This window comes from Tardiphaga sp. P9-11 (assembly GCF_008329525.1).
Taxonomy (GTDB): Bacteria; Pseudomonadota; Alphaproteobacteria; order Rhizobiales; family Xanthobacteraceae; genus Tardiphaga.
On sequence record NZ_NPKQ01000010.1, the window covers coordinates 57,672 to 167,747 of the forward strand.

Annotated in this window: 119 protein-coding genes, 2 tRNA genes and 7 pseudogenes (2 of these 128 running past the window's edge); 85 read left to right on the top strand and 43 right to left on the bottom strand. The window is 60.4% G+C overall.

What is annotated here, in order from left to right:
* On the top strand, positions 1-437 hold the end of the coding sequence (locus CIW50_RS24390) for an error-prone DNA polymerase (RefSeq protein WP_246664443.1). Its footprint begins 2,911 nt before the window's first position; only the last 437 of its 3,348 coding nucleotides appear in the window; its start codon lies beyond the left edge, outside the window; its stop codon occupies positions 435-437.
* A 32-nt stretch (positions 438-469) separates the two neighbouring features.
* On the opposite strand, the gene CIW50_RS24395 is transcribed toward CIW50_RS24390, so the two are convergent.
* A complete protein-coding gene (locus CIW50_RS24395; protein ID WP_068738081.1) occupies positions 470-757 on the bottom strand; it encodes a hypothetical protein in 288 nt (95 codons plus the stop codon).
* Between the two features lie 96 nt (positions 758-853).
* Here CIW50_RS24395 and CIW50_RS24400 point away from each other — a divergent pair, with 96 nt between their 5' ends.
* From CIW50_RS24400 to CIW50_RS24410, 3 genes are all read left to right on the top strand, one after another.
* Complete coding sequence (locus CIW50_RS24400; protein WP_149533771.1) at positions 854-2,251, top strand: CoA transferase; 1,398 nt, start codon at positions 854-856, stop codon at positions 2,249-2,251.
* Between the two features lie 220 nt (positions 2,252-2,471).
* Positions 2,472-3,641 carry an efflux RND transporter periplasmic adaptor subunit gene (locus CIW50_RS24405; RefSeq protein ID WP_149533772.1) on the top strand — a complete coding sequence of 390 codons (1,170 nt, stop codon included), beginning with the start codon at positions 2,472-2,474 and terminating at the stop codon, positions 3,639-3,641.
* Positions 3,642-3,677: 36 nt separating this feature from the next.
* A complete protein-coding gene (locus CIW50_RS24410; RefSeq protein WP_149533773.1) occupies positions 3,678-6,800 on the top strand; it encodes an efflux RND transporter permease subunit in 3,123 nt (1,040 codons plus the stop codon).
* A 240-nt stretch (positions 6,801-7,040) separates the two neighbouring features.
* Here the strand turns inward: CIW50_RS24410 and CIW50_RS24415 are convergent, their stop codons facing one another.
* A complete protein-coding gene (locus tag CIW50_RS24415; RefSeq protein ID WP_246664444.1) occupies positions 7,041-8,402 on the bottom strand; it encodes a TolC family outer membrane protein in 1,362 nt (453 codons plus the stop codon).
* A gap of 388 nt (positions 8,403-8,790) precedes the next feature.
* Between CIW50_RS24415 and CIW50_RS24420 the strand changes: the two genes are divergently transcribed.
* Positions 8,791-10,641, top strand: coding sequence for an acetyl-CoA hydrolase/transferase C-terminal domain-containing protein (locus CIW50_RS24420; protein WP_149533775.1), 1,851 nt, complete (start codon positions 8,791-8,793; stop codon positions 10,639-10,641).
* Here CIW50_RS24420 and CIW50_RS24425 read toward each other — a convergent pair.
* Together CIW50_RS24425 and CIW50_RS24430 are read right to left on the bottom strand one after the other, a co-directional pair.
* Positions 10,638-11,417, bottom strand: a complete 780-nt coding sequence (locus CIW50_RS24425; protein ID WP_089266978.1) for an enoyl-CoA hydratase — start codon at positions 11,415-11,417, stop codon at positions 10,638-10,640. The two genes, CIW50_RS24420 and CIW50_RS24425, sit on opposite strands and share 4 nt — an antisense overlap.
* A 76-nt stretch (positions 11,418-11,493) precedes the next feature.
* Entirely contained in the window at positions 11,494-12,174 is a 681-nt protein-coding gene (locus CIW50_RS24430) for a hypothetical protein (protein WP_149533776.1), read from the bottom strand.
* A 332-nt stretch (positions 12,175-12,506) separates the two neighbouring features.
* Between CIW50_RS24430 and CIW50_RS24435 the strand changes: the two genes are divergently transcribed.
* Positions 12,507-13,052 (top strand): sigma-70 family RNA polymerase sigma factor, encoded by a 546-nt coding sequence (locus tag CIW50_RS24435; protein ID WP_149533777.1) that lies wholly within the window; start codon positions 12,507-12,509, stop codon positions 13,050-13,052.
* Positions 13,053-13,054: 2 nt separating this feature from the next.
* Entirely contained in the window at positions 13,055-13,693 is a 639-nt protein-coding gene (locus CIW50_RS24440; protein WP_149533778.1) for an NrsF family protein, read from the top strand.
* A gap of 40 nt (positions 13,694-13,733) precedes the next feature.
* On the opposite strand, the gene CIW50_RS24445 is transcribed toward CIW50_RS24440, so the two are convergent.
* The 4 genes from CIW50_RS24445 to CIW50_RS24460 all read right to left on the bottom strand — a co-directional run bounded on the left by CIW50_RS24445 (position 13,734) and on the right by CIW50_RS24460 (position 18,553).
* Positions 13,734-15,062, bottom strand: a complete 1,329-nt coding sequence (locus CIW50_RS24445; RefSeq protein WP_149533779.1) for a flavin-containing monooxygenase — start codon at positions 15,060-15,062, stop codon at positions 13,734-13,736.
* Positions 15,059-16,033, bottom strand: a complete 975-nt coding sequence (locus CIW50_RS24450) for an NAD-dependent epimerase/dehydratase family protein (protein WP_149533780.1) — start codon at positions 16,031-16,033, stop codon at positions 15,059-15,061. Before CIW50_RS24450 ends, CIW50_RS24445 begins: the two co-directional genes overlap by 4 nt.
* Before the next feature lie 190 nt (positions 16,034-16,223).
* On the bottom strand, positions 16,224-17,336 hold the full coding sequence (locus CIW50_RS24455) for a DUF2336 domain-containing protein (RefSeq protein ID WP_149533781.1): 1,113 nt from the start codon (positions 17,334-17,336) through the stop codon (positions 16,224-16,226).
* Between the two features lie 68 nt (positions 17,337-17,404).
* Positions 17,405-18,553, bottom strand: coding sequence for a GGDEF domain-containing protein (locus CIW50_RS24460; RefSeq protein ID WP_246664445.1), 1,149 nt, complete (start codon positions 18,551-18,553; stop codon positions 17,405-17,407).
* A 557-nt stretch (positions 18,554-19,110) separates the two neighbouring features.
* On the opposite strand from CIW50_RS24460, the gene CIW50_RS24465 reads away from it, so the two are divergent.
* The 4 genes from CIW50_RS24465 to CIW50_RS24480 all read left to right on the top strand — a co-directional run bounded on the left by CIW50_RS24465 (position 19,111) and on the right by CIW50_RS24480 (position 23,153).
* On the top strand, positions 19,111-19,680 hold the full coding sequence (locus CIW50_RS24465) for a sigma-70 family RNA polymerase sigma factor (RefSeq protein ID WP_149533783.1): 570 nt from the start codon (positions 19,111-19,113) through the stop codon (positions 19,678-19,680).
* On the top strand, positions 19,677-20,411 hold the full coding sequence (locus CIW50_RS24470; RefSeq protein WP_149533784.1) for a hypothetical protein: 735 nt from the start codon (positions 19,677-19,679) through the stop codon (positions 20,409-20,411). The genes CIW50_RS24465 and CIW50_RS24470 overlap by 4 nt, the downstream gene beginning before the upstream one ends.
* A gap of 155 nt (positions 20,412-20,566) precedes the next feature.
* Complete coding sequence (locus CIW50_RS24475; RefSeq protein ID WP_246664446.1) at positions 20,567-22,243, top strand: S8 family serine peptidase; 1,677 nt, start codon at positions 20,567-20,569, stop codon at positions 22,241-22,243.
* A gap of 406 nt (positions 22,244-22,649) precedes the next feature.
* A complete protein-coding gene (locus CIW50_RS24480; RefSeq protein WP_149533785.1) occupies positions 22,650-23,153 on the top strand; it encodes a TIGR03809 family protein in 504 nt (167 codons plus the stop codon).
* A 59-nt stretch (positions 23,154-23,212) separates the two neighbouring features.
* Here CIW50_RS24480 and CIW50_RS24485 read toward each other — a convergent pair whose 3' ends face one another.
* Positions 23,213-24,583, bottom strand: coding sequence for a TIGR03808 family TAT-translocated repetitive protein (locus tag CIW50_RS24485; RefSeq protein WP_149533786.1), 1,371 nt, complete (start codon positions 24,581-24,583; stop codon positions 23,213-23,215).
* A gap of 1,259 nt (positions 24,584-25,842) precedes the next feature.
* On the opposite strand from CIW50_RS24485, the gene CIW50_RS24490 reads away from it, so the two are divergent.
* Positions 25,843-25,917, top strand: a tRNA-Thr gene (locus CIW50_RS24490).
* Positions 25,918-26,653: 736 nt separating this feature from the next.
* On the opposite strand, the gene CIW50_RS24495 is transcribed toward CIW50_RS24490, so the two are convergent.
* The 3 genes and pseudogenes from CIW50_RS24495 to CIW50_RS29615 form a co-directional block, all read right to left on the bottom strand.
* Positions 26,654-26,995 (bottom strand): KTSC domain-containing protein, encoded by a 342-nt coding sequence (locus tag CIW50_RS24495; RefSeq protein WP_149533787.1) that lies wholly within the window; start codon positions 26,993-26,995, stop codon positions 26,654-26,656.
* Complete coding sequence (locus CIW50_RS24500; RefSeq protein WP_172980455.1) at positions 26,992-27,255, bottom strand: helix-turn-helix domain-containing protein; 264 nt, start codon at positions 27,253-27,255, stop codon at positions 26,992-26,994. Before CIW50_RS24500 ends, CIW50_RS24495 begins: the two co-directional genes overlap by 4 nt.
* 68 nt (positions 27,256-27,323) lie before the next feature.
* Positions 27,324-27,613, bottom strand: a pseudogene (locus tag CIW50_RS29615) (SOS response-associated peptidase family protein); the annotation flags it as partial.
* Between CIW50_RS29615 and CIW50_RS29210 the strand changes: the two are divergent.
* From CIW50_RS29210 to CIW50_RS24520, 4 genes are all read left to right on the top strand, one after another.
* Positions 27,594-27,755, top strand: coding sequence for a hypothetical protein (locus CIW50_RS29210; protein ID WP_172980456.1), 162 nt, complete (start codon positions 27,594-27,596; stop codon positions 27,753-27,755). The pseudogene CIW50_RS29615 and the gene CIW50_RS29210 sit on opposite strands and share 20 nt — an antisense overlap.
* 57 nt (positions 27,756-27,812) lie before the next feature.
* Positions 27,813-28,118 carry a hypothetical protein gene (locus CIW50_RS24510; RefSeq protein ID WP_149533789.1) on the top strand — a complete coding sequence of 102 codons (306 nt, stop codon included), beginning with the start codon at positions 27,813-27,815 and terminating at the stop codon, positions 28,116-28,118.
* Between the two features lie 426 nt (positions 28,119-28,544).
* Positions 28,545-29,150 (top strand): OpgC domain-containing protein, encoded by a 606-nt coding sequence (gene opgC, locus CIW50_RS24515; RefSeq protein ID WP_349636758.1) that lies wholly within the window; start codon positions 28,545-28,547, stop codon positions 29,148-29,150.
* A 78-nt stretch (positions 29,151-29,228) separates the two neighbouring features.
* Positions 29,229-29,591 carry a hypothetical protein gene (locus CIW50_RS24520; RefSeq protein WP_149533791.1) on the top strand — a complete coding sequence of 121 codons (363 nt, stop codon included), beginning with the start codon at positions 29,229-29,231 and terminating at the stop codon, positions 29,589-29,591.
* Positions 29,592-29,619: 28 nt separating this feature from the next.
* Here the strand turns inward: CIW50_RS24520 and CIW50_RS29895 are convergent, their stop codons facing one another.
* From CIW50_RS29895 to CIW50_RS24545, 5 genes are all read right to left on the bottom strand, one after another.
* On the bottom strand, positions 29,620-29,991 hold the full coding sequence (locus tag CIW50_RS29895; protein WP_149533792.1) for an ASCH domain-containing protein: 372 nt from the start codon (positions 29,989-29,991) through the stop codon (positions 29,620-29,622).
* Positions 29,992-30,257: 266 nt separating this feature from the next.
* Positions 30,258-30,512 carry a hypothetical protein gene (locus CIW50_RS24530; protein ID WP_149533793.1) on the bottom strand — a complete coding sequence of 85 codons (255 nt, stop codon included), beginning with the start codon at positions 30,510-30,512 and terminating at the stop codon, positions 30,258-30,260.
* A gap of 119 nt (positions 30,513-30,631) precedes the next feature.
* Positions 30,632-30,835, bottom strand: a complete 204-nt coding sequence (locus CIW50_RS24535) for a hypothetical protein (protein WP_149533794.1) — start codon at positions 30,833-30,835, stop codon at positions 30,632-30,634.
* A 25-nt stretch (positions 30,836-30,860) separates the two neighbouring features.
* Positions 30,861-31,121 (bottom strand): hypothetical protein, encoded by a 261-nt coding sequence (locus CIW50_RS24540; protein ID WP_149533795.1) that lies wholly within the window; start codon positions 31,119-31,121, stop codon positions 30,861-30,863.
* A gap of 160 nt (positions 31,122-31,281) precedes the next feature.
* Positions 31,282-31,515 carry a ribbon-helix-helix domain-containing protein gene (locus CIW50_RS24545; protein WP_149533796.1) on the bottom strand — a complete coding sequence of 78 codons (234 nt, stop codon included), beginning with the start codon at positions 31,513-31,515 and terminating at the stop codon, positions 31,282-31,284.
* Between the two features lie 628 nt (positions 31,516-32,143).
* On the opposite strand from CIW50_RS24545, the gene CIW50_RS24550 reads away from it, so the two are divergent.
* From CIW50_RS24550 to CIW50_RS24575, 6 genes are all read left to right on the top strand, one after another.
* Positions 32,144-32,500, top strand: coding sequence for a hypothetical protein (locus CIW50_RS24550; RefSeq protein WP_149533797.1), 357 nt, complete (start codon positions 32,144-32,146; stop codon positions 32,498-32,500).
* A 3-nt stretch (positions 32,501-32,503) separates the two neighbouring features.
* A complete protein-coding gene (locus CIW50_RS24555) occupies positions 32,504-33,037 on the top strand; it encodes a hypothetical protein (RefSeq protein WP_149533798.1) in 534 nt (177 codons plus the stop codon).
* A gap of 552 nt (positions 33,038-33,589) precedes the next feature.
* The gene (locus CIW50_RS24560; RefSeq protein ID WP_149533799.1) at positions 33,590-35,119 is read left to right on the top strand and encodes a recombinase family protein; all 1,530 of its coding nucleotides are present in this window, start codon (positions 33,590-33,592) and stop codon (positions 35,117-35,119) included.
* A gap of 470 nt (positions 35,120-35,589) precedes the next feature.
* Positions 35,590-36,351, top strand: a complete 762-nt coding sequence (locus CIW50_RS24565; RefSeq protein ID WP_149533800.1) for a S1 family peptidase — start codon at positions 35,590-35,592, stop codon at positions 36,349-36,351.
* Between the two features lie 112 nt (positions 36,352-36,463).
* A complete protein-coding gene (locus CIW50_RS24570; RefSeq protein WP_149533801.1) occupies positions 36,464-36,796 on the top strand; it encodes a hypothetical protein in 333 nt (110 codons plus the stop codon).
* Positions 36,797-36,973: 177 nt separating this feature from the next.
* A complete protein-coding gene (locus CIW50_RS24575; RefSeq protein ID WP_149533802.1) occupies positions 36,974-37,183 on the top strand; it encodes a hypothetical protein in 210 nt (69 codons plus the stop codon).
* A gap of 65 nt (positions 37,184-37,248) precedes the next feature.
* Here CIW50_RS24575 and CIW50_RS24580 read toward each other — a convergent pair whose 3' ends face one another.
* A complete protein-coding gene (locus CIW50_RS24580) occupies positions 37,249-37,560 on the bottom strand; it encodes a hypothetical protein (RefSeq protein ID WP_149533803.1) in 312 nt (103 codons plus the stop codon).
* Positions 37,561-37,740: 180 nt separating this feature from the next.
* Here CIW50_RS24580 and CIW50_RS24585 point away from each other — a divergent pair.
* Positions 37,741-37,908, top strand: a pseudogene (locus tag CIW50_RS24585) (phage BR0599 family protein); the annotation flags it as partial.
* A gap of 119 nt (positions 37,909-38,027) precedes the next feature.
* On the opposite strand, the gene CIW50_RS24590 reads toward CIW50_RS24585, so the two are convergent.
* Complete coding sequence (locus CIW50_RS24590) at positions 38,028-38,789, bottom strand: SDR family oxidoreductase (protein ID WP_149533804.1); 762 nt, start codon at positions 38,787-38,789, stop codon at positions 38,028-38,030.
* 34 nt (positions 38,790-38,823) lie between these two features.
* A complete protein-coding gene (locus CIW50_RS24595; protein ID WP_149533805.1) occupies positions 38,824-40,062 on the bottom strand; it encodes an MFS transporter in 1,239 nt (412 codons plus the stop codon).
* 156 nt (positions 40,063-40,218) lie between these two features.
* Here CIW50_RS24595 and CIW50_RS24600 point away from each other — a divergent pair, with 156 nt between their 5' ends.
* From CIW50_RS24600 to CIW50_RS24615, 4 genes and pseudogenes are all read left to right on the top strand, one after another.
* Positions 40,219-41,142, top strand: coding sequence for a LysR substrate-binding domain-containing protein (locus tag CIW50_RS24600; RefSeq protein ID WP_149533806.1), 924 nt, complete (start codon positions 40,219-40,221; stop codon positions 41,140-41,142).
* 470 nt (positions 41,143-41,612) lie between these two features.
* The gene (locus CIW50_RS24605; protein ID WP_149533807.1) at positions 41,613-43,523 is read left to right on the top strand and encodes a diguanylate cyclase domain-containing protein; all 1,911 of its coding nucleotides are present in this window, start codon (positions 41,613-41,615) and stop codon (positions 43,521-43,523) included.
* Positions 43,524-43,651: 128 nt separating this feature from the next.
* A pseudogene (locus tag CIW50_RS29620) lies at positions 43,652-43,893 on the top strand (PilZ domain-containing protein).
* A gap of 578 nt (positions 43,894-44,471) precedes the next feature.
* The gene (locus CIW50_RS24615) at positions 44,472-44,915 is read left to right on the top strand and encodes a C40 family peptidase (protein WP_149533808.1); all 444 of its coding nucleotides are present in this window, start codon (positions 44,472-44,474) and stop codon (positions 44,913-44,915) included.
* A gap of 25 nt (positions 44,916-44,940) precedes the next feature.
* Here the strand turns inward: CIW50_RS24615 and CIW50_RS24620 are convergent, their stop codons facing one another.
* The gene (locus CIW50_RS24620) at positions 44,941-45,861 is read right to left on the bottom strand and encodes a LysR family transcriptional regulator (RefSeq protein WP_149533809.1); all 921 of its coding nucleotides are present in this window, start codon (positions 45,859-45,861) and stop codon (positions 44,941-44,943) included.
* 119 nt (positions 45,862-45,980) lie between these two features.
* Here CIW50_RS24620 and CIW50_RS24625 point away from each other — a divergent pair, with 119 nt between their 5' ends.
* The 4 genes and pseudogenes from CIW50_RS24625 to CIW50_RS24645 all read left to right on the top strand — a co-directional run.
* Positions 45,981-46,964 (top strand): Bug family tripartite tricarboxylate transporter substrate binding protein, encoded by a 984-nt coding sequence (locus tag CIW50_RS24625; RefSeq protein ID WP_149533810.1) that lies wholly within the window; start codon positions 45,981-45,983, stop codon positions 46,962-46,964.
* Positions 46,965-46,990: 26 nt separating this feature from the next.
* Complete coding sequence (locus tag CIW50_RS24630) at positions 46,991-48,796, top strand: acyl-CoA dehydrogenase family protein (protein ID WP_149533811.1); 1,806 nt, start codon at positions 46,991-46,993, stop codon at positions 48,794-48,796.
* Between the two features lie 402 nt (positions 48,797-49,198).
* Positions 49,199-50,059: a DUF4118 domain-containing protein gene (locus tag CIW50_RS24635; protein WP_149533812.1), complete on the top strand. Its 861-nt coding sequence runs from the start codon at positions 49,199-49,201 to the stop codon at positions 50,057-50,059.
* Positions 50,060-50,289: 230 nt separating this feature from the next.
* Positions 50,290-50,532: pseudogene (locus CIW50_RS24645) on the top strand (hypothetical protein); the annotation flags it as partial.
* On the opposite strand, the pseudogene CIW50_RS24650 reads toward CIW50_RS24645, so the two are convergent.
* Positions 50,505-50,717, bottom strand: a pseudogene (locus CIW50_RS24650) (GFA family protein); the annotation flags it as partial. The pseudogenes CIW50_RS24645 and CIW50_RS24650 overlap by 28 nt on opposite strands.
* A gap of 378 nt (positions 50,718-51,095) precedes the next feature.
* Here CIW50_RS24650 and CIW50_RS24655 point away from each other — a divergent pair.
* From CIW50_RS24655 to CIW50_RS29215, 3 genes are all read left to right on the top strand, one after another.
* On the top strand, positions 51,096-51,794 hold the full coding sequence (locus CIW50_RS24655; RefSeq protein WP_149533813.1) for a metallophosphoesterase: 699 nt from the start codon (positions 51,096-51,098) through the stop codon (positions 51,792-51,794).
* A gap of 76 nt (positions 51,795-51,870) precedes the next feature.
* On the top strand, positions 51,871-52,140 hold the full coding sequence (locus tag CIW50_RS24660; protein ID WP_149533814.1) for a hypothetical protein: 270 nt from the start codon (positions 51,871-51,873) through the stop codon (positions 52,138-52,140).
* Positions 52,141-52,190: 50 nt separating this feature from the next.
* The gene (locus CIW50_RS29215; protein ID WP_172980457.1) at positions 52,191-52,340 is read left to right on the top strand and encodes a hypothetical protein; all 150 of its coding nucleotides are present in this window, start codon (positions 52,191-52,193) and stop codon (positions 52,338-52,340) included.
* 75 nt (positions 52,341-52,415) lie between these two features.
* On the opposite strand, the gene CIW50_RS24665 is transcribed toward CIW50_RS29215, so the two are convergent.
* On the bottom strand, positions 52,416-52,853 hold the full coding sequence (locus CIW50_RS24665; RefSeq protein WP_149533815.1) for a tetratricopeptide repeat protein: 438 nt from the start codon (positions 52,851-52,853) through the stop codon (positions 52,416-52,418).
* Positions 52,854-53,044: 191 nt separating this feature from the next.
* On the opposite strand from CIW50_RS24665, the gene CIW50_RS29220 reads away from it, so the two are divergent.
* The 3 genes and pseudogenes from CIW50_RS29220 to CIW50_RS24680 all read left to right on the top strand — a co-directional run bounded on the left by CIW50_RS29220 (position 53,045) and on the right by CIW50_RS24680 (position 55,408).
* Positions 53,045-53,254 (top strand): hypothetical protein, encoded by a 210-nt coding sequence (locus CIW50_RS29220; protein WP_172980458.1) that lies wholly within the window; start codon positions 53,045-53,047, stop codon positions 53,252-53,254.
* A 1,302-nt stretch (positions 53,255-54,556) separates the two neighbouring features.
* Positions 54,557-54,868, top strand: a pseudogene (locus CIW50_RS24675) (integrase core domain-containing protein); the annotation flags it as partial.
* Positions 54,869-55,060: 192 nt separating this feature from the next.
* The gene (locus tag CIW50_RS24680; protein ID WP_149533816.1) at positions 55,061-55,408 is read left to right on the top strand and encodes a hypothetical protein; all 348 of its coding nucleotides are present in this window, start codon (positions 55,061-55,063) and stop codon (positions 55,406-55,408) included.
* A gap of 1,212 nt (positions 55,409-56,620) precedes the next feature.
* Here CIW50_RS24680 and CIW50_RS24685 read toward each other — a convergent pair.
* Positions 56,621-56,908: a hypothetical protein gene (locus tag CIW50_RS24685; RefSeq protein WP_149533817.1), complete on the bottom strand. Its 288-nt coding sequence runs from the start codon at positions 56,906-56,908 to the stop codon at positions 56,621-56,623.
* A gap of 405 nt (positions 56,909-57,313) precedes the next feature.
* Between CIW50_RS24685 and CIW50_RS24690 the strand changes: the two genes are divergently transcribed.
* Both CIW50_RS24690 and CIW50_RS24695 read left to right on the top strand, forming a co-directional pair.
* Entirely contained in the window at positions 57,314-57,580 is a 267-nt protein-coding gene (locus CIW50_RS24690) for a hypothetical protein (RefSeq protein WP_149533818.1), read from the top strand.
* Entirely contained in the window at positions 57,577-57,780 is a 204-nt protein-coding gene (locus CIW50_RS24695; RefSeq protein ID WP_149533819.1) for a hypothetical protein, read from the top strand. Before CIW50_RS24690 ends, CIW50_RS24695 begins: the two co-directional genes overlap by 4 nt.
* Positions 57,781-58,343: 563 nt before the next feature.
* Here the strand turns inward: CIW50_RS24695 and CIW50_RS24700 are convergent.
* Positions 58,344-58,607, bottom strand: coding sequence for a hypothetical protein (locus CIW50_RS24700; RefSeq protein WP_149533820.1), 264 nt, complete (start codon positions 58,605-58,607; stop codon positions 58,344-58,346).
* 290 nt (positions 58,608-58,897) lie between these two features.
* Here CIW50_RS24700 and CIW50_RS24705 point away from each other — a divergent pair, with 290 nt between their 5' ends.
* The gene (locus CIW50_RS24705; protein WP_149533821.1) at positions 58,898-59,323 is read left to right on the top strand and encodes a hypothetical protein; all 426 of its coding nucleotides are present in this window, start codon (positions 58,898-58,900) and stop codon (positions 59,321-59,323) included.
* Positions 59,324-59,372: 49 nt separating this feature from the next.
* Positions 59,373-60,029 carry a hypothetical protein gene (locus CIW50_RS24710; RefSeq protein WP_149533822.1) on the top strand — a complete coding sequence of 219 codons (657 nt, stop codon included), beginning with the start codon at positions 59,373-59,375 and terminating at the stop codon, positions 60,027-60,029.
* A gap of 121 nt (positions 60,030-60,150) precedes the next feature.
* Here the strand turns inward: CIW50_RS24710 and rlmB are convergent, their stop codons facing one another.
* Positions 60,151-61,029 (bottom strand): 23S rRNA (guanosine(2251)-2'-O)-methyltransferase RlmB, encoded by an 879-nt coding sequence (gene rlmB / locus CIW50_RS24715; protein WP_149533823.1) that lies wholly within the window; start codon positions 61,027-61,029, stop codon positions 60,151-60,153.
* A gap of 246 nt (positions 61,030-61,275) precedes the next feature.
* On the opposite strand from rlmB, the gene CIW50_RS24720 reads away from it, so the two are divergent.
* The 3 genes from CIW50_RS24720 to CIW50_RS24730 all read left to right on the top strand — a co-directional run bounded on the left by CIW50_RS24720 (position 61,276) and on the right by CIW50_RS24730 (position 61,894).
* A tRNA-Tyr gene (locus CIW50_RS24720) sits at positions 61,276-61,361 on the top strand.
* 114 nt (positions 61,362-61,475) lie between these two features.
* Complete coding sequence (locus CIW50_RS24725) at positions 61,476-61,655, top strand: hypothetical protein (RefSeq protein WP_149533824.1); 180 nt, start codon at positions 61,476-61,478, stop codon at positions 61,653-61,655.
* 47 nt (positions 61,656-61,702) lie between these two features.
* Entirely contained in the window at positions 61,703-61,894 is a 192-nt protein-coding gene (locus CIW50_RS24730; RefSeq protein WP_149533825.1) for a hypothetical protein, read from the top strand.
* A gap of 43 nt (positions 61,895-61,937) precedes the next feature.
* Here the strand turns inward: CIW50_RS24730 and CIW50_RS29900 are convergent, their stop codons facing one another.
* Positions 61,938-62,483 (bottom strand): BRO-N domain-containing protein, encoded by a 546-nt coding sequence (locus CIW50_RS29900; protein WP_246664447.1) that lies wholly within the window; start codon positions 62,481-62,483, stop codon positions 61,938-61,940.
* Positions 62,484-62,527: 44 nt separating this feature from the next.
* Here CIW50_RS29900 and CIW50_RS24740 point away from each other — a divergent pair, with 44 nt between their 5' ends.
* The 4 genes from CIW50_RS24740 to CIW50_RS24755 all read left to right on the top strand — a co-directional run bounded on the left by CIW50_RS24740 (position 62,528) and on the right by CIW50_RS24755 (position 64,298).
* Positions 62,528-62,779, top strand: a complete 252-nt coding sequence (locus CIW50_RS24740; RefSeq protein ID WP_149533826.1) for a hypothetical protein — start codon at positions 62,528-62,530, stop codon at positions 62,777-62,779.
* Between the two features lie 111 nt (positions 62,780-62,890).
* Positions 62,891-63,163: a ribbon-helix-helix domain-containing protein gene (locus CIW50_RS24745; RefSeq protein ID WP_149533827.1), complete on the top strand. Its 273-nt coding sequence runs from the start codon at positions 62,891-62,893 to the stop codon at positions 63,161-63,163.
* Between the two features lie 647 nt (positions 63,164-63,810).
* Entirely contained in the window at positions 63,811-64,020 is a 210-nt protein-coding gene (locus CIW50_RS24750; RefSeq protein ID WP_149533828.1) for a hypothetical protein, read from the top strand.
* Between the two features lie 74 nt (positions 64,021-64,094).
* Complete coding sequence (locus CIW50_RS24755) at positions 64,095-64,298, top strand: cold-shock protein (protein ID WP_149530643.1); 204 nt, start codon at positions 64,095-64,097, stop codon at positions 64,296-64,298.
* Positions 64,299-64,995: 697 nt separating this feature from the next.
* Here CIW50_RS24755 and CIW50_RS29905 read toward each other — a convergent pair.
* From CIW50_RS29905 to CIW50_RS24770, 3 genes are all read right to left on the bottom strand, one after another.
* On the bottom strand, positions 64,996-65,277 hold the full coding sequence (locus CIW50_RS29905; protein WP_149533829.1) for a helix-turn-helix domain-containing protein: 282 nt from the start codon (positions 65,275-65,277) through the stop codon (positions 64,996-64,998).
* A 12-nt stretch (positions 65,278-65,289) separates the two neighbouring features.
* Positions 65,290-66,696, bottom strand: a complete 1,407-nt coding sequence (locus tag CIW50_RS24765) for a TRAP transporter large permease (RefSeq protein ID WP_149533830.1) — start codon at positions 66,694-66,696, stop codon at positions 65,290-65,292.
* Positions 66,697-66,800: 104 nt separating this feature from the next.
* Positions 66,801-67,337, bottom strand: a complete 537-nt coding sequence (locus CIW50_RS24770; protein ID WP_502707536.1) for a TRAP transporter small permease subunit — start codon at positions 67,335-67,337, stop codon at positions 66,801-66,803.
* A gap of 475 nt (positions 67,338-67,812) precedes the next feature.
* Between CIW50_RS24770 and CIW50_RS24775 the strand changes: the two genes are divergently transcribed.
* The 3 genes from CIW50_RS24775 to CIW50_RS29225 all read left to right on the top strand — a co-directional run bounded on the left by CIW50_RS24775 (position 67,813) and on the right by CIW50_RS29225 (position 69,408).
* Positions 67,813-68,076, top strand: a complete 264-nt coding sequence (locus tag CIW50_RS24775) for a hypothetical protein (RefSeq protein ID WP_149533832.1) — start codon at positions 67,813-67,815, stop codon at positions 68,074-68,076.
* Positions 68,077-68,868: 792 nt separating this feature from the next.
* A complete protein-coding gene (locus CIW50_RS24780) occupies positions 68,869-69,144 on the top strand; it encodes a hypothetical protein (RefSeq protein WP_149533833.1) in 276 nt (91 codons plus the stop codon).
* A gap of 99 nt (positions 69,145-69,243) precedes the next feature.
* Positions 69,244-69,408, top strand: a complete 165-nt coding sequence (locus CIW50_RS29225) for a hypothetical protein (protein WP_172980459.1) — start codon at positions 69,244-69,246, stop codon at positions 69,406-69,408.
* A gap of 95 nt (positions 69,409-69,503) precedes the next feature.
* Here CIW50_RS29225 and CIW50_RS29635 read toward each other — a convergent pair whose 3' ends face one another.
* Together CIW50_RS29635 and CIW50_RS29640 are read right to left on the bottom strand one after the other, a co-directional pair.
* Positions 69,504-70,064 (bottom strand): aldehyde dehydrogenase family protein, encoded by a 561-nt coding sequence (locus tag CIW50_RS29635; protein ID WP_246664448.1) that lies wholly within the window; start codon positions 70,062-70,064, stop codon positions 69,504-69,506.
* Between the two features lie 19 nt (positions 70,065-70,083).
* A pseudogene (locus tag CIW50_RS29640) lies at positions 70,084-71,139 on the bottom strand (aldehyde dehydrogenase family protein); the annotation flags it as partial.
* Positions 71,140-71,196: 57 nt separating this feature from the next.
* On the opposite strand from CIW50_RS29640, the gene CIW50_RS24790 reads away from it, so the two are divergent.
* The 11 genes from CIW50_RS24790 to CIW50_RS24840 all read left to right on the top strand — a co-directional run bounded on the left by CIW50_RS24790 (position 71,197) and on the right by CIW50_RS24840 (position 81,364).
* Positions 71,197-72,192, top strand: coding sequence for a Bug family tripartite tricarboxylate transporter substrate binding protein (locus CIW50_RS24790; protein WP_172980460.1), 996 nt, complete (start codon positions 71,197-71,199; stop codon positions 72,190-72,192).
* On the top strand, positions 72,179-72,574 hold the full coding sequence (locus tag CIW50_RS24795) for a hypothetical protein (RefSeq protein WP_149533835.1): 396 nt from the start codon (positions 72,179-72,181) through the stop codon (positions 72,572-72,574). Before CIW50_RS24790 ends, CIW50_RS24795 begins: the two co-directional genes overlap by 14 nt.
* Entirely contained in the window at positions 72,571-73,428 is an 858-nt protein-coding gene (locus tag CIW50_RS24800; protein ID WP_149533836.1) for an alpha/beta fold hydrolase, read from the top strand. Before CIW50_RS24795 ends, CIW50_RS24800 begins: the two co-directional genes overlap by 4 nt.
* A gap of 13 nt (positions 73,429-73,441) precedes the next feature.
* Positions 73,442-74,647 carry an ABC transporter substrate-binding protein gene (locus tag CIW50_RS24805; RefSeq protein WP_149533837.1) on the top strand — a complete coding sequence of 402 codons (1,206 nt, stop codon included), beginning with the start codon at positions 73,442-73,444 and terminating at the stop codon, positions 74,645-74,647.
* A gap of 77 nt (positions 74,648-74,724) precedes the next feature.
* Positions 74,725-75,612, top strand: a complete 888-nt coding sequence (locus tag CIW50_RS24810) for an NAD(P)-dependent oxidoreductase (RefSeq protein WP_149533901.1) — start codon at positions 74,725-74,727, stop codon at positions 75,610-75,612.
* A gap of 12 nt (positions 75,613-75,624) precedes the next feature.
* Positions 75,625-76,377 carry an IclR family transcriptional regulator gene (locus CIW50_RS24815; RefSeq protein WP_149533838.1) on the top strand — a complete coding sequence of 251 codons (753 nt, stop codon included), beginning with the start codon at positions 75,625-75,627 and terminating at the stop codon, positions 76,375-76,377.
* A gap of 62 nt (positions 76,378-76,439) precedes the next feature.
* Positions 76,440-77,870: an FAD-dependent tricarballylate dehydrogenase TcuA gene (gene tcuA / locus CIW50_RS24820; protein WP_149533902.1), complete on the top strand. Its 1,431-nt coding sequence runs from the start codon at positions 76,440-76,442 to the stop codon at positions 77,868-77,870.
* On the top strand, positions 77,854-79,065 hold the full coding sequence (tcuB, locus tag CIW50_RS24825) for a tricarballylate utilization 4Fe-4S protein TcuB (protein ID WP_149533839.1): 1,212 nt from the start codon (positions 77,854-77,856) through the stop codon (positions 79,063-79,065). The genes tcuA and tcuB overlap by 17 nt, the downstream gene beginning before the upstream one ends.
* A 209-nt stretch (positions 79,066-79,274) precedes the next feature.
* Positions 79,275-80,324 carry a YeeE/YedE family protein gene (locus CIW50_RS24830; RefSeq protein ID WP_149533840.1) on the top strand — a complete coding sequence of 350 codons (1,050 nt, stop codon included), beginning with the start codon at positions 79,275-79,277 and terminating at the stop codon, positions 80,322-80,324.
* A 99-nt stretch (positions 80,325-80,423) separates the two neighbouring features.
* Positions 80,424-80,897: a DsrE family protein gene (locus tag CIW50_RS24835; RefSeq protein WP_149533841.1), complete on the top strand. Its 474-nt coding sequence runs from the start codon at positions 80,424-80,426 to the stop codon at positions 80,895-80,897.
* Between the two features lie 14 nt (positions 80,898-80,911).
* A complete protein-coding gene (locus CIW50_RS24840; RefSeq protein ID WP_149533842.1) occupies positions 80,912-81,364 on the top strand; it encodes a DsrE family protein in 453 nt (150 codons plus the stop codon).
* 6 nt (positions 81,365-81,370) lie between these two features.
* On the opposite strand, the gene CIW50_RS24845 is transcribed toward CIW50_RS24840, so the two are convergent.
* From CIW50_RS24845 to CIW50_RS24855, 3 genes are all read right to left on the bottom strand, one after another.
* Positions 81,371-82,480 carry a YeeE/YedE family protein gene (locus CIW50_RS24845; RefSeq protein ID WP_149533843.1) on the bottom strand — a complete coding sequence of 370 codons (1,110 nt, stop codon included), beginning with the start codon at positions 82,478-82,480 and terminating at the stop codon, positions 81,371-81,373.
* 69 nt (positions 82,481-82,549) lie between these two features.
* Positions 82,550-82,927, bottom strand: a complete 378-nt coding sequence (locus tag CIW50_RS24850; protein ID WP_149533844.1) for an ArsR/SmtB family transcription factor — start codon at positions 82,925-82,927, stop codon at positions 82,550-82,552.
* A gap of 35 nt (positions 82,928-82,962) precedes the next feature.
* Positions 82,963-83,331, bottom strand: a complete 369-nt coding sequence (locus tag CIW50_RS24855; protein ID WP_246664450.1) for a thioredoxin fold domain-containing protein — start codon at positions 83,329-83,331, stop codon at positions 82,963-82,965.
* A gap of 79 nt (positions 83,332-83,410) precedes the next feature.
* Between CIW50_RS24855 and CIW50_RS24860 the strand changes: the two genes are divergently transcribed.
* Positions 83,411-84,154 (top strand): cytochrome c biogenesis CcdA family protein, encoded by a 744-nt coding sequence (locus CIW50_RS24860; protein WP_172980462.1) that lies wholly within the window; start codon positions 83,411-83,413, stop codon positions 84,152-84,154.
* Positions 84,155-84,174: 20 nt separating this feature from the next.
* The gene (locus tag CIW50_RS24865; protein ID WP_149533845.1) at positions 84,175-84,762 is read left to right on the top strand and encodes a SoxW family protein; all 588 of its coding nucleotides are present in this window, start codon (positions 84,175-84,177) and stop codon (positions 84,760-84,762) included.
* Between the two features lie 13 nt (positions 84,763-84,775).
* On the opposite strand, the gene CIW50_RS24870 is transcribed toward CIW50_RS24865, so the two are convergent.
* Genes CIW50_RS24870 through soxA form a run of 3 tightly spaced genes read right to left on the bottom strand, consistent with a single transcriptional unit; the run spans position 84,776 to position 86,759 of the window.
* A complete protein-coding gene (locus tag CIW50_RS24870) occupies positions 84,776-85,273 on the bottom strand; it encodes a GlcG/HbpS family heme-binding protein (RefSeq protein WP_502707539.1) in 498 nt (165 codons plus the stop codon).
* A gap of 26 nt (positions 85,274-85,299) precedes the next feature.
* Positions 85,300-85,923, bottom strand: a complete 624-nt coding sequence (gene soxX, locus CIW50_RS24875; RefSeq protein WP_149533847.1) for a sulfur oxidation c-type cytochrome SoxX — start codon at positions 85,921-85,923, stop codon at positions 85,300-85,302.
* A gap of 11 nt (positions 85,924-85,934) precedes the next feature.
* Entirely contained in the window at positions 85,935-86,759 is an 825-nt protein-coding gene (gene soxA, locus CIW50_RS24880) for a sulfur oxidation c-type cytochrome SoxA (RefSeq protein ID WP_149533848.1), read from the bottom strand.
* 165 nt (positions 86,760-86,924) lie between these two features.
* On the opposite strand from soxA, the gene soxY reads away from it, so the two are divergent.
* From soxY to CIW50_RS24910, 6 genes are all read left to right on the top strand, one after another.
* Positions 86,925-87,389: a thiosulfate oxidation carrier protein SoxY gene (gene soxY, locus CIW50_RS24885; RefSeq protein WP_149533849.1), complete on the top strand. Its 465-nt coding sequence runs from the start codon at positions 86,925-86,927 to the stop codon at positions 87,387-87,389.
* A gap of 48 nt (positions 87,390-87,437) precedes the next feature.
* Positions 87,438-87,767, top strand: a complete 330-nt coding sequence (gene soxZ, locus CIW50_RS24890; protein ID WP_149533850.1) for a thiosulfate oxidation carrier complex protein SoxZ — start codon at positions 87,438-87,440, stop codon at positions 87,765-87,767.
* 73 nt (positions 87,768-87,840) lie between these two features.
* Positions 87,841-89,538 (top strand): thiosulfohydrolase SoxB, encoded by a 1,698-nt coding sequence (gene soxB, locus CIW50_RS24895; RefSeq protein ID WP_149533851.1) that lies wholly within the window; start codon positions 87,841-87,843, stop codon positions 89,536-89,538.
* A 38-nt stretch (positions 89,539-89,576) separates the two neighbouring features.
* Positions 89,577-90,857, top strand: coding sequence for a sulfite dehydrogenase (gene soxC / locus CIW50_RS24900; RefSeq protein ID WP_149533852.1), 1,281 nt, complete (start codon positions 89,577-89,579; stop codon positions 90,855-90,857).
* Positions 90,841-91,542 (top strand): c-type cytochrome, encoded by a 702-nt coding sequence (locus CIW50_RS24905; RefSeq protein WP_149533853.1) that lies wholly within the window; start codon positions 90,841-90,843, stop codon positions 91,540-91,542. The genes soxC and CIW50_RS24905 overlap by 17 nt, the downstream gene beginning before the upstream one ends.
* Positions 91,543-91,609: 67 nt before the next feature.
* Complete coding sequence (locus CIW50_RS24910) at positions 91,610-91,999, top strand: c-type cytochrome (protein ID WP_149533854.1); 390 nt, start codon at positions 91,610-91,612, stop codon at positions 91,997-91,999.
* Positions 92,000-92,013: 14 nt separating this feature from the next.
* On the opposite strand, the gene CIW50_RS24915 is transcribed toward CIW50_RS24910, so the two are convergent.
* A complete protein-coding gene (locus CIW50_RS24915) occupies positions 92,014-93,981 on the bottom strand; it encodes a methyl-accepting chemotaxis protein (protein ID WP_149533855.1) in 1,968 nt (655 codons plus the stop codon).
* A gap of 908 nt (positions 93,982-94,889) precedes the next feature.
* Here CIW50_RS24915 and CIW50_RS24920 point away from each other — a divergent pair.
* Both CIW50_RS24920 and CIW50_RS24925 read left to right on the top strand, forming a co-directional pair.
* On the top strand, positions 94,890-95,345 hold the full coding sequence (locus tag CIW50_RS24920) for a type II 3-dehydroquinate dehydratase (protein WP_149533856.1): 456 nt from the start codon (positions 94,890-94,892) through the stop codon (positions 95,343-95,345).
* Complete coding sequence (locus CIW50_RS24925) at positions 95,342-96,271, top strand: 2-hydroxyacid dehydrogenase (RefSeq protein ID WP_149533857.1); 930 nt, start codon at positions 95,342-95,344, stop codon at positions 96,269-96,271. Before CIW50_RS24920 ends, CIW50_RS24925 begins: the two co-directional genes overlap by 4 nt.
* Here CIW50_RS24925 and CIW50_RS24930 read toward each other — a convergent pair.
* Entirely contained in the window at positions 96,239-97,186 is a 948-nt protein-coding gene (locus CIW50_RS24930; RefSeq protein WP_149533858.1) for a LysR family transcriptional regulator, read from the bottom strand. The genes CIW50_RS24925 and CIW50_RS24930 overlap by 33 nt on opposite strands.
* A gap of 91 nt (positions 97,187-97,277) precedes the next feature.
* Here CIW50_RS24930 and CIW50_RS24935 point away from each other — a divergent pair, with 91 nt between their 5' ends.
* The 7 genes from CIW50_RS24935 (at position 97,278) to CIW50_RS24965 (ending at position 103,750) form a co-directional block, all read left to right on the top strand.
* On the top strand, positions 97,278-98,738 hold the full coding sequence (locus CIW50_RS24935; protein WP_149533859.1) for a 4-hydroxyphenylacetate 3-hydroxylase family protein: 1,461 nt from the start codon (positions 97,278-97,280) through the stop codon (positions 98,736-98,738).
* Positions 98,735-99,238 (top strand): flavin reductase family protein, encoded by a 504-nt coding sequence (locus CIW50_RS24940; RefSeq protein ID WP_246664451.1) that lies wholly within the window; start codon positions 98,735-98,737, stop codon positions 99,236-99,238. Before CIW50_RS24935 ends, CIW50_RS24940 begins: the two co-directional genes overlap by 4 nt.
* Positions 99,239-99,249: 11 nt before the next feature.
* Positions 99,250-99,660 (top strand): RidA family protein, encoded by a 411-nt coding sequence (locus tag CIW50_RS24945; protein WP_149533860.1) that lies wholly within the window; start codon positions 99,250-99,252, stop codon positions 99,658-99,660.
* A 175-nt stretch (positions 99,661-99,835) separates the two neighbouring features.
* Positions 99,836-100,873: an ABC transporter substrate-binding protein gene (locus tag CIW50_RS24950; RefSeq protein WP_149533861.1), complete on the top strand. Its 1,038-nt coding sequence runs from the start codon at positions 99,836-99,838 to the stop codon at positions 100,871-100,873.
* Positions 100,874-100,951: 78 nt separating this feature from the next.
* Positions 100,952-101,806 (top strand): ABC transporter permease, encoded by an 855-nt coding sequence (locus CIW50_RS24955; protein WP_149533862.1) that lies wholly within the window; start codon positions 100,952-100,954, stop codon positions 101,804-101,806.
* Positions 101,803-102,618, top strand: coding sequence for an ABC transporter permease (locus CIW50_RS24960; protein ID WP_149533863.1), 816 nt, complete (start codon positions 101,803-101,805; stop codon positions 102,616-102,618). The genes CIW50_RS24955 and CIW50_RS24960 overlap by 4 nt, the downstream gene beginning before the upstream one ends.
* Positions 102,602-103,750 (top strand): ABC transporter ATP-binding protein, encoded by a 1,149-nt coding sequence (locus CIW50_RS24965; RefSeq protein ID WP_246664452.1) that lies wholly within the window; start codon positions 102,602-102,604, stop codon positions 103,748-103,750. The genes CIW50_RS24960 and CIW50_RS24965 overlap by 17 nt, the downstream gene beginning before the upstream one ends.
* Before the next feature lie 11 nt (positions 103,751-103,761).
* Here CIW50_RS24965 and CIW50_RS24970 read toward each other — a convergent pair whose 3' ends face one another.
* Positions 103,762-104,415 (bottom strand): DUF1028 domain-containing protein, encoded by a 654-nt coding sequence (locus CIW50_RS24970; RefSeq protein ID WP_149533864.1) that lies wholly within the window; start codon positions 104,413-104,415, stop codon positions 103,762-103,764.
* Positions 104,416-104,454: 39 nt separating this feature from the next.
* On the opposite strand from CIW50_RS24970, the gene argE reads away from it, so the two are divergent.
* From argE to CIW50_RS24990, 4 genes are read left to right on the top strand one after another with little or no spacing between them, the layout of a single operon-like run.
* On the top strand, positions 104,455-105,633 hold the full coding sequence (argE, locus tag CIW50_RS24975) for an acetylornithine deacetylase (RefSeq protein WP_149533865.1): 1,179 nt from the start codon (positions 104,455-104,457) through the stop codon (positions 105,631-105,633).
* Positions 105,630-106,637, top strand: a complete 1,008-nt coding sequence (locus CIW50_RS24980; protein ID WP_246664453.1) for an NAD(P)H-quinone oxidoreductase — start codon at positions 105,630-105,632, stop codon at positions 106,635-106,637. Before argE ends, CIW50_RS24980 begins: the two co-directional genes overlap by 4 nt.
* A 48-nt stretch (positions 106,638-106,685) precedes the next feature.
* Positions 106,686-107,111, top strand: coding sequence for a GlcG/HbpS family heme-binding protein (locus CIW50_RS24985; protein ID WP_149533866.1), 426 nt, complete (start codon positions 106,686-106,688; stop codon positions 107,109-107,111).
* A gap of 8 nt (positions 107,112-107,119) precedes the next feature.
* Positions 107,120-107,728: a glutathione S-transferase gene (locus CIW50_RS24990; protein WP_149533907.1), complete on the top strand. Its 609-nt coding sequence runs from the start codon at positions 107,120-107,122 to the stop codon at positions 107,726-107,728.
* Positions 107,729-107,736: 8 nt separating this feature from the next.
* Here CIW50_RS24990 and CIW50_RS24995 read toward each other — a convergent pair whose 3' ends face one another.
* Positions 107,737-108,009, bottom strand: a complete 273-nt coding sequence (locus tag CIW50_RS24995; RefSeq protein ID WP_149533867.1) for a hypothetical protein — start codon at positions 108,007-108,009, stop codon at positions 107,737-107,739.
* A 73-nt stretch (positions 108,010-108,082) separates the two neighbouring features.
* Positions 108,083-109,228, bottom strand: a complete 1,146-nt coding sequence (locus CIW50_RS25000) for a GGDEF domain-containing protein (RefSeq protein ID WP_149533868.1) — start codon at positions 109,226-109,228, stop codon at positions 108,083-108,085.
* Between the two features lie 220 nt (positions 109,229-109,448).
* On the opposite strand from CIW50_RS25000, the gene CIW50_RS25005 reads away from it, so the two are divergent.
* Together CIW50_RS25005 and CIW50_RS25010 are read left to right on the top strand one after the other, a co-directional pair.
* Positions 109,449-109,697, top strand: a complete 249-nt coding sequence (locus tag CIW50_RS25005; protein WP_149533869.1) for a hypothetical protein — start codon at positions 109,449-109,451, stop codon at positions 109,695-109,697.
* 171 nt (positions 109,698-109,868) lie between these two features.
* On the top strand, positions 109,869-110,076 hold the 5' portion of the coding sequence (locus CIW50_RS25010) for a hypothetical protein (RefSeq protein ID WP_246664454.1). 62 nt of this gene lie beyond the right edge of the window; the window shows 208 of its 270 coding nt (coding positions 1-208); it begins with the start codon at positions 109,869-109,871; its stop codon lies beyond the right edge, outside the window.

Sequence of the window (110,076 nt, forward strand, 5' to 3'; positions counted from 1 at the left end):
GCGCGAGCATTGTGGATGCCAATGACAGACGGCGCGTGCGCTGTGCCGGCGTCGTGCTGGTGCGGCAGCGGCCGGGCAGCGCCAATGGCGTGGTGTTCATGACGCTGGAAGACGAGACCGGTATCGCCAATATCGTGGTCTGGCCGAAGGTGATGGAGCAGTTTCGTAGGGAAGTCATGGGTTCCAGGCTGATCTTGGTCGAGGGGCGCATCCAGAGCAGTCCGGAGAAGGTCGTGCATCTGGTTGCCGAACGGCTGATCGATCGCTCGGACGATCTGAGGTATCTTGGCAACGATGCGCTAGGCGAACCCCGACAAATGCTGTCGGGTCCGGAGCCGATCAATGACGATCGTCGCGAGCATCCCGACAGTCCCGTGCAACGCATACGCCATCCGCGCAATGTACGGATCCTGCCGCGTTCGCGGGATTTCCATTAAGCGTCGTTCAGCAACCATTCAGCGGCTGTTACCTATTCAGGTGATGCACCGACTGGCGGGCCGCCGGGTGGCCGGTGCAGGAAGGTGATGGTGGCATAGGCGCCGATCCATGAGCCGACGGCGGCGAAACCCACATACATCCAGTTTTCGGTATAGCTGATGACGGCATAGGACGAGAGTACATACCAAACGCTGCTCCAGGTGGCCGCAGGTACGCGCCGACGGGCCACCACCGCAGAGGTGAACATCACATAGACCGCGTCGGTGGCAGCCGTGGCCAGCACCACGGCGCCGGCAGTCAATGGATCGATGGTGGCCATGGTCTCTCTCTCCATGTTTGTACAAGATGATGCGATGACGAATGTGGTCACCTGGAAGCGTGAGCTGAATCGGTGTCGTGGGAAAGGGGGGCGTTGATGTACGGCATTCGTGAACTGCTCGGCGACCTTTGGAGGGAGGTTGGCGGTGACATTGCGGCGCTCCAGCGTGTCGCGCTGACCGGCAATGAGCCGCAATTGCCGTCGTCATTCCATGTCGGTGCAGCCGCTCAGGTCAGCATCGCTGCGGCCGGAATGGCGGCTGCCGAAATCTGGCGGCTACGCAGCGGCCAGACGCAGACTGTCTCGGTCGACATGCGCCACGCCATCGTCGAATGCCGCAGCGAGCGCTACCTGCGTTGCGACGGCAATCCGCCGCCGCCCGCCTGGGATGCGATCGCCGGTGTCTACAAGACCGGCGACGGCAAATTCGTCCGGCTCCATACCAATTTTCCGCATCATCGCGATGCTGTCTGTCAGGTGCTGTCCTGTGCGCCGGAACGCGAAGCCGTCCAAGCCGCGTTGATGCAATGGAGCGGTGAAGCCTTCGAGACTGCAGCTTATGCGGCCGGCGGTGTCGTGGCGCTGATGCGTTCCCGTGACGAATGGATGGCGCTGCCGCAGGCGAAAGCCGTTGCCGAATTGCCGCTGGTCGAGATCACCCGGATCGGCGACGCCGAACCCAAGCCATGGCCGATCGGCGCTCGGCCGCTCGCGGGGCTGCGCGTACTCGATCTCTCACGCGTCATCGCCGGGCCCGTCGCTGGTCGTACGCTTGCGGCCCATGGCGCGGATGTGATGCTGGTCTCCAGTCCTGATCTGCCGGCGATCCCGTGGCTCACCATCGATACCGGCCGCGGCAAGCTCTCGAGCTTCGTGGATCTCCAGAACGAGCAGGGGCGCGACACCTTGCGAGGATTGCTCGCGCAAGCGGATATCTTCTCGCAAGGCTACCGCCCGCAATCGCTCGCGGCACTCGGCTTCTCTCCAGAGGAGGCGGCCCGTGTCAGTCCCGGTATCGTCTATGTCTCGCTCTCCGCCTATGGCCGTTCCGGGCCGTGGGCCGGGCGCCGCGGCTTCGACTCCCTCGTCCAATGCGCGACCGGCTTCAATCATGCCGAAGGGCAGGCGGCGGGCGTCGACGGGCCGAAGGAATTGCCGGCCCAGATGCTCGATCACGCCACCGGCTACTTAATGGCCTTCGGCGCCATGATCGCACGCGCACGCCAGGCGCGTGAAGGCGGTAACTGGCACGTCCAGGTCTCTCTTGCCCGCACCGGTCAGTGGCTGTGGGACATGGGGCGGCTGCCCGATGGCTTGGCAGTCGCGGATCTGACGGGGGAGACAGTGAAGGAGTTTACCGAGGATATGCCGTCCGGCTTCGGCCAGTTGTCGGCGGTCCGTCATGCAGCCGTGTTATCGCGAACCCCGGCATCGTGGGCGCGTCCGGCCATGCCCCTAGCCAGCCATCCGGCGGTATGGCCGTCCGGCAATTGAAGCCCATTCGCAGGATTTCAGAATTTTAACGAAGATTCGTAAGTGCACATGCGTTTTTAGATTGTCTGAACGCCCAGATGCGCACTATTAGCGCGTGAATGGGACAAATCGCCGCGGAATAAGTGCGTTTCCTATCAAGGACTGGACAGTGACGAATTTAGATCAACGATCTCAGCTGTTTAGCGGAAAGCGCCTGATTGCGGGCGGTTGCATTGCTGCCATGCTGGTCGCCGCAGGTATCGGCTACGTGCGGCTGTCCACCCCGTCGAAGGGGCATTCCGACGTTTCGAGCCAGTCGCGGAAGAACCCGCAGCGCTATGCGACCTCGCCGTCGGAATGGGCGAGCCTGACCATCGAGCCGGTCACCGTGCGTGCCTTCCGCGCCGAACACGTCACCGAGGGCAAGATTGCCGTCGATGAGGACCGTTCGACCCCGATCTTCTCACCCTATGCCGGCCGCGTCACCAAGCTGCTCGCCAAACCAGGCGATCACGTCGAAAAGGGCCAGCCGCTCTTTGTGATCGAAGCGGCCGACACCGTCGGCGCTCAGAACGATTTCGTTGCCGCGACCACGGCTCTCAACAAGGCGAAGTCGCAATTCGACCTCGCACAGATCCAGGACAAGCGCGCCCGCGACCTGTTCGAAGGCAAAGCTGTGCCGCTGAAAGACTATCAGCAGAGCCAGGCCACGCTGCTGCAGGCACAGAACGATCTGCGTACTGCCGACACGGCACTTGAAGCCGCACGCAATCGCCTGCGCATTCTCGGCCTCTCGGAAGACGCGATCACGGCCTTCCAGGAGAAGGGCCGCATCAATCCGGAAACGACGATCTATGCGCCGCTCGCGGGCACTGTAGTTCAGCGCAAGATCGGCCCCGGCCAGTATATCAGCGCGGGCGCTGCCGACCCGGTCTTCGTGATCGGCGATCTCTCATCAGTGTGGCTCACGGCTTTCGTGCGTGAGACCGAAGCTGCTGCCGTGCAGATCGGTCAGGAAATGAGCTTCACCGCACTCGCGCTGCCGGGCCGCGTGCTCTCTGGCCGCATCAGCTATGTCGCGACTGCGCTCGATCCCGCAACGCGCCGTCTGCTGGTACGCGCCACGCTGGACAACAGCAACGGTCTGCTGAAGCCCGAAATGTTCACCACTGTGACGATCTACGCGCCTGGCGACCAGCCGACGATCGGCGTGCCGAAAACGGCGCTGATCTATGAAGGCGATCAGGTCCGCGTCTGGGTCGCGCATGACGACAAGACCATCGAGCTGCGCACGATCAAGACCGGTATGACCAACGGCAATCTCGTCGAGGTCCATGGCAACCTGAAAGCCGGCGAACGCATCGTCACCAAAGGCAGCCTGTTCATTGATCGCGCGGCCTCCGCCAGCTAACTCCCAGCTTCGGCTCTTCTGAAAGGTCCGATCTGGATGGATCGTCTTGTTGCCCTGGCCGTCGACCGTCGCTTCCTGATGGTGGCGATGTTCGCCATCGTTTTCATCGGTGGCCTGTTCGCCTTCAACCAGCTGAATATCGAGGCCTATCCCGATCCGACTCCGCCGATGGTCGATATCGTCACGCAGAGCAACGGCCTGTCGGCGGAGGAAATCGAACGCTACATCACGATTCCGATCGAAGCGCAGGTCGCCGGCATCAAGAACCTCAAAACGATCCGCACCATCTCGCTCTACGGTCTCTCCGACGTCAAATTGCAGTTTTCGTTCGACTACACCTATGACGAAGCGTTGCAGCAGGTGCTGAACCGGTTGTCGCAGCTCGGGACCTTGCCGGGCAATGCACAGCCGACGATATCGCCGATCTCCGCGGTGGGTGAAATCTTCCGTTATCGTCTGGTGGGACCGCCGAACTACAGCGTACTCGATCTCAAGACCCTGCAGGACTGGGTGATGCAGCGCCGCTTTCGTGCGGTGCCTGGCGTCATCGACGTCATTGGTTGGGGTGGCAAAACCAAAACCTATGAAATCCAGGTCGACTTCAGCAAGCTCGTTGCCTATGGCTTGACGCTGCCGCAACTGCTGACCGCCGTCGGCAATGCCAATATCAATGTCGGCGGCAACACCGTGAATATTGGCCCTCAATCGGCCGTGGTTCGCGGTGTCGGCCTCATTCGGTCGATCGACGATCTGTCCAATACGATGATCTCCCAGACCAACGGCAATCCGGTTCTGGTCAAGGACGTGGCCACGGTGTCGGTCGGCGAGAAGCCGCGCCTCGGCATTGCCGGTCTCAATCAGGAGGACGATATCGTCCAAGGCATCGTACTGATGCGCCGCGGCGAGAAGAGTTCGCCGACCATCGCGCGTGTCGAACAGCTGGTGCAGCAGATCAATCGCGGAGGCATCCTGCCGCCCGGCGTGCGGATCGAACGCATCTATGACCGCAAGGACCTGATCGACACCACCACGCATACGGTGCTGCACAACATGGTCGTCGGCATCCTGCTGATCGTGCTGCTGCAGTGGATGTTCCTCGGCAACCTGCGCAGCGCGCTGATCGTCGGCGCCACCATTCCATTCGCCTTGTTTTTCGCTGTCATCATTCTGGTGCTACGCGGCGAATCTGCCAACCTGCTATCGGTGGGCGCCATCGATTTCGGCCTGATCGTCGATGGTACGGTCATCATGGTAGAGGCCATCTTCAGACGGCTGACCCAGACAACGGAGCTTTCCGAAGCAGAGCGTAGCCACATCTCGCCCGAGACCATCATGGGCATGAAGAAGCATGGTATCCTGAGCGCATCCGCTGACGTGTCGCGCTCGATCTTCTTTGCCGCCGCGATCATCATCGCCGCATTCCTGCCGCTGTTCACACTGTCCGGCGTTGAAGGCAATATCTTTGGACCGATGGCGCGGACCTATGCTTATGCGCTGGCCGGTGGCCTGATCGCGACATTCACCGTCACGCCTGCGCTGAGCGCGATCATTCTGCCGGCGCACGTCCACGAGACCGAAACATGGATCATGCGCCAGCTGCATCGCCTCTATATGCCGGTGCTGCACTGGGCGGTCGCCAGCCGAAAGATCGTACTGGGCATTGCGATCGGTCTCGTCGTGGTGACCTTCTTCATGGCACGTTTCCTCGGCCTGGAATTCCTGCCGAAGCTGGAAGAGGGCAATCTCTGGATTCGCGCCACGCTGCCGCCGACGATCTCGCTGCAGGAGGGCAATACTTACGTCAATGAGATGCGCAGGCTGATCCGCCAGCAGCCCGAGGTAGAATCCGTCGTCTCGCAACATGGCCGTCCCGATGACGGCACCGACGCGGCCGGCTTGTTCAACGCGGAATTCTTCGCCCCGCTGAAGCCTGCCTCCGAATGGCCGGCGCCGCAGGACAAGGATGCGCTGACGGCGCGCCTGCTCAAGGAACTGCAGACGAAATTTCCCGGCGTCGAGTTCAATTTCTCGCAATATCTGCAGGACAACGTCTCCGAGGCCGTCTCCGGCGTGAAGGGCGAGAACTCGATCAAGCTCTACGGCAACGATCTGGATGCACTCACCAAGACCGCTAACGAGATCAAAGCCGTACTGTCGACAGTGCAGGGCGTGACGGATCTCGCCGTGTTCACATCGTTGGGGCAGCCGACCATCCAGATCGACGTCGACCGCGCCAAGGCTGCGCGCTACGGATTGTCGCCCGGCGATATCAACGCCACCATCAAGGTCGCCATCGGCGGCGACTCCGCGGGCGATCTCTATGAGCCCGGCAGCGATCGGCATTTCCCGATCACGGTGCGGCTGGCGCCGGAATATCGCCGTAGCGCTGAGGCGATCCAGAATTTGCGCATCGGCGCACCCGGTCCGAACGGCACGATCGCGCAGATCCCGCTAAGTGAGGTGGCATCGATCAATCTCGTCTCGGGTGCGGCCTATATCTACCGCGAGAATCAGGAGCGTTATCTGCCGATCAAGTTCTCGGTACGCGAACGCGATCTCGGCAGCGCCATTCAGGAAGCGCAGGACAAGGTCGCCGCGCAGGTTCAGCTGCCACCTGGCTCGCGGACCGAATGGGTCGGCGAGTTCGGCAATCTTCAGGACGCTATCGCACGGCTTTCCATCGTCGTGCCGATCAGTCTCGCTCTGATCGGCGTGTTGCTCTGGTTCAACTTTGGCTCGATGGCCGACACGTTGCTGGCCATGAGCGTGATCCCCATGGCGATCTTCGGCGGCGTGCTCGGCCTGTTGATCACCGGCATTCCGTTCAGCGTATCGGCTGCGATCGGCTTCATCGCACTGTTCGGTATCGCCGTCATGGACGGCATCCTGATCCTGTCGCAATACAATCAACTGATCGATGAGGGCTATGAGCGGATCAAGGCGGTAATCCGCACCGGCGAGTTGCAATTGCGCCCGGTACTCATGACCTGCATTGTGGCGGGTATCGGCCTGCTGCCGGCAGCACTGTCGGAGGGCATCGGTTCGCAGGTCCAGAAGCCGCTCGCGGTGGTGGTGGTCACGGGTATGATGCTGGCGCCATTGGTAATCCTGATCACCCTTCCGGTGCTGATCTCGTTCTTCTCGCGCCGGACGCGTTAGGCCGGTCATGCGAGTGCCGAAGACATCAATCCCGGCAACGGCATTCCGCTGCCGCGTGCACTGATCGCCTCGGCATTCCGTTCGTCTTCGCGACGGGCTTTGGCAAGATCAGTCTGATTCCATCGGTGATGGGCGATGCGCCGATCGTCCGCAAGCCTTATGATTTCGCGTCACTGGTCACCGTGCTGACCGGTGACGTGGCCAAGAAAGGCCAGGGCAGCCCTGACGCTGGAGCTGTGGTCATTGTCCCGATGGCGTGCGCAAGCCGTGCCAGGCGTCACGTACCTGATGGTAGTGAACTTCGGGCAGATAGTCGGGCGTATTCAGCCCGAGAGTCTTCACATCCAGCCTACCGATTGCGCTAAGCAGCGAATAGGATGCGATGACCCGATCTCGTTGCGCGCCGATCAGGCGCGCTTTTGCCTGCACGAGATCCTGCTGCGCGTTCAGGACGTCGACGGTGGTGCGCTGACCGCCCTGGGCCTCGCGCTGAACGCCCTGCAGGGCAACACCTGCGGCGCGGACTTCAGACTCGGCCGCGCTGACAGCGGTCCTGGCGCCTTCGTTTGATACCCATGCACCGATAGCCGCGGTGCGCGCCTGATTGCGGACTTGCTCCAGGACCAGCCTACTGACCGATGACAGTTCTTTGGCCTGGCGCGTCTGCGCAGCACCGAGGCCGCCGTCATAGATCGGCGCAGTCAATTGGCCGACGATCGAAGCCTGGTCAGTCCCAAAGGTTCCGAGCGTCGGATCCGACTGGCTTGATTTGCTGGCGCTGCCCTGCAGCGTGAGCGTGGGCAGCAGACTGCTCTCCGCCACCTTGATCGTGGTAGTCGCGACGTCGACGTCGTAGCCGGCGGCCAGCACTGCCGGATGTGCTTTGAAGGCCTGGTTGACGGCATCGTCCTTATTGCGCGGGAGCAAACGATCCATCGGTTCGGCCGGGCTGAGCCGCGACGGGGACATGCCGATCACCTGCGCATAGGTCGCCTGGCTGATGGCGAAATTGACCTCGGCAGCATTGAGATCGGCCTGACCGCGGGCCAGACGCGCTTCGGCCTGTGACGTATCGGTAGGGGTGACGTCGCCTGCATTGAGCCGCTTCTGGGCAATCCCGAGTGTCTCGCGGAGTGAGGTGACGTTGGCGCGCTGGGCCTCGACCAGCGATTGGTTGGCGAGGACATTGGTATAGGCAACGACCGCGTCGAGCAGCACGCCTTGGCCGACATTGCGTAGCGCTTCGCGGCCGGACTGCACCTGCAATTCCGCGACGCGGACGCTATTGGCTGTCTTGTTTCCGTTATAAAGCGTTTGAGTGACGGTAACACCGATGGTCCATGGCTTCAGCGTTGCGCCCTGGATGGTGTTATCCACCAGCAGGTTACGCACGGCCTGAAGGCCATAGCTCAGCGTGGCGGCGACCTGTGGCCGATAGCCGGCCATCGCCTGTGGGACATTCTCATCAGTCGCGCGCTGGCGGGCCCGTTCGCCGTTCAGCTGCGGATTGGATTGATAGGCCTTGGCAAGGGCTTCCGACACCGTTTCAGCACGCGCATCGCCCGCAGCGAAAATGCCATAGCCGGTGAGGCTCAAGGCCATGCCTGTCCGAAGCGCACGCCTTGCGGCGAGGCCAAATTTGCCGTGATGACGACCCATGTTATCCCAAAGCAGTCTTCGGACGTCCGGCCCGCTGACGTCCTCGTATGTTTAGATGGCGTTGCCTTTGCAGGCAAACCATCCGATGAAGAACCTCCGGGCTTTTGCGCTTTCCCCACAGGGCATTTGGCTGCCCCGATTTGCTTGATTGATCAGGACCATAAGGTGGATCGCGTGTTCCGTGAATGCGACGAATAAACCCGGCTTCACACGGCCGCGTGTGTTGCATGTCGGGCACATTTCTGAATAACCGTGCGCAGTGGTAACTTTGTCCGGCCTCGCTGCGCGATTGCGTTGAGACGCCGCCGATCCCGTTCCTGCCGGAATGCCCATGCCCAAGATTTTCACCGATCCCGACGCCATCGCCGATGACATCATTCGCGACGTCGGGACCACGCTGGTGGTCGGATTGCCGCTGGGGCTGGGCAAGGCAAACCACATCATCAATGCGCTCTATCAGCGCGCGCTGGACGATCGCAGCATCAACCTGACTTTCTTCTCCGCGCTGACCCTGGAGAAGCCGAAGCCATCCGGCGAGCTGGAGAAGCGCTTCATCAGTCCAGTGATCGAGCGGCTGTTCGGTGGCTATCCCGATCTCGCTTACGCGACGGCGCTCCACAAAAGCGAGCTTCCGCCGAACATTCAGGTCAACGAATTCTTCTTCCTCGCGGGAAAGTGGCTGCGGGTCGCCGATGCGCAGCAGCATTATATCTCGGCCAACTACACCCATGCTTCATCCTATCTTCTGACGCGCGGCCTCAACGTCATCACGCAACTCGTGGCCAAGCGCGTGGTCGATGGCGTCGCGCGCTATAGTTTGAGCTGCAACACCGACACGACACTGGATCTGATGCGTGCTCGCGCGGAGAGGCGGGTGTCGTTCAGGCTGATCGGGCAGGTCAATTCGGAGCTGCCGTTCATGCCAGGTGTGGGCGATCTCGCCGCCGATGAATTCCATGCGGTGCTTGAAAGTCCTGAGACTGATTTCCCGCTGTTCGCGCCGCCGAACGAGCCGATCAGCGACACCAAATATGCGATCGGCCTGCATGCGGCGAGCCTGGTGCGCGATGGTGGCACGTTGCAGATCGGAATCGGTCAGGTCGGCGATGCCCTGGCGCAGGGGCTGATTGTGCGTCATCGCGACAACGCAGCATTTCAGGGCGTCATGCAGCGGCTAACGCCGGCTGCACCGCCCAGGGAGACCGCACCGTTCACACGTGGACTCTATGGTGTCAGCGAAATGCTGTTCGAGGCGTTTCTGGGCCTGATCGATGCCGGCATCCTGAAGCGCGACGTCGACGGCGCGATCGTGCATGGCGCGTTCTTCCTCGGGCCGAAGTCATTCTATCGGGCACTGCGCGACATGACGCCGGAGCAACTTGCGCATATCCAGATGATGCCGGTGTCATTCACCAACCAGCTCTACGGCGATGAAGAGATCAAGCGGCGCGCCCGTGTCGATGCGCGCTTCGTCAACAATACGATGATGGTAACGCTGATGGGCGCCGCGATTTCCGACGGCCTCGACAATGGCCAGGTCGTCAGTGGTGTGGGCGGTCAATACAATTTCGTGGCGCAGGCCTTTGCGCTTGACGGTGCACGCTCGATCCTGACTCTCGACGCAACGCGTGCCGGCAAAAAGCCCGTCTCCAATATTCGCTGGAACTACGGTCACACCACGATCCCGCGACACCTACGCGATATCATCGTGACGGAGTATGGTGTCGCCGATCTGCGCGGAAGATCGGACGCTGACGTGATCGCCGCAATGCTGCAAGTGTCCGACTCTCGTTTTCAACCGGAGCTCATGCGGCAAGCCAAGAACAACGGTAAACTTCCGAAGACCTACGAGATTCCTGCGGCGTATCGCGATAACACACCGGCGCGGATTTCCACTGCGCTGAAGCCCGCACGTGACGCAGGCCTGCTGCCGACATTTCCGTTCGGCAGCGATTTCACTGAGATCGAGCAGCGCCTGATTCCGGCGCTGCAGATCCTGAGTGCCGCCTCGGCGTCGCCGCTGAGCTTGGCCGGCTTGTTCTGGGAGGGCGTCACGCATAGGCTGAGCGCATCCGATGAAGCGGCGCTTGCGCGGCTCGGGCTCGATCATCCGGCCACATTGGCCGAACGCGCATATCGTGCGCTGGTATCCGCCGCGCTCGCGCGCAGCGGCCCGGCCTAGCGGTTCTTGTTGACCGGCTTCCGCTTCTCGATGAACGCGGCCATACCTTCGGAGCGATCCTCCAGCGCGAAGGTTGCGTGAAACAGATCGCGCTCGACCTTGAGGCCTTCGGTCAGCGGGGTTTCGAAGGCGCGATTTACGGCGTTCTTCGCCATCGTCGCCACCGGGCGTGACATGGCGGCGATCTTCTCTGCCATGGCGATGGCCTCTTCCATCAGCTTGTCGGCCGGGACAATGCGGCTGACGAGACCGGAGCGTTCGGCTTCCGCCGCGTCCATCATGCGGCCTGTGAGACAGAGGTCCATCGCCTTCGATTTGCCGATGGCGCGGGTGAGGCGCTGGGTGCCGCCGATGCCGGGAATGGTGCCGAGCGTGATTTCCGGCTGGCCGAACTTCGCGGTGTCCGCTGCGATCATGATGTCGCACATCATCGCAAGCTCGCAGCCGCCTCCAAGCGCATAGCCTGAGACGGCGGCAATGGTCGGCTTGGTGCAGGTGGCCACACGGTCGCCGCCGATCGCGGTGAAATCACTGGAGAACATGTCGATGAAGCTCTTCGGCTGCATTTCCTTGATATCCGCTCCGGCGGCAAATGCCTTCTCGCTACCGGTTACGATGATGCAGCCCACGGCGGTGTCGGCTTCTAGCTCGTCGATGGCGATCTTGATTTCGCCGAACACGCCGAAAGAAAGCGCGTTGAGCATCTTCGGGCGGTTCAGCGTGATGATGCCGACCGCGCCCTTGCGCTCAACGATGAGGTGTTCGTAGCTGCTCATGTTCCATCCCGCGAATTTTTGTTGAAGCGGCCAGGATCGGCGGCCCCGCACAATTTGCCCGCTCGGGGGATGGGGTTCAAGCTATAAACATGCGGGCCGCAGAGGCCATGGTGAGCAGGCCGCCGAAGGCGATGAAGATCTTACCGACAAGGGAGGTCTTGTCCCAGGTCGTGCTGTTCTCTCTGGTGACTTCCGGTGCCGGCGTATCGATGGTGGCCTTTGCGAGCGTCAGCGGCGGCTTGTCGTCGCTGATGGCACGATCGAGCTCGTTGAGCTGGTCAGCGGCAACGAGCTGCGCATTGCTCGCGCTGGAATCCGGCGTCGTCGTTGCGGGCTGTTCCTGCTGGTCGCCGATTTGGCCAAACGCGCCGCCGGCCTGCGATGCCATATTGTAAGTGTTGGTTGCGGTCGTCTCGGACGGCCATTGTGCATTGGCATTGGCGAGCGATGCCGGGATAGCTGCGGCGCCGTGCTCCGGCTTGGCGTCTTCCGCCTTGGCGGTGTCGTCCTCTGCCGGTTTTCTCGCCCCCTTGGTTGCCTGCCGGTCCGACTTGCGCGATTTTACTTCGGTCTTGCGGGCGCTGCGGTGCTTGGCAGTCTTGGTCGGCTCTGCGGATGTGTCTGTAGCGCTGCCGACTGTTGCGGCAGGCCCGGATGCCGACGTGTCGTTTTCGGTCGCGTGAAGCGGTACCGATGTGCAGATCCACAATCCGGCTGCGATGGCCAATGCCGCACGCCCGCTGGCTCTGATGTTCATGAGAAATCTCCCCAAAATACCCGCCCCCAATAGCCGCAAGGGAAACTGCGCAGGTGTTCACACCGGGGCAAAAAAATGGAATCTTCGGACGAGTCCGGCAAAAACGGGGCATGAACACCGCCGCAGTCATCGTCTCCACAGACGTCAGCAAAAATCTGCGTTTGAAATCAAGGCGACGGATGCCACTCTGACGGTTCGGTGCTATGAGCCGAATGGCTTTGAAATCTTCGGCTCCGGATTGGGACGCAGGTGAGGGCTTCACGGTTCCGTGATTTTTCTCGCAGCCGGCGTAACAAATTGAACTATCCGCCGAATTGGCTTTAGGAGCGCGCGTGCGCGGACGTGACGACGAATGGACCGATCTGATGCGGTCGGCCAATGCAGGGGATAGCGTTGCCTATCATCGCCTGTTGAAGTCGGTTACGCCCGTGCTGCGCGCCGGAGCGCGGCAGGGCCTTTCGCGGGCTGGCCAGCCGCCTGATCAGGCCGAGGACATTGTGCAGGATATTTTACTGGCGGTGCATTTGAAGCGGCAGACCTGGGACGCGAACGCACCGTTCGCGCCGTGGCTCTTCGCGATCGCCCGCAACAAGCTGATTGATGCGCTCCGCCGGCGCGGGCGTCGCGTCTTCGTCAATATCGACGATTTTGCCGAAACGATTCCGAGCGAGCTGCCGGCTGAAACATTGCCCACTGTCGAGATATCCAATTATCTCGCCGATCTTCCGCCGCGGCAGCGCGACGTGCTGCGATCGATCGCGGTGGAGAGCGCATCCATCAAGACCACGGCGTCGAAATTGTCGATGACCGAAGGCGCCGTGCGCGTGGCGTTGCATCGTGGGCTCGCGAGCCTCGCAGCCAAGCTGCGAAAGGATTGACCATGGATACCGATCGCCTGATTCAGACGCTCGCCGCCGACAATGATCAGAGGCCGCGTCCCGTGAGCACGCAGCTCGCGATGGCCCTGTTGGTCACGCTGCCGGTCGTCGCAGCGATGCTCCTGGTGACGCTTGGCATTCGCCCGGACTTCATGTCGGCGATGCGCAATCCGTTCTTCGATACGAAGTTTCTGGTGACCCTGGCGCTCGCTATTCCCGCGATTGTGATCAGCGTTCATCTATCGAAGCCGGAAGCGTCGTTGGGGCGCTGGATCTGGCTGTTATTGTTGTCGCCGTTTATTCTCATCGTCGCGTTGATCGTCGAAATGGCGATGCCGCAACGCACGTCGATGATGATGCGCATTATCGGCAGGAACTCGTCGCTGTGTTCGGCGGCGATTACGTTGCTGTCGCTGCCGATCCTCGGTGGCGCGATGATCGCGCTGCGCCACGGCGCGCCGTCACGCCCCGCCGTTGCCGGTGCGCTCGCGGGATTGATGTCAGCCGGGCTAGGGGCGACGTTCTACGCCGCGCATTGCACGGACGACTCGCCGCTGTTTGTCGCGACCTGGTACACGCTCGCAGCCCTTGTCGTGGCGGGGCTGGGTGCAGCCATCGGTTCGAAAGTACTGCGCTATTGAGCGACGCGCGAGCCACGCGTTCCGCGAAAAATGAATTCGGTCAGGCCGATGCCACGGCCGCAGGACGGCCGCTGGCCGCCTTCGCGATGTCTCCGTTTAGCTCGCCGGTATAGTCTTTGAAATCGACTTCCAACGTATAGCGCGCGGAATTCAGCCAGGTGCTGATCTTCTTCTGGTGAAAGTCGCGCACCTCCAGCGCCATATCGCCAGGGCTGGGCAGGGCGACTTTGCCTGTCAGCACGGCTGCGATCCACCGGGCCTGGATTTCGACCAGCGGGATCGTCGGTCCGACGGGCTGCACCAGTCCGGCAAAGAACAGGCCGGGCCGGTTCGGGGGCGTGATGCGTCGATAGAGATCGACCATGCCGCCATCTTCCGGCACCGAGAATATCTCGGGCGCGAGGAACGGGAAGCTGGTCTTGTAGCCGGTGGCATAGATCACCGCGTCGAAGCTCTCCTGCGTGCCATCGGCGAAGGCGATGGCGTCTTCCTCCAGCGAGGTGACGTTCGGCTTGATGCTGATCCAGCCATGGCCGATATAAGGCAGCAATTCTTGGCTCAACGTCGCATGTTCACGCCAAATGGGATGTTTCGGTTTAGGTATGCCGAAGCGCGTCTGGTCACCGACGGCGAGGTAGATCAGGCGCGCCATGATCATGCGCGTCAGCAGCGTCGGAAATTTCAGCTTGCGCGCGAAGAAGCCCGACCAGCGGTCGACCGGGATTCCCATCATGTATTTCGGCATGATGTAGGCGCCCGTGCGCGTCGATAACGCAACGCTGCTTGCCCGTTTGCAGAGATCGACGGCAATATCGACGGCCGAATTTCCGATGCCGACGATCAGTACCTTCTTGTCTTCGAAAGGCTGCGCGGTGCGATACTGGCTGGAATGAATCGCGGTACCGTTGAATGTGCCACGGAAGGTCGGCCAGCGCGGATCCCAGAGATGACCATTGGCAATGATCACCGTCTTGTATTCACGTGTGCCCTCATGTGTCGCGACACGCCAACCGCCATCGGTCTTTTCGACCGAGGTCACCTCGCAATTAAAGCGGCTGCGGGCTCGTGCGCCAAACCGGTCGGCATAGGCTTCCAGATATTTCAGTAACTCCTGATGCGACAGGAAGTCGGGCTTGTCGGCGGAAATCGGAAAATCAGAATAGCCGAGATTGTTACGGCTGGTGTCGATATGCAGGCTGCGATAGGCGCAGGACAGGCCATTGTCATTGCCGTAGCGCCACATCCCGCCGATGTTCGAGCCCTTCTCATAGATGTCGAAATTGAGCCCCTTGTCATGCAGGGCCTTGGCGACAGCAATGCCGGATGAGCCGGCGCCAATGATGCAGATGTCGGCCACGGGCTCGGTCATGCAGCAGATTTCTTGGCGAGTTTCTGGCGATACTGGCTCACGATGTCCTCAAAGCTCTTATCGGCGACGACGTCAACGGATGGCGCGCGGGTGGAGATGAAGCCTTTCGGCCAGCTATCGACGATCTTCTTCATATCCGGGTCAAGGGCGTAGGTCACATTCGGGGTGGTGTTGGTGACACGTGCGATCGACTCGATGATGTCTTCCATGCTGATCGTCAGGGCAGGTTGATTGAGCACGCGTTTGCCGCGCAGCTTGACCGGATCGGCATTGTGAAGCGTGATCAAATTCCGCGCAACGGTCTCCACCGAGACGACCGGCACTTTCGTGTCGGCGCGCAACGGGCAAATCGATGGTTTTCCGGCGAGGCTATCGCGAACGATGCCGGCGATACGGCCGGACACCGACTGTGTCGGCGGACCGGGGTGGACCAGCACGATCGGCAGGCGGAGGACACGTGCATCGACCATCCCGTGATGCGTGGCGTCGGCCAGCATCAATTCAGCGATAGCCTTGTGCGTGCCATAGGAGGTCTGCGGGCGCTGCAGGTGATCGTCATCGACATGATCCGGCAACAGTCCGCCGAAGACCGCAATCGAGCTTGGAAAGATCAGCCGTGGCGGAGCATCCTTCGCGCCGACGGCATCGATCAATTCCGTAAGAGCCGAAACATTCACGGCCAGCGCGCGTGCCGGGTCCTGTTCTGCGGCGCTGGTCAGCACAGCGGCGAGATGAAACACGCTATGGGGCTTCCACGCAGCGACCTGCTTCAGTGTATCGGGTGCGTTGATGCCGGCTTGCAAGTGCCTCACGCGTGGGTCGGATATTGGCGGCAAATGTGTGTCGAGAAGGAGGAACTCCTCGATTGTCTCGCTTGTGCCAGCAGCATTGGTGAGCGCGCCTGCTCGAAGCAGCGCAGAAGTGAGCGTTCTGCCAATGAAACCACCGGCGCCTGTGATCAAGACCCGCATGAATTCCGCCCTGCTTGATGCCAACCCATTCCGGCGTTATTCGCCGCGATTGAGGCACCACTATCAGCGCCTTCACCGGCAAGTCGATGCCTGCTGGCGGAATGGCAGGTCAGCGCAATTGGCGTTGCGGCCCTCGGTCGTAATGGCCAGACTACAGCCATCCGCGTGAAAACCTGCTGACTGACAATCGTCAGGCGGCAGGTGCATCGGACGTCGCCTGCTGCATACGGTGGAAGCGCAGGACCTGTTGCGCCGCGGAGATGCGCAGGCGTTCATAGGTTTCGCGGTCGGTTGCGCTGTCAGACATTTGCGCTCCAGCGAGTTGCTCGCGCATGTTGATGATGGTCTTGACCGTCTTCCATGCAAAATTCGCGACCTTGCACAGAATGAAAATGCCCTCGCTGCGGGATTCGACCATCATGGTTTCCGCGACGGAGATAGGCACCTTGGCCAGGCATGCGAGCGCAGCGTTTGCCTCGTCGAACTTGCCCGCTTCGGCGAATTTCGCCACTTCGTTTTCATCCAACCGGCCGTCTTCAAACAGCGAGCGCACGAGACCATGGGCAAGGATGGTCTGCTGACTGATACTGCCTGGTGCGGAGCGAGCCCGCCGCGCGACCTGCTGAACCACCAGAGATATGTCGGCGGTGTGGTGGACCTGGGCGGCTTCGAGTTTCGCCCGGACCGAGGCTGATGCCTTGGCGACGAGCTTCAGATAGTGGTGGCGCGGTATGGAGGGACGCAGGCCAACACACGTCGCAATCGTATCGTTGCCGTCAGCGCGGGAGAGCAGGGTATTGTAACCACGCTCTGAAATGTCGGCGCCGCGGTTGTTGACGGTGCTGGTAACGACGGCGTCGTTGCCGCGCTCGACGAGGACATCCGTTAGGGCGCCGCTCAGGACCCTGCGCGTCGAAATCGCAAGCAGATGGTCCTGGCTCTTGGTGCGTGCATTCTCGATCAGGGTATGGTCGTCCAACTGCTCCGATTGGGAGAGCACGGGTGCGGCGACCTCGATCAAATCGTCGAATGCGAGGGTCCGGACGACCCGGGGTGGTGCGGCAGGGATGGGTGCCAGTCGCTCGGCCAGAAGGGCTTTTGCAGACGCCTCCATATGCGTCAGCAGGCAATCGAAGACGTCGTCGAACACTGCGATCTGCGCGTCGGAGTAATCTACGGCGTTATTGACGAACAGATCAGTAACGCGGCGCAACGTTTCCACACGCCGTGCGACCGTCCCGTGGGCCAGTGCGGCGTCAAGTTCGTCGAGTAAATTTGCCGATAACGGTGACTTCGAAGGCATAAATCAAATCCCGTAGTTCTAATGTGCCCCGCTGCCAATATGCTGCAGTTGAGGATAGTCAAATTCTTTCAGGCGCTTGCAATTCGGTTTCGTCCGCGCTCCTTGGCGGCGTAGAGTGCGCTGTCGGCACGTGCGAGTAAGGTGTCTGGCGTGTCGTTCGGCGTCAACGTCGCAACGCCGCCCGAAATCGTCACGGTCAAGCCGTCGGAAAATGCGCTCCAATCCAGTGCTTCGACAATCCCCCGCAAACGGTCGAGCATATGCACGGCCTTGTCATGCGGCGTGTCCGGTAGCACCAGCAGGAATTCCTCGCCGCCATAGCGGCCGAATTTATCGATGCTGCGGATATTGGCGAAGATGGTGATAGCGAAGGTCCGCAGCACTTCATCGCCGGTCGGGTGCCCGAAATTGTCATTGATCCGCTTGAACCAGTCGAGATCAATCAGCGCGGCCGTGCAGGGCGTGTTGCTGCGCTGCGCGCGAATGATTTCGTCGTCGAGCAGCCGCATGATGCAGCGGCGATTGAACGATCCCGTCAGTTCGTCGAGCTCTGCGAGTTCTTCGATGCGCTTGTAGGCGGCCTCGAGTTCAACGCGACGCCGAAACAGCGCGTCGCGTAGCGAGCTGGAGAAAATGCCAATGAACATACTGCGGGCGATGGTCATCGAGAATGTCAGCAGGGTGCCGAAGCGCTCGAGGGAGTTGCCGGAGGGTAGCGTCAGGGGCAGATCGACGAAGAAATACAGCAGTGCGAGGCCGCCGGTCATAATGGTCCAGGCGCCGACACCTTCACGGGGCGAGGTACGCAGGGCGATGACATTGGCCACGAGAAAGAGCGCGCAGAGAAAAACGACGGCGACATTGGGCGCTGTGTAGATGAAGGCGAGCAGAAGTGCGTAAGTGACAGCCGTGTAGGGTGCTGCGAAGAAGTGATCGCGCCAAGCATCCGTCAGGCCGCTTTCGGAGATCGCGAGGAAGATCAGGACAGAGGCAAAAGCGCAGCCCGCATAGGCCGCGACGATCATGCCATCGATAGTGCCTGCTGCAAGGAAGACGAAAAGCAACACGACGTTGACGACATGACTGGCAGCCGCCAATGCGAGCATTTGCCGTCGCCGCATCAGGCGACGTGCCAGCATATCAGACCGCAACTCTCCATCGACGGCTTCGAAGTCGCCGTTTACTGGATTCGGGACTGATGAAACGGCTGCAGTCATTGAGCCCATCGTTGGGTTTTCACTGACGGAACTCTAGTACTCAAAGCCTTTAGGTTTGGTATCTATTGCCGTGAGCCAAGACGGCCAATTGGCTGCTAATTCACTGTTTTCGGCGACAAAATGTTGACATATCGAGTGCTACGGGAGCGCCATAGGATAGCGGGCATAGCTTTGTTATTTAAGTAAAGATGGCCGGGCCGCTGAGGGGCCCGGGCAAGTTGCGTTGATGTGGCGGACAAGCCGCCGGGACAAGGTACAGTCTTCATTTACGAGGATTTCGGGATATGGCTGCAAAATGCCGGTTCCGTCGCCTCAAGGCTGTTCCGGAAGCTACGACTTGGTAAGGTTGCCGTGTGAATCGCTGGCGTTCGGTTCGGAAATGCCCCAGCATTATGCTACCTGTTGTTACCCAATCCGCCCCCAGAAAAGGGCGGGCGAAAGGCCGTTCGGTGCGGTTAAGCAGCCGCGACCGGTATATTCCTGCCCATTCGAGAAGATTTTATCTTGTCAATCGAACCTCTTACGACCTCATTCAGACCAACCTTGCGAGACGGGCAGTGAGTGCAACACAGGCGGTATCGGATGAGGTTCTGATCGCCCGGATTGCGCAAGGCGACCGTCTTGCCATGCAGGTGCTTTACGGCAGGCACCATGTGCGGGTGTTCCGCTTCGGTCTTCGGCTGGTACGGAACGAACAGATTGCTGAGGATCTTATCAGCGAAGTGTTCCTGGATGTGTGGCGGCAGGCAGGCAAATTCGAAGGCCGTTCCGCGGTCTCGACCTGGCTCCTGGCGATTACGAGGTTCAAGGCGCTGTCCGCGCTGCGCAAGCGCAAGGACGCCGAACTGGACGACGAGACGGCCAACGCGATCGAGGATACGTCCGATAATCCCGAAGTGTCGGTTCAGAAAAAGGATACCAGTGACGCGTTGCGGAAATGCCTGACATCTCTTTCGCCCGAGCATCGGGAAATCGTCGATCTCGTCTACTACCACGAGAAGTCCGTGGAAGAGGTGGCCGAGATCGTCGGAATTCCCGAGAACACCGTCAAGACGCGCCTGTTTTATGCGCGCAAGAAATTAGCCGATCTGCTCAAGGCAGCCGGCATTGAACGAGGCTGGCCATGATGGCGATGAGCAACAAAGTGCCGACCCAGGAGCCAGGCGAGATCGAGGCATTGCTGCCTTGGCACGCCGCGGGCACGCTCAACGCGCGTGATGCTCGCCGCGTCGATGATGCACTGGCCAAGGATCCGGAACTGGCGAAGCAATATGCCGTGATCCAGGAAGAATATGCGGAGACCATTGGCCTCAATGAGAGCCTCGGTGCGCCGTCCTCACGGGCAATGCAGAAGCTGTTTGCTGCGATTGACGCCGAGCCGGTGCGCAGCGGATCGACATCGGTCGGTCTGTCGGCGCGGATTTCCGGATTTTTCGCATCGTTGTCGCCGCGGACGCTGGCGGCTTCGGCCGCTGTCGGCGCGCTCGCCATCATGCTGCAGGCCGGTGTGATTGGCACCGTGCTGATGCAGCGCGATACACGCACATTCCAGACCGCGTCCTATGAAGCCGCGCCGTCGCCAGCGAGTGCACCGACCACTGTCACCCGGTCGCTCGCGCCGGCACCGGCCTCGGTAGAAGCCCCGACGCGCCTGTTTGTCCGTTTCGCGCCGACTGCGCGGGTGTCTGACATCACAGCGCTGCTCGACGGCTATCAGGGCACGATTGTCGATAGCGGCAAGGACGGGCTGTTCCGGCTGCAGTTCGGCAATCGGGTGATGACCAAGGACCAGATCGCCGGGCTGATCCGCCGGCTGGAGAACGAGAAGATCGTCAGCATGGCGGTTCAGGCGCAATAGGCGCCGTCGGTTGATCCGATCCGCATTGTGCGTGCGAGGCCTGTTCCATGAGACATGATCGTGGTGCCTCCAGACCAATGATGAAATGCACGGCTGCTGTGCTTTCGCTCGCTGTCGCATGGCCGTTTAGCCTTTCGGTCGCCGGCGCGCAAAGTATGATGCGCTCGCCGAGCCTCAATATCGGTTCGCGCGTTCCCACGATCTCTCCCAACACAACGCCGCGCATCAATCCGAACATCGCTGCCGGGGCAGGCCGCATCGCCGGTCGTGGCCCGAATATCGCGAGCCGTGGACCCATTGCTGGTCGCGTCGGTATCACCAGCGTCGGTCCGCGCGGTGCGGCGATCGGGACGACAGCCAGCCGGACACCGCCGATATCCTCGCGGCCAGGGCGTACGCCACCGTCGAAGATCGTGGGCGTGCTGCCAACCATTCCCTATGTGCGTTATTCGCCCAACACCTATCCGAGCTGCGCCTATGCCAATCGCGCGGCATCCGGCGAGTGCAACGAGAAGCCATTTGTTGCAGATCTGGGCGGCGGCGGCCCGACGCCGCGCAGCCAGAATGCCGGTGGTGGACCGCGCAGCAATGGCCCACAAGCGGCCCTGAACACGCGTTACGTCCCCCGGCAGATCGTTGCCGAACTAGATGGCACGCTGACGCCGGACCAGACAGCTGCGCTGGCGCGCCGTCTGCGTTTGGAGCGTCTGTCGTCGCAGGATTTTCCGCTGATCGGCGCCAATATCAGCCTGTTCCGCATCACCGACAATCGCTCGGTCGAGACCGTCGAGTCCCAGATGCGCGCCGAGGCTGATGTGCGCGCTGTGCAACCCAATTTCCGCTATGTGCTGCAGGACCAGGTGACGATGCCCCCATTGGGCGAGGGCGATCCCGCGCAATATGCGCTGGCGAAGCTTCGCCTGCCTGAGGCGCACAAGCTGTCGGCCGGTGCCAATGTCACAGTCGCTGTAATCGACTCCGGCATCGACGTTGCGCATCCCGAACTCGCTGACGCCATCGTGGGTTCGTTCGATGCGCTTGGTAGCAAGGAAGGGGCGCATGTGCACGGCACCGGCATTGCGGGGGCGATCGTATCGCATGCGCGGCTGATGGGCAGTGCGCCGCGTGCGCGCATTCTTGCCATTCGTGCCTTTGGCGTGTCGCAGGGCGGTGCCGAGAGTTCGTCTTTCATCATCCTCAAGGGCATCAACCACGCGGCATTGAATGGCGCCCAGGTCATCAATATGAGTTTTGCCGGCCCGCAGGATCCGCTGATCGAGCGCGGTATCGCAGCGTCCGCAAGCAAGGGCATTGTGATGGTCGCCGCATCAGGCAATGCCGGGCCGAAATCACCGCCGCTTTATCCGGCGGCCAGCCCGAGCGTGATCGCCGTCAGCGCCACCGATGCCTATGACCGACTGTTCGCTGCGTCGAATCGCGGCAGCCATATCGCGGTGGCTGCGCCCGGCGTTGATATTTTCCTGCCCGCACCGGACAACAAATATCAGATGACGTCCGGCACCTCGTTCTCCGCGGCTTATATCAGTGGGCTCGCCGCATTGATGATCGAGCGCAATCCGCAACTGCGGCCAGACGACATCCGCAGCATCCTGATGACGACAGCGCGTGATCTTGGCGTGCCCGGCCGTGACGACCTGTTCGGCGCCGGAGCGGCGGATGCCTATAGCGCGGTGTCGGCAGTGCAGGGAACCCAGCAACCGGTGGCTACGGCGCCGGCGCCAGTCACGCCGGTTGTCGTCACCGCGCCGGCGTCGACAACGCGTGCAATCGAAGCATCATCGCCGTCGATGGCGTCAGACGTCCAAAAATAATCTGCCGATCGTTGAACGTTTGGCCGGGTGTGCCGGACATATGGATGTGGGAGCGGCATTCCCTCCCCAACGAGGCTTATCCGGCGCGTGCGCCCAAACATTAGCGCCCGGTATAGCTTGACCCGTCCGGTTGTCCCCCCGGGCGGGTCTTTCGTTTTTGTTAACCAAAAATTTTAACCTTCAGGTCATAGATGGCCGGCGCTTGGCTGATCGCGAGCAAGCCTCAAGCAAGGCTTGACTGCGATACGCCAGGTTTGGCGGGGTTTTCTGAGGTATTCCCAACGCAGTTGTCCAATTTTGACCACATTGCGCTGGACCCGGAGAACTTTTCCACAGAAACTCTCCAAGTATTGGTGAGTGATTCCTTTGTTGCTTTGCGTCCGTTTTTCCTCTCGCGGACATTTCCATGTCACTTCACCCGACTTTTCCTTACCCGAATGCCGGCATCGGTCGGCCATTAGCCCAGCGCTGGTGTGCTCTCGCCGAGACGCGGCTGAACTATCTGACAGAACTGTTCGAGAGCGGGCGGTGGCGCCGTTTTCATAGCGAGGCAGAGTTCCTCGACAACATACAGGAAGCCAGGGACGCCGTGGAGCGGTGGCGGCTGATGGCTGATGGCGAGGCGGCTGTCGCAAGGCGTGCGCTATCTCCGGAAGGTGTGATCTACCGTGCGCCGCCTGCGCCTGAGCCGCGGCCTGCTGCCATCGCTGCGCCTGTAGTCGCGCCATTGCAGCCCGACGTCGCACCGATGGTTGAAGCGGCTTCGCCCGTCCTGATCCCGATCGAAACCCTGTTGCGGCAGGCTCCGCCACGCGAGGCGACGGTGACGCCGGCAGATCTGGATTGGCAGAAAGCGCTGGATCCTCTCGTCATAAGCGCGCGCTATCCGATGCTGCGGACGTCCCTGTAGGCAAGACGTCTCGCTTGTTATTTTGACGCGAACCGGTCCCCACTTCGCGCGAAAACGCTTTAGCGCACCGTATTGCCGGAAATTGCAATCTGCTGATAGCGCTGTGCGCCATCGGTGGTGAGGTCCGGCGTCACCGGCCTCGCATGATCGAGGCCGACGACAGCGCCGCGCGGCGCGCCTGAGATCATGTTGTTGCTGACCAGCGCCGTGCCGGCACCCGGTGCGACCGATACGCCGATGCCGATGAAGCTGTTGCGCACCACATTGCCTGATATCGCGACATCGCGCAGATACTTGCCCCAGCCTGCGATCATGCCGAAGGACGGTGCGTTCTCGACGACATTGCCGGTCACGCTCGTATCCGCCTCGATATAGATGCCGATGCCGGCATCGTCGTCGGGCGCCGTACCGATTGGCCGTTTCGGGATCAGGTTGCGGATGATGTTGCCTTGCACGACGGCGATGCGGCCGCCTTCGTTGAAATTACAGACGGAGACGCCGAGCGCTGCGCCATCGACGGTGTTGTTGGCGATGACGGCGGCCTCGAAGGCGAATTCCGAATAGAGCGCGACTTCGCGCACGCTCGACACGTTGTTGCCGGTGATGTGGATATTCGATGCCGAATTCCCGCGTACCGCCGAGTAGTCGCAATTGCGGATGCGATTGCCGGAGACGATGACATTGCCGGCACGATACGCGTTGATGGCGTTGCCATACTGACCGGATCCGCCGGCGCCAGCCTTGATGTCCTCGATGCGGTTGTCCATCACCTGCGTGCCATCATCGCCGATCGCTGTGCGAAGGATTTCGATGCCGTTGCTGCTGGTACCGGCAATGGTGTTCTGCGCTACGATCAAGCCTTGCGCATCGAACGAGACGATCGCGGTGGTCGCGATATTGGTCAGCGTATTGCCGGTGATCGCACCCGCCGTGTTTTCCAGCCAGATACCAGCGCCGCCGCTATTGATGATGGTGCAATCGCCGATGCGGAGTTCGCGCGCCTGCACCATGTGCAGCAGCCCGCGGCGTGGCGGCAGTTTGGCGAAGTTGCCATCCAGCGTGAGGCCGCTGAGGCTGACATAGTCGGCGCCTTCACCCGACAGCAATGATGCACCACCGCTGAAGGTGAGGATCGTTGCGCCGCGAATGCCGATGATTTGCGAGCCGCGCGCGAGCCTGAGCATGCCGGTGCGATAGGTGCCGGGCGGCAATGCGAGCGGTGCCTGCGCACGCCCAGCCTCGTCGATGGCGCGTTGCAAGGGGCGGGTCTGGTCGTCCTGGCTGTTGGCGCGCACGCCATATTGCGTGGCATCGCGCCCGAGTGTCGAGGTCAGCGGGGCGGCGCGTGCCGCGTCACTCGATGCGGCGAATGCGCCGGCGGCGAGACCCGCGCCGGACGCGGTCAGCAGATGGCGGCGATGCATGTCCATGGATCATGGTCCCGGTGGATATCCACTGATGGCGTAACGCAAGATGATGCGCGTGACGTTGCCGGGCGAGAGCGGCCGGGATGAAAGTGCAGGGTAGGGTTAACGATGCTCTCACGCACTGGAGCAGCAGCAGCTGCTGGCCCGCCGGATTCGCGCGCATCTTTGCACGGTAATTGCGGCGCAGTAATTGCGGATGTGAATGTCGAACAGCCGCGCTCTCGCATTTTCGCGACGCTTGCGCGTCCGAGGTATGAGCATTCCTCGCCCTTTTTTGACAAGGCGCGCGGAACGCCGGGTGCCGATGCACCCTTGGCCTGTGCGCGAATGCCGTCTTCGGCAAACAAATGCGCGCAGGACTTCCGGATTCACCGGGAAACAACCCGGCGTTCCGTCCGCAAGGGTTTAACGGCTTGCTTCGCGAAAACCCCTGGTGACCGACCTGAGGTGATCACCACTGCAGGAATTGGCGCGCGATCTCCTCCACAGAGGAAACCTTTTGGGCGCCGCTCCCATGGCGCAAGGCGATGCGCCGGGATATCGCGACTTGGGCCGTCCGCTGATGGTGTGGTCGTCAGACCGCTCGGCATGGGCATTCGCTCCAAAGAGCGAAAGGCACCCATGTGTGGCGGTCTCGAACACCACCGGCGTCCACCGCATCCCGCCTCGCAGACCGTGACGATCGTGAGCCGCCCCACTCAGTGAGGCGCGGTCGTGAGAAATAATCCGCAAAGGTATGTTGTCAACAGAAGATAGGAAAAAATGTTTGTTGATGCGGCGTCTCCTGCCGGCATCCCGCCCCAGATTGTCATCCCCGGCTACCCCAATTGGAGTGGCTGAGGTTCGTGCCGGCCCGCTCCGCGGTCCCTCGCGCCCGTAAATGACAGCGGGACGAGGCCGTCCTGCGCCACTTGGCGACGCCCCATCGGACCGGGAATCGAAAGTAAACGAGTCCTGAATCCCGGGAAAAATAAGGTGCGAGACTCCCTTGCCAGAATCGCTTGATGGTTGTCGGGCGATGAGAATGATCGACAATATCCGTAGCGACGGGGTGCAGGTGGCAATTACGGTCGCCCTGATGGCCGCCTGCGCGGTCAATCTGCTACTGCTTTACGCGTGGCTGTGAGCGTGTCCGCCGGTTTGGCGCGCGCGGGAGTAGCTCTTGTCGGGCAACTCTGATATCTGACTGCGCGACGCGGACGGGTGCCTGATCCGGGCGCTCGATTTGGATCCTGGGTATCAATTAACTCATTGATCTTGTTGCCGGTTTAGCTCAGCGGTAGAGCAGCGGTTTTGTAAACCGAAGGTCGGGAGTTCAATCCTCTCAACCGGCACCACCAGATTAGCCGAAACCGGCGCCGGTTCTCGTAAGAGTGCCGCCAATCTCCCGAAAATCTCTACTTGGTAGGGCTCGCGCGCTTTTCTTGGCTTCACCACAACCCGATCTATCAGGCTACGGACCTCGATTCGCAGTTGGAGGGACATTTTTGCAGCCGTAACCTAGATCGCAAGCCGATGTGCCGCCGCCACCTCCAAACGTAAGCTGACTGCCGGAATGATCCCCGCGCAAAACGCGGCTTGCTGTCGCTAACGCACGCCAAGGACGAGCATTGCCGGGCTTTGAGCCAATGTAAGATGCCTGATCGACCCGAACGAGAACAACCGCCCGAACACTGTCTGTGCGGTAAGCTCCGGTAACTCGCTCGGGGGCCGACTCAAAAAACGTACATGCGTCCGCAGTTGTCGGAAGCGCGGCAATTGCGATGATCGCTATCTATTGACGCATAGCGGCAATCCCTGTCGCGAGTGCCGACCGCCAAGCACTCCTAGAAAGACTGGGGTGATAATCGGCGGCAGATACCCAAGCAGATTGATGACGTGCGATTCCATACCCGGAATGTTCCTCCAAAACGAAGTCGTCAAGGCAGCAATGACCGACACACAGATCGCCAGAAGGACTGCCCAGCCTATTGGAAGCGCTAGCTTTCCGATGAACCAGCCGACAATAAAGCCGGGAATTACAGCGTACTGAAAATAAATCCACCATACGAATAAGATCACTGTGCTTTGTCCCTAATACGCCGGCACCCGATGCGTCCGGCAATCATACGGTCCGTCGTTGCCGCTCCCCTTGATGCGCGCGTTGTAGGACTGTCCCATGGACGGCGCGGCCATCAATGCGTCGAAGGCCGGATACGGCATTTCGCAATAATGGTAGTAGACGCCGCGTAGGTTAATGACGAGATAGGCATTCGGCCGGTCGTAACAAACGCGCTGGATGAAGCTGCTACGCGGCGTGTCGCGACATTCAAAGGTTTTGAGATCGACCGGCCCGCGATACTTCACGTCCACGGTTTCAGAGCGGACCTCGGCGGCGAAGAGTACGGCCAGCAGTGCAGTCGCGCTGCGGATCATGGATCAAGTCCTTCGAAGACCGTCGCCACCGATACGCCCATGACATTGCAAACCTCGTAGAGCCGCGCCGCACTGAAACGGTTGCGTCCGCGCTCGTACTTCTGCACCAGCTGAAAGCTAACGCCGATCCTATTTCCGAGTTCGGTTTGGCTGATACGTCGGTCGCGCCGCAAATCTCGAACGCGTTTGCCTATATGGGTATCGATGGCTTGCGGGTCGCGTGGCGACTGCGGCCGGGCGGGATCACGCTTGATACTCATGGCGGGTAACTCGATGGCCAAACCAGAACGCCATATACTACCCTTGGATGCCATACGCGCAACTAGAACTAATTGGCTGCTTCATCCTTCTTCGCCGCACCCCGTGCCACCACAACCAAGCCGTCATCCAGCAAAGGCCGTTGAAGGGCCGACGCTTCATCCTATGGCGCTCGCATCCAAACGTCGTGCTCTTCGTCTGTCGTAAGGATCACCGGCATGGCCTTCGCGTGAACGGGGCGACGACAGCGTTAGGTTCGATGGTCAGAAAGGCATAGGCCAAGTGTTCGCGTTCAATGGGATTGTCTTTTGTGCCACGTTTTCCGTTCCAGAGCGTCCACATGCCTGCAAGGGCGAATAAGCGCGAGAAGCAACGGGCTCTGGACAAGAAGAACCGTCGGCGTCGCGACAAGTCGAAGCCACAGGCTGAATTGGTGGCGCAGGCCACCAAGACATCGCCGATCTATCGAAACCAGTCGCCCCAGATTGGAAATCTGTCGTAGACCGCGCTGCGCTCCATGCTGCGAAGCTGTCCTCAACACGCCGGGGGCCCGGATCTGATGGAAGCGCAGCAGCTCAGCTTTGACGACGTGATCGTGCGCCAGGCGCTCAATGCCCGTGACGTCGGCATGATCGAGGCGGCGTTCGCCGAGACGCTGGTGAGCCCGGACTTCGCTGAGGTCGCCTATGCCTCGATCTGCCATGTCGCCCGCATGCAGTGCGAGGTCCATGTGGACGATATTCTGCGCTTTTGCTCTGTGAAGCCGTCGCACCCGAACGCGTGGGGCGCCGTATGGATGCGCGCGATAAGGATGGCGTCATCAGCCGCACTGGCCGCATCAAGCCTTGTGAATCGGACCCGCTGAAGCATAAGCACAACTATCCGATCTACGCCTCCGGCCTGTTCTATGGGAGGAGGTCCGCATGATCGGTACGATCAGCATAGCCGCGCCTTACGCAAGAGCCGCGGCACTAAGGAAAATTCAGCCTAAGTGGTCGGTCCTTATGCAATCCGCGCGAGATGTCGTCGCGCGCCTTGTCGACAATCGTCGTGGAGTTTTCGCGGAAGAGAATTTCAGCTTGATCGCGCGTTTGCGATGCGATCGTGACTGCGCAGGCGAACCTGCCATCCCCATCCGACATTTGAAAGTAGAACGTAAACCCCGATTGGGAGTCCGTATTCGGCGTTTGATGCATTTAGCGTCCCCATTGCGCGACGTCCCCACGTCGCTTGGGGAACGTGTCGGCCGTTCATGGCGACACTTTGTCTCGAATTGGGGCTGTCACAATTCGTGCGGGGGCTTGCGAGGGCTAGCGGCGGCTCATCGCTTGGTGTCTGGTATTTTAATCCATTCGCATGGCAATTTCTGTTCACGTTCGGGGCTTGGTTTGCGCTTGGTGGGTCGGCACAGGCGATGCCATTCATTCGATCGCGTACCGCGTTGGTGCTTGGCACCGCTTATCTCCTGTTCGCTCTGGTGATGACGATGGCGGGCCGGTTTGACGAACTACGGTCGCTGATTCCACCAGAGATCTACGGCGCCTTCAATCCGAACGACAAGACCAACCTCGCGCCTTATCGCTTGCTGCACTTTGTCGTGTTCGCGTTCTTTGTCGTTCGTCTGCTGCCACGCGAGTGGCCAGGGCTGGAATGGCCGATCTTTCGGCCCGCAATCAAGTGTGGCCAGCAGTCGCTCGAAGTGTTTTGCGTCGGCATATTCTTGTCCTTTGCTGCACATTTCGTGTTAGTCGAGATTTCCGGTGCTGTCTGGATGCAAGTCATGGTCAGCACCGTAGGGATCTTGATGATGAGCGCGCTGGCTTACTACCGGTCCTGGTCGAAGAACGCTGACAAAGCACCGACGAAGATTAAGCCGATCGTCGCAGCGGCAGGCTGAGAGATGGTCCCTGGACGGCAACGTTGGGCAACACGAGGTTCGGACTGCGGCCTTGTTGCAAGTCTCGTGCGAGCGACGATGCGCGAAGCCGCACTCTATGATATCCGCGCAGCGATCGCCGTCGTTCTGTCCGAAGACATTCACAACTCTCTGGTCGATATCGCACACAAGCACGTTCCACGTTTCCATCAGCTCAGCATTGGTCTCGCTGCGCAGCACGGCCTCGTGGCCGCCGGTCGGAATATTGAATTCAGTCATCATTCGACGCTCCATTCTGTCGTGCGCGAAGCTTCGAGGAGATCGAGCGAGAAGCCAAGTAGAGCTTGCCCGCTAAAATTACTACAATGTGTGGTCCGCGCCTTCGCGGAGCGCGAGAGATCTTTGAAATGTCGCGTAGAGTTCGGCTCCACGCAATGGACTGAAAACCACTACACTTTGTAGTCTCGATAAAATGGCTGTGATACTCAGGTCAGACGAGATCGTAGCGTGCGAGCAGCTCGCCCGGCGCTTGTCTGATCGAGAGAGCGCCGCGCCAAGCCACGAACGGCAGAGCGCGAGCATTGGCGAGAACAAAGCCGTAATGGCCGGCGACATACCACTTGCTCGAATGCTCCGGAACGCAGTCGATAAGATCAGCGACGCCGACGACGCCGCCCACCGGCGCGTCCGATCCAAGCTGAACACCAAAGCGGCGAGCGATCTCGTCTTGCGAGATCGCGTCTGGTCGGCCGGAAGCATGAATAAGAAGCGGACCGCGATATTTCGTCGGCCAAGTGCGATTTTCTATGTCTTTGAGATCGGTTGCGCCAGTCTTGAAGTTTCGCGCTCCGGCGACGATCAGAGAAGCCCAGCCTGGCCGTTATTGCCAATAAGTACCGCACGTCCGGTGACATCATCATATGCAAAGTCTAATTTGAATGGCTCAGATGCTAGTCCTTTGCGAGAGGACACTGTCTCATAAGAGCAGGACATCTTCAGCGATTTTGCATACGCGGTCATCGAACAAAGAGAAAAAGCAATGAGCACGATCGAACCGAGATGTTTCAAGATCTGGTCTTTCTCGATTGATTGTGAATTACTAAGACGTGGAGACGTCGATCGAGGCAGCTAGGGCCAGATCTTCCTCTTCGACGTACCCTCGTGCAGCCAGAGCTCTTCGGCTTCATGATGATCCGGGACGTTGCGGCTCATCCATTCCACGGCGATCGCCTCTGCCTCATCCACAGTGTCTGCATCAAACGGATCGCTTGATTTGAATGGACCGAGCTCTCGCCCCGGATCGGGCTTTAGTCGCGGCCAAGCTTCGTAATAGACCATTGCTGCACTGGTGCTACTGAGGATCGCTGGGCTTTTCTCGTTCATGGCTTTCGGCATCCGCAGCCGCACAAGCATCAATCCCGCGACATTGGCTCCGGTAATACCAGGTACCCGCCGCGATTGAACAGACGACTAGCGAGAGGAGAACGACCAGCCATCGTCGGCTAAACATCCTTGCCACCGCTCTTCTTCACACGGTCTTGAGCTTCGCGCGCTAGACGATCAGCTTTTAATCGTAGGCGGTTTTGCTCAAACTCCGGTTCCGCTTGACTATCCGATATTGCCTGCCTCGACGAAATCGGATTTAGAGCTCGTTGCGCGGCCCCGTCTTCGACCTGCTCGACGGCCGTACGCTTCGGCTTGATCATTTAGCTTCCTACCTTCGGTCCGATCTTACAGCCGCCGCTTAAGTGACGGCTCTGTCTCAATCTTTTTTGTTCTAGCTGGTTTCTTTTTTTTCGCTGGCTGCGACGCGGCTTCACGTGCAAGTCGCTCTGCTTTTAAACGCTCATGATTTTTGCTGAACGCTTTTTGCGCCGCTTCGTGGTCGTTTATTGCCTGCTCGGCCTCGACTTGTCGGAATACTTTGCGGGCCTCTCGCTCCTCCTTTGACAACGGTAGGCTTGGCTTATGCTCGTCGGGGTGTTTTGCCATTCGATGCTCTATCATTTAGCCTTGTGTTCTATGTTGGGACCGACCCGCTCACCCTCGATTTCACCGCTGAGTAAGAGTGCTATCAAGGTTATCGCGCCGAGAGCGCAACATGCTATCAGGATCCAGAAACCGCGATTGCTGGGAGCCTGCGGTTTCTTGGTCATCGTTTCCTGTTCGCCTTGATCCCGAGCTCTACCAAGCGGCGGATTGCTTCGGATCGGCCGGGCTTGTCTTCCTGCTGATCCGACCATGCATCGATCTGCGCGACAAAATTGTCTGAGAGACGAATTGCTCGCACAGGATCACGGCCGGTAGCAGGGCGGCCGCCTTGAGTTTTCGGCATTGCCAATGTCGACTTAATCATGGTTTTGGTATTACCAAGGAAGCGGGCCAACAGGAAGCTCGAACTTCCTGCCAGCGCTCCCCTGCATTGATGGAGGCCACCGACGCGCCACTATGTTTCTGCGCGGCGTAAGTCCACACGAGTGCCGTCCATGTATGCTGCGGCATGCCTGACCGCCTAGGGAAACGCCAGCGTGTCCTCGATCTCCGCGGCGCGCTCTGGACCTCGTGACTGACTATAGCCGCCCGAGGGACGTCGACAACGAACGGCGGACTCGGTTCGAATATCGGGCGCCACGCTATCCCACCGATCGCCGTGAGCAACGACCGACCACGAACATGCTCACGGTCCGATTTGCCGGCGAGCTCGAGCTCGGCTGGGACGGCGATCGGCTGAACCTGATCCGGTACGGGCGTGGGATCAATTATTGAGTTAACGGGCACCGAAGCTGTCGCTTAGGCCGCCGATGGCTATTCGAAAGAATAGAGATTCTGTCTCGGTAGACCATGGAATGCTAGATTGACAAGCAGCATAGCTCGGTTCGAAGTAATTCCTAGGCGACGCAGAGCGCAGCACTTGGTCCCAACCATCCGTCGCTGTTCTAAAAAAAGTCAAGAACGCCCATAAATCCCACGACCTCGACGCCATGAGAGAGGCGTCGCAGAGAGCATGGGATCTATTGACCCAGCTGTTCGAGATTTTGCGTAACGAGCAGGACCAAGGAAGGCTGGCGCAGCAATACATGCAAATTTCAACCTCATCCGTCGTCAGCGGCCCGACGCCGGTCGAACAGGCTGCGATGATTGCGAGCTGCCGGATTGAAAGGTCTCACAGAGGATACGGCTCCCTTGACCTGCGGGACACGCTAAACAAGATCGCACACCACGACACGGGGTTGGTTTCGTTCCGCGTCGACAATCGGGGAGCCCACTATCTTATCTTGGGCGGAAGTTTTCGGGGCTCCCGCTGGATTTCCGAGATACTCGTTGCGAAGCTATGTAAAAATGCGGCGGCCGCAGTAAAAGCGATCCGGTGAACCATGCATAAACAACGGCCCGATTTAATCGCGCTTTCCCTGCTGACCCTGAGCTGCGCACTAGTCGCCTGGACGGGGATCGCAGGACCGATTTTCGCGGACAGCTTTTGGATGGGTCTGGAGAAGTGGCAAACGCTGCTGGCCGCCTTGATCGCACTCGGTGCTGCTCTCCTTGCGATCTTGCCTGTACTGCGCCAGCTTGCAGAGCAGCGCCGCCAGTCGGCCGCGGCCGCCGTGACGATGATTACAGCAGCAGCGCTCGCGCTGGAACGCGAACGAAACATCGTACGGAGAGCGCGTGACGATCTCGCTTACCTTGGGCAATTGCTCGTGGAGTACGACGTGATGTCCTGGCATGACATCTATGCATCCTGGCCTGAAGCAGCATTTGAAAAGATGCGCATCGGCGACATGCCCAGCCCAGTGATGGACGGGGCAAAAGGTTGTGAAGCCGGCGTTGCGGCTGAGGAGAAGCCCGATCTAAAAGCGCTACCAAACGGATTTTCGGAAGGTCGAACGCCAGATAATCCGTCATGATCGAGCGTGGGCGCGAAGTTTCCAAGCGCCGGCTCAGAACCGAGTTGTGGAGCGAGATTGCCAAGCCTCGGTTCGGAGCTAAGCGAGGGAGAGAGCGGCGTTATCCTGAACTCGGATGGTTGAGGAAGGATGGGCGTGGTACAGGCGGAATCGCTACGATATTCTTGCCATCGATAACCGGTGGTCGGGGTAAAGGCGGCTGTACAGCAGCTCGAATTGGGGCCTCGAGAGCTTTTGGCGGCGTCAACAACAGTTGGCCTTTATCCGCGTCGGCGTCCGCCCGATGGCTGATACCAAGACCCGTCAAAGCAGACCGCCAGAGTCAATCGCTAACCCGGCCTGGGCGCGCGATCTCTTCGCCATAAGCGATACGGGCAATGACCAACTTCGATTCCCTGAGCGCTGGTATCAAATAGCAGCTGTTCGGTCGCGATTTTCACTTAAGGGCTCTTGGCGAGGAGTCCCAGATTGGGGATGACTTTCTGAATATTGGCACCGAATTGTAAGAAACCGCGAGACCCTTTTTCAAGGGTTTTCGATTCAGCTGTTGGGATGTTGTTCGCTGAAAACAGAGCCGCCCAGTACGTCCGTATGTCTACCGACATGCAACGTAACTCTATTGCGATACAGGCGGAGACGATTGCGCTCTACGCAGCGCGTAGAGGGTTGATAATTGTCCGAAGTTACGAGGATGCTGGCCGAAGCGGAGTGACAATCGGTGGCCGCTCAGCGCTGCAGACGCTTATCAGTGACGTGAGGTCAGGCTCAGCCGATTTTCGAACCATACTAATTTACGATGTCAGTCGGTGGGGGCGCTTTCAGGACACCGATGAGAGCGCATATTATGAATTTATTTGCCGGTCTAATGGTGTGGCTGTCGAATACTGCGCCGAACAATTTAACAACGATGGCAGCCTCACGGCCACAATCCTAAAGAACTTGAAGAGGGCCATGGCCGGCGAGTACAGCCGAGAACTTTCCGCGAAGGTGTTTGCCGGGCAGGCAAAAGCCGTAAGGAACGGTTTTCATCGCGGTTCTACGCCAGGCTACGGCTTACGAAGATGCCTCATTGAAGACGGGTCGGCTCAAAGAACCATACTCAAGCCCGGTCAACGAAAGAGACTCTCGACGGACCGAACGATCTTGGTTGCCGGCCCTGCGGAGGAGATTGAGATTATCGCTCGGATTTATTCACTCTTCATAGACCAGAAATTTTCGTTAAGCCGTATCGCAAGACTTTTGAACGAAGAGGGGATTGCGAACGTCCTCCAGCGTCAGTGGAATGACGTTTCTGTACGAGAGATCTTGTCCAACGAAAAATACGTTGGAAGTGCGCAGTTCAACAAAACGTCCAGAAAATTGGGCGCGCCGAGCAGGAAGAATCTCAGATCAGAATGGGTCGAGAAAATCGGAGCATTCGAAGGCATCGTTTCCAAAGAGCGTTTCCGCCAGGCTCAAGAGCAGTTGCGCTATAATGCGCGAGCTTACCTCGACAGCGAGCTGCTCAACGCGCTAACCGCCATTTGGTGCAGTCGGGGGCGGATCAGCGCGGCCCTTATCGAGTCAATACCAGAGATGCCTAGCGTGAACACATTTAAGGAGCATTTCGGCGGGCTTGCCGCTGCATATCAAATGATTGGCTATGCGCCGCCATTTCGCCGCGGTCGCAGCTCGCAAGTTCGGATGGTCATCATGAGTCAGATGTCGGCAAGGCTCCGAGCGGCCGGTTGCGAAGTTGAATGGCATTCGGGTAGCTCTCAAATACTCATAAACGAGGAGTTGGTGGTGGCTGTTGTTGCTGGATGTGCGACACCCGGCGGCGGGAAAAATCAATGGCAGATCAAGCGATCAGCATGGGCGAAGCCAGACATCTTAGTAGCCGCGAGAGTGCACGACGAAGTGTTCACTGTCGTTGAGGACTATCTATTCATACCGCTTCTATTCCTGACGAATGCGTCTTGGCTGACGATCTCGAAGAAGAGGCGACAGCGGATGGAGGCGTTTCGCTCAGCGACGTTGGATCCGCTTTTTGCGCTTTGTTCCAGGAAACGAATTGGTCTCGGTAATGCCTCGCACGCGTGAAACCGCAAGGGACCGCGCTCGCACTTATCGAGCGGTCAAAGCGAGGCTGGCCGATGAAGAGGCTAAAGCGAGGCGCGCTCGTTTGTCGCAGACACTCGCAAAAGTGGCGCAACTCCTCACGGACCAAGGATTTATTGAGTTGGCAGCATTGCAAGGCGTCGAATGGGTACCCCGACGCCTCGTGTCTCGCGCGAATGATACAACGCAGGCGAACCTTGACTTGCATCACGCTGACTCGGTGCTCGACTTTGTAATCGCTTGGAAGTTTATCTTTCCGATGTTCACGAACAGAGAAATGTTAGAATATCTTCAAATGGAATGGCCAGGTTTCGTCGACGAATTCAAGGACACGTTCATTGCGCTCGTAATGAATGGGCCTTTCCTGGATGAGCGGCGAACGTGCCTCAGCACGACTTTCTTTCAATGACAGGTTTCTTGACAACGCGAGCCGTCGGGTTTCTACATCGCGGATGCGTTCTGCAATTCTGATTTCATTGACACTTTCGCTCCTCGGTTCTTCGGCCGCGCAATGCCTGGTCGGCGGCGCTAACGTGCGTGACGACGAGATCGGCCGTGCCGTGATCACGATCGTTGGCTCGCGCGGCAATTTTTGTTCGGGCGCGCTGATCGCGCCGACCCTGGTGCTGTCGGCGGCACATTGCGTGACGCCCGGCGCCAGTTACAAGATCGTGCTCTATGACGCCCAACGGCAGCCGCAATTACTGGCGGTGAAGCGCGTCGCCGATCATCCACAATTCAATGCGGAGGGCATCAAGGCGCATCGCGCCAGCGCCGATGTGGCGCTGCTGCAGCTCGCAGATCCCTTGCCCGGCAAGACCGCGCTGCCGCTCGGCATGCCCACCGAGCCTTTCGCCCCTGGGCAGAGCTACCTGGTCGCCGGCATCGGCGTCGCTGCGCGCGGCGACGGCAAGAGCGGGGGCACCGTGCGCGCGGCGCAGCTCACCTCTACCAGCCATCCCGGCAAATTGCAGATAAGACTGGTCGATCCCGCGACCGACAACACACGCGATGGGCTCGGCGCCTGCACCGGCGACAGCGGCGGGCCCGTGCTGCAACAGCAAAATGGTCGCAACATCGTGATCGGCGTGGTGTCGTGGTCCACCGGCGCGAAGAACGCCGCTGGCTGCGGCGGCCTCACCGGTGTGACACCGCTGACGCTGTACCGCGACTGGATCCTGCAGACGGCACGCGCCTGGGGCACGCCGCTCTGATCGCAGGCGCCATTCAGGCAACGCTGTGTAAGCAAGCGCCGCGCAAGGCAGGTGTCGTTAAGTTCCGTGAAAGGTTCTCCGCTATGATCCGCGAATCATGGGAGTCTCCGACATGCTGCGCCTACTCACTCTTGCCGTTTCCGTGGCCATTTCAACCGCTGGCCTGATCGCGGACGCGCAGGCCGCCGACATGGCCGGCCAGAGCCGCATCGGCCGCCTGTTCGACGAGCCGGTGGTGAAGAGCCGCCGCGTGGTGGTGGTCAAGGACGAACGGCCGATGGAAGAGCCGATCGTGCAATATGCGCCGGAGGTGGATATCTCCTCCATCGTGCATGGCTATTACGGCAAGCCGAATTCCTATTATTACCGCAACTATTACGGCATCCCATCCGAGACGATCTTCAGCCGCGCGCCCTATGGCTGCGGCTACTACGGCTATTGCTGAGCGCCGCGCCTTAGAAGCCCCACGCGGAACGCGCGCACCGCGCTGCGGCATGTGTCGATTGTAACAGTGTGTTCGACTGCGACATCGTGGAGCTTGCGTCTCTCATTCTTGTGAACTGCATTTCCGAAACGCCTCCCTAGCTAGAGGGGTGCTTCAGAGCATCACGGGAAGCCGGTTATGGGAAAAGAAGAAAAGACCGAAGCCGAACTTGAGGAAATGATCGCCCAGCGGATCGTTGTCGGAGGCGTCTATGTATCGGTACGCAGGGATACCCTGCTCGGCTGGCGGCCGATGGTGATTACCGCGCCGAAACACGCCACCTATGCGCAGGAGCTTGCCGACGAAGTGGCCGTGGAACTGCGCAAGAAGTTCGTGCTGAAAGATTGAACCTGTCCGCATCGGGAACTCCGGGCGCATGGTCCCAGCGGCAGCAGCCCATGCGCCCGTATCGCCTAGTCCTTCTTCTCGGTCACATTGCTGATCGTCTTGACGCCATTGCTCTCGGTATAGGTCACCGTGACGCGCTCGCCGGCATGCAGCGACTCCGGAACCGTGCGCAGCCTGAATTTCTCCATCGCGCCCGGCGTATTCGCGCCGACGGTCTCGCCAGCCGGCGCCTGCTTGATCACCACCTCGCTGGTAGTGCGATCGAGAATGGTGACGATCCCCGTGAAAGTCTGGTCAGCAGCTTGAGCCGCCGATCCAGCAAAGGATCCCATCACGGCAATCACCGCCGCACACGCGACGCGTTCGGTCAGTCTCATTGTCGTTCTCCAAAGCTTGCGTGAATGGAGGTAACGACGGCAGCGGGCGAATGGTTCCATAGCTGTTGCCGCAAACGCAGATGATCAATCCGTCCCCTGCATGGTGAGGGATAGCGTGTGAGTCGCGTGTGATGCGGCGACATCGATTCCTTTAGAGCGATGTAATGAACGATTAAGAAGCAGGCGATCGCGGCCGGCGATGCATTCACCGTCACGGCCGACTGCGATAAGATGCTGGCGACTTGCCGCGATCGCTTCGGCAATGTCGATAATTTCCGCGGCTTCCCCGATATCCCCGGCAATGACTTTGTCATGAGCTATCCGACGCCGGGGACGGGTGGGGGGTGAGTGGGTTAGCGAGTGGCGGATATGCGCGAACTCACGCGAATGTCGCCTGCAATATTCTGGAGAAAGTTTCGGTTTCGATCAGGAGGGCGTTGCCGGGGGGGGGCGACGCACCCTGTTGCTTACTTGCCGCCAGTGACATCGAGGAATGTGCCGGTGACGAACGAAGCCTCGGCGCTTGCCAGCCACAGGATCGCCCGCGCAACTTCTTCAGGCTGACCGCCTCGTCCCATGGGGATCGAGTCTTTTACGCGATCGACCCGTCCGGGCTCTCCGCCGCTGGCATGCATGTCAGTGTAGATGTGTCCGGGGCGAATGCAGTTGACGCGTATGCCATCCCGCGCGACTTCCTTGGCGAAGCCGGTCGTGAATGTCTCAACGGCGCCTTTCGACGCAGCGTAGTCGACATATTCGCCCGGACTGCCGAGCCTGGCCGAGGCCGAAGAGATGTTGATCACGGAGCCGCCGCGCCCGTCGTGGCGATACGACATGCGCTTCGCGGCCTGCTGCGCACAGAGGATAGGGCCGATCGCATTGACCGCGAAGATGCGCTGCATCCGCTCGAATCCGAGATCCTCCAGCCGGGACTGCCGCGCAAGCATTGCGGCGTTGTTCACCAGCACATCGATCCGGCCGAACGCATGGTCGATCGCGGCGAATAGCTGAGCGACCTGCTCTGGATCCGCGCTATCTGCGCGCACGGCCAAAGCCCGACGCCCGACAGCTTCAACATCAGCTGCCACCGCAAGAGCGGCAGATTCGTTCGAGACGAAACTGATCGCGACATCGTAACCTTGTGCGGCAGCGAGCCGCGCAGTCGCGGCACCTACACCACGACTTCCACCCGTTATCAGAATGAGCGGCGCCTGTGAGACGGTATCCATTTGGCGAACCTTCATGTGGTGGTGAAATCATCATCTAGGGCTGTCCGGATGAGTCCGATGCCAGACCGATTTCGACGTGGTCGCTGAGATGCCGCGAGAGTGCGATCACGAACGGGCAGATTGCCAGCGCCGTCATCGCGGTCGCGGCCGTTGCCGTCGTGGGTCCGAACGCGTCGCCCAGAAAACCATAGAGAACCGGGGCACCGGCGCCCGCGCCGATGGTGCCCGTATAGAACAAGGCGAATGCACGCTCGGTGCGATGGGGCGGGGTCAGTTCGGGAACCGTTCCGTACAGTACGGATGATGTGCCGTTGAGCATCACCCCCAGCGCCGGCAGGAGCATGATGGCGGGGACGAGCGGCAGAACCAGAACGCCGACAATCAAAACGGCCGTAGCAACCTCGGTGAAGAGGACGGTGCGCCGCGTGCCGACCTTGTCGCCCAGCCAGCCGCACGCAAACTTGCCGGCGGCCCCACCGCTGAAGACAAGTGCCAGAGCAAAACCGATGGTGGGAAGGGTCGCTCCTTTTCCAATCAGGAGGAATGGCAGAAAGGCGAGGAAGCCCATTCTGACGGCGCTATCGAGCATTCCGATCGCCAGCAGCCAATAAAACCCGCCGCGACTTTGACCCGTCTGGCTGGATCGTTCCTTCGCATTGGCTGCATGTCCTTTGCCGACCGCCGGCATCCACACAGCCATGGCGACGGATACCGCGATGCCCGCGACAGCGAGAGCGAATACGGCGTGTTGCCAGGCGACGCTGACAAGTAGCAGAGACATCAGCGCGGGGATGGCCGCCTTGCCGAGATCGCCGGTGAAATTGTAGATGCCAAGCGGCCTGCGCGCGGCGCGCCCATAGGCGCGCGACACGGCGGCGGATGCCAGAGGATGTTGGGTGCTTGAGCCTGCGCCTGCCAGCGCAAGCGCCAGGCACAGTCCGACGATGCCGCCGGAGATGCCTGCGAGCGCGTAGCCCAGTGCCGCCAGCGCCGTGCCGCAACAGAGAATGATTTTGGCGTCGATGCGCTCCGCAAGATGCCCTGCCGGAATTTGCAGACACGCCATGGTGCCGGAATAGAGCCCGCGCAGAATGGCGAGCACGCTGTAGCTCAGTGCGAACTCGGTCTGCCAGATCGGCAGCAGCACGTAGATCACATCGGTGAAACCGTCGTGCAGAGCGTGATTGAGCCCGGTGAGCGCAAGCGTTCGCGCGGCGCGTGTCTGGTTCGGAGGAGCCGACGTGGCGGGTGTCGTGGTCTCGTGCTGTGTCATCGTCTTCCGGCGCTAGCGCAGCAGTTGCAGAAAATCTGAAGATTGGCGTGCCGGATTCGAGCCGGGCGCGTGAAACGCTGCTAAAACCACCATGAACGAGACTTGCGATCGTCACAAATCAGTAATACTCAAGTTATGGGTTAGAAATTCTGAAGTATGTCCACCTTTGTCCCACGCCGTAGTCTGCCGCCGCTGAATGCGGTCCGCGCCTTCGAGGCTGCCGCCCGTCTCGGCAGTCTGAAGGAGGCGGCCGTCGAGCTTAGCGTGACGCATGGCGCCGTCAGTCAGCAGATCCGACTGTTGGAAGACTGGTTGGGTGCTCCGGCGCTGTTTCGGCGCTCGGTCCGACGGGTCGTACTGACGCCTGCTGGCGCCGCACTGCTGGCCGAATTCGGGCCGGCCCTCGATCGCATTTCGGCTGCCGTGCAGCAGCATCGCACCAGACGGCATGACGCGCCGTCCATCGTGCTGCATGTCAACGCGCTCGCGACCTTCAGTCTGCGATGGCTGTTACGACGCATGGGCGCTTTTCGGAGCGAGCATCCCGACATCGAGGTCCGTTTGAGTACGTCGAACGAGACGATCGACGCTCTGGCCGAGCCGTTCGACGTCGTGATCAGAGGAGGGCCGGACACCTTTCCCGGCTACACGTCGCGTTTCCTTTTCGGGGAACGACGGCTGCCGGTGTGCAGTCCGGCCATTCTGGATCGGGCGCCGTTGACCGACATCCGCGATCTATCGCGCCATACGCTGCTTCATGTCTCGTCGATGGCGCGACTTTGGCGCGACTGGCTGGCTGAAGCCGGCGAGCCCGCCCTTCGCCCGGAGGCATCTCTGACCTTCGATCATTTCTACCTGACCATACAGGCAGCGATCGATGGACTCGGTGTGGCGATGGGTCCGACCGCGCTGGTCGCCGATGATCTCGCGGCCGGGCGATTGATAACGCCATTTCCGGACATCAGTCTCTCGGCACGCAGCTACTTCGCCTATCTACCGGAAGCGCGACGAACCGATCCACATATCGCCGTGTTCTGCGATTGGCTCGAGCAACAAGGCCGCGATCTCGTCCGCAACTAGGCGTCGACGACCGTGATCGCTTCGATTCCATGAACCAATCGGGCAATGCGGGAGCGACGATGCCGATCAGGGCGCTCGTCGGCGGCGCTCCGATTGCGAACGGCTTGCTGGCGTTATTCGTCCACCTTTCGTGCGGCGGATTCCGTGAGCCAAGGCGCCCCTTTTTCGCCGCCTGGCAATAGCGTCGCTGCGCTGGCCGGCGACTGCACTACTTCGTCACAAGGCTCCTTATCATGATGATCACACTCATCACCCGCGCTGCTCTCGTCACCGAGGCGCGGGGCTGGATCGCGTCGTTACGCTGCTGTGCAACAATATGTCGGCTATCGGATATAGCGGATCGGGTAAGCGGTCCGCCCGGCAGATTTAAGAGTTCCCAACCCAATAAGATTGTAGATTTCACAGCGCATTAACGCGTCAATGGAAGGGTGATCCGTCACTGTATTCCTTGCGAACAGATTAAGGCGCCGATGAGCTCCGCCCACCGAAAACGCGCGGCCCTGCATTTGCCGATTTGGGCTGCCGTTTTTCTAACGCTGGTTTGCGTGGCGATTCTCGGCCTGAGTAGCTGGCGGGAATGGTCCGCGCGGGACGTTGAGCTAAAAAATACAGACATCGACACGGCGAACCTTGCGCAGTCGCTTGCGCAACACGCTGACGATACATTCGAACTAGCCGACAACGTCGTCACTGGTCTCGTCCATCGGCTTGGGATCGATGGCGATGGTCCTGAAGCGATCGCGCGGCTTCAAACTTTCATCGATCTTCGCAAACCCACCCTGGGTCGTATCCGCGGCCTGTTTGTATATGACGAGACCGGGCGTTGGCTCGCAACGACCGAATCGGTGAATCTGAACGGTCTGAACAACAGCGACCGGGATTATTTTCGCTATCACGCTCAATCGGCGGACCGCGGGATGCTCATCGGTCGGCCTGTCAAAAGCCGTTCCGGCGGACAGTGGATCATTACCGCCTCAAAGCGCTTCAATCATCCTGACGGCAGATTTGCGGGCGTCGTTCTGGCCACCGTTGACGTTTCATATTTCACGCAGTTCTTCAACAAGTTCACCATCGGACAGAAGGGCGCAATTTCTCTCCTGAGTTCGGATGGCATCATGCTGGCGCGGAGCCCCGATGATGGGACCTATGTCGGGCGGGATTTGTCGAGCACGCCTCTCTTTAAAGAGCGTACCAAGCGTCCAGCGTCGGGGACATACTATTTCAGATCGCCCCTGGATGGGGTTCAACGGCTGAGCTTCTACAAGACAAGCGATCATTTTCCTCTGATGGTTCTGGCCACCAAAGCCGAAGATGAGGTGCTGGCTTCGTGGCGCAGGGATGCGGCCGTGCGAATGATGTTCGTCGTCGCACTACTTCTGATTATTGCCGTGATCGGCTTTTTCTTCATAAGGCAATTGCAAGCGCGTCAACGGATGGCCGCCGAACTTGAAGCCAAAGAGGCCGATTTCCGTCTGCTTGCGGAGGAGTCCAGCGACATGGTGACCCGCATTGGAATGGATGAACGCATTCATTACGTGTCGCCGTCATCGAGTCGGGTGGTGGGCTGGGCACCGGAACAGCTGATGGGGACGCCGGCGCTGGCGGGCGTGAACACCGAAGATCTCCCCCGGGTAAAGGCGCTGGTGGCTGCCTTGAAGCGTGGCGACCAACAAGACGCTCGGATCGTCTATCGCAGTCGTCATCGTGAGCGATCGGAGATATGGATCGAATCCACCATGCGCGTCACCAAGGGCTATGAAACGGGTGAGATAAACGGGGTCGTTGCGATTTCGCGCGATATGACGGAGCATAAAGACCTTGAGCGGAAGTTGGCATCGCTCGCGACTTTGGATGGCCTGACCGGAATTGCCAATCGTCGACATTTCGACGAGCATCTGGAGAGGGAATGGGCAAGGGCACGACGCGACGGCACTCCGTTGTCACTGCTAATGATCGACGTCGATCAATTCAAAAAATACAATGATCGATACGGACATCAGGCTGGAGACGCTTGCCTGCAGTCCGTTGCGCAGGCGCTGGCCGCGCAGGTTCGACGGCCTGCCGACCTGGCCGCAAGATACGGCGGAGAGGAGTTTGTTCTGCTTTTGCCGGATACTGATCGCGCGGGATGTGAACTGATAAGCAGCAAGATTCGGGACTCCCTTGCTGCTATCGGCATTGATCACGAGTTGAACCTTCCATCCCAAAAAGTGACGGTAAGCATCGGTGGTGCGATAGCTGCCCTCCAGGACGCGAAAGCGTCGAGTTCGTCGCTGGTCGAGGCCGCGGATCGAGCACTGTATGCTGCGAAGGATGAGGGGCGCGATCGACTGGTGATGTCGGGACGTGTGATAGAGTTGTCCAAGGGAAGGATTGCCTGAGGCCTCTGGAACCATGAAGACGCCAAACGGTCAAGTATGACGGAAAAATCGGCGCCTTCGTAGTTCTACCAAGTAGCGGTTTGAGAGATCTCTATCGGTTTCTTAGCGATTTGCTGTACTGTCGAAAGATGGTCGAAACTCGTAGCGCACCCCGCCACCGCGTTTTGAAAGCAGGAACGATCGAGTTCGGCGGCGGTGCGATCGACTGCGTGGTCCGCAACCTGTCCGCTACCGGCGCGGCGTTAGAAATATCCAGCCAAGTTGGGATACCTGAAAAATTCGCACTAGTTGTGACGGACTGCATTTACGTTGCGAAGTTGTGTGGCGAAAAGGCTACCGAATTGGCGTCAGGTTCGGCCAGGTGCCGTGACAGCGCTAAATGCCTACCACTGAAGTGACACTTCGAAGTGATCTGCGAACCGCCAGGTAACCTAACGTCAATCGCTGTTCCTACCGGCATATAGCCTCGTTTCGCTGCGACGCGAAATTTGGTCTTCTATCGGGGCACAGTGGACCTAGAGGGCCGTCTGCCCGGCGGGTTAATGGGTGCACGAACTCAACCGATTGGAATACTCAATCCTTGCGCAGGAATGTGTAGTCTGCCGAATAGGGCACGCGGAGAACTGCCCGCATCGTCGCTGGGGCCGGCGGCGACGCGCCATTGGTATTGATGTGCTGATCACGTCGACGCGTGCAAGCTTGCCGTTACCGTTGTCATGCTGCTCCGTGACCGTGAGTTTCAGCCACGAGATATCACTTTCGGTTTTTGCCGGGGCGCGGCCGATCAGGGCACTTGTCGGCGGCTCTCCGGCTCCGAACGGCTTGCTGGCGTTATTCGTCCACCTTTGGTGCGGCGGATTCCATGAGCCAGGGCTCTCCCTTTTCGCCGCCTGCAAGAGCGTCGCCGCTGGCCGGCGACTGCATTGCTTCGTCACAAGGCTCCTTACCATGACGACCGCACTCATCACCCGGGCTGTTCTCGTCACCGAGGCGCGCGACTGGATCGGCACGCGCTATCAGCATCAGGCGTCGCTCAAGGGCGTCGGATGCGATTGCCTCGGCCTCGTGCGTGGCGTCTGGCGTTATTGCGTTGGCGATGAGCCGGAAACACCGCCGCCTTACGCGCCGGACTGGGCGGAGGCACGAGGGGAGGAGGCGCTGGCGCAGGCGGCGTTGCGTCATCTGGTGCCCATCGCGTTGAATGAGGTCGGTGCTGGCGACGTGTTGCTATTTCGCTGGCGCGACGGCTTCGTCGCCAAACACGCGGCGATTGCGAGCGGCGATGGCACGATGATCCACGCCCATGACGGCGCCGCCGTGTGCGAGGTGGCGCTGACGCCGTGGTGGCGACGTCGTCTGGCCTATGCGTTCCGGTTTCCCGGAGTGAGCTGATGCTGGATGTATTGTATTGAAGTCATCACTTGCGGACTGCGTTTCCGGATGCATCTTCATTCATCGCGACATGGCCCTGTACAAGGGTCGCGAATGATTTCTGGGCGTCATATCGGTCGCTGTCGGCTTTCCAGACACAGTGCGTTTCCGAAAAGACATTCCCGCCTTTCAGCGGAAGAAGGACAACACCCGCAATATGCGCGGATGTCATGGCGCGCGGAACAAGTGCGACGCCAAGACCGTGGGCGACGGCCGAGATCACGCTGACCCAATGCCGCACCTCATGAATGACCGTCGGCGAGAAGCCAGAGGACTGACAGGCCTCCAGGATGGAATTGAAATAGGCCGGCGACGCCGAGCGACCGAACAGGATGAATTCCTCGGCCGCCAGTTTTTCGAGCTGGACGGAGCGCTTGGTGGCATAGGGATGACCGCTCGGGAGACAGGCAAGAAGTGGCTCCCGGCAGAAGCGAAACCCGTCAAGACCATCGGGCGTCTCCAGACCGTTGATAAATCCGAAATCGATCTCATCGCGTTTGAGGGCAACGATCTGCTCGGCCGTACTGAGTTCCTGCAACCGCAACTCAATGCCGGGATGCAGCTTTCGGAACGATCGAATGATCGCAGGCAGTCCGCGATAAAGGGTCGAGCCACCAAAGCCGACGCGCAACAATCCGCCCTTCTCGTCGTCGACCGCTCGCACGAAGTCGCGAACCTCTTCGACGCGACGCAGCAGAAAAGTCGCCTCGGACTGAAGTGCGCGACCCGCAACCGTCAGCTCGACATTGCGGCTGTTGCGTTGAAAGAGCTTGGTGCCAAGGCTTTCCTCGAGCTGCCTGATGGCCAGACTGAGCGGCGGTTGAGAGATGGACAGTCGCTGTGCAGCGCGCCGGAAATGGCGTTCCTCGGCCAGAACCAGAAAATACCGCAGCAAACGCAGTTCCATCCCGATCTCCGTAGATTGATATGTTTTGTGGATCAATCAATACCAAATAGTATTGGACGCTATCGGTCCGCCGCGGTCAACTGACGCCCGGAAAGCAAAAAATTTCGGGAGGACATCGCATGAAGCTACGGAGGATGGCTGGTTCGGCCATGTCGGTGGCTGCTGTCAGCTTCGCCATCGCGTGCAGCTCGGCAGCGAGAGCCGAATATCCGGATCGCCCCGTCAAACTCATTGTCCCCTTCGCCGCGGGCGGCCCCACCGATGCGCTGGCCCGCAATCTCGCCGAAGGACTACGCGTCCAGCTCAAGCAGACGGTGGTTGTTGAAAACAAGGGCGGAGCCGGCGCCAATATCGGCGCCGAATACACCGCCAATTCGCCAGCCGACGGCTACACCTTGATGTTCGGAACCTCGGGACCTCTGGCCATCAATGTCAGCCTCTACAGAAAACTCAACTACGACCCGATCAAGAGTTTCGATCCCGTCATCATGCTCGGCAAACTTCCCAACGTGCTGTCCGCAGGCCCGGGATTGCCGGTCAAGGACCTCAAGGAACTGATCGCCTATGCCAAGGCCGGCAACAAGCTGAACTATTCGTCGTCAGGCGTCGGCGCATCGACGCATCTGTCGGGAATTCTGTTTAATTCGGAAGCCGGCATTGATCTGCAACACGTTTCGTATCGTGGCGCCGCACCAGCGATGACCGATCTGCTCGGCGGACAAGTCCCGCTCAGTTTCTCGGACGTCTACTCGTCCGCTCCGCACATCAAGTCCGGGGCGATCCGCGCGATCGGTGTCACGACACGCGAGCGCACGCCGTTGCTTCCCGACGTGCCCACGCTCGATGAGCTTGGCCTCAAAGGCTTTGACGTCAGTGTCTTCTTTGGAATTGTCGTTCCGAAGGGAACGCCGCCCGAGGTCATTGCCACGCTCAACGCCGCATTCCGGGAGGCCATCAAGGATCCTGCCATCAAGGCTGCCATGGATCAGCAAGGCATTATCCCGGCCCAGTCGTCCACCCCAGCCTATCTGGCCGAGTTCATGGCATCGGAAACCCTTCACTGGCGCAGCGTTCTCACGCAGGTCGGATTCGAACAGCAGTAAGAAAAATTCAGAAAAGAGATATCGACATGAACTATCAGCATCCCCCGTCCAATTTCGCCGCGCCGACAGAGCAACTGGCCAGCCGCGAGGCCACAGCCGAGCGCTCGAACAAGCTTGCGCCGGACTGTGCCGGCAGCAACTTCTTTGAAATGGACCACAATCTGCAGGCCTTGCTGCTGCAGTATATCGACGCCGCGCTGCTGGATCACATCCGTCCGCATCTCGACAGTCTCGGCGAACTGTGCGGCAACGAGCTCCACGATCTGGCCGACGCTTCCGAACGGCACCCGCCCGTCTTGCGGCAACGCGATCGATACGGGCGCGATGATGAAACGGTGGAGTATCACCCCGCATATCAACGCATGGAAGAAATCGCCTATGCGCGCTACGGCATCCACGCCATGTCGTATCGGCCGGGGGTGCTTGGCTGGCCGACGAAGCTTCCGCCGATCGTCAAATACGTCTTCCAGTACATTTTCTCGCAGACCGAATTCGGATTGATGTGCCCGGTCAACATCGCCGGCAGTTCGTCAGAACTCATTCGCCGATACGGAAGCGACGAGGTTCGCACCCGCTTCGTCGACCGCATGCTGTCGCAGGATATGAGCCAGCTGTACCGTGCGGCGCAGTTCATGACGGAAAAGGCTGGCGGCTCCGATGTTGGCGCAGCCGAGCTGGTGGCCGCCCGGGACGGCGAAAACTGGCGGCTGTGGGGCGAAAAATGGTTCTGCTCCAATGTCAGCGGAGACGTGGTCGTTGTGCTGGCAAGGCCCGAAGGGGCCCAGGCTGGCGGCAAGGGGCTTGGCCTGTTCGCCATGCCGAAGTATCTCGCGGATGGTACGCGTAACGCCTATCGGGTTGTCCGCATCAAGGACAAGCTCGGCAGCAAGTCGATGGCCAGCGGTGAAATCCGGTTGGAGGGCGCGGTTGCCTACCAGCTGGGCGATCTCAACCGCGGGCTCAAGCAGATGCTGGAGATGGTCAATTCGAGCCGGGTCTCGCATCTCGCACGCGCTGCCGGAATGATGCGGCGCTGCCTCAATGAAGCAATGGTTGCCACCCGCAACAGAAACGCATTCGGCAAGAGCGTCATCGACCATCCCCTGATGCGCCGGCAGTTGCTGAAACTGATGGTGCCGACCGAGCAGGCGTTGTCAGCACTGCTGTTCACGGCGTCGGTCTCGGCCAACGAGGACCAGCCGGATGCACAGAAGATTCTGCGGATCATGACGCCGATCTGCAAGTATCGCACTTGCAGGGACAATGTGACGGTCGCGACCGGATCAATGGAGGCCCGCGGCGGCAACGGCTATATCGAGGATTGGCCGAACGCAAAGCTCGTTCGTGACGCGCATCTCGGCGTGTTGTGGGACGGCACGAGCAACATCAATGCGCTCGATGCCATCCACCGATCGATCAAGAAGGAGAAGGCGCATCTTGTCCTTCAGCAGGATCTTGAGACCCGCCTCAAGCGAGCGGACGGCCTTCCAGGCCAGTTCCGGACCCGCCTCGAAAACGGCGTGCGACAGGCCTTTGCCTTTGCGGCCGAAATCGCCGCCGAGCCGGACAACGAACGGTTCTGCCGTCTCGCGGCCGGTCAGTTGTATCACGCGGTCACCATGGTGCTTCTGGTCGAGGAGGGACTGCGCGCTGCAGCGACAGGCGGCGATGCGCGGCGCCTTCTGCTGGCGCGCTTCGTTCTCGAGCATCGATTGCAGAACAACGCACCACTCAACATCGCCTCGTTGAAGTGGGAAGAAGAGGCCATCGACCTGCTGCTCAACGATGGTCCGGTATCGCTCGACAAGGCCACCACGCTGCTTGTTGCCTGACGGCCGGGGGCCGAACATCGAGGGGATCGCACGACGCGCTCCCCTCCGTTGAATGGTGTTCGATCGTTCTCTGTTTCACCGAACGCTGGTCCTTCCGGGTTCGGTAGGATGGCGCGGTGGGACGGGCGGCCTGCAGTTGGCAGCCCCAATGCAGGCGAATTCGCTTCGTCACTTATACCGTCCGCGACCTTCACATATGGATTTCCTATATCGCAATGGCCATGTTCTTCTTGCCGCTTCAACTCTGAGGGAGGTTGCGCCGACCCAGGTGTATGATCCGTATTTTTTCCGGCGTCGCCCAATGCAGCTGTGCATGCCGGATTCTATCGGGCTGGGATTGCAATCTGGCTGATTCAATTCGTGCGACGCGTTGTTACCGAACACCAAACGGGAGATGAACCGATGGCCGGTATTGAAGCGAATATGCGCCAGGACATCGAACCAGCGGCCGATACGAATGCTGTTCTCAGCCCGGCAGCATCCGGGCTATTGCGATATCTCGCTTCATTCGCCATGACCGCCCTCGCAACAGCGGCGGCAGTTGGTGTCGATAGCAAGGTGGCGATACCCAACCTCTCCCTGATATTTGTCATTCCCGTCATCATCGCGGGACTGAGCTTCGGTCTGGGCCCATCGTTCCTTTCCGCAATACTCGGTGCTCTCGCCTTCAATTTCTTTCTCACGGAACCTCGCTACAGTCTCAACGTCGATGATCCGGCTAACATCTGGGCGATTGGACTTCTGTTCGTCGTCGGACTTGTCGTGAGCGGCGTTGCCTTCACCTCTCACCAGAGAGCGGCCGAGGTCACCCGATTAAGGCGGCAGGCAACTGTCTGGCAAGGCTACAGCCGTGACGTCGCTGCAGCCGACAACGTGAAAACGATCGTCTCGCTCACATGTCAGGCTCTTGCAGCGCTGTTTCAGGCTCCCGTGGTGGTGTTGCTGGTGTCGGGTGAGAAAGTCATTCTTCTTGAGAAAACAGGTGACGCAGAACTCCAGCAGCCTGAACTGGAGGCTGCGCGTGCATCGCTCACGACCGGAAGCATCGTACGCGGCGGCGTTTACCCGGACATCGCCTCGCGCTTTGACTTCTGGCCTGTGCAAGCTGCCGGAGACAGCAATGCCGTTTTGGGAATTGCCTTCGATCCGGATGAGCGTCCCGCCAAGCCAGACATATCCGTGGACGTCGTGAGAAGTGTATTGGCCATGGGGCTTGGCCTCCAGCATGCGCGGCCGACCCGCGATGGTCAGCGCCAGAGCTGAGGCGGCATCTTCACCAGCCCGGTAGATGCGGCGTTATTGGAATGCTTCGTCGCAAGGGCTCCTCGCAATGACGACTGGCCTGATCACCCGCACCGCGCGCGTCACTGCGGCGCGTGGGCGGATCGGCACGCGCTATCGGCACCAGCAATCGCGCAGGGGCGTTGGCCGCGATTGCCTTGGGCTGGTGCGCATTGTCTGGCCTGTGCGTTCTGCTATTCTGGAGTGAGCTGATGTCGCAACTCGTTCTCGCCACAGCCGGTGGCGCCATTGGTGGAATGTTCGGCCCCATCGGTGCAATCGCCGGCCAGCTCGCCGGTGCTGCGCTCGGCGGCGCGATCGATAATGCGCTGTTTCGCGCGGGCGGTCAGACCCGGAGTGGTCCGCAACTGGCCGATCTCGATGTGATGGCGTCTACCGAAGGGGCGCCGATCCCGCGCATCTATGGCCGCGCGCGGCTCAGCGGCGTCTTCTGGAAGCTCGCAATGTGCTTGGCGCCCGCACTGATCCGCACGGCGTTCGGCTTCCACAGGCTGGAGGCAGTGATCGGCCCGCCGGACCACGAACGGCATGAACTGCAATGGCAATATCCCATCGCTTCCGGGGCACCATCCACTTTGAGTTCGACTGCGCCGCAGAAGCACTTTCCAACATGTGTCATTGCTGTCGTTCCCTCTTGCTTGTGCATCGTGCCTCGCCGCGAAGCGGGCGCGCCGGGCATGCTGCTAGCAGGGGCGCCCAAACCGGAGCGTCATGCGATCGGACGAGGCAGCATTACAAGATGTGTCGATGCAACACGCTTCCCCAGGCGGCAATGTGGACGGTCGCGCTGAAGCTGACGTCATGGGCAGGGCATGACCGAGTTGCGGAGATCAGAACGCCGTCATTCCACGTTCCAAGAGACTGGTGCGCGACTGGGCTCATAGGTTGCGAGAGGAACAGTTGCGTGATGTGGCCTTGACGCAATAAATTCGGCATAATGACCCGCCGCGCTCACCGCTCGCCCGAGGAAACATTTGATCGCTGACGGATGATCGCGATGCCCCTCACTTACGTCATCTCCGATCTGCACGGCCGGCGCGATCTGCTGGATCGCGCGCTGGCTGAGATCGAGACGCATCGGGCTGGTGAAAACGCCACACTCATTGTGCTCGGCGACTATGTCGACAAGGGCCCGGGCTCGCGCCGAGTCATTGCGCGGCTGCGCGCAGGGGTGGCGCCTGGCCTGCGGCTGGCGATGCTCAAGAGCAATCACGATGCGCTGATGGTCGCCGCGCTGCGCGGCATCGTGCCGATGGAGAACTGGCTGGCGAAGGGCGGCGATACCGCGCTGGCCTCCTATGGCGGCGACGTCGCCGATGTGCCGGTGCATGACATCGACTGGCTCGACGGCCGGCCGCTGTGGCACATGGATGCACATCGCATCTATGTGCATGCCGGCGTCGATCCCGCGCTGCCGCTGACGCAGCAGGATCCGGTATTGCTGATGACCAAGCGCTATGCGGACGATGACGTGTCCGGCCATGATGCCGGCGAGGGCACGCGCCATGTGGTGCATGGCCATGACCGCCATGCCGATGAGCCGCTGCTGGAACAGGGCCGCAGCAATCTTGACACCTATGCCTGGAAAAGCGGCCGTCTGGTGATCGGCGTGTTCGATGACAACATGCCGGGCGGGCCGGTGGAGCTCATCGAGATCACCGCGCCGCCGGCGCCGGACCGGACCGCGATGCCTTGAGGCGGATATGACCTCTTGAACCAAAGACCGTGCTGCGACGCCTAACCGGCAACGCAACCGAACCGGTCCCCCTCTTATGTCGTCTATCATCGAGCTCGTCATCGATATCGCTGTCGAACTCGTCTCCGATTGGACGACCGCGAAATGGCCACTCGTCGGCGAGGCCGTGGGGCTGGTCTGTCTTGTGATCGGTGCGCTCGTCGCGGGACGGTCGTCGTCCGGCACCGACCGCGTCCAGGCGTTCGGCCTGCTGGCCGCAATGGTCATTGCATTTGTCGCTTTGTTGCTCTACCGCGCCTGGCGCCTGCGTCGCGCGGCGGCAATGCCGACCGAGCGATTGCCATGAGTGTGACACCGGCGATGCTCGGCGCCACTACAGACTGAGGAGACGCACCGATGCCGGACTGGATCTTGCCACTGCTGTTGATCGTCGCGATCCTGGCGTTCCTGTATCGCGCCTTCCTGCACACGCCGCGGGCGCCGCCCAGCGGCAGGAGCCACGAAGAAGGCGTGACCAATTACTGGGACGTGCACCGCGATCGCTGACGGATGTCGATGCGCGGCGCCGCAGGATCTGACACCGCGAATGGCAGAACAACCAGCCGGAGCGCGTGAGCGCCGTCACTTCCTGACGTATTTTCGTGTCGTCAGCACCGGATCGATGCGCCTAGCTTCGGCGATGTCGCGGGCGCAGCCGGCAGTGTCGCCGATCGCTTCCCGGGCGCCGCGCTGGATCAGCGACGACGCATCCTCCGGATCGAGGAGAAGGGCTTCGCTGAAATCGGCAATGGCGCGCGCAGGCTCATTCTTGGTCTGCCAGGCGCTGCCGCGGCTCCAGAACGCGACGGCCTCCGTGGGATGGTGCTGGAGCGCGGCATCCGCATCGCCCGCCAGCAGATAATCGATCGATCGGCTGACATACAGCATGGCCTGGTCGGCGCCGCGATAGTGATCGCGCGCGATGGCGCGGGTGCAGGCGGCGATGGCGCGATCGTCGGTGTCGCCAATGCAGGTGTCGTAATCGCCTGTCGGGTCGGGCGGTGTCGGCGTGGCGGCCATGGCCTGGGGCACACCGAGGCCAGCGATCAGCGCGGCACAACCAACATGCGGAAGCGGGGCAGGCGCAGTGGCGGGGTCGCAGGCATCATGGGCGCTCGGCAAAGGGGCGGGACGGCGGTTCCCCTTGGTCGGCGGCGTCAGCTGAAAGGTTCGACGGCGCGCGCGTAAGCAGGATGGAAGTGACAATCGCCATGAATGACCTGAGCGTCATTTTCACCGAGCGTGGCGACCTCGCGCATGTCGCATTTCGCCGGAACCTGAAAACCGCAAGCGGTCTAGTGCAACTCGTCGCGCGAAATCGGCAGGTGCAATTGCGCCGCGCGCTCCTCACGATCCTGCTTGCGAAACTCGGTCTCGCGCCGCTCAAAGGCGTGCATCTGTTCGTGCGCTTCCTGCTGTAACCGCACGTGTTTCGTCATCGGTTGTTGAGTATGTCTCATCACGCCAGCTCCGTGCCCTGACGATTACCACGCGATAACGTCACGCTCCGCCAGCGGTTCACTGTTCCAGATCAAATTTGACGTCGCTCGCGACAAGATTTCCGGCTCCTTGTTGCTGGTCACCGCGCAGGCGCGCTTAATGTTATCGGATCAACAAATAGGATGATATGCCCATAATTTGAACACAGTTCGTTCTGACTATGTTCCTACAACGAGGAGGCGATGATGGACAGGGACGAACCGGCAGTGGCGAGGGTTTTAGATAGGGCGCAATGCGTTCGCGGGGCGTTTGGTTGGCTCATGGGATCATGGATTGTGTTGCGGGCGATCGCGGCGGTAGACGGTAGACGGAGGGTGACGGTCGCGGGTTTTCTTCTACTGTTAGTCTCGGCACTGCTACGATTTTGGCCTTGCGTTTCACCCTGATGAATTCCGTCGAGACATCACGCCGTCGTCGGACATGACGATAAAACCTAGGTTACGGTGTCGTATTCCAACTCGCGTTCAAAAGCTGAATCATCAAATTGGATTTCCAGCTCTGAAAGCTAATCGTGAGTATTGTCGAGAGTTGACACATGCTCATGGCGCACGTTGCGATGCTGATTTCCGCGCTGTGCCGGTAGATGCCACTGGCGACCTCTACGTGCTCAGCCGATCGCAGCACCTCTAAAGAACACCGTTACGCAAATTGATTTGCCGCCGACCTGAACTTGTCGACAATTAAGCGCATAAAACGCACTTCTCGGTCGAAGGAGGCTTGTATGAACTTCTTTGCAATCCTGCGAGAGGCATTCGGCCGCGCCCGACCGGAAGCCGACGTCGACAATGAGAGAGCTCATGAGTGAATTTGTGAGGCTTCTGCAAACTAACGGCTACGACAGCAACAAACCGCCCGAGAGTAGTTCCAAGCATCCGAGGCATGGGTGGTGCCCTGACGACGTTCAGTGATGCTTTTTTCTCCGCGGAGAAGGACCTGAGGCCAGGCTTCGTTCCAGGCCGCCATCACAAAGGGCGATGTATCGATCTTGCCCCGAGCCACGGCCAATGCAATCGGCATGGCGGTATCGCGAAGGTGACCATCCACTAGTTCCGAACTCGGGATAGGTGGTGGTTATGGGATGTGGTCGGCCGGCTTCTCAGTCGGCGTGAAAGTCCATTCCTTTACCATCCTTGATGCCTTCGCCTTCCCATCGGCCATCGTCAGCTTCAAGCTTGGAAATCAGCGAGTAGCCGGACTGCAGGACCTTCGCTATCACTTGCGCCATTCCTGCGCACATACGTTCAGACAACGGCCCCGAGTTCGTTGCCGAGGCGCTCCGGGATTGGATCGGCACCGTCGGAGCCAAGACCGCTTACATCGAACCTGGAAGTCCACGGGAGAATGGCTATTGCGAGAGCTTCAACGGCAAGCTGCGCGATGAGCTGCTCAATGGTGAAATCTTCTACACATTGAAGAAGGCCCAGATCGTGATCGAAAACTGGCGACGTCACTACAACACGGTGCGTCCACATTCATCTTTGGGATATCGACCGCCGGCACCCGAGGCTCTCGTCTGGCCAACACAAAGGAGATAGTCAAAATGCAATCTCTAAACTAACATTCCAATCGGACCACTCCGCGGGGGGCCGGTCACCGTTTAAGAAGAACAGGAATGAGGAACTTTCTTATTAGGCTGAGCATTTTTATCAGCCGTCTTATAACTTCGGAGATTGCGCAAACTCTTCAATTGTATTTTCCTTACCGTCCTCGTGCAAAGGGAGGCGCGGATGCTGGAAAGAGCGACAATTGTCGAAGACGAGATCGACGTCGAACAAGTGGTTCTCAACTACCAACGTCTGATCTGCGAGGCGCTGAATCAGATGGAAGTTGCCGAGGTTCGCCAGCTCATATTGGAGATAGAAGGCGAGCTGGACAAGACGGGGAGTTCGGCGTCGCCTATGCGACGACAGGCGGCGGAAGTGCTTCGGCGTGCGAGACGACTTCCAGTAGGGCCGGACCGTAACGAGCTTCGACAGATCGCGCACGCATTGCTCTGGCTCGAAGAGAAAGGCCTGAGCCTGAAGGCCCTGCGCCGGGTGGAGGACCGATCAAAGTCAGAGCCAACGGAGTCCTGACCGTGCTATGCCTCCCTAGGGACAGGGGGCGCCGAATGCTGCATCGAACGGTCGCGTATGACGTTCAAGATGTCCAACTGGGTCGTTGGCGCTGGAACATTTATCCTGGCAATCGCACGGTGCAGGGGCCGGTCAAGTTCCGCTCGCGCGAGCTCGCCGTCGAAGCCTGCCACGGTGAGATCAATGATGGGATCGAGCGAACGCGGCGACAGGCGGGACGGTAGCCATCGGCCGGCACGCGGAAGCCCCAAAAACAGGACCAGCTTCAGGATCAGGTTGCGCGCCGGAAAGTGGGGATTTCTCAATATGTTCTTGTCGGCAGAGAGCCTGCGCTTGGTGCATGCCAGCGCTTTCCTTTTGGGCGCGAGAGAGTGACAAGAACCAAAAACAGGAACTCAACCTTCGGTCAGTATCAGGCAACTAAGTAATAAGGTGCTGTAAACGTTATGATATTTGTCTGCTCACAACGCCGGCATGGACCGATTTTGTAAACCGAAGGTCGGGAGTTCAATCCTCTCAACCGGCACCATCCTATCAACAGCTGGGCCGCCGTATCATTTGAGGTGTCCCTGAACCGGTCCCCAACCGGGAATTTCCTGATTGATCCAACGCCGTACGAACCCTTGCGAGTGTCTCGCGAGAGTGGATGTCTCGTTCGTCCCGCACTGCCTGTTGCCTGTTGCCGAGCTTTAAAAGCGACCGCCGGGCGTAATTGGTGGCCTCGTCGATGTTCATGGGCGCCTCGGCCAAAGGTGTCTCTGCCCTTACCCGACAAATACCCATAACGCTGCCAGGAAAGATGCCGTCCCGAATGAGAGGGCGCCTGCGCAAAGGGCGCGCACGAACAGCTCCCGCTCGTGACTGTGCTTGAAACACTGCCGGGTAAAATACTGGTGAGTGAAATGGTCTTCCATCTCCGCCTCCCTGAGTGAGGACAGAGAATCTGCTTCGTGATTCGCCGTCAAGCGGAGGTCGTGTTACTCTCTCAAAATAATGTCTGCGGCAATTTGAACCTTTTTCCTGATAGCGCGACATAAGCGCTTCTCGTGAGTAAAGGATCCTCGCATGACCTTTCGCGCGTCCGTCAGCTGGCTTTTCGGAAGCATCGCAACACCGGCATCCCAAGAGCGCGCCAGGCAATTGAATGCGTCGATGGACGAGTTTGTCCGGCTGCTCCACACTAACGGCTACGACAGCAAAAGCCCCGCCACTCTAGAAGATGTGGCAGGGCTTTCGGAACGTCCATCCTGCGCTCAGGACGTTCGGCGTTCCAACCAAAACCTGTGAGGGCCGTTTCCAGGTTACTGCCGGCGGTACCGCGATCGGCTTGCCCGTGTCCTCTTCGGTGCTGCACGGCCAAATTGTATAGCCGTCCTCCAACACCGTCTTGCCGTCCACAACGTCAACGAGTCCGGCGTCGTCGGCATGTTGCCAGACGTCCTCATCGGTCGGGAATTCCCGGCTGAGCTTCTGGTCGTTTTCGAATAGCGCGGACGGCATGTGGCATCGCCGTCACTGCAACGCGAGAGGCCGACTCGTTCTCCATCAGTTCGCGTTGTCGCTCACCCTCGCGTGATTCAACGGAAGTAACAGCGTCGTGCCGCCACAGCGCGTCCGTTGTCTGGGGATAGCCGATCTAGCGGACGCAACGGCCGTGGCTTGTCTGCCGTCAGGAATTTCGAGAGTTCAAGGCATGCGACCACTGCGGCAAACCCTGTCGCAATTCGCCGCGCCCGTCGAAGACTCTGACATGGAATTCATACCGGCCGGGAACGGGAAGGGCGTTGGCGTCCGGCTAGGTCCGGCACCTAGACATTCGTCTGCTCCATATTTGGCAAACCTATCGCACCTTATTTCGTACAAGTGTCCGCAGACGTGCTTACGTGCTCGACAAGAGGGCACCAGATGGACACACCGAAGAACCCGCATCTTGAACTGCTGGGCTATGTTGCGGCGGAGCATGGTATAAACGGCTGGTTCTGCGTGTTTGATCGCAGTGAACAAGATGCAAGTTGGCACGACGGCGGGCCAAAGCATCAATGGCTGGTAAAATTTATGCCGAGCGGGCCGGGGCAAACGACAAGGACAAAAGCCGCTGCGCTGGACCTCGCAAGGTTAAGCGCTTCGACCACGATTGACCAAATTGCCTGGTGGAAGTTGGCCGCGCAATGACGCCAGCAACGCACGATAAACTCAGCGAGGACGAGTTCGCTGCGTTGACGCAACTGAGCAAATCATTTGCTCGTGGCACAGTCATGGAGCAAATAAGCAGCCGACTTGTGAAATTGGGTTATGCCAAGAAGTTCATGAGCAATCTGATGATCACGGACAGCGGACTCGCGCGACTGGCATTGGGGCAGAACGGTAGCTAGGAATCGAATGACCGGCGATGACTCAAGAAAGCTACAAGTCGGCACCCGAGTATGCTGGATGAGCGATAAGAAAGACGCGGGAACTGTAACCGAAAAGACCTGGTCCGGTATCGTCATCAAGTGGCACAGTCGCGGCACTCAAACAATATTGCACAATGATATGGCTGGCGTCTCGGTGATATGACGCGGGCACAGGGGCGCCATGAATATAAAACTATCCAGGCCATTAGCCATCGCGTGCGTGATGCTGGCTGGCTTCGTCGGGTGGATGCTATCCGGCAGCACAGTTGAATCGATTTGCAACTACGATTGTCCAGCGGAAACGCCGTTGGCTGGTAGATGAACGGCAACAGTTGAACGCATCAGCCAGCCGCGAGGATTGCGAGTCGAGGCTGAGCGCCGTCAGGAGTTGTCGAACGTCAAGCCGGGATCGGTATAAACCGGACTGGCCGACTACCGCTCTGACCAAATTCCAAAACTAATGATTTCAATTGGGTGCTGTCCGCTGGAGAGAGCGGCTCGCTCAACCGGCACCATTCTTCAATCCGCCCGTGGAGCCTCGGTCAGAAACAGGGATACGCCCGGCCGTCCTGGCCGCGATAGGCCGCGGCTGATTGCTTGCAACGGGCGGCGAGGGAACCGTCGTAATAGGCGAAGGTGCCCGGCTGCAGGCCCGGTCCGTAATTATGCCCGAACTGGATCCGGTAGGGCTGGCCGGGTGCGGCAAAGACGAAGCTCTCGGCGCTGTGATGATGCTTCCAGTGCCGTGCGAAGGCCGGGGTCGTGACCAGCGTCGACAGGATGATGGCTGCACTGAGAAACTTCATCGGGGCTCTCCGGATATGACGACTGAAACCTCTGAGATAGACAGTGGCAGAGAGGATCAGATCACGTTGCGACGGCGATGCGCAAGATCTGCGCGGCGCTCTTGCAGCGGCTTTCAACCCGGATCGCAACGCGAGGCCAACCCGTTGCGTTAACGAATCCACACCGCAGTCCGACGCATTTGAACTTCGCCTGAGGCTTGCGCGTTAGGCTTACCGGCAGTTTAGACCGTGCTTTTAACCCATCCTGCCGGGCGTTCGAATATCGTACCGCTCAGATGCAGGACATGGCCATGCGTACCCTTTCAGCACTGCTTTTCGTGATTGCGACGACCCTGCCAGCCGCAGCCGCCGACGGCTTCAACATCGTCGTGCCCGGCCGTCCGGGCGTGCCGATCATCATCAACGGTGTCGATGCCTCCTATCGCATGATCGAAGGCGACTGGGGCCTTGATCGCGGCATCCATATTCAACCGACGGTCTATGGCGGTCGCTACATCGATCCGGTCCCGAATGTCGGGCACTACTATCCAAGCCTCGGCCACAAGCCAGGCTACGGACGTCTGGAGATCGAGCCGCCGGCCAATCGCAAATTGCCGCAGCCGGCCGAGAGTTTCCACGAAAACTGGTCGGCGAGATCCGCACCGATGGAAAGGCAGAACGAAGTGCCGTTCAATCCACCGGAGGTCATTATTGCGCCGCCGCAATTCAGGCGCTGACAGCCAATCTACAAAAATGAAAAAAGATCACCGACAGGAGAGAGTAGTTATGCGTAACGTGATTTCGAAATGGGTTGCGGCGTTTGCCGTTGTTACCGCCACTGCCGGCGCTGCGCCTGCGATGGCCTGCGGCGGTGGTCTGTTTACCTCGGGCGGCTGCTCGCCTTGCGGTCAGGCTTATGTCAGCCCCTGCGGCCAGAGCTATGGCGCAGGCTACGGTTACGCCGGCGTTGCGGCCTATGAGCGGCTCCCCGATCCAACGCCGGTGACGCGTCAGTATTACTACGTCAATCAGGGCCCGAGTTTCAGCGGCCCGGGCATGTTCGCTCCGGTCCCGACCTATCAGGAGACTGCGATCGGCTGGCGCGGCTACGGTCAAGGTTACGGCTATCGTCGCGGCTATTACGGCGGCCCTTATGCCAATCCGGTAAACTACTCCTATGGTCCGGCCTATCGTGCGCCTGCGATCTACAGCTATCCGCAGCGTTCGCACTACCGCGCGCGTCCGAGCTATCGCTACGGCTACAGCATGCAGCCGCGCATTCGTTACGGCTATTCGCAGCGCGGCTACGCATCGCGCACCGGCTATCATCACGCGCATCGTTATGGCGCGCCGAAGGTGATGTATGCGCCGCGCGCCGCAGGACCGCGTGCGGCAGCACCGCAGCGTGGTTATCATCAGCCGCAGCAGCGCCACATGCACTGATCCGAACGCAACAAAAAAGCCCGCGTGCAGCGATGCGCGCGGGTTTTTTCGTTTACGGTCGAGATTCTTGTTTCGACGTGTTTTCTTGAGCGAACCGGGACCCAGTTCGCTCGAAAACGCTTTAACCCATCAGGCCGAGTTTGCTGGCGCCGACATAGAGCGCGAGCACGGCGGCATTCGACACGTTGAGGCTCTTGATCTCGCCGGGCATGTCGAGCCGCGCGACGATGCTGCAGGTCTCCCGCGTCAACCGTCGCAAGCCGCTGCCTTCGGCGCCGAGCACCAGCGCCAGCGGCTGCTGCAGCGGGATCGCGCTGATGTTTTCGCTGCCTTCGCTGTCGAGGCCGACGGTCATGAAACCGAGGTCGTTCAACTCGTTCAGCGCCCGCGCCAGATTGGGCACGGTGATCATTGGAACGAGTTCCAGTGCGCCTGACGCGGATTTCGCCAAGACACCGGTGGCTTCCGGGCTGTGCCGCGCCGTAGTGATGATCGCCTTGACCGCAAAGGCGGCGGCCGAGCGCAGGATGGCGCCGACATTGTGCGGATCGGTGATCTGGTCGAGCACCAGCACGATGCCGTCCTGGGACAGGCTGTCCAGATCCGGCGATTCCAGCGGCTCGACCTCGGCCAGGAGGCCCTGATGCACGGCATCGGGCCCCAGACGGCGGTCGATCTCGTCCGGCCGCACCAGAACAGGCGCCACGCGGGTGTCGATTTTCTCCTCGGCGAGGCGCCGGGCGGCGTTTTCGGTCAGAATCAGCTTGAGGATTTTCCGCTGTGGATTGGCCAGCGCCATGGTGACGGTATGCCATCCATAGAGGATGGCCGGGCCGTCGCCGCCGCCGGATTCCCGGCCGCGCCGGGGCGGGCGCCGTCCGTGATCCCGGCCCTGATCGCGGGATTTATCCCGGGTTTTATCGCGGCCTTGGCCACTCTGGCCGTCGCGTCCCTTGTCCGGGCCGCGCTGAAATCGCTGTTTTCGGTCTCGCTCGCTCATGGCTGGCTTGTCTCACGCATGCCGAATAATGGCAATTTAGAGTGCCGAAAAGGAGGGCTGGAAGGGCGGATATTCCTGCCCGGGTCGGTTGACTTTGCCCCATCGCTTCCGTCATAAACGCGCCAACCGGGAGCCCGTTTACGGGCGCGCGTTTTAACGTCATCCATGGCCGTCCAGCCACTGTTTTGGTGGGACTGCCGTGTTGGACTTAGGTCTTGTTGGGCTTGGGTTCCGATGGCGTCAGGCGGGGGAGTGTCCCGAGTGGCAAAGGGAGCTGACTGTAAATCAGCCGTCTTATGACTTCGAAGGTTCGAGTCCTTCTTCCCCCACCATCTTCTTTTCGCTAGCGAATTTCCCCTGACGGGGTCGAGCTTGTAAGCAATCCTGTAAGCAATTCCATTTTCAGTGTTTGTTCTTCGATTAGCGCTCACTGAAAAGGTGTTGAGATGACCGGCGATCAATCGAGAAAGCTGACAGTCGGCGCTCGCGTCCATTGGAAGGCCGACAAAGCCGACGCCGGCACGGTGACTGAGAATACCTGGAGCGGTGTCGTCATTAAGTGGGACAATCGCGGGCCTCAGGCGATCATGCATAACGACATGGTCGACGTCTCGTCCGACCATTGAGCCGAGAACTATGGTACGCTCGTCTTGGGGAATGGGGAGTGCGCCGAATGTTACACCGCACAATCAAGTATGACGTTCAAGAGGTCCAGCCGGGGCGTTGGCGCTGGAATATCTATCCCGGCAATCGCACGGTGCAGGGGCCGGTGAAGTTTCCCTCGCGCGAGCTCGCTGTCGAAGCATGCCATGGCGAGATCAATGACGGCATCGAGCGGACCCGGCGACAGGTAGCGCGGCGGTAGGCAATGAAAAACCCGCCGGTTAGGGCGGGTTCTCCAGTTCTGTTTAGCTTACCTTCTTGAACTTCGGTGGCGGTGGCAACAGCCGAGGCAGGTACGGGAGTGCGGCCGGATCTCGGGAACGGAAGTATTCTTCCGAATGGTTCGGGATCCAGACCGTGTCCACGAACTCGATATAGAGCGGAAGCATTGAGTTGGGATATTGCCGTGCATCACCTTCCCACTGCGGCGTCTTGTGCTGGTAGTAGCTGATGCTGCCGCAGAGCTTCGGATGGTTCAGCTTCAGCCAATCGGAGAAACGCCGTCCGACAGCATTGTCGGGCCGAATCTCCTTCCCGTCCGGTGCACGGTCGGCGATGACGTGGCCGACCTGCTCAAGAAGGCCCCACAAGCGAACAGTGAGCTCGTTGATGACCGAGAAATACCCGCTCTCGACGCGGTCCCAGTTATCGTTGCAGCGCCGGATGAACGCCGGGATTTTACCGCCGTATCCGCCAGTCTTGCGGATGGAAGGCAGTACCTCCGAGGTGACCCACTTCTTGAAACGCTTCGCTTCCGGCTTGCGAGAGGTATCATCACGTTCGACACGCAAGGGCTTCACGAACAGACAGGTTGCGAACAGACAGGTTGCTTTCAATGAAAAAAATTATGACGATCGGCGCTACGGCGCTTCTTCTTGCCGGTGCCACGATGTCGACTGCTTCCGCCGAAAAATCCCGCGTGCGCCATCCTAGCCAAAGCGTCAACACGGAGCAGGGCATGACTACTGGATCTGCCCGCACGTACACAGGTGGGAACGCCCCGATAAAGGGCAACAACGGCAATTCAGGGCAGGGCGACAACTCGCTCGGCAACATCAAGGGCGGGAACGTCGGAGCCGGCAAGTAAAGTAGCCGACTGGCAGCAGCCGCATCGAAAAGCCGTCCGGTGTAAAGCCCGAGCGGCTTTTTCGTTTAGGTTGCCACAACGAGCTTGATTCACCATGCAAGGCTGATCGCGATGCCAAACCTGAGGAAGCCAACAAAGCCGCGAAAGCAAACGTTCAGCAGAACTGACAGGACGTCTACGAGTGTCAGCCTCGAGGATGCCTTCTGGGAAGCCTTGACGGAAATTGCAAGCGAAGCAGGGATGTCTCGGCTTGCACTGATTAGGCGGATAGATTGCGACCGGGTTCACTTCAACCTTACGTCAGCTATCCGAGTTTCCGTTGTGGAGCATTTTATTGCCAAGTACCGCTCTGCAACCGGCGCCAATGGCCGCACTCCATCCTGAGAAGAAGAGCGAGGCCGCCGCGTTCCGTTAGGGGCCTCTAAGGCAGAGTGTGCGGAGATGGCGTAAACAAGCACTCATTCTGGGACAGCTTGGTCCTGAGGCGACAATCCCAATATTTCTCGACCATGATAGCCGCTATCAAGATAGTGAAACACACGAGGCAAAACACCGCCAGCCGACTTTCTGCTTTCATCCCGACATTTCACCCGACGGGGGAGGGAGGCGATGGGGAACTATTTGCACTGTCCAGTCAAACGACGGTTCGCGGTCTCTTTTGTGCAGTAAGAGCTACAATACTTCCCACCAGACTTTTCACATCTGGGCATACACTCCGCCCAAGTGCAAAATGATTTGGGTGCAGGCTTCGCGTTAGCAGTGCCTGAACTAGCAATAACCAGAACAATGAATGTTGCTGCGATGCGCATTTCTACACTCCTGCAAGTGCATGCCGCCGGCAATTGGCCGTCATCATCGTCGTCCATTGCCGCTGTCTTTACAATCTCGATCACGCTTTGCGGTCGGGAATCTTTCTTTAAGGTTCTCCCGATAGCCTTCAGCTCAAGCGGCACTGTAATGCGTACCGCTAGTTGGTAGACGAAGAGACAAACCCGCCGGAGCGAGCCGGCGGGTTTTCTTTGGAGGCGGCAGTGGCATCAGCAATTCAGCTTATTGTCAGGGCATATATCCAGGTCGGTGATCGGGCCGCGCTGGTCGGTCTGCTGGATCATCGAAAGCGCATCGCCAAAGACCTGCGAAGCCGGACCGGTTTTGATTTCCGCGTGCCGTTAGATGCTGTCGAGACTGAAACCGAGGTCATAGAGGCAGGCTTGGCCAAATACGACGGCCCGCCGCCCTAATATCCCGGTGCGTGCTCTTCTTGACTCTCCGCGGCTTCATGCGACGTTGTGCCGATAGCAGCAGGGAGAGCGATGTGGCGACTGGTACAGTAAAGTGGTTTAACCCTAGCAAGGGCTTCGGCTTCATTCAGCCAGATGCCGGCGGCAAGGACGTGTTTGTGCACATCTCCGCTGTAGAACGGGCGGGATTGAGCACGCTCAACGAGGGTGCAAAGGTCAGCTACGAAGAACAGGAAAACCGCGGAAAGACGTCGGCAGAAAACTTGCGCGTCGGCTGATTGCGGCGACTGTCGACCGAGATTTCGACCCGCCGGATTTGTCCCCCGGCGGGCTTTCATTGTCATCCGCACTTCCCGCAAAGTGAGAACTGCTGCTCGTATGTTCGTGCTTTGCGCTGTATCAAAATTTAAATGCAGCTGCGGAACGTAAGGACAACAATCACAACGCCGAAGCCTCCTCTGTTCAGAAGAATCCCGGACTGAGATCGAGGCCATAAGTCATGGCCAGCAGCGATACGAAGAGACCCGCCGCTCCGAACCAGACTGGATGCAACCACCGTGGAGCTTGTGTTGCAGGTGCGTAAGTGGCTGTCGGTTGGTTAAGTGCTGTCGGCATGATGACCTCTCGATGCTCGCCCCACCATATGTGCGGCAGGCCGTCGCGGAGGTTCAGCCTAAAGCGACGTTTTTTGAGAAGATCGAAGAGATGGTCCTCTCGTCATTCTACCCGGTGGCGGGAGAGCGTCCTGAGGCCTAATCACATGCGCATCAGTAAGAGCCGTCCTTTGGCTCCTCGTGCGTCTGAAGGATCAGCGCTACGCTGAAGAGGAAGATGCCTAACGTCAGAAGATCGAAAAGATGGTCTTGCATCCGGCCATTTTACCCGATGAGCGGGAGGGCGTTACCGCGAGAGGCGTGGTGTTCTCGCCAGAGCGTCGGACCCTCATCGGGCTGGTCCCCGATGTTCGGCGGCGAGTCAAATCTTGGATCGAAGCGCCCTTTTAGCCGATGTTAGTTCAGCAAACATTGATTCAATCGGCACGTCGAACAATTGGCAAATCTGGTAAAGTCGGTGGGCCGTTATCCGGTTTTCCCCTGCTTCATATTTTTGAATCTGCTGATAGCTCACGCTAACGGCGTTGGCTAGCGAACGTAGACTAAGTCCTTTTTCGACACGAATGTCGTGGATGGCCTGACCTATCGCGCAATCAACGTAGTTGGGTTTTCGCGGCAAATGCCGTGTTTTCGAGACTTTCATACGTAGACGACGTTATTTAGAGGGGCCAAAATCCAGCTGAGGCATTTCGATCTGTGGGATGTCGATCTTGACGTTGGTGGTGTCGACGGCGGTGTTGTCGATCCAGTATGTGACGAGGCCCGGCCAGTAGATGACGATGATCACCAGAATGATCTGCATGCCGACCCAGGGCATGGCGCCCCAGTAGATGTCGCGGCTCTTGACCTCTGGGGGCGCGATGCCGCGCAGATAGAACAGCGCAAAACCGAACGGCGGATGCATGAAGGACGTCTGCATGTTGACGCAGAGCAGCACGCCGAACCAGACCAAATCGATTCCCAATTTGCTAGCGACGGGAGCGAGCAGTGGAATGATGATGAAGGCGATCTCGAAGAAGTCGAGGAAGAACGCCAGGAAGAATACGAAAATATTGACGAAAATCAGGAAACCCAGCGCGCCGCCGGGCAGGCCGGTCAGAAGATGCTCAATCCAGCGTGCGCCATCCATGCCTTGGAACACCAGGCTGAAGCACGTCGAGCCAATCAGGATGAAGACCACCATGGAGGTCAGGCGCATCGTCGAGGTCATCGCCTGTTCGACTAGCGGCCAAGTCAGACGGCGATGCAGAGCAGCGAGCCCCATGGCGCCGACGGCGCCCATGGCGCCAGCTTCGGTCGGCGTGGCGAGTCCCATGCCGATGGTGCCGAGGACCAGGAAGATTAGTACGATCGACGGGATCATGCCCCACAAAACGCGGCTGACCAGCTTCCAGCTCATCGGCTCGCGGGCGTCTTCCGGCAAGGGCGGCATAGCATTCGGCCGCAGGAACGACAGCACGACGATATAGAGGATGAAGATTACGACCTGCAGGATTGAGGGACCGATGGCGCCGAGGTACATGTCGCCGACGGAACGGCCGAGCTGATCCGCTAGCACAATGAGAACCAGCGACGGCGGAATCAACTGGGTGATCGTCCCGGAGGCCGCGATCACGCCGGTGGCGAGCTTCATGTCGTAGCCGTAGCGGATCATGATCGGCAGCGAGATTACGCCCATGGCGATGACCGACGCGGCGACGGTGCCGGTAATGGCGCCGAGAATGGCGCCGACCAGGATGACCGCATAAGCCAGACCGCCCGGAATCTTTCCGAACAGTTGGCCTGTGCCTTCCAGCAAATCTTCAGCGAGGCCGCAGCGTTCGAGAATGGCGCCCATGAAGGTGAAAAAGGGGATCGACAGCAATAGGTCGTTGGAGACCGTCCCGTAGAACCGGAACGGCAAGGCCTGCAGGAACGACGGATCGAAGTGCCCGGTGAAGATGCCGATGATGCCGAACGACAGGCCGACAGCGGCCAGCGAAAAGGCGACCGGAAAGCCGATGATCATGAAGCAGATCATCGTGCCAAACATCAGTGGAGGCATCACGCCGTAGGAAAACATCGCTCGTCCTGACTATCGCAAAGCTTGGAAGTGAAAGGCTTGGAAGTGAGAGTATTGGCGCACGGTCGTGGGCGACAAAACCTGTGCCGAAACGACAGTCGCTGCTATTGCAGCGGCGCCTCATAATGGGTGTCGATCTTGACCACGCCGGCGAGAGCCGCAACCCGCTTGGCCAGCTCCGCCGCGCCCTGCAGGAACAGCAATGCAAATCCCACCGGCAAAATCAGTTTGACCGGCCACAGGATCAGGCCACCGGCGTTGCTAGAGATTTCCTGCAGGCGCCAGGAGTTCAGGAAGAACGGTACGGTCATATAAGTCAGGTAGGCCATGGCGGGCAGCAGGAAGATGATGATCCCGAAAATGTCGATCAGCAAACGGGCGCGATCGGTCACGGCCGAGTAGAGCAGGTCGACCCGGACATGCTCGTTCATCCGCAGGGTCTGGGCGGCGCCAAGAAACACAATCCCGGCGAACATGTACCACTGGATCTCAAGCCAGCCGTTGGACGAGTAATTGAACAGATAGCGGATCGTCGCATTGCCGGCACTGACGATGCAGGCCAGCAGCACCAACCATTTGGCGACGTATCCAAATACATCGCTCAAGCTGTCGATCAAGCGCGTGATTTTGAGTAAGTTCACAGTTTCCCCCGTCATCGCTGCAGCGCGTGCCTTATTTTCCTAAAGGAAAAGCACCCTTCCGCTGAACGAAGTCACGGGTTGGACCATTTCAGCGTGTCAAAATGCCGTCAATCGGAAAAAGGACAAATTGACGCAAAGGCGCAGTTATGTACCAATTCCAGCCTATTAGACCTGAGCGCGGGTGAGCGTCTGGTTCGGCTGATTGGAGAGGGAGCAAATTGGAATGCTCTCTAGCCCGGCAAGTGGTGACCTGCCGCGCTCCTATTCCACCTGCGCTGAGGTGACCCACGCGATCTCACATGCTACCGTTGGCACTCGGGAGACCTTGCCGGGGCCGGTAAGATGGCATGCCAACCTATCTCGTTCGAATAATTGAGACCCGTGATCTCGTCGGGTCTTCTCTGCCGATAATATCGTTCAGCTCATCGATATCGTTGACGAATGCACCGAGCCCGATGAGTGCGAGTATACGCGCATGGGCCCTGGCGGTATCATGTGGGCGAGCCCGGCAATACCGATCCCGATCGCGATCCCTGAGGATGCCGACGGCGGAGAGCCGGATCCCATGCCATGGAGTGACGCCAGCGTTACTGAAACTTGGTGGGATTACTTCTACGGATACGCGAGCTATCGCTGGAAGCGCTTCTTTCCTGACGATCCGCCGAAGCCTAAACAGCCGGTGCTGCCGCAGCGACCGGGGCCAGGGCATGTGGTACCGTTCAAGAAGAAGCGAAAGTGAGGGAATTTCTTACGGGGCTCAGCCTTTTCAAGGGGACGAATGAGACTGTAAATCAGTCGTCTTATGACTTCGAAGGTTCGAGTCCTTCTTCCCCGACCATCGTCTTTTCATTGACGAATTGGCCCCGCGGGGCGGTGGCAGGCAATTCGATTTTCGGTGTTTGTTCGCACGTTCATGCTGTGTCGATCCCGCCTCCACCAACGTTTCATCTTTTGGACGAGATATCTTTCAGATCCATCTCATCGATCGCAGAAGGGCTAGCGTAAAAAGCCCGCCGGTGAGGCGCGATGGTGGAGGTGCGCGAGACTTTGAGCGATGCGTTAACCTTTCGTTAACCACGTCAGTCCAGCCTCCGGCTATGCGGTGGATCGCGACTCTTGGGGAACCGGTGACCGCAGAGAGAAGCCGTCCGGCTCGGACCCGGACGGCTTCTTGCCCAACATCAATTTTCCGCCGGGCCACTCAACGCGCAACGTCGCCAGAGCGGAATATAATCGCTCGGCGACGCTGGCTTAATTACTGGGCCGCACAATCCCCAGTTCGGGTATGTGTGGTGAACCCCTCAAAAGGTTCAACGCATTCGACCGCTTTTTATCATCCAATATAGGTGAGGCAGCCAGTCGCCAGAGGCCACCCGCAGCTCCAAAGTTAGCAACGGATGGCCTTCCGAATGGCGCGTGGGCATCTATATTGAAGTTGAGCGTGGCCGGAATTGGTAGCCGCGCTGGTTTTGGAAATGGCCGCAATAATCATTTTCAAACAAGTGAGGCACAGCCTCGTGGGAGTTTGTCGATGCACAGCGCCTACATCAACGGGAAAGATATCAGAACCGGCACGGTGATCTCTGTCGCCGCCAAATCGGTCGCGCCGGGAGAAATTCTTGCGCTCGAATACCCAAACAAAAGCCGGGTGTCAGGCAAGGTCATCTCAGCTTCGCACAACGAGCTCGAAGTCGAGATCAATTCGGAGGGGTGGCGGCTGCGTCCACACGCTCCGAGTGATGATACTATCCACAATGACCTGTCCAACGAAGATGCGTCATTCTGGACAGTTCAGGCCAAGCTTTAAGCTATTGGTCCTGGCCTGTTTCCGACCTCTGCGGCCGGTTTGATTTCACGAGTGGCCGAACCAGGAATATGATCGACCAGGCACTGAAGGGACGAAGCGATGACCTCAGCCCTTTCGCAAGTCGCCGCTGTAGCGGCTGGCTTGGCCCTATGCGCCACCGCCTTCATCGTTACGCCGCGGAGTCCCCTGAAGGGCGTGACCGTCGCGGTCACCTTTGGCATTGTGGCAGCTCTGCTCATAACGGTGGCGCGCAATTTCGGGTAGCAAAAAGCAGGGCCGCCTCAGTGGACGGCCTCTTTCGTTCTAACGTTGCTGCGAAGAACGATGAACCAGAATGCGTCCCAGCCACCAAAAACATCTCACGCAAATTTATGCGAGACGTTCTTCGTGACCGTATAGCAGGCGAGACCTTCGGTGCCGCCTTCGCGGCCATAGCCTGAATCCTTGACGCCGCCGAATGGCGTTTCGGCCGTCGACGCCACGAAGTGGTTGATGGTGAGGTTGCCTGTTTCGACGTCGTTGGAGATGCGTTGCACATTGTCGGCTGATGTCGTGAAGGCATAGGCGGCGAGGCCGAAGGGAAGCGCATTGGCCCTGGTGATGGCTTCGTCGAGATCGCGTACCGGATTGATCAGTGCCAGCGGGCCGAACGGCTCTTCGTTCATTGCCAAGGCATCGTCGGGTACGTCGGCCAGCACGGTGAGCGGATAGAAATAGCCGCGATTGTTGATGCGCTGGCCGCCGGCGAGTACGCGCGCCCCGCGATCCCTTGCATCCGACACCAGTCGTTCCATCGCCGCGATACGACGGCCATTTGCCAGCGGGCCAAGTTGCGTGGACGGGTCCATGCCGTTGCCGATCTTCAGTTTCGCGGCGCCTTCCGCAAAACTCCTGGCGAAAAGTTTCGTAATGCTTCTCATGGACGAAGAAGCGCGTCGGAGCGACGCAGACTTGGCCGGCATTGCGCGATTTGGTGACGACTGACGCGGCTGCCGTGGCGACCGGATCCGCATCTTCGCAGACGATGACTGGGCCGTGGCCGCCGAGTTCCATGATCGCCGGCTTCATGTACTGGCCAGCCATGGCGGCGAGATGTTTGCCGACTGGCACCGAGCCTGTGAAGGTGATCAGGCGGATCGCCTGATGCGGTACCAGATAGCTTGAGATTTCGGCGGGATCGCCGAACATGAGATTGAGCACGCCGGGCGGCAGGCACGCATCGTGGAAGGCGCGCACCAACTGCAATGCACCGGCCGGAGTTTCTTCCGAAGCTTTCAGGATGATCGAGCAGCCCGACGCCAACGCGCCGGCAACCTTGCGGGCCGGTGAGCTCGTCGGGAAATTCCATGGCGAGAACGCCGCCACCGGGCCGATAGGCTGGCGATACACGGTGTGATGCAAACCGGGGCCGGCCGGGATCACACGGCCATACATCCGCATGCCTTCGGTGGCATCCCATTCGATGATCTCGGCGCCGCGCAGGATTTCGAGCTTGGCCTGTTCGAGCGGCTTGCCCTGTTCGAGCGTCATCGCCAGGGCCATCTCGTCTACGCGCGAACGGATCAGCGCGGCGGCTTTCAGGATGATCTGCGCGCGCGCATTGGGCGCGGTCTTGCGCCAGACGTGGAAGCCGCGCTGCGCGGCAGCCAGCGCATCGTCGAGATCGGCGCGGGTGGCATGCGGCACGGTGCCGAGCACGCTCTCGTCCGCGGGATTGACGATCGGTGTGCCCGAAGCCCGGCGCCAATGTCCGTCTACGTAAAGCTCGATCTCTGGATAGGCCATTCGCAAGTCCGCTTTCTTGATTGCTGGAGACGGTTGACTCCGCCTCGCTTGCGCGGCATCAAACATATGTTGATATAATAGAACAAGCGTTCTGTCTGATAGAACAAGATGGAATTGGATCAGATCGACGATGCGCGCGGGCGGGCGACACGAGACGGCGACGATGGCAGCGGTGGACGCCGCGACGCGTGCCGTTCCTGTGCCCGTCATCGCCTGTCGGATGCACTGAGCCACAAGGCCTCAAGAAAAAGGGGTGGGAGCAGAGACATGACAGGGCACAAAGCCGCGTGGTCATTCACACGCCGCGCAGTGATCGCAGGCACATTCGCCGCAAGCGCGATGGTGCTGATGCCGGCACACGCGCAGGACGGCTATCCGAGCAAGATGATCCGCCTGCTGGTGCCGTTCCCGGCCGGCAGCGCCACCGACGTGGAAGCGCGCTTCCTCGCCGAGAAGGTCGGCGTCGTGCTCGGCCAGAAGATCCTGGTCGACAACAAGCCGGGCGCCAATGCCAATATCGGTGCCGCCGAAGTCGCGCGCGCGGCGGGCGATGGCTACACGCTGTATCTCGCCACCAACTCCACCCATTCGGCCAATTTGCATCTCTACAACAAAATGCCGTTCGACCCCGTCGCCGACTTCACGCCGATCGCGCGGCTGACGCGCAATCCGCTGGTGATGGTGGTCAACAAGGATTTCCCGGCGAAGGACCTCAAGGAGTTCATCGCCTACGGCAAGGCCAATCCCGGCAAGCTGAGCTACGGCTCGGGCAACACCGGCAGCATGGCCGCCGCGCAGCTGGTGCGATCGCTCGCCGGCATCGATGCCGTTCGCATCTCGTATCCCGGCACACCGCAGGCGATCACCGACCTGCTCGGTGGCCGCATCGAATTCGTCATCACCGACGTCGCGGTGACGCGTGAATTCATCAACAATGGCAGCCTGCGTGCGTTGGGCGTGACGACGGTGCAGAGGGTCGCGTCGCTGCCCAACGTGGCGCCGATGGCCGAGGTCGGTCTGCCCGGCTACGACTTCGCCGCCTGGAGTGGTCTGTTCGGTCCGAAGAACGTGCCGGCCGACGTGGTCGAGAAACTCAACAAGGCGTTCCTGCAGGTGATGGCCACGGATGAAGCGAAAAAGTTCTTCGCCGATATCGGCCTCGAGCCGGATGTCTCGTCGCCCGCCGGTCTCGCCGAGCACGTGACCAAGCAGACGGAATTGTGGGGGAAGATCATCAAGGAGTCCGGCCTTGAAAAAATCTGATCCTGTCAGCTCTGCATTCGAACAGCTCCCGACGCTGCTGGAGCGCGATGCCGCGTTGATCCAGCGCGGCCGCTTGCTCGATGTCGATTGCCTGCTGGGCTCGACCGAACACAGCTATCACGTCGCCATCCGTGCCGGCCGCATCGCCGACATGGTGCCGGCGCCGGTGCTCATGCGCTCGTGGACGTTCGGCTATCGCGCCACGCCCGAGGCGTGGACTGCGTTCTGGCAGCCGATGCCGAAGGCCGGCTGGCATGACCTGCTGTCGCTCACCAAGCGCGGCGCAGCCACGCTGGACGGCGACATCAAGCCGTTCATGACCCATCTGCAGTATTTCAAGGATCTGCTGGCTTTGCCGCGCGGTGCGGGAGGTGCGGCATGACCGGTTATATCGAGCCGATGGTCGGTCGCTACGTGCATGTCGATATCGACGGCACAATGCACCGGATCTATTTCGAGGAAGCAGGGCAAGGCATTCCGCTGGTCTGCCTGCACACTGCGGGCTCCGACAACCGGCAGTGGCGCTACCTGCTGGCCGACGAGGAGTTCACCAAGCACTATCGCATCATCGCTTTCGATCTGCCCTGGCACGGCAAGTCAAATCCGCCCGCCAATTGGGACGGGTCCGAATATCAGCTCACCACCCAACGCTACACGCAGACGATCCGCGCGTTCTGCAAAGCGCTCGATCTCAACAAGCCTGTCGTGATGGGCTGCTCGATCGGTGGCCGCATCGTGCTCAATCTCGCCATCGATCACGCCCGCGAATTCCGTGCGCTGATCGGCCTCGAAGCCGCCGATTTCCAGGCGCCGTGGTACGATACAGCGTGGCTCAACCGTCCCGACATCCATGGCGGCGAAGTCTGCGCCGCGCTGGTGTCCGGCCTGGTGGCGCCGCAGTCGCCGGCCGAGGCGCGCATGGAAACCCTGTGGGCCTACAAGCAGGGTGGCCCCGGCGTGTTCAAGGGCGATCTCTATTTCTATCGCGTCGATGGCGACCTGCGTGGCCGCACCACTGCGATCGATACCAAGGCCTGTCCGCTCTATCTGCTTACCGGCGAATACGATTTCTCGTGTTCGCCCGAAGACACCGTGCGTACGGCGTCTGGCATCACGGGGGCAGAGGTCACGGTCATGGAGCAACTCGGTCATTTTCCCATGAGCGAGAACCCTGCGCAGTTCCGGCGTTACATCGCGCCGGTGCTCGCGACGATCCAACAAAAACACAGTTCCTGAGGAGGGGCATCCGATGAAAGCATTGAAGAGCGTATTGTATCTATCCGCCGCACTCGTGCTGTCGGCGCATGCAGCGCGCGCGGCCGAAACCATCAAGATCGGCGTGCTGAACGACCAGTCCGGCGTGTTCGCTGACAATGGCGGCACCGGCTCGGTGGCGGCGGCGAAGCTCGCGGCCGAAGAGTTCGGCGGCGAGATCAACGGCCAGAAGATCGAGATCGTCACGGCCGATCACCAGAACAAGCCGGACGTTGCCGCAGCGACCGCGCGCCGCTGGTTCGACACCGAGAACGTCGACATGATCGCCGATGGTGCGGCGTCGTCGGCAGGATTCGCGATCCTCGAGGTGGCGCGCCAGAAGAACAAGATCTTCACCATCAGCGGCCCCGGCTCGTCGGACTTCACCGGCAAGGCCTGCTCGGCGACCAGCTTCCACTTCAACTACGACACCTATGCCCTGTCCAAGCTGACCTCTGAGGCGATCACCAAGGCCGGTGGCAACACCTGGTATTTCATCTCGGCCGATTATGCCTTCGGTCACGCGCTGCAGCGTGACGCCACCAAGTTCATCGAGGGCGCCGGCGGCAAGGTGATCGGTTCCTCCGCGCATCCGCTGGGGACCACCGATATGGCGTCGTTCCTGCTGCAGGCACAGGGCTCCAAGGCCAAGGTCGTCGGCCTCGCCACCTCGGGTGCCGACGTGCAGACCGCTATCAAGCAGGCCGGTGAATTCGGCATTGTCGAGAGCGGTCAGCAGCTCGCCGGTCTTCTGGTGTTCATCACCGACGTCAATGCGCTCGGCCTCAAGGCGACGCAGGGATTGCAGGTCACGACCTCGTTCTATTGGGATCTCAACGACGAGACCCGCGCCTGGACCAAGCGCTATTTCGCGCTGACCAATAACAAGGTCCCGAGCATGGTGCAGGCCGGCGTCTATAGCGGCGTGCATCACTATCTCGCCGCCGTGAAGGCCGCGGGCACCAAGGACCCGGCCGTCGTCGCCAGGAAGATGCACGAGATGAAGGTCAATGACATGTACAACAAGGGCGTCACCGTGCGTCTCGACGGCCGCGTGTTGCACAACATGTATCTGGTGCAGGTGAAGAAGCCGGAGGAATCGAAGTACAAGTTCGATTACTACAAAGTCATCACGACTGCGCCTGGCGAACAGGCGTTCCGCCCGATGAGCGAAGGCAACTGCCCGCTGGTCAAGGGCTAGGCACCACGACATCGCGGGTGCAGCCTGGCTGCGCCCGTTTCTCGATCTCTATTGGAATGAACACGAAGGAATACGGCATGGTGACTGCCATTGGTTTTATCGGTCTGGGCGTAATGGGCGAGCCGATGTGCCGCAATCTGGCCCGCAAGTCGGGCGTGCCGGTGTTCGGCTTCGATCGCGCCGACGCGCCGCTGCTGCGGCTCGCGGAAGCGGGCGTCAAGCGCGCAAATTCACTGGCCGAACTGGCTGGGCAATGCGACGTCATCTTCATGGCGCTGCCGAGCGGCAAACATGTCGCTGCCGTGTGCGACGGCGATGACGGTCTGCTCGCGCATGCCGATGCGCGCCATACCATCGTCGATCTCGGCACCTCGCCGGTCGAGGCCAGCCGTGAACTCGCCAAGCGCTTCGCCGCCAAGGGCGCAGCCTATGCCGACGCGCCAATCGCGCGGACCCGTCAAGCGGCCGAAGAAGGCACGCTGAGCGTCATGGTCGGTGCCGATGCCGCCATCTTCGCGAAACTGCAGCCACTGATCGCGACCTTTGCCACCGACATCACCCATTGCGGCGATATCGGCGCTGGCCAGGTGGTCAAGATCCTCAACAACATGGTGCTGATGGAGACCGTCGTCGCGCTGGGCGAGGCGCTGGAGACGGCGAAGCGCGCCGGCCTCGATCCCAAACTGGTGTTCGAGACGCTGGCCAAGGGCTCGGCCGACAGTTTCGCGCTGCGCAACCATGGCATGAAGGCGATGCTGGCCGACATCTTCCCCGAGCGCGCCTTCTCCACTGAATATGCCCGCAAGGACATCTCCTATGCGCTCGATCTCGCCAGATCCGTGAACGTCAAGCTGCAGGGCGCGGAACTTGCCGACAAGCTCCTCGGCGAGGCGATTGACGCCGGTGACGGCGACCTCTACTGGCCGGTGATCGCGCGCGTCATCAAGGCATCGCGCCCGGCCTGATCGGGGAATTCCATGAAGAAGCCCGCGACCAAACCTGCAACGATAGATGTCCCGGTGCGTGAAGCCGGCGAGGGCGTCGCCGCCGTCGAGCGGGCTTTGTCCATCGTCGCGGCGCTGGAAACTGCCGACCAGCCGATGACGCTGGCCGAGCTCGCTGTTCGTACCGGCTTCTACAAGAGCACCATCCTGCGGCTGCTGGGTTCGCTGATCCCGACCGGCTATGTGACACGGCTGCCGGACGGCAGCTACGATCTCGGCCCCACGGCGTTCCGACTCGGCGTCGCCTTCACCCGCAAGAATGCGCTCGGGCATCACGTGATGCCGGCGCTGCAGGAGCTGGTCGATCGCGGCACCGAAAGTGCATCGTTCCATGTGCGACAGGATGCGGACAACCGCGTCTGCCTGTTTCGTGTCAATTCGCGCCATGCGACGCTGGATCGCGTCGAGGCCGGCCACAGCTACGCGCTACTGCGTGGCGCCGCCGGTCACATTATCCTCGCTTACGATGGCAGCACGGGTCCTCGTTACGACGCCATCCGCACGGATGGTTTCAATGTCTCGCTCGGCGAGCGCGATCCGAGCTGCGCCGCGGTGGCGGCGCCGGTGTTCGGTCCGCGTGGCATGCTGGTCGGTGTGATCTCGCTGTCGGGGCCGCGCGAGCGTTTCGGCGAGGTGGAGATTGCGGAAATGAAGCGTGTGCTCGGCCCTGTGGCCGAGAAGCTTACAATCAATCTGGGTGGCGAATGGCCGGTTTATCGACGCTGACAATTTTGCGCGCGGCCCGAAGCTGCACAGGAACGGCCTGATCCATGGCGACGACTTTATTCATGCCGGACGTGCTCGTGATCGGCGGCGGCAATGCGGCCTTGTGTTCGGCGCTGATGGCGCGCGAGGCCGGTGCGTCGGTGCTGATGCTGGAATCGGCGCCGAAGGAATGGCGCGGCGGCAATTCCATGCATGTACGCAATCTGCGCTGCATGCATGAAGAACCGCAGGACGTGCTGGTCGAAGCCTATCCGGAAGAAGAGTACTGGCAGGACCTGTTGAAGGTCACAGGTGGACTGACCGACGAACCGTTGGCGCGCATGGTGATCCGCCATTCCTCGCGCTGCCGGCCATGGATGCGCAAGCATGGCGTGCACTTCCAGCCGCCTTTGTCCGGCGCATTGCATGTGGCGCGCACCAATGCGTTCTTCATGGGTGGCGGCAAGGCGCTGGTGAATGCGTATTATCGTAGCGCCGAGGCGCTCGGCGTCGAGATTCGTTACGACTCGCCTGTGAAGAGCCTGGAGCTGAAGGATGGCGAGTTCGTTGCCGCAATCACCGAGAGTGGCGAGCGTATCACCGCCAAAAGCTGCGTGCTCGGCTGCGGCGGCTTCGAAAGCAATTTGGAATGGCAGCGTGAAGCCTGGGGCCAGAACGAGCGCGGTGAATGGACCGCGGAAAACTTCCTGATCCGCGGCACGCGTTTCAATCAGGGCGTTCTCCTGAAGTTCATGATCGATGCCGGCGCCGACACGATCGGTGATCCTACCCAGGCACATTGCGTCGCCATCGATGCGCGCGCGCCGCTGTATGATGGCGGCATCTGCACGCGCATCGATTGCGTCTCGCTCGGCGTCGTCGTCAATCGCGAGGCCAAGCGCTTCTACGACGAAGGCGAGGATTTCTGGCCGAAGCGCTATGCGATCTGGGGCCGTCTCGTCGCGCAGCAGCCGGGCCAGACCGCATGGTCGATCATCGACCAGAAGGCGATCGGCCGTTTCATGCCGCCGGTGTTCGACGGCACCAAGGCGAATACGCTGGAAGAGCTGGCGGTGAAGATCGGCGTCGATCCCGCGACCTTCATGGATACGCTGAACGCCTATAACGCGGCGTGCCAGCCCGGCATCTTCGATCACACCGCGCTCGACGATTGCCGCACCGATGGTGTGACGCCTGCCAAGACGCATTGGGCACGCGTGATCGATACCGCGCCATTCTATGCCTATCCGCTCAAGCCCGGCATCACTTTCACCTATCTGGGCATGAAGACCGATGCGACGGGGGCTTGCCGCTTTAACGAAGTGCCGAGCACCAACTTGTTCGCTGCCGGCGAGATGGTCGCCGGCAATGTGCTCGGCAAGGGCTACACCGCTGGCGTCGGCATGAGCATCGGCACGGCGTTCGGCCGCATCGCCGGCGTCAATGCGGCGGCGAGCACCGGTCATCGCCATCCGACATTCCACGAGGAGCTCAGCTATGCCGCCGGTCACTGATCTGGAAGCGCCCGTCGTCGGCGGCGCCTGCGAAGCTGGCGTGAATTTCGCCGACGCACTGACCGCGGGCGAGGCCGAGATCGCGCGCATCATGCAGATCTGCAACGCCTGCCGTTATTGCGAAGGCTTTTGCGCGGTATTTCCGGCGATGACGCGTCGGCTCGAATTCAACAAGGCCGATACGCATTATCTCGCCAATCTCTGCCACAACTGCGGCTCATGTCTTTATGCCTGCCAGTATGCGCCGCCGCATGAATTCGCGGTCAATGTCCCGCAGGCGATGGCCAGGGTGCGTGTCCGCACCTATCAGGATTATACGTGGCCGCTCGCCTTCGGTCGGCTCTACGAGCGCGCTGGGCTTACGGTGGCCTTGGCGCTGTCTGGCGGCCTCGCACTGTTTATGATCCTGGCGATCGCGATGAACGGCCGCTTGATCCACGAACCGCTGGCGGGGGATTTCTACGTGATTTTCCCGCACAACTTCCTGGCGTTGCTGTTCGGCGTCGTGTTCCTGTTCGCGATGCTGGCGCTGGCCGTTGGTGTCGTCAAATTCTGGCGCGAGGTCTCGCCGACCAGGGACGGCAATCTTGCCGACATCAAAGCGGCGGCGCAGGCACGCGTACCTGCGGTTGCCGAAGCCGTCACTGACGTCGCGCGCTTGCGCTATCTCGGCGGCGGCCATGGTGACGGCTGCAACGAGGGCGACGATGCCTTCACGCTGTGGCGCCGACGCTTCCACCACTTCACGCTCTACGGCTTCTTGCTCTGCTTCGCGGCGACCTGCGTGGCGACGCTGTATCACTATCTGTGGAATCTCTACGCGCCCTATGGGTTCAGCAGTGCGCCAGTTATTCTCGGCTCGCTCGGTGGCATCGGCCTCATCATCGGCCCGATCGGCCTACTGTGGCTGAATCTCAAGCGCGACGCGTTGCGCGCCGACGTCAAGCAGAATGCCATGGATCGCGGCTTCATCATGCTGCTGCTGCTGGTCAGTGCCACCGGCTTCGCGCTTCTTCTGCTGCGCGACACCCGGTTCATGGCGCTTTGGCTCGCGATCCATCTCGGCACTGTGATGGCGCTGTTCCTGACGCTGCCTTACGGCAAATTTGCCCACGGCATCTTCCGCTCCGCAGCCCTGCTCAAGTTCAACATCGAGAAGCGGATGCCGAACCGGCTGGGGCTTGGGGGAGAGTAGGCGGATAAATCATTGTGCCGCTCTTGCGAAGACCTACCGCTCATGGAGCGATAGTCATTCTGCATCGCGCTCCGCGATCTGGTGGAATTATGTTTCCTCTTTTTCAGCGTCCGTAGAACTTCCTCCTTAAATTATGCGTCAACTGGACCGCTTTAGAAACTGCCAGTAGTAATTCGGCAATATCATCTCAAAATCGTTCGGATCATTCAATGTTTGCGCTCCCGGTTGTCGCGGGTTTTGCGATTGGTGCCGTTTTCGGCGTGGTCGGTCTGCTGAGCGGTTTTTGCCTCATGAGCAGCTTGCGCGACTGGTGGGCGCATGACGACGGACGCAAGATCCGGAGTTACGCGCTGGCGGTTGCCGTGGCGGTTATTGGTACGCAGTTCCTTGCCGGTGCGGGCGTGGTCGAGATCGCCAAGTCGCTGTATCTGCAGCCGTCATTCTCGGCGCCTTTGATTTTTGTCGGCGGGATTCTGTTCGGCCTCGGTATGGTGCTGTCGAACGGCTGCGCGTCGCGCGCGCTGGTGTTGCTCGGCAAAGGCAATCTGCGGTCGCTGGTGGTGATCGCGATCATCGGCGTCACCGCGCAGATGACGCTGAAGGGCTTGCTGGCGCCGATGCGACTGTCGATCCTGCAATGGACGCAGATCACGCCCGGGGCGAATTCACTTCCTTCGCTGTTCGGTACGCTCGGCCTGCCTGACGCAACGGCGCGGGTGGCTGCAACTTTGATCGTCGGCGGTGCACTGTTCGTGTTCGCGTTGTCGCATCGTGCGTTCCTCCGTTCGTGGGGGCAGCTCGCGGCGGGACTTGTGATGGGCCTGCTGGTGATTGCCGGCTGGCTGGCGACCGGCTGGCTCGGTGCCGACGAATTCGATCCGATCCCGGTGGCGTCGCTCACCTTCGTGTCGCCTGCGGCCGACACCCTGCAATTCATGATGCTCTCGACCGGCATGACGCTGAATTTCGGCATTGCGCTGGTGGCCGGTGTTTTCATCGGCAGTCTTTTCACGGCCTTGCTGACCGGACGCTTCGAGCTCGAGGGCTACACGTCGGCACGCCATACCGGTCGCTCGATGGCTGGCGCCGCGTTGATGGGGATCGGCGGTGCGATGGCCTATGGCTGTTCGATCGGGCAGGGTCTGACAGGCGTGTCCACGCTTGCGCTGCCATCCTTTGTCGCGGCTGCGGGGATCTTTGCAGGCGCGGCCATCGCGATCCGCGGCCCGGCGCTGCGTCCGGCTTTTGCGGCGCAATAAATCCCCCAAGAAATCCGGTAGGTCCGCTTCGTTAGTTTGATTGCGCCAACGAAGAGCGATTGCTAATCAATTCTCTGATGGTCAGAGGTTTTGTGCGCAATGAACAGGCGAGGGTTGATTGTCTGCCTGTCGGTCCTTTTACTGGGATCGTTTGCGATGGCGCCGCTCGCTGCGCAGACGCGGCCTGCGAAGGCGGACGCCGCGCCGGACAAGCCGTTCGCCGAGCATTTCATCGCGTTGCAACTCTCCGACTCCGATCCGAAGAAAGAACGCCTCGTTCTCAGCGTCGCCAGCAATTTGTTGAAGGCCTATGGCCCGGACAAGGTTGCCGTCGAAGTCGTCACCTTCGGCCCTGGCATCGATCTGCTGCGAGATACCAACGAATATCGCGCGCTAGTCGATAGTCTGGTGAGCCAGGGCGTGCGCTTCAGCGTGTGCGGCAATACGCTGGACACGATCGAGCGCGACACCGGCAGGCGCCCGGCGATCAATCCTCATGCGGTCGAAGTGCAGGTCGGCGTCGGCCATTTGCTCGATCTGGCCGAACGTGGTTTCACCATAGTGCGTCCTTGAAGGGGAGTTTTGAGATGCAATCCATGTTGAGGTCGATTGCCGGTGCGGTCCTATTGGCGCTGATCGCCTCAGTCGGCCATGCCGCGGACGTGAAGCAGCATCGCGTCGCCATTCAGGTCAATCAGAACGATCCAGTTCTGATGAATCTAGCGCTGAACAACGCGACCAATGTCATGGAGTTCTACAAGGCGAAGAATGAGGACGTTCAGATCGAGATCGTCACCTATGGCCCGGGCCTGCATATGCTGCGCGAGGATACATCCCCGGTGAAGGATCGCATCAAGCAGATCGTCGATGCGAGCTTCCCGTCCAGCGTCAAATTCATCGCCTGCGGAAATACCAAAGAAGGCATGGAGAAGCGCGAGGGTAAGGCGATCAGCGTCGTATCCGAAGCGACCGTGGTGCCATCGGGAGCGGTCAGGCTGATCGAATTGCAGGAAGCCGGTTGGAGCTACCTCAAGCCTTGAGTTTGATCACTTCGACGGCGGCGCCTTCCGCGCCAGCAGCATCCAGTTGCGCTGGATGAGGTCGCGCGGTGAGCCATCGACCAGGATTGCAATGCCGATGCGCGCGCCGAGCACCATGCCGCCGACGGCGATTGGCCAGGACAGCGCCAGCATCGATCCCGCGGTGATGCCCTGACCGATGGTGCAGCCGCCGGCCAGAATGCCGCCGACACCCATCAGGCACGCGCCGATAAGATGACGGCGCATTTCGTGATCGTCGTCGAAGGCTTCCCAGCGCAGTTCGGCCGCGAACCACGCTGCAGCCCATGCACCGGCAATGACGCCGAACACGCTGCCGACGCCGAAATCGGCGAAGTTCGCGACATTGAGAACCCCGGCGTACAGTGCTTTTCCGATGGTCGACACGAATGTCAGGCTTTGCGGGCGGGGCGGGCCAGCGAAGTCGTCGTTCAGTCCGACCGTGACGATCCAGCCGGCAATCGTGAGCAATCCGAGTGCGAGGCCGGCAGTGAGCAGGCGCGGTGCGCGGCGCAGGCGTTTGTCGCTGAGTGCCAGCCAACAGAGACCACTGCCGACAATGATGGCGAGCGGCACGCGCAGATCGCGGCCGGTCGCTTGCGTCAGCAGCGATGCAAAGTCGGACCGTATGCCGTCCGGCATGCGGATCGCTAGCTGCTCAAGCACGCCAATGCGAAGATCGGCGAACAATCCGCGCAGCGTCGCGTAAGCCGTTGCGCCCAACACGAGGATCACGATCAGGCTCCTGAGATCGCCGGTGCCCAGCCGGACCAGCGATCCGAAGCCGCAGGTACCGACCATCGCCATCCCCGTACCGAACAGGATGCTGCCGATCACGATGGCAACGAAGGGCAGTGCCGTCGGGACGTATGTGGTGTTTTCCGGAGCGAGAAAGCCAGAGACGATCAAAGCCTGGGTGCCGAGGATGGCGACGCCGAGCGACAGTCCAAAAATCTTCAGGCGGCGATGATCACCGCCCATCAACGCATCTTCGATCGCGCCAAATGTGCAAAGGCGCGCGCGTCGCACGGCGAATCCTGCGGCGGCGCCGATGGCAAAGCCAGCCAGCGCCGATAACCAGGCAGACATGTTCTGCATGGGTTTCCTCCCGATGTGAGGCGCGCTGGCCTTACGGGCTGCGCGCATTCGCCTGCCGGTTCGGCGGCGTTATTTTTTCTTGGTCGGCGCCGGCGTGGCGCAGAAGATATCGTAGATAACTGAGATGACGCTTCGCACGTCGTCATTGGCCAGGCTGTAGTAGATCGTCTTGCCGTCGCGGCGGGTGTCCACCATGCCGTCGTAGCGCAGACGCGCGAGTTGCTGGGACACCGCTGACTGCCGCAGCGACAGGATGTTCTCCAACTCCGACACTGACCGTTCGCGCTCCGCCAGCAGGCACAGCAAGAGCAGTCGGTTTTCGTGCGAGATCGCTTTCAGGAAATTGCTGGCCTTGCGGGCCTTGCGCATCAACTGATCGAGTTCGGGCGAATACTCTGCGCCGTCGCGCAATTCGTCTTCGAGTTCGGATGGGATGATCGAGGTCATGGTTGCGCGCGTGTCCCGCCAGTAATTGAAGAGCGTCAGGAACGGTTGGCTTTGGGCTGTGGGTTCGTCAGTCTGGCAGCATACTTTCCAAGCAGGCCCCAGAAGGATTCATCATTCATGTAGCCGGTAATGCGGCCGATCTCATGGCCCTCGTTGACGATCAGAAAGGTCGGTGTGAACCGGACAGGCGAGGCAAGCGTGAAGCCCGGCTCCTTGTCGCGATCCATGTTGATGCGGCGCAGCGGAAGAACCCTGGCTTCGTCGGTCTTGTCATAGACCGGAGCGATTTCGCGATTCCAGCGCGCGCACCAGACACAGCCATCGCGCTCGAACATCACGAGCTCCGATGCCTCGGCCATGCCCGACGACAGTGCGGCAGCCGCCATCAACAAAATAGCGATCAACGAGGTTTTCAAAGGCAATTTCTGCATCATATGTTACACATACACGAATTTGAATATTTATGCTAGAACCGGATCCGCCGTGCTGTCCTCAATCTCCTTTCTCGGTGCGCTAGGCGCGGGGGTGCTGTCGTTCCTGTCGCCCTGCGTTCTGCCGCTGGTGCCGCCCTATCTGTGCTTTCTGGCCGGTGTTAGCCTCGATGAACTCGATGACCATGATGGGCAGGCAGGCTGGCGGCCGAACAAGCGCGTCGTCGCGCTGTCCTTTGCTTTCGTGTTGGGATTCGCGACAGTCTTCGTCGCTCTGGGAGCATCGGCATCGCTGCTCGGCAAGGCAATCACGGCCTATTTTGATACGCTGGCCATCATCGCCGGCGTGGTGATAGTCGTTCTCGGGCTGCACTTTCTCGGCATTTTCAGGATCGGTCTCTTATTTCGCGAAGCGCGCTTTCAGGCGGCCCGCAAGCCGGCGGGTTTTCTTGGCGCCTATCTGGTTGGCCTTGCATTCGCCTTTGGGTGGACGCCATGCGTTGGCCCCGTGCTGGCTGCCATTCTGATGGTCGCAGGTGCCGAAGGCGCGCCGGCGCAGGGGGCGCTTCTGCTCGCGGCCTATGCGCTCGGCATCGGCATTCCCTTCATGCTGGCGTCATTGTTTTCAGGACCGTTCATGCGGCTGATGGCGCGGCTGCGTCGGCATATGCTGGCTATCGAGAAGGTGATCGGCGCCAGCCTTGTCCTGACCGGGGTTCTGTTTTTGACTGGTGCAATGCCGCGTATTTCGGGTTGGATGCTGGAGGCCTTTCCGGCCTTCGGCACCATCGGATGATGCGGGATCGGGAGGATCGAATGTCCAAAACATCTGGCGTGCTCACGAGGCGGCATGCGCTCGCCGCGATCGGTCTCGGCGTGGCTGGACTACGCGCTGCACCGGCATGGGCGAAAGCAACGCTCGGTGATGACGGACTCTATCAGATGGACTGGTACCTGGAGAGCTTCCTCGATCTCTCCGAGGATCTCGCGGGCGCGACCGCCAAGGGCAAGCGCTTCGCGGTCATGTGGGGCCTCAAGGGCTGCCCAGCCTGCAAGCGCATGCACGAGAGCTACATGACCGATCCGAAGATGGAAACCTATATCCGCGACAACTTCGAAATCCTGCATCTCAATCACATCGGCTCGCGCGAGGTGACAGATTTCGACGGCCGCAAGCGGGGCGAGAAATCGTTCGGCGAATCCTACGGCATCCGCTTTACGCCGACGATCCAGTTCTTTCCAGAGACGACATCGGGACTGGCCGTAAAGACCGGGCAGGCGCGGGAAGTTGCGCGTATGCCCGGTCTGCTGGAGCCGGTCGAGTTTCTCGCGATGTTCCGCTACGTGCGTCAGAAGGGCTACGAGACCGCGCCGTTTCCAGAGTGGCTGAAGAAGCAGGCTTAGTCATCAGCGCGAACTAGAAATCCAGCTTGTCCTGGATCGCTGCAATGCCGGCCTTGGCGCAGAGTTCGTCCGCATCGCCGCCCGGTGCGCCAGAAACGCCGATGGCGCCCAGCATTGCACCGCCGCCTTCAATCATGACGCCGCCACCGATGATCACAACATTCGGCAGGTTGCGCAGTCCGGCCTGCATCATGCCGGGCTGGCTGATCGCATTCAGTTCGGTGGTACTGTTGCGGAACGTTGCTGAGGTCCATGCCTTGCCGGTTGCGGTCGGCGGCGTGTGCGGTCCGGCAAAGCGGTCGCGCAGCAGGACCTGCGGCGTGCCGAAGCGATCGACCACGGCAACTGCCACCTGATAGCCGCGCTTCTGGCAGTCCTTCAGCGCCGCACGGGCGGCGTCGAGTGCCAGTTCAAGCCCGATGGACTTGTAGCTGACGACAGCCTCTTCCGCCCGCGCTGCAGATGATGCGAGCAGCGACATGGCCGCAACAGCAATCAGGGCAGTTCGCATCGTCATGTCGATCACTCCGAATTCGTTTACTTGTTGATCGGCGATTCCGGATCGAACAGGAAGGCCACGATATCCTTGATCTGCTGTTCGCTCAGCACCTTGTTGACGCCGAAGCGCGGCATGTTGGAGCAGGCGAACACGGCCTGGGAATCATAGACCTTGGTGAAGGCGTTCTTGATTTCCTGCGGATCGTATTTGCGATCCTTGCCGTAATTGGTCAGGCTTGGGCCGAGCGTGCCGTAGCTGACTTCCTTCTGCTCCATCTGGTGGCAGGCGTAGCAGTTGCCGCCGGCAACCGTGTCAGGCGGATCGGAGAACTGGCCGCCGCGGCCGTTATTGGCGATCTTCGCGCCTTCCTTCCAGTTGCCGAGGAATTTGCCGTCGGCGGGATACACCACGCGCGCCAGTTCGCGCGCGGTGATCTTGTTGGCTTCCGCGCTGGGTACCTCGTTGTGAAAGGCGTTGCAGGTCTTCAACGTTTCATCTGGTTCGATTCGGGCCTGCCATTCCGCCGGCGCCTTGCCGAAGGTCGATTTGATATAGGCGTCGACCAGCGCTGGGTCCGGCGCCTTGGCGGCGGTTTGTGCCGATGCGGCTGTTGTGAACGAGCCTGCGATAACAAGCGCGGCGAGCGTCAAAGCGTGTCTCATCTTGAGGCTCCTTATCGCTTGATCGACGGGACGTTGATTTCGCCGGCGGCCGCTTGTTTCTGCAGGAAAGAGGTGAGGGCGGTGAGAGCATCCGAGCCGTATTCCGGCACGGGCCAGCGCTGCTGACGGAAGCAATCCCACAGACGATGCTGCATGGTGCGCAGCGCGCCCTGCGAGACGCGATAGGTCGGCCAGCCGCCCATGGTTTCCTGCGCCGGCTTGCCCGGCTTGGAGAAGTTCGGCAGCCCTTGCAGCCGGATGCGCTTGCCTTCGTCGGCATGGCAGGTGGCGCAGGAGAAATCGTTCACGCCGCCGCGGCGATAGAACAGTGCTTCGCCGACCGCCACCATCTCCTGCTCCTTGGGATGGCTGAGCGGAATGGCGATCTTCTTGCCGTTCGATTTGTTGGCGATATAGGCGACGAGGTCTTCCATGTCGGACGCGCGGCCCGGGCCAGAAAAGCGACGCGCGACGACATCCTTGGTGTCGAGACCCTGAATGTTCTGCATGCACCACAGCAAGCGCTGTTCGAGATCCATGACCTTGTCGGCATCTGCGAAGTAGCGCGGCAGTTGCGCGAAGGCGCCTTCGAGCTTGCCGGCGCCGAGGCCGAGATTGCATGTTTCAAGCGAGACGTTTTTGGTGCCGCGCGCTTCGCTCCATAGCGCTTCGCCGCGGTCGACGGCGAGATAGCCGGGATTGGACATCGGGTCCGAGATCATCTCGCGATAGCGCTCGATCTCTTTCTCGCTGGCGTCCTGCGCTTGAATGCCGAAGCTCCCCGCGCAGAGTACCAGAATGGCGGCTGCCGCTGACCGAATGACGGTCTTTCTCATCTTTCCCCTCCCACATCGCCGTCTGTGCGGCACTTGTGCATTTCAGATCTTTACATTCAAGAAAAAGAATATAATGATATGTCCCAGATAAGATAGATCAGACTTGGAATCGTCAAGCGATACTATTGTAAAGGGATCTTCCAAATCCCGCAGGAGGATACACTCATGGTTTTGAAGTCGGTCGAGAAGACCCGTCGCGAAACGCTGGCCATGGCCGCGATCGCCGGTCTCGCAGCAATCCTTGCTCCCAGACTATCGCTGGCCGACGAACAGGCCGTCGCCGTCGAAATCAAGAAACTGTATGGCGACAAGAAATTCGAAAGCGGCAAGATCAAGCTCGATGTTCCCGAGATCGCCGAGAACGGCCTTGTGGTGCCGGTCAATGTCGATATCGAAAGCCCGATGACCGATGCCGACTACGTCAAGTCGGTGCATGTGTTTGCCGAAGGCAATCCATTGCCGGCCGTCGTCAGCTACCGGTTCACGCCGGCCTGCGGCAAGGCCTCGGCCTCGACCCGCATGCGCCTTGCGGAAACCCAGAACATCGTCTGCATCGCCGAAATGTCCAACGGCAAGCTGCACATGGCCAAGGCCAATGTGAAGGTCACGATCGGCGGCTGCGGCGGCTAGTCGCGCGGCTTCGTTCACAGAACAGTTTTATCAGGCGAGGACTTTCCCATGGCAACCAAACCAACCCCGCGCGTTCGCGTTCCGACCCAGGCCAAGCCGGGTGAGCTGATCGAGATCAAGACGCTGATCTCTCACGAAATGGAATCCGGCCAGCGCAAGGATGCGTCCGGCAAGGTCGTGCCGCGCAAGATCATCAACAAGTTCACTGCAGCCTTCAACGGCAAGACGGTGTTCGAGGCCGACTGGAATCCCGCCATCTCGGCCAATCCCTATCAGTCGTTTTTCTACAAGGCCGCCGAGTCCGGCGAATTCACCTTCACCTGGAAGGATGACGACGGCTCCGACTATGTCGCGACCAACAAGCTGACCGTGGCCTGACGGATTGCGGACGCTGAGCTGACGTTCTTCTGAACATTCACCCTTCCATGCCGGAAGGGATCATAGGTGGATCATGATATCGAGGCGGGATTTCCTGCAGGCGACGGCGGCTGCGTCTGCGCTGACGATCGGAAGCGGCCTTGGGCCGCTGGGTCGGGCTGCGGCACAGCAGCGTCTGACACAGGCCGATATCCTGCGGTTCGATCCGCTGGGCACCGTGACGATCCTCTATGTCGCCGACACCCACGCGCAACTGATGCCGCTGCACTTCCGCGAGCCCTCGGTCAATCTCGGCGTCGGCGAAGTGAAGGGCATGCCGCCGCATCTCACGGATGCCGAGTTTCGCAGCTACTTCAAGATTGCGGCCGGCTCCGCCGATGCCTTCGCGCTGACCGCCGATGATTTCATCTCGCTCGCCAAGAATTACGGCCGCATGGGCGGCATGGACCGAATCGCCACACTGATCGGCGCGGTGCGCGCCGAGCGCGGCGACGACAAGGTGCTGCTGCTGGATGGCGGCGATAGCTGGCAGGGAAGCTGGACGTCACTGCAGACCAAGGCGCAGGACATGGTCGATGTCATGTCGTCGCTGAAGCTCGACGCCATGGTCGGCCATTGGGAATTCACCTACGGCGCCGAGCGCGTCAAGCAGATCGCCGACAGCGCGCCATTCGCTTTCCTGGCGCAAAATATTCGCGACAACGAATGGCAGGAGCCGGTGTTTGAGGCGCGCAAGATGTTCGAGCGCGGCGGCGCCACTATCGCCGTGATCGGACAGGCGCTGCCGCGGACGGCCGTCGCCAATCCGCGCTGGATGTTCCCGAACTGGGAATTCGGCATTCGCGAAGACGACATCCAGAAGCAGGTCGATGAAGCTCGTGCTGCCGGCGCCTCCATCGTGGTGCTGCTGTCGCATAACGGTTTCGATGTCGACCGCAAGTTGGCCGGACGCGTGAAGGGACTCGACGTCATCCTGACGGCGCACACCCATGACGCCATGCCCGGCCTGATCAAGGTCGGCAATACGGTGCTGGTGGCAACCGGCTCGCACGGCAAGTTCGTGTCGCGCCTCGATATCGAGGTGAAGGACAAGCAGGTTGCGGATATCCGCTTCAAGCTGATGCCGGTCTTCGCCGATGCCATCAAACCCGATCCTGCAATGACTGCGCTAGTGGAGAAGGTGAGGGCGCCGTTCGCCAAGGATCTGGCGCGCGAGATCGGCAAAACGGATTCGCTGCTGTATCGTCGCGGCAATTTCAACGGCACCTTCGACGATCTGATCTGCAACGCCATGATGTCCGAGCGCGATGCGGAGATCGTGCTGTCGCCCGGCTTCCGCTGGGGCGGCACGCTGATCCCCGGCGATGCGATCACATGGGAGCAGATCACCAACGCCACCGCGATCACCTATCCGAACTGCTATCGCAACCAGATGACCGGCATCCAGATCAAGGAAGTGCTGGAGGATGTCGCCGACAACATTTTCCATCCCGACCCTTACTTCCAGGGTGGCGGCGACATGGTCCGCATGGGCGGCATGGGCTACGCGATTGATATTTCCAAGCCGATGGGGTCGCGCATTTCCGGGATGACCCATCTGGGGTCGGGCAAGCCGATCGAAGCCAGCAAGACCTACACGGTCTCGGGCTGGGCCAGCATCAACGAAAACACGCAGGGCCCGCCGATCTGGGACGTGGTCGCGGCGCATGTGGCGAAGGTCTCAACCGTCAGGATCGAACCCAACACCGCGGTCAAGGTGACCGGGGCCTGATTCAGGCGTCGTAGTGCAGAGACAGGAAAGCTTGTCGGATGACTGATCGAACATCAGCGGAAACGCTCAATCGCCGTCGTTTTCTCGGCGCGGCAAGCCTGGCCGGCGCCGGCGCGGCATTGTCGGCGATCCCAGCACTTGCAGGCGAGACGGCGAAATCCGAAGCACTCATCACCGACGTGCAGGACTGGCAGCGCTATCTCGGCGACGGCGTCGATAAACATCCTTACGGCGTGCCCTCGAAATTCGAGAAGAACGTGATCCGGCGCGATGTTCCCTGGCTCACCGCGTCGGCGGAGTCCTCGGTCAACTTCACGCCGCTGCATGACCTCGACGGCATCATCACGCCGTCTGGGCTTTGCTTCGAGCGCCATCACGGCGGCGTGGCTGAGATCAATCCGGCCGACCATCGCCTGATGATCAACGGACTGGTCGACAAGCCACTGGTCTTCACCATGGACGACATCAAGCGGATGCCGCGCGTCAACAAGGTGTACTTCCTCGAATGTGCCGCCAATTCCGGCATGGAATGGCGCGGCAGCCAGCTCAATGGCTGCCAGTTCACGCACGGCATGATCCACAATGTGATGTATACCGGCGTGCCGTTGAAGGTGCTGCTCGATGAGGCCGGGCTGAAGCCGAATGCCAAGTGGCTGATGCTGGAAGGCGCAGACTCTGCCGGCATGAATCGCTCGCTGCCGATCGAGAAAGCGCTGAACGATGTCATGATCGCTTTCGCCATGAATGGCGAGGCGTTGCGTCCTGAGCAGGGCTATCCGCTGCGCGCGGTCATTCCCGGTTGGGAAGGCAATCTGTGGGTCAAGTGGCTGCGCCGCATCGAAGCTGGCGATCAGCCATGGCAGACCCGAGAGGAGACGTCGAAATATACGGATCTGCTGGCCGACGGAAATTCTCGCAAGCATACATTCGTGATGGATGCGAAGTCGGTGGTGACCAATCCGTCGCCGCAGGCGCCGTTGAAGCACAAGGGTCGCAACGTGCTGAGCGGGCTGGCCTGGTCCGGCCGCGGCACGGTGAAGCGCGTCGATGTCTCGATGGATGGCGGGCGCAACTGGCAGACCGCGCGCATCGATGGCCCGACCTTCGATAAGTCCGTGGTGCGCTTCTATGTGGATTTCGACTGGAACGGACAGGAGCTGATGATCCAGTCCCGCGCTATCGACTCCACCGGCTATGTGCAGCCATCGAAGGACGAGCTGCGCAAGGTGCGCGGCGTCAATTCGATCTACCACAATAACGGCATTCAGACCTGGCTGGTGCATTCGGGCGGGGAGACTGAAAATGTCGAAATCGGCTAATGCGCTGACGCTTGCATTGGCAGCGCTTCTGCTCGGCGGCATGAGCGCGCCTGGCTCGACGCAGCAGATGGCGAACAGCGACGTTACGAAGCTTGCCGCCAAGCTCGGGCTGGGCCGTGCGGCCACGGCTGACGAAATCGCGGCCTGGGACACCGACGTGCGGCCGGACGGGCGAGGTCTTCCGGTCGGCAAGGGCACTGTGAAGCAGGGCGACGATCTGTTTCAGGAGAAGTGCGCGTCCTGTCACGGCGAATTCGGACAGGGCGTCGGTCGATGGCCGGTGCTAGCCGGCGGCGCCGGGACATTGAAGGCGGACCGGCCGGACAAGACCGTGGGGTCGTTCTGGCCTGATCTCTCGACCGTGTTCGACTACATCAAGCGGGCGATGCCCTATGGCAATGCGCAGTCGCTGACCAATGACGAGGTCTATGCGCTGACGGCCTACATTCTCAGTATGAACGATATCGTCAAGGACGAGACATTCGAACTCAACGACAAGAACTTCACGTCGATCAAGATGCCGAATGCTGCAGCGTTCTTCGAGGATGATCGTGAGACGTCCGAGAAGCAGTTCTGGAACAAGAATCCATGCATGAAGGATTGCCGGCCGGCACCGAAGGTGACCGGGCGGGCCATGGCCATCGACGTCACGCCTGACGGCAAGTCCGGTCCCAAGGTCGAGTAGTGCGACGCCATTCTTCACTTGCCACCTTCGCAGACACGCCAATCACCATCATCGAGGTTTGACTAGGATGACGTTCCGCTTTTCGCTGCTCGCTTTGTCGCTCGCACTGATGACAACCGATGCCATAGCGCAGGATGTTGCAGCCGGGGAGAAGTCCTTCAACAAGTGCCGCGCCTGTCATCAGGTCGGCGAGACCGCGAAGAACACCGTGGGGCCGATCCTGAACGGTCTGTTCGGGCGGAAATCCGGCACCGTGGCGGGCTATAATTATTCCGACGCCAACAAGAACTCCGGCCTGACCTGGGACGATGCGGTATTCACCGACTATATCAAGGATCCGAAGGGCAAGATCCCTGGCACCAAGATGAGCTTTGCCGGCGTCAAGAACGAGCAGGAGATCAAGGATCTCACCGCGTTCCTGAAGCAGTTCGCGGCGGACGGCAAGAAGGGCGGCTAAAGCGCTGTCGCTTCTTAAGCGGCCCTGATGCTTGCCAGGAAGCGGTCGACTTCGTTGCGCAGCACTTCCGACTGCGATGCCAGCTTGGTCGCCGAGCCCAGCACCTCCTGCGCGGCGGAACCGGTCGTGGAAATGCCCGACGTCACGCTGGAGATGTTGCGGGACACATCATCGGTGCGCGCTGCGGCCTGATTGACGTTGCGGGCGATTTCCTGGGTTGCGGCACCCTGTTCCTCGATGGCTGCGGCAATGGCCGATGAAATCTTGTCGACCTCGTCGATGGTGACACACACCGCCTGGATTTCATCCACCGCGGCGTTGGTCTCGCTCTGGATCGACGCGATCTGGGCGCGGATATCGTCGGTGGCCTTGGCCGTCTGCGTCGCCAGCGATTTGACCTCACCGGCCACGACAGCAAATCCCTTGCCGGCCTCGCCGGCGCGCGCCGACTCGATCGTGGCATTCAGCGCCAGAAGATTGGTCTGGCTGGCGATGTGATTGATCAGGGCGACGACCTCGCCGATCTTCTGGGCCGCAGCCGCGAGACTTTGCATCCGGACATTGGAGCGCCGGCCGCTATCGGCGGCCTTGCCGACAGCAGCGGAAGATTGCGCGAGTTGCCGGTTGATCTCGCCGATCGAGGACGACAATTCTTCGGAGGCTGCAGCCACGGTCTGCACATTGTCGGAGGCCGACAGGGACGCGCCCGAGACCTCGTCGGACTGGACACGGCACTGTTCGACCACCGACGACATGGACTGCGCGGTGTTCTGCATCTCTGCTGCGGCCGATGATACGTGGTCGACGACCTTGCGGACATTGCTTTCGAACTTGTCGGCGAGCGATGCGAAGATGGCGCGCTTCTCTTGCTCGGCCTTGGCGTTGCTCTCGTCTTGATCGGCCTGGAAGTGGCTGACCCGGATCGCGTTCTGCTTGAAGACCTCGACCGCCTGCGCCATCTGGCCGACTTCGTCCTTGCCGCGGTGTTGCGGCAGGGCGACCGACAGATTTCCTTCGGCGAGTTCGCGCATCGCCTGGGTGACGGCGAGAATGGGCCGTGAAATGCTGCGCGCAATCAGCAAACCGCCGGCCACGGCCAGCACCAGACACAGCGCCGCAATGCCCGCTGCGAGCAGCCGGGCGTGCGCGATGGATGCCGCATATTCGCTGTTGTCCATCACGATCTCGACGGCGCCGATCGACTGGCCGGAGAAGTCCTTGATCGGTCCCAGCAGGGCGACCACGGGTGTCGTCTTCATCTCACCCTGCCGGACGATGAAACTGCCGTTTGTGGCGCTGCGATAGGCGTCGGCATCGAAGAAACTCGTGCTGCCCAGCGTGCCACCGAATGTCTTGAAGCCCTCATTTCCTGCAAGATAGAACGCGACGTCGACGCTGCGGGCGCGTTTGAACTCGTCGAAGAAGCCCTGTCCGAAGGTCAAGCCGAACTCGACGGTGCCGAGATGTTTGCCCTTCTGTGCAACCGGCACGACGCCGCGAATGCCCAGGCCGGCGACGCCGCCCTCGAGACCCACGACAGGCTTCATCGTGGAATTGGCCACGACCACGGTCTTGCGGAAGCCGGTGAGGTCGTCGCCGAACTTGGCGGGTTGATGCACCCGGAACTGGGACAATCCCGCGGGTGTATGGAATTGAAACTGGTCGACACCGTAGTCCGACTTGAGCTGGGCGAAACCCGGTCCAAACAACTGCAACAGCGCGTCGCGATCGTTACGTGCTACCGCCTCCTGCACCGCTGGAATAGTTGCTACCACGGCGCTCATGGCCGCGGCCCGGCGGGATTCCTGCATCAGTCGCGACTGCAGGGCATCGTAGTTGCCTTGCAGTTCACTGCGATCGGCCCGATCGACGATGCCCCCGATGATCCACATGGCCCCAAGAAGCACGGCGAGGGCAGTGGCAGCGGCAGATACGGCAAGTGCTGCGGTAATACGGGCCTTCAGGCTCAGATTGGCAAGCATGTCGTGTTCCGTCTGGCGGCGTCGGCCGTGCTGTTGAGCTTCTATGATTTCCTTCGTCAACTGTAGATTGAATAGGTTAAAATACCGTCGAGCTGTCGGATGCTGGGCAGATTCGTCGAAACGATCTGCGCACGGCCTGGGAGTTCCGCCTTCGGCGGTGGCAATGATGGTCCAACTCCCGTGCAGTCGGACGACGAGCGTAATCGCAAGAAGCAAAGCAGCTATCATTCGAGCAGTGCTGTTCGGTACCGTGGGCGCTCCGGACGGAATCGTTGCGGTTCTTGTCAGGTGCTGCTGACCGGCAGGCTGGAGATTGCATCAAGGGTGGCGCCCCGGTCATCCAATGATCAGGCTCGGAATCTTGGATGATTAACCCACGGAACGCAGTGCATCCGATAAGTGGATAGTCCAGCAATCGAATTGTTGGCACAACTCTTGCTGATCGTAAAAGGAGATAGGGCGGGTAGCGAGGGCGAATTTTGAGATACGTGTTGACCCATAGAGCGAGAAATTGGTGTGTGAACATCTGGCGCGAAATCAGGGATTCCTTGAAACACGCCCCAATGCACTAGTGCCTTTCGGCCAGTTTCCTCGATTGATCGCTTCGCGTTTTACCGGGCGACCGACGGCGCCGCCTCCGGGCTTTTCGGCTACGGCAAGAGCAACCTCTGAACCATATTGAAATCCGTCGAACCGCATAGGTTCTTTTGATTTCTGCAATGAGGCAGGTCTCTTTAAAGTTCAATTTGCGGATGCGCTGCGTCGATGCGTAGCTGCATGCGCCCTGTTGGCTAAGGGTTGAGCATCTGGGATCATCCGAGGTCAGTCGTTCATTGGTATTTTCTCCCGGTTCGGTCTTGCCTCTCAAGAACTACCCGACTGCCCTCCAGACACATGAAAGCGCGGCCATGACGTCTCCAGTTGTCTATTTTCTCAATGGTCCCAATGCCAATCTTTATGGGCTGGACAAAAGCGGTACCTATGGCCGCGAGAGTTTCGTCTCGATCAAGAAGCGCTGTGAAGACCATGCAGCATCGCTTGGCCTGACGGTCGACTTCCGTCAGTCCAATCATGAAGGTGTTCTGGTCGACTGGATTCAGGAGGCGAGGGAGAAGGCCGAGGGGATCGTCATCAATGCCGCGGGCCTCACTTACTCGTCGGTGCCGATCCTCGATGCGTTGCTCGCTTTCGAGGGCCCGATCATCGAGGCGCATATGAGCAATATCTGGAAGCGCGAACCATTCCGTCATCACTCCTATGTCTCGCGCGCAGCGACAGGCGTGATCGCCGGGCTCGGCGCGCTCGGCTATGAGCTGGGGCTCACGGCGGTATCGCGTCTGATCGCCGAAAAGACCGCACAATGACTTCGGAGGTGATGGCGTTCTATAGCGCCTTAGATGACTTCGAGACGTGGCGTGCGGTGCTGGCGGCCGAAGGAATCGATCTTCGCCAGGCCGACGATATCGCCGACCCCACGCGTGTACGGCACGCGCTGGTGTGGAAGCCGCCGCATGGCTTTTTCGCGCGCTATCCAAATCTTGGTCTCGTCGTCAATCTCGGCGCCGGCGTCGACGCGCTGGTCGGGCGTGACGACCTGCCGCAGGTTCCGATCACACGCCTGTCCGATCCGAAGATGGCGCGGATGATGGCCGGCTATGTGCTGTTCGCGGTGATGCGCCATGCGCGCGACATTCCAGCTTTCGAGCGCGCCCAGCGCGAGCGCCGCTGGCACTATATTCATCCGCGCGATCCCGAGACCATCACCGTCGGCATTCTGGGCCTTGGTGAACTCGGACTGACGGCGGCGCTCGAATGCGCCCGGCAAGGCTATCGCGTGCGCGGCTGGTCCAACACGCTGAAGTCGGTGGAGGGCATCGAGACATCGGCTAGTCTGGCCGCGTTGCCGGATATCCTGGGCGATAGTGACATTCTCGTCTGCATGTTGCCTCAGACCCCCCAAACAAGCGGGCTGCTGAATGCCGAGCGCCTGGCACAGATGAAGCGTGGCGCGGTCTTCATCAATGTTTCGCGCGGCAGCATCGTTGATGAGCCGGCCTTGATCGAGGCGCTGCGCTCCGGGCATATCGCGGAGGCCACGCTGGATGTGTTTGCCTCCGAGCCACTGTCGCCGGAGAGTCCGCTCTGGGCGATGGACAATGTGCTGATCACGCCGCATCTCGCATCGGTGGCGCTGCCGGGCTCGGCTGCGCGGCAGATCGGCGAGAATGTGCACCGGCTGCGTGCCGGACAGGAGCTGTTAAGCCGCGTCGATCCGCGCCGGGGCTATTGAGCCCGGTGCGAACTGGCCGCCGACGGCAAAGGCGTCGCGCGCGTAGTCGGCGAATGTCTGTACCGCCGGTCGCGGCGCATGGCGCTTCAGACGCAGCGCCATCACATGCGTAGCTGGAAGCTTTTCGGTGATGGGCACCACGGCGACGCGGCTGCCGTCATAGCCGATGGTGGTGCGCGGCACGGCATTGTGGATCGAATATCCCTGGCCATTCCCGATCAGCCCGCGGATCAGTTCGAAGGAGCGGGTCCGGAACGAGATGCGTGGTTCGATGCCGGACGCCGTGAACAGGCTGGCGAAGTAGTCGCGCGAATGCGGCAGATCCAGCAGGATGAACGGCTCGTCGCGCATCTCAGTCAGGCTGATCGACGTCCGGCTTGCTAGAGGATGATCGGCCGACAGCACGATGAAGGGCGGCAGCTCGCAAAGCTTCTCTCCTACGATCTCGTCAGGCACGGCAAAGGAGTAGGACAGCGCGAGTTCGGTGCGGCCGGAAACCAGCCCGTCGATGATCTCCTGCTGGTCGCCTTCTTCCAGTTTCACCGAGATGCCCCGCTGACGCGCGCGAAAGCCGGACAGCAGCCCCGGCATGAAGCGTGTGGCGAGGGTCGAAAAGCTGCCGACCACGATCTCGCCGTGCAGTGTGCTACCAAGTGACTGGGCGCTCTGGGCAAAATCGCGTGCGTGGGCGAGCAGTAGCCGCGCATCATTCACCAGCCGCTGGCCGGCCGGGGAGAGCGTCACGCCCTTGGCGAGATGGCGAATGAAGATCTGGACGCCGAGTTCTGCCTCCAACTGACTGAGCGCGGCGGAGATCGAGGGCTGCGACACGTTGAGACGCTTGGCGGCCTCCGTCACGCTGCCTGCATCGGCCGTCTCAACCACATAACGCAGGGCACGAAGCGAGAACCTCATCGTGTTTTCCTATGCATCTCCAAAGATAAAAATATTTTCCTTATGATAGGCCCTTCGGCACCCTGTCGTCCAGTCGAACAGGAGCCGATCAATGATCCGCACGGGTGAAGAATACAAACAGGGCATTCGCGATGGCCGCGAGGTCTGGATCGATGGCGAGCGCGTCAAGGACGTGACCACGCATCCGGCGCTGAAGCCGATCATCGACGTCAAGGCCCGCATGTATGACATGGCGCGTGAAGAGCGTTACGCCGCCGACCTCACTTACGTTGAAGACAACGAGACACATTCGGTCTTCTACAAGCCGCCGACGGAACAGAAGGACTGGCACGACAAGATCAAGGCCGTCGATCACGTGATGAAGGACATCGGTGGCGTCGTGACCCGCGTCGGCGACGAGACCATCGGCGAGATGTGGTCGCTGACCGACGGCCGCGATGTGCTCGCCGAGATCGATCCGCGCTTCGCCGCCAATATCGACCGGCATATCCAGGCCGTGATCGAGAAGGACATTTTTCACGTCTCGGCCAATACCGATCCGAAGGGCGACCGCTCGCTGCCGCCGCAGCAGCAGGATCCGGACCTGATGGTCCACGTCACCCGCGAGACCGATGCCGGCATTATCATTCGCGGTGCGAAGTATGAGACCGCCGCGGCCTATGCCGATCAGGCCTATCTGAAGCCGACTGTCGGCGCCTGGGCCAATGAGAAGCTGTCCGATTACGCGGTGGGCTGCATCGTCAAGATGGGCGCGCCGGGCGTGAAACATATCTGCCGTGGTGGCTTCGCCAATCGCAGCAGCGCCAACGCCAAGGACTATCCGCTCGCCAATCGCTTCGATGAGGTCGAGGCGCTGGTAGTGTTCGACGACGTGTTGATCCCGTGGGAAGACGTGTTCTTCTATCGCCATACACGCGCTGCGCAGTTCGTGCGTTCGACGCTGCATCGCTACTCGGCATTCCCCTACGTGCTGCGTCTCCTTTACACTGCCGACATGATGATCGGTGCGGCCATGTGGAACGCCAAGCAGACCGGCCTGGACAAGTTGCAGTCGGTTCGCGAGAAGCTTGCGGATCTCGTCTGTTATCGCGAAGGTATCAACGCGCATCTCACTGCGTCGATTGCCATGGCGGAGAAAAGCCCAGGTGGCCTTCTGATGCCGCAGCAGTCGATGCTCTATGCCGGCCGCGTGTTCGCCTGTTCGCAGTTGCCGGCGATGATGCATATCGCCCGCGAACTGTGCGGCGGCCAGATCTGCATCACCCCGAATGCCGATGCATTCGAGGCCGAAGGCAGCGGAAAGTGGCTGAACAAGTTCTATTCGCTCAATGACCAGTGGCAGGCGGACGATCGCCGCAAGCTGCTCGCCTTTGCGCGCGATCTGTTGAATTCAGATTATGCCGGTCATCGCCTGACCTTCGTGCAGTTCGCGCAGGCGCCGCACTTCAATCATCTGGCGGCCGTCTATAACAGCTTCGACTTCGCGGGGCCGCTGGACTTCGTCAAGAAGTCGGCCGGTCTGTCAGATCGCATCGATGGAGCGAAGTCGTGAGCATAGCAGCGCATCCGCCGGTCGAGGTCGATATCTTCCGCGACGCCATGCGGATGACGGCTTCGGGTGTGGCGGTGGTGACCACGGATGGCGAAGCCGGACGTGCAGGCGTCACGGTGTCGTCGCTGTGCTCGCTGTCGATGGAACCGCCGTCGGTGGTGTTCAGCGTTCACCGCGACAATCGCGGGCTCGAAAAGCTGCTCGCCAATGGCGCGTTCGTCGCCAACGTTCTGTCCGATGCTCAGGAGCGCGTTGCCAGCAGCTTTGCCGGGTTGATCCCCGAGCTGCGCGACAACCGCTTTCTCGCTGGTGACTGGTCGGAATTGCTCACCGGCGCGCCGGCGCTCGATGGTGCGCTATGCAATTTCGATTGCCGCGTCGCCAGCGTGTTCGATTTCGGCTCGCATCGCATCGTCGCAGGTGAGGTGCTGAATGTTCGCAACCAAGCTGCGCTGCCCCTGATCTTCTCCGATCGCACATTCCGTCGTCTCGCCGCCTGAGGATTTGCTCCATGACCACCCATCAGCGTTTTCGCAAGTTCAATACCAAAGAGGCCTATCCCGAGCAGTCGCTCGACAACGACGTCTGCATGGTGGTGCGCGCCAACAACACCGTTTATGTGCGCGGCCAGACGGCGATGGATCTCGACGGCAAGATTGTCGGTATCGGGGATGCCGCTGCGCAGACCGAAAATGCCATGGCTTGCGCCAAGGTGCTCTTAGAAGAGGCAGGTTCGTGCCTGCAGGACGTGGTGAAGATCGTCATCTACATCACCGACCGCGCCTATCGCGAACCTGTCTATCGGGTTGTCGGCAAGTGGCTGAAGGGCGTTTATCCGGTTTCGACGGGGATCATCGTCCAGGGCCTCGCCAAACCTGAATACCTAATGGAAATCGACATCATCGCGGAAATTCCGGCGTAACGACGCGTCCTTCGCCGGCACTGCAGAGATCTATCGGACGTTTGCGGCTGCATCTTTCGCATGATCGGTGAGTGTGGTTGCTCGCGTCCGTTCGACGGGAATTCTTGAGGTTTATCAATCGTCTGGCACGATGTTTGCTTTTCTTTCTGGGTCATAATTCTTGTGAGGATTCGAGATGAAGCGCGCCTTGAAGTTTACTGCATTGATGTTGCTGTCGACGCTCGCGATTGGCGGGCAGGCATCCGCCCAGGAGAAGCTTGTCGTCAGCACCTGGGGTGGAAGTTTCCGCGATCTGATTGATGAAGCGATCGCCAAGAAGTTCACCGCCGACACTGGCGTGAAGGTCGAATACATCACCGGCGGCACCATCGACCGTCTCAACCAGGCCAAGCTCGCGGCTACCAAGCCGGAGAGCGACGTCACCTTCACGACGGCCCATGTCGGCTGGCTCTATGCCAACGACAGTCTGTTCGAGAAGCTGGACATGGCGAAGATCCCGAACGCCAGCCATCTGGTCGAACAGGCCAAGATCAGCCCGTATCACATCGGCGCATGGGCCTATGTCTACACCATCGGCTATCTGCCCGATCAACTGCCGAAAGGCGTCAGCTTCGAGAGTTGGGAAGGTCTGTGGAATCCGGCGCTCAAGGGCATGATCTCGTCGCCCGATTTCGATCCGAGCCATGTGATGGTAGTCGCAGCCAAGCTCTCTGGCGGCGATGCATCGAACTGGGAAGTCGGCGAAGCCAAGATGAAAGCGCTGAAGCCGAACTATAAGGCGTTCTACACCAACGACGCCAACAGCCAGCAGCTGTTCGCCACGGGTGAGACGCCAGTGCAGGTCGTGCTGTCGATGAATGCCTATTACATGCAGGCCCAGGGCGTGCCGATCAAGCTGGCGATTCCGAAGGAAGGCGCCGTGCTCGGCGTCGACACCATGGGCATCACCAAGGGCTCGACCAAGGCGGAGCTGGCCTACAAGTTCATCAACACCGCGCTCGATCCCGAAGTGCAGGCGAAGATCGCCGAACTGAAGAAGGGCAGCCCGGTGGTGGACAACGCCAAGGTCAAGCCTGAGATCGCAGCACTGCCGGGCGTGTTCACGACCGCGGATCAGTGGGCGAAGCAGACGCTGGTGATCGATGCCAAGCTGCGTGCCGAGAAGACCGGTACCTGGCGCAAGTGGTTCACCGAAAACATCATGGCTCCGTAAAAGAGCTCGGGTCGCGATCCGGCTGCTTCCGCCGGATCGCGGTCCCTGACGTCACGTTCGCCCACCTTGAGTTTGTCCATGAACACACGTCCATTTCTGGGATGGTTCGTTTCGCCGGCCGGCCTCGTCGCTGTGGGCCTGATCGCGGCGATGCTGGCTGTCTTTCAGTACAGCGTGCGGGCCTATATTCCCGGAACGCTCGAAGTCGGCGGATTCACCTGGGCGAATTTCGAAGCCATGCTGCGGCCGCTTTACGCCCTGGCATTCTGGAACACGGTGCTGATCTGTTTCGAGACGGCGGTGTTCACGCTGCTTCTCGCCTATCCGCTGGCCTTTGCGTTGACGCGCACCAACAGTACCGCGCTGCGCTCCTTCATCCTGATCGTGTCGGTCACGCCGCTGTTTCTCGGCGAGGTGGTGCGGACCTATTCCTGGATGATCGTGCTTGGCAATAACGGCTTCCTGAACACGCTGCTGCTCAAGCTCGGCCTGGTGGAGCGTCCGTTGCGGATGATGTTTACCTCGGGCGGCGTGATTGCGGCCTTGGTGCATGTGACCATGCCGATCATGGTCATCATGCTGGCCGCTGCGTTGTCGCATATCGATCGCAATTACGAGAAGGCGGCCGAAAGTCTCGGCGCAGGTCCGATCCGCATCTTCATGACCATCACGCTGCCGCTCTCGATGCCCGGCATCGTCGCCGGCTTCTCGACCGCCTTCGCCTGGACCTTCAGCGCGTTTGCAACGCCGCAGCTGATCGGCGGCGGCCGTGTCGCCACCGTGTCGACGCTGATCTATCAGCTCGGCTTCTCGTCGTTCAATTTCCCCTTCGCCGCCAGTCTCTCCATCATCGGCCTCGCATTGTCGCTGGCCGTGATCGCGCTGCTGAAGAAAGCCGCGAGCCCGCTTGAACGCATGGCGGGCACGACATGAAACGCTCACCTGTAACCCTTGCGCTGCGTTGGTCGGGCCGCGTCCTCGTTGCCGCCATTCTCCTATTCGTGCTGTTGCCTGGCGTCGTGGTGGCAATTTCGGCTTTCAACGATCGTGCGATCCTTCAATTCCCGCCGCAGTCCTGGTCGCTGCGCTGGTTCTACCGCGCTTTCTCCTATGCCGATTTTGCGAAGGGGTTCTGGAACGGCCTGACCGTGACGGTCTGGGCATCCAGCATCGCGGTCGTCGTGGGATCGGCCTTTGCCTTTGCCATTCATCGCTACAAATTCGCACTCAGGGATTTTCTCGAAGGCATTCTGCTGTCGCCACTCGTCATCCCGCATTACACCGTCGGCCTTGGCATTCTCATCCTTGCCTCGCAGACGGGGATCGAACGCGGCTTTCCGCTCGTGATCTTCGCCCATGTGGTGATGGTGCTGCCCTTCGTGATGCGCAGCACTTACATTTCGCTGGAAAATCTCGACACGCGCCTGGAGCTGGCCGCGTCCAGTCTCGGTGCTACGCCGCTGCGGATCCTGTTTACCGTGACGATTCCGCTGCTGATTCCGGGCTTGCTCAGCGGCTGGCTGTTCGCCGCGATTCTGTCCTTCAACGAATTCACGGCGACACTGTTCGTGAGCAGCCAGGCGACGCAGACGCTGCCGGTCGCCATGTATAATTATGTCCGCGAATTCGCGGATCCCACATTGGCCGCGCTGTCGGTCATCTACATCGTCGTGACCGCAACCTTGCTCACGATCGCCAATTCCTTCCTGGGCCTCGGGAAAATCCTGAATGTTGATGCGCACTGATCCAATGACGGCACCCACGCCATCCGCGACGAGCGACAAGATCCGTCCGGCGGTGCAGCTCGACGGCGTCACCAAGCGCTTCGGCGATTCCATGGCGCTGCATGAAGCCTGGCTGAAGATCCAGCCGAGCGAGTTCATGACCTTGCTGGGCCCGTCCGGCTGCGGAAAGACGACGCTGCTCAATCTGGTTGCCGGATTCCTCGAAGCCGACAATGGCGAGATCTTCATCGACGGCGATCTGGTCACGGAGACGCCCGCGCATATGCGTGAGATCGGCATCGTGTTCCAGAACTACGCGCTGTTCCCGCATATGAGCGTCGCCAAGAACGTCGCTTACGGACTGAAGACCCGCGGCGTCGAGAAGAGGGAGATCGCGCGCCGCGTCGATGAAGCGCTGGCGCTTGTCAAGCTCACAGGTTTTGCCGATCGCAAGCCCAAACAACTTTCCGGCGGCCAGCAGCAGCGCGTCGCGCTTGCGCGGGCCCTGGTGATCAAGCCGAAGGTGCTGCTGCTCGACGAGCCGTTCTCCGCGCTCGACAAGAATCTCCGCGGCTCGATGCAGGTCGAGCTCAAGCAGATCCAGCGCGAGCTCGGCGTCACCACGATCTTCGTGACGCATGATCAGGGCGAGGCGCTGTCGATGTCGGATCGCATCGCCGTGATGTCGGCCGGGCGCATTCGCCAGATCGCGGCGCCCGACGATATCTATCGCCGTCCGGCGGATCGCTTCGTCGCGTCCTTTGTCGGCGACGCCAACATCCTCAATGGGCGTCTTGTCGAGAAGCGCGGCGATGTCGCGGTGGTCTCGGTCGGCGACATCAGCGCCGAAGTTCCTGCGGCACCGATTGCCGCGCTCTCGATCGGCGATGCCCTGGATGTCTTCGTGCGGCCGGAGCATCTCGCCGTCACGGCGCGCGGCGCTTCGGGATCGCTGCCCGGTACTGTGACGACGCAGGTGTTTCAGGGCGGCCATGTCGATCTCTATATCGAAGCTCCCGGTAGTGGGCATGAGCGCGTTCTCGTGCGGTCGCCTGGCATCGCGGCGCTGGCGGCCAGTCCGGTCGGAGCCGAGATCGGATTGACCATCGGCTCCGACGATATCGTGGCATTTCCCCCGGGGGAGACGGCGTGAGGCGCTCGCGTCTAGAAGGACGGCGCGGCGCCCGGATTCATCGCGCGCGCGACATAGTCCTTCTGCTGCGGCCGGTAGCGCTCCCACAGCGCACGCAATTCGCCGATCGGTGCCTCGTGCCAGTCGACACGCAGGTCGACCACCGGCCAATCGAACATGTGGGCGACATGCAGCCCGGCCGCGTGCTCGTCGTCGGTCTCGCCGCCCGCATCAAGGCCGGCTTCCAGCGCCGACAGCAATCGCTCCGCCAGCGGTTGTTCTGCCGTCGCTTCGAATCGCGCGACCATCACGCTCGGGACTTTCTCATCGACCAGCAGATTGCCGAGCGCGAGGCAGCCGGCGCCTTGCGCAATGCCGACGATCGGCAAGGCCTGTGCGCCGGAATGCCAGGCCACTTGGCCATAGCGATCGATGACACCGACTTGCCGCCAGGCAGGCTGCGGCGTGCCTTGCGTCAGGTTGCCGAGCACTGCGCCGGCACCGAGGCCCTGACGCAGCAGTGCGAGACCAGTCGGGCCGAGTGCGGGATCGGTGACATTCTGCGACACCACCAAACCCAGAGGTCCCACCCAGGCGCAACGCGCCGGCACGGCAATGCTCGACGACGTAATGGCAATGCCGAACGCGCCGGTCTCCGGACAACGCGCCGAGATGGAATAGGTCATCGTGATGCTCCCGCAATCGTAAGAATATTTGGAGTATAGATGATCGATCGAATAGCTCAAATACTTTGCGATCTGATCAGTATTGAAAGTATAAGCACGAATTCGAATCTCGATATCATCGAGTATATCGAGCGGATACTTGCGTCGTCGGGCGTGTCTTCGCGCCGCGTGCCGTCGCCTGATGGCTGCAAGGCCTCGCTGCTCGCGACCATCGGTCCTGTGGATCGTCCCGGTGTGGTCCTGTCGGCGCATACGGATGTGGTGCCGGTGGAGGGGCAAGCGTGGGCCGTGCCGCCATTCGCTGGCGTCATCCGTGACGAGCGCATCTATGGTCGCGGTGCGACCGACATGAAGGGTTTCCTCGCCGTCGTTCTCGCAAGCGTACCGCGTCTGAAGGAAACCGCGACAGCTGCGCCCGTGCATCTCGCGTTTTCCTATGATGAGGAAGTGGGATGCCGCGGCGCGCCCGATCTGGTGCGTGCGCTCATGCAATCTGTTGCACCACCGGCACTCGCCATCATAGGCGAACCCACCACGATGCGCGTCGTTCGCGCGCACAAGGGCAAGGTCGCGCGCCGCCTGACAGTAACAGGCCGCGGCGGTCATTCGGCGATGCCGCATCGTGCGGCCAATGCGGTCGATGCGGGCGTTGCGATCGCGCATGCGCTCCGTGGCTTCGCTGATGAAGAAGTCGCGCGTGGCGGCGATGCGGCGTTCGATCCACCATATACGACCATTCACGTCGGCTCGCTGCATGGCGGCAGCATGGTCAATCTCGTGCCGGAACGGGCTTTGCTGGAATACGAAATCCGTACCATGCCCGGCCGTGACGCGGGCGAAATTCTCGCGCGGATCGACGAGTTGGTTGCGCGAGAGCGCGATCGGCTCCGCGCCAATGCGCCGGAGGCTGACATCGTCTCCGAGGAACTGTCGGCCTATCCCGGGCTCGATACTGCTGCCGATGCCTCCATGACGCGTCTGGTCGCAGGAATGGCAGGCGATACGCAACCCGCAACCACAGTCGCCTTCGGTACCGAGGCCGGTCTCTACGCAGAGGCGGGGATTCCGACGCTGGTCTGTGGACCCGGCGATATGGCGCGCGGGCACAAACCCGATGAATGGATCGGTTTCGACGAACTCGCGGCTGCGAACGCGATGATGGACAGGCTGGCGGCTTTGCTGCGTCGGCCGAGTGAAGACTGGATACGCGTATCATGAAGAACGAAGTGTCGACGATCATGACGACAATGCAGGCGATCATCGCAACACAGGCCGGCGGTCCCGATGTCCTGGCGCAGGTCGAGCGGCCGCTGCCGGTGCCAGGCCCGGGCGAGGTCCTGATCGAAGTCGCGGCCGCCGGCGTCAATCGCCCGGACCTGATGCAGCGAAGTGGCGCGGTGCTGTTGCCGGCCGGGGTCACCGATGTGCTGGGGCTTGAGGTTGCCGGCCGCGTGGTCGGTGGCGACGCCGCACTGCAGGGGCAGGCGGTGATGGCGCTCGTCAAGGGCGGCGGCTACGCGCGCTATTGCATCGCCAGGGCGACGCATTGCCTCGCCGTGCCGGATGGCCTGACGATGGAGCAGGCGGCGGCATTGCCCGAAGCGCTCTTCACCGTCTGGCACAATCTGTTCGAACGCGGCCGGTTGTCGAAGGGTGAGACGGTGCTGGTGCATGGCGGTGCCAGTGGTATCGGCACCATCGCGATCCGCATGGCCATCGCTCGTGGCGCGACGGCCATCGCAACGGTCGGTAGCGATACCAAGAAGAAGGCGGTGGAAGCGCTTGGCGCCATCGCCATCAATTATCGTACCGACGACTTCGTTGTCGCTGCGCGCGACGCCACAAGCGGGCGCGGCGTCGATATCGTGCTCGATATCGTCGGTGGTTCCTATGTGGCGCGCAATCTCGATGCCCTCGCGCCGGGCGGACGGCATGTCAGCCTGTCCTTCATGGAAGGCGGCGTCGTGCCGATCGATCTCGGGCTGGTGATGCGGAAGGGATTGTATCTGACGTCGTCGACGCTGCGGCCGAAGTCCGACGAGGAGAAGACCGCAATCGCTGCCGCGCTCCGCGCCGAGGTGCTGCCGCTGGTGGCATCTGGCGAGGTGAGGCCGCTGATCTGGCGTCAGTTGCCTCTCGGGGATGCTGTGCAAGCTCACCGCATTCTGGAAGCCAATGAAAACATCGGCAAGGTGCTGCTGTTGCCAACCGCCGCCTCTTGATGGGCGGCGACGTTCAATGCAGGTATCGAACAATGCTGGAGCAGTCCCATGGCAACCACTAAAGCCTCTCTCAAACTGACACACCAGGGCGCACTCAAGGCGCTGGCTGGTGCCGTCGCCAAGGCGGAAGCGCTCGGCGTGCCGCAGAACATCACCATCGTCGACGACGGCGGCAATCTACTGGCATTCGTCCGAATGGACGACGCCAAACTGCTGTCGCGGGAAACCTCGATGTCGAAGGCCATCACCGCTGCGTCGCATCGGCAGCCGACATCGCGGCTCAATCCCGCCGACGAGATCAAACTTGCCATAGCGGGCGGCGGTCGGCTCACCAATCTCGAAGGCGGACTGCCGATCGTGATTGCAGGCCAGTGCGTCGGTGCGGTCGGCGTCGGGTCGGGCACCGGCGCGCAGGACGTCGAAGTCGCGCGAGCCGCACTGGCGGCGATCGACGCGGAGGATCAGAAGCCATGACCGATAAGATCGAACTTTTCTATGCGCCGACATCGCCTTATGTCCGCAAGGTCATGGCCTGTGCGATCGAACTCGGGATCGCCGACCGTATCGCGAAGCTGCCCAGTGCCGCGCATCCGTTAAAGCGCGATGTGCGGATCGCGGGTTTCAATCCGCTGGCCAAGGTGCCGGCCGCCCGGCTTGCCGACGGCACGCTGCTGTTCGACAGCCGGGTGATTTGCGAATATCTCGACGACCTCGGACACGGCGCGCTGTTTCCGCGCGGGCCTGAGCGTTGGAAGGTGCTCACCGAGCAGGCGCTCGGCGATGGCCTGCTCGATGCTGCGCTGCTCACGCGTTACGAGAATACGTGCCGGAGCGACGAGATCAGATCGGCGGAGTGGATCGATGGTCAGATGACCAAGATCGCCGCCGCGCTGGATGAGATGAACAAGACCGTTGCCGTGTTCGGCGCACGCATCAACATAGGCAGCCTCACCATAGCCTGTGCGCTCGGCTATCTGGATTTCCGTTTTGCGTCCTACGACTGGCGCACGTCACGACCGGCGCTGGCCGACTGGTTCGCAATCACGTCACAGCGGCCGTCAATGCGGGATACGTTTCCGACTGAGGGATAATTCTGTCGTCAGCTTTCGGCCTCGACCCAGTTCAGCGTCATCCGCATGGCATGGGTATGTCGGGCTTCGATCAACCATTGGTCTTCGCGATAGCAGATCGAGCGCAACAGGCTCTCGATGGCGAAGGAGGCGAAAAACCGGGGCGTGATCTGTTCGACCTCGATGGGGCCGAGCGGAAAAGCGACTATCGACGCCGCCTTGAGGTGGCTGTCGTTGGGACGAGGTTCTGAGGCGCGCAGCAGATTGAGCGTCTCCAAGGCGATGGATTTTTGACCGGGCATCGGGGCATTCTGCCGAAAAGCTTTAACCTGCCAGCCAGTGCTTAATTTTTCGTGGAACCGAGCGCCGCGCCGCTCAGGCGGCCAGATGAAAATCGGAAATCTGCACACGATTCCGACCCGCGGCCTTGGCCTGGTAGAGCGCAGCATCAGCCCGGCCGAGCAAGACCTGCAGCGTTTCAGGTTCAGAGGACCGGATCGCGATCCCCACGCTGACCGTGGCGTGGATAACGCCGGCGGAGGTCGGGAAGATCTGGGCTTCCAGCGTCGATCGAATACGCTCGGCGACCCCGGCTGCCGCTTTTGGGCTCGACGCGGACAGGACGATGCAGAATTCCTCACCGCCCAGTCGCGCGGCAACATCTTCGGCGCGAATGTTCGAGAAGATGACCTCGGCAAAGGCCCGCAGCACGCGGTCGCCGGCGGCGTGACCGAATTGATCATTGATCGTTTTGAAGTGATCGAGATCCATCACCAGAATTGCAGTGTTGGACGGTGTCTCCGTTGCGGTTTTGCCAAACAGTGCGCGCCGATTGAGCAGGCCCGTCAAGGGGTCGGTCATTGCATCGGATTTATGCCGGTTCGACGTCCGGATCTGGTTGATTGTCAGCGACAACGCGCCGATCCCGGTCAGGCCTACGATCACCATCAGTGAATTGAACTGTTCTGCCCAATTCATCGGTCGATCGGTCAGCACGAATTGCCCGGTACGCCAGAGTTCGGCGCCGCAAGCGGCGAACGACGCCGCCGTGACGAAATAGAGCAACGCATTTGCGACCATCAGGAATGGGGCTTCGGCGCGCGCGCGCCAGTACTGCGCAGCCGAGAGAGCAACCAGAAGGCCGGTACCGAAATTCGCCGCCATTGTGCCGGTGCCGGTATAGCCAAGCGCAAAGCTAATCACCGTCGGAACGATTCCCGCGGTGGTGACGAGGGCAGCGCGGATCCAATAGGCCTGGTTCGAGCAGAATTGCGTGGTGCCCGCATAGATCAGCCCGAAGCCCGTAAGCAGCAATATGAATGCGGCGAGCTGCAGTCTCGAATCATACTGATCGAAGCCTGCATAGATCACGACGGCAACGACCGTGGTCGCGAGACCTATCGACCATGTCAGCAGATAGGTCTCGGATCGCGCGACGAGCCAGGTTGCGAGTAATGTGAGTGCGAGCGCGGCGCTTGAGAGTCCGATCGCTGCGAAGATGGAGGACTGATCTAGCAACATGATATCCGAACGTGGTGCAATTTATTCGATGCGCAATAAGCAGCACCCACTTACCACCGATCGGGGCCGGAGCCACCCGTTTTGTATGGTCAGTAAAGCGTTACGAGGCCTCATGCGGTGGGATATCCGGAAGTCGCAAAGCCCATGCCTTACGACGATTTGTGCCGGAACGAGACGCAGTGATCGGCGTTCTCCTGATGGGCATCACAGAGGGTTGAACATGAAAAAGATTCTGGCAACGGCGGCAGCGGCATTGGTGATCGCGAGCTTCTCGGCGACGGCGGCGTCTGCGAAGAAAGTCCATCGTGGTTACAAGGCGCACCACGGATATTACGGGTCCTATGGCCAGATGCGGGGGCCGGCGATCTTTCGTGGCAACGCTGCAATGAGTGGCAATCACGGCAATTCGGCTTATGGCAGCAACTCGCTCGGCCATATCAAGGGCGGCAATATCGGCGGTGGCAAGTAGGGCGACATTACATCAGCGAAGGCGAGATCGATCGCTTCAATGCGACCGATCTCGTTAACGTCTTTCTGATGCCTTGGTGGTATTTGGCCGTACCGCAACTTGCAGTTCAGGTTCGTTATGCTTCCCGATGGCCGCTATTCGGCATGGTTTCGAATTCCCGAGAAAGAAGGCATGGGCATTATCACGCTCGCCGATGGCCAATTGTCAGGCGGCGACACGGTGATTGCCTATAGCGGCTCGTATGTTCAGACCGGCGATGCTTTCACCGCAACGATTGCAACTCGCCGACATGCGGAGGGGCAGCCAGCGATCTTCGGCATCGATGAAGTCGAGATTGATCTAGTCGGGACATCCAAAACCACGACGGCGTCCTGCACAG

Coding starts and splice junctions, on each gene's coding strand:
- CIW50_RS24995 (WP_149533867.1), bottom strand. CDS start 108,009: ATGCCCGGTCAAAAATCCATCGCCTTGGAGACGCTCAATCTGCTGCGC.
- CIW50_RS24950 (WP_149533861.1), top strand. CDS start 99,836: ATGAAGCGCGCCTTGAAGTTTACTGCATTGATGTTGCTGTCGACGCTC.
- CIW50_RS24905 (WP_149533853.1), top strand. CDS start 90,841: ATGTCGAAATCGGCTAATGCGCTGACGCTTGCATTGGCAGCGCTTCTG.
- CIW50_RS24470 (WP_149533784.1), top strand. CDS start 19,677: ATGATGGCGATGAGCAACAAAGTGCCGACCCAGGAGCCAGGCGAGATC.
- CIW50_RS24690 (WP_149533818.1), top strand. CDS start 57,314: ATGGACACACCGAAGAACCCGCATCTTGAACTGCTGGGCTATGTTGCG.
- CIW50_RS24685 (WP_149533817.1), bottom strand. CDS start 56,908: ATGCCGTCCGCGCTATTCGAAAACGACCAGAAGCTCAGCCGGGAATTC.
- CIW50_RS24485 (WP_149533786.1), bottom strand. CDS start 24,583: ATGGACATGCATCGCCGCCATCTGCTGACCGCGTCCGGCGCGGGTCTC.
- CIW50_RS24965 (WP_246664452.1), top strand. CDS start 102,602: ATGTTGATGCGCACTGATCCAATGACGGCACCCACGCCATCCGCGACG.
- soxX (WP_149533847.1), bottom strand. CDS start 85,923: ATGAGACACGCTTTGACGCTCGCCGCGCTTGTTATCGCAGGCTCGTTC.
- CIW50_RS24450 (WP_149533780.1), bottom strand. CDS start 16,033: ATGCGGGTCTTGATCACAGGCGCCGGTGGTTTCATTGGCAGAACGCTC.
- CIW50_RS24430 (WP_149533776.1), bottom strand. CDS start 12,174: ATGAACATCAGAGCCAGCGGGCGTGCGGCATTGGCCATCGCAGCCGGA.
- CIW50_RS25000 (WP_149533868.1), bottom strand. CDS start 109,228: ATGTTGCTAGATCAGTCCTCCATCTTCGCAGCGATCGGACTCTCAAGC.
- CIW50_RS24850 (WP_149533844.1), bottom strand. CDS start 82,927: ATGACCTCGATCATCCCATCCGAACTCGAAGACGAATTGCGCGACGGC.
- CIW50_RS24780 (WP_149533833.1), top strand. CDS start 68,869: ATGCACAGCGCCTACATCAACGGGAAAGATATCAGAACCGGCACGGTG.
- CIW50_RS24520 (WP_149533791.1), top strand. CDS start 29,229: ATGCGCGAAGCCGCACTCTATGATATCCGCGCAGCGATCGCCGTCGTT.
- CIW50_RS29635 (WP_246664448.1), bottom strand. CDS start 70,064: ATGAGAAGCATTACGAAACTTTTCGCCAGGAGTTTTGCGGAAGGCGCC.
- CIW50_RS24530 (WP_149533793.1), bottom strand. CDS start 30,512: ATGAACGAGAAAAGCCCAGCGATCCTCAGTAGCACCAGTGCAGCAATG.
- CIW50_RS24635 (WP_149533812.1), top strand. CDS start 49,199: ATGGCCGGTATTGAAGCGAATATGCGCCAGGACATCGAACCAGCGGCC.
- CIW50_RS24555 (WP_149533798.1), top strand. CDS start 32,504: ATGCATAAACAACGGCCCGATTTAATCGCGCTTTCCCTGCTGACCCTG.
- CIW50_RS24985 (WP_149533866.1), top strand. CDS start 106,686: ATGGCAACCACTAAAGCCTCTCTCAAACTGACACACCAGGGCGCACTC.
- CIW50_RS24945 (WP_149533860.1), top strand. CDS start 99,250: ATGACCACCCATCAGCGTTTTCGCAAGTTCAATACCAAAGAGGCCTAT.
- CIW50_RS24915 (WP_149533855.1), bottom strand. CDS start 93,981: ATGCTTGCCAATCTGAGCCTGAAGGCCCGTATTACCGCAGCACTTGCC.
- CIW50_RS24445 (WP_149533779.1), bottom strand. CDS start 15,062: ATGACCGAGCCCGTGGCCGACATCTGCATCATTGGCGCCGGCTCATCC.
- CIW50_RS24560 (WP_149533799.1), top strand. CDS start 33,590: ATGTTGTTCGCTGAAAACAGAGCCGCCCAGTACGTCCGTATGTCTACC.
- CIW50_RS24800 (WP_149533836.1), top strand. CDS start 72,571: ATGACCGGTTATATCGAGCCGATGGTCGGTCGCTACGTGCATGTCGAT.
- CIW50_RS29905 (WP_149533829.1), bottom strand. CDS start 65,277: ATGAAAGTCTCGAAAACACGGCATTTGCCGCGAAAACCCAACTACGTT.
- CIW50_RS24955 (WP_149533862.1), top strand. CDS start 100,952: ATGAACACACGTCCATTTCTGGGATGGTTCGTTTCGCCGGCCGGCCTC.
- CIW50_RS24605 (WP_149533807.1), top strand. CDS start 41,613: ATGAGCTCCGCCCACCGAAAACGCGCGGCCCTGCATTTGCCGATTTGG.
- CIW50_RS24475 (WP_246664446.1), top strand. CDS start 20,567: ATGATGCGCTCGCCGAGCCTCAATATCGGTTCGCGCGTTCCCACGATC.
- CIW50_RS24600 (WP_149533806.1), top strand. CDS start 40,219: ATGTCCACCTTTGTCCCACGCCGTAGTCTGCCGCCGCTGAATGCGGTC.
- CIW50_RS24455 (WP_149533781.1), bottom strand. CDS start 17,336: ATGCCTTCGAAGTCACCGTTATCGGCAAATTTACTCGACGAACTTGAC.
- argE (WP_149533865.1), top strand. CDS start 104,455: ATGATCGATCGAATAGCTCAAATACTTTGCGATCTGATCAGTATTGAA.
- CIW50_RS24655 (WP_149533813.1), top strand. CDS start 51,096: ATGCCCCTCACTTACGTCATCTCCGATCTGCACGGCCGGCGCGATCTG.
- CIW50_RS24870 (WP_502707539.1), bottom strand. CDS start 85,273: ATGCGAACTGCCCTGATTGCTGTTGCGGCCATGTCGCTGCTCGCATCA.
- soxB (WP_149533851.1), top strand. CDS start 87,841: ATGATATCGAGGCGGGATTTCCTGCAGGCGACGGCGGCTGCGTCTGCG.
- CIW50_RS24935 (WP_149533859.1), top strand. CDS start 97,278: ATGATCCGCACGGGTGAAGAATACAAACAGGGCATTCGCGATGGCCGC.
- CIW50_RS24440 (WP_149533778.1), top strand. CDS start 13,055: ATGGATACCGATCGCCTGATTCAGACGCTCGCCGCCGACAATGATCAG.
- CIW50_RS24565 (WP_149533800.1), top strand. CDS start 35,590: ATGCGTTCTGCAATTCTGATTTCATTGACACTTTCGCTCCTCGGTTCT.
- CIW50_RS24815 (WP_149533838.1), top strand. CDS start 75,625: ATGAAGAAGCCCGCGACCAAACCTGCAACGATAGATGTCCCGGTGCGT.
- CIW50_RS24765 (WP_149533830.1), bottom strand. CDS start 66,696: ATGTTTTCCTACGGCGTGATGCCTCCACTGATGTTTGGCACGATGATC.
- CIW50_RS24695 (WP_149533819.1), top strand. CDS start 57,577: ATGACGCCAGCAACGCACGATAAACTCAGCGAGGACGAGTTCGCTGCG.
- soxC (WP_149533852.1), top strand. CDS start 89,577: ATGACTGATCGAACATCAGCGGAAACGCTCAATCGCCGTCGTTTTCTC.
- rlmB (WP_149533823.1), bottom strand. CDS start 61,029: ATGAGCGAGCGAGACCGAAAACAGCGATTTCAGCGCGGCCCGGACAAG.
- CIW50_RS24615 (WP_149533808.1), top strand. CDS start 44,472: ATGACGACCGCACTCATCACCCGGGCTGTTCTCGTCACCGAGGCGCGC.
- CIW50_RS29220 (WP_172980458.1), top strand. CDS start 53,045: ATGAATGACCTGAGCGTCATTTTCACCGAGCGTGGCGACCTCGCGCAT.
- CIW50_RS24920 (WP_149533856.1), top strand. CDS start 94,890: ATGACGTCTCCAGTTGTCTATTTTCTCAATGGTCCCAATGCCAATCTT.
- CIW50_RS24730 (WP_149533825.1), top strand. CDS start 61,703: ATGTTACACCGCACAATCAAGTATGACGTTCAAGAGGTCCAGCCGGGG.
- CIW50_RS24865 (WP_149533845.1), top strand. CDS start 84,175: ATGTCCAAAACATCTGGCGTGCTCACGAGGCGGCATGCGCTCGCCGCG.
- CIW50_RS24725 (WP_149533824.1), top strand. CDS start 61,476: ATGACCGGCGATCAATCGAGAAAGCTGACAGTCGGCGCTCGCGTCCAT.
- CIW50_RS24745 (WP_149533827.1), top strand. CDS start 62,891: ATGCCAAACCTGAGGAAGCCAACAAAGCCGCGAAAGCAAACGTTCAGC.
- soxA (WP_149533848.1), bottom strand. CDS start 86,759: ATGAGAAAGACCGTCATTCGGTCAGCGGCAGCCGCCATTCTGGTACTC.
- CIW50_RS29215 (WP_172980457.1), top strand. CDS start 52,191: ATGCCGGACTGGATCTTGCCACTGCTGTTGATCGTCGCGATCCTGGCG.
- CIW50_RS24425 (WP_089266978.1), bottom strand. CDS start 11,417: ATGAGCAGCTACGAACACCTCATCGTTGAGCGCAAGGGCGCGGTCGGC.
- CIW50_RS24595 (WP_149533805.1), bottom strand. CDS start 40,062: ATGACACAGCACGAGACCACGACACCCGCCACGTCGGCTCCTCCGAAC.
- CIW50_RS24510 (WP_149533789.1), top strand. CDS start 27,813: ATGGAAGCGCAGCAGCTCAGCTTTGACGACGTGATCGTGCGCCAGGCG.
- CIW50_RS24495 (WP_149533787.1), bottom strand. CDS start 26,995: ATGATCCGCAGCGCGACTGCACTGCTGGCCGTACTCTTCGCCGCCGAG.
- CIW50_RS24625 (WP_149533810.1), top strand. CDS start 45,981: ATGAAGCTACGGAGGATGGCTGGTTCGGCCATGTCGGTGGCTGCTGTC.
- CIW50_RS24590 (WP_149533804.1), bottom strand. CDS start 38,789: ATGGATACCGTCTCACAGGCGCCGCTCATTCTGATAACGGGTGGAAGT.
- CIW50_RS29210 (WP_172980456.1), top strand. CDS start 27,594: ATGCCTGCAAGGGCGAATAAGCGCGAGAAGCAACGGGCTCTGGACAAG.
- CIW50_RS24805 (WP_149533837.1), top strand. CDS start 73,442: ATGAAAGCATTGAAGAGCGTATTGTATCTATCCGCCGCACTCGTGCTG.
- tcuB (WP_149533839.1), top strand. CDS start 77,854: ATGCCGCCGGTCACTGATCTGGAAGCGCCCGTCGTCGGCGGCGCCTGC.
- CIW50_RS24835 (WP_149533841.1), top strand. CDS start 80,424: ATGAACAGGCGAGGGTTGATTGTCTGCCTGTCGGTCCTTTTACTGGGA.
- CIW50_RS24830 (WP_149533840.1), top strand. CDS start 79,275: ATGTTTGCGCTCCCGGTTGTCGCGGGTTTTGCGATTGGTGCCGTTTTC.
- CIW50_RS24570 (WP_149533801.1), top strand. CDS start 36,464: ATGCTGCGCCTACTCACTCTTGCCGTTTCCGTGGCCATTTCAACCGCT.
- CIW50_RS25005 (WP_149533869.1), top strand. CDS start 109,449: ATGAAAAAGATTCTGGCAACGGCGGCAGCGGCATTGGTGATCGCGAGC.
- CIW50_RS24630 (WP_149533811.1), top strand. CDS start 46,991: ATGAACTATCAGCATCCCCCGTCCAATTTCGCCGCGCCGACAGAGCAA.
- tcuA (WP_149533902.1), top strand. CDS start 76,440: ATGCCGGACGTGCTCGTGATCGGCGGCGGCAATGCGGCCTTGTGTTCG.
- CIW50_RS24925 (WP_149533857.1), top strand. CDS start 95,342: ATGACTTCGGAGGTGATGGCGTTCTATAGCGCCTTAGATGACTTCGAG.
- CIW50_RS29225 (WP_172980459.1), top strand. CDS start 69,244: ATGACCTCAGCCCTTTCGCAAGTCGCCGCTGTAGCGGCTGGCTTGGCC.
- soxY (WP_149533849.1), top strand. CDS start 86,925: ATGGTTTTGAAGTCGGTCGAGAAGACCCGTCGCGAAACGCTGGCCATG.
- CIW50_RS24845 (WP_149533843.1), bottom strand. CDS start 82,480: ATGCAGAACATGTCTGCCTGGTTATCGGCGCTGGCTGGCTTTGCCATC.
- CIW50_RS24410 (WP_149533773.1), top strand. CDS start 3,678: ATGGATCGTCTTGTTGCCCTGGCCGTCGACCGTCGCTTCCTGATGGTG.
- CIW50_RS24775 (WP_149533832.1), top strand. CDS start 67,813: ATGGGCCCTGGCGGTATCATGTGGGCGAGCCCGGCAATACCGATCCCG.
- CIW50_RS24500 (WP_172980455.1), bottom strand. CDS start 27,255: ATGAGTATCAAGCGTGATCCCGCCCGGCCGCAGTCGCCACGCGACCCG.
- CIW50_RS24680 (WP_149533816.1), top strand. CDS start 55,061: ATGCTGGAAAGAGCGACAATTGTCGAAGACGAGATCGACGTCGAACAA.
- CIW50_RS24705 (WP_149533821.1), top strand. CDS start 58,898: ATGCGTACCCTTTCAGCACTGCTTTTCGTGATTGCGACGACCCTGCCA.
- CIW50_RS24460 (WP_246664445.1), bottom strand. CDS start 18,553: ATGACTGCAGCCGTTTCATCAGTCCCGAATCCAGTAAACGGCGACTTC.
- CIW50_RS24980 (WP_246664453.1), top strand. CDS start 105,630: ATGAAGAACGAAGTGTCGACGATCATGACGACAATGCAGGCGATCATC.
- CIW50_RS24930 (WP_149533858.1), bottom strand. CDS start 97,186: ATGAGGTTCTCGCTTCGTGCCCTGCGTTATGTGGTTGAGACGGCCGAT.
- CIW50_RS24535 (WP_149533794.1), bottom strand. CDS start 30,835: ATGATCAAGCCGAAGCGTACGGCCGTCGAGCAGGTCGAAGACGGGGCC.
- CIW50_RS24420 (WP_149533775.1), top strand. CDS start 8,791: ATGCCCAAGATTTTCACCGATCCCGACGCCATCGCCGATGACATCATT.
- CIW50_RS24700 (WP_149533820.1), bottom strand. CDS start 58,607: ATGAAGTTTCTCAGTGCAGCCATCATCCTGTCGACGCTGGTCACGACC.
- CIW50_RS24415 (WP_246664444.1), bottom strand. CDS start 8,402: ATGGCCTTGAGCCTCACCGGCTATGGCATTTTCGCTGCGGGCGATGCG.
- CIW50_RS24740 (WP_149533826.1), top strand. CDS start 62,528: ATGAAAAAAATTATGACGATCGGCGCTACGGCGCTTCTTCTTGCCGGT.
- CIW50_RS24405 (WP_149533772.1), top strand. CDS start 2,472: ATGCTGGTCGCCGCAGGTATCGGCTACGTGCGGCTGTCCACCCCGTCG.
- CIW50_RS24810 (WP_149533901.1), top strand. CDS start 74,725: ATGGTGACTGCCATTGGTTTTATCGGTCTGGGCGTAATGGGCGAGCCG.
- CIW50_RS24790 (WP_172980460.1), top strand. CDS start 71,197: ATGACAGGGCACAAAGCCGCGTGGTCATTCACACGCCGCGCAGTGATC.
- CIW50_RS24665 (WP_149533815.1), bottom strand. CDS start 52,853: ATGGCCGCCACGCCGACACCGCCCGACCCGACAGGCGATTACGACACC.
- CIW50_RS24960 (WP_149533863.1), top strand. CDS start 101,803: ATGAAACGCTCACCTGTAACCCTTGCGCTGCGTTGGTCGGGCCGCGTC.
- CIW50_RS24840 (WP_149533842.1), top strand. CDS start 80,912: ATGCAATCCATGTTGAGGTCGATTGCCGGTGCGGTCCTATTGGCGCTG.
- CIW50_RS24395 (WP_068738081.1), bottom strand. CDS start 757: ATGGCCACCATCGATCCATTGACTGCCGGCGCCGTGGTGCTGGCCACG.
- CIW50_RS24620 (WP_149533809.1), bottom strand. CDS start 45,861: ATGGAACTGCGTTTGCTGCGGTATTTTCTGGTTCTGGCCGAGGAACGC.
- CIW50_RS24660 (WP_149533814.1), top strand. CDS start 51,871: ATGTCGTCTATCATCGAGCTCGTCATCGATATCGCTGTCGAACTCGTC.
- CIW50_RS24480 (WP_149533785.1), top strand. CDS start 22,650: ATGTCACTTCACCCGACTTTTCCTTACCCGAATGCCGGCATCGGTCGG.
- CIW50_RS24540 (WP_149533795.1), bottom strand. CDS start 31,121: ATGGCAAAACACCCCGACGAGCATAAGCCAAGCCTACCGTTGTCAAAG.
- CIW50_RS24970 (WP_149533864.1), bottom strand. CDS start 104,415: ATGACCTATTCCATCTCGGCGCGTTGTCCGGAGACCGGCGCGTTCGGC.
- CIW50_RS24580 (WP_149533803.1), bottom strand. CDS start 37,560: ATGAGACTGACCGAACGCGTCGCGTGTGCGGCGGTGATTGCCGTGATG.
- CIW50_RS24710 (WP_149533822.1), top strand. CDS start 59,373: ATGCGTAACGTGATTTCGAAATGGGTTGCGGCGTTTGCCGTTGTTACC.
- soxZ (WP_149533850.1), top strand. CDS start 87,438: ATGGCAACCAAACCAACCCCGCGCGTTCGCGTTCCGACCCAGGCCAAG.
- CIW50_RS24910 (WP_149533854.1), top strand. CDS start 91,610: ATGACGTTCCGCTTTTCGCTGCTCGCTTTGTCGCTCGCACTGATGACA.
- CIW50_RS24400 (WP_149533771.1), top strand. CDS start 854: ATGTACGGCATTCGTGAACTGCTCGGCGACCTTTGGAGGGAGGTTGGC.
- CIW50_RS24575 (WP_149533802.1), top strand. CDS start 36,974: ATGGGAAAAGAAGAAAAGACCGAAGCCGAACTTGAGGAAATGATCGCC.